Genomic DNA, 113,474 nt, shown 5'->3' with positions numbered 1-113,474 from the left:
GACAGGTGGGGGGACTTCGGATCGTGGACCCGCAGCGCGACCGAGCCGGTGCGTCGAATGACCTCGATGCGTCGGTCGCCGTCCTCGACGAGGATGCCGGGAGCGCCCTCGACGGGCTCGAGTCGCTCGACCCCGTCGACGCCCTCGACGAACACCGCGTCGGCGTCAGCGCGCCAGCGTCCAGGAAGGTCGGCGACGCTTTCGAAGTCTTCGGTGAGCCAGTACAACCCGGTGATGCTGACCCAGCCGAGCGGATCGCCAAAGTAGCGCTCGCGCTCGGCGTGCCACTGCGCCCACTCCGTCTCGGTGGTGGTCACGCGTCACCCTCTTCGAGCCGGAACCCGACCTTGAGTGTCACTTGGAAGTGCGCCACCTGACCGTCCTCCAGCTCGCCGCGAACCGACTGCACTTCGAACCAGTCCAGTCCGCGCAGCGTCTTGGATGCTCGGCTGATTCCGTTGCGGATGGCGGCGTCGGTTCCGTCGGGTGAGGTGCCGACGATTTCGACGATCCGGTACGTGTGCTCGCTCATGGCGTCTCCTTTGGTGCGTGGCGTTTCTCGAGTCAACCGCACCAGGTGGGCCTTGTACAGGTTCCGACCACCGTGATTACAACGGCCGAGGCGTCCTCGGGAGGCGCCGCTCGCCGTCAAAAGTCGTTGTGGCGCAACCACTCGTGCGTCAATGCCGGCTGGGGGCCACCGGGCAATCGCGGCATGGTTCGGTGCGACGGCGCCCCGACCGTCATTAGTCTCGCACCATGACCAAGCAGACCTGGTTGGGTCAGTGGTGGCCCTGGATCGTTCTCGCCGCCGGCATCGTCATCGTCACGGTTGGCGGCGTTCTGTTCAGCCCCGTCGGCCCGTAGCGGCTAACCGAGTGCGGTGTCGTCGCGGCTGACGACGTTCTCCACCGCGCCGCGCAACTGCTCGAGCTCCCTGCGCTGTTCCTCGGAGTAGTCGCGGGCGTTGTCGTCCAGCACGCAGACCGTGCCGACGACGTTGCCCGCCGGATCGTGGACGGCCAGGCCCAGGTAGTTGTGCAGGCCGAACTCCTTTTCGTCCTCGTTGCCCGCGAAGGTCTGATCGGTTCGTGAATCACGTACGAAGAGATCGTCATTCGTGTCGACGATGCGCTCGCAATACAGCGGCACCCGGCTGTCGTCGGCGCCTGCCTTCTTGCCTGCCGCGCCGACCGTGTAGTGCTTCGTGGCCTCTCCGGCGGTGGCCGCGACGACCATCGAGTCGGGTTCGGAGCGCATCACCAGGACGGACTTCACCCCGAGTAGTTCGGCCACCCGCTCGAGCTGTGGGGTCAGGGCGGCGAGTCCGTCGGTGGTGTCGGTGCGGTGGGGTTCGGAGGTCATCAGTCGATCATGCCCGTGTCATACCCCCCACTTACAATCGAACACATGAGCGAATCGAGTGCGTCGGCGGTGTTGCTGCAGCGGATCTGCTCCGCGGCGCGGGCCGAAGCATGCGCGGCGGGCGAGCGTCTGAGCGCGATTGGTGAGCTCTTCGCTCTGCGGCGCGTCCAGTTCGAGGAGACTGCGGATTGGGCCGTCGATGCAGAGGCCGCGGTCGTCGCCGAGATCGCGGCGGCGCTGTCGATCGGTCAGGGCCTGGCGGCAAGTCACATGCGTTATGCCCGGGCCATGCGCGAACAGCTGCCGCTCCTAGGTCGGGCGTTGATCGCCGGTGACATCGACGAGGCCACATTTCGTGCCTGTGTGTTCCGTACCGGGTTGATCGTCGACGATGACGTGCTGGCCGCCGTTGATCGCGATTTGGCCCTGGCCGCACCACGTTGGGGGTCGTTGAACCGAAGCCAGTTGTCCGCACGCATAGACCGATTCGTGGCTCGACGGGATGCGGACGCGGTCCGGCGACGCCGTGATCGGGTCGCCGGACGAGAGGTGTTCGTCGGCGACGTCGACAACGGATTGGCCGAAATCAATGCCACCGTGCACGCGCCCGACGGACACGCCGTCGACGAGCGGCTCACCGCGCTGGCAGCGACGGTTTGCGATTTCGACCCGCGCACGGTGGCGCAACGGCGTGCGGACGCGTTCGGCGCGATGGCCGCAGGCAGCGACCGGTTGAGCTGTCTGTGCGGGCAGGCGGAGTGCCCGGCCGGGGGCCGCGCAGCCAGCGCGGTGGTCATCCACGTCGTTGCCGAGGCGGCGACCGTCGCGGGAACCGGCACCACTCCAGCGGCAATGCTGGGCTACGAGGGTCTCATCTCGCCGGAGCTGATCGCCGAACTCAAGTTGGCCGCCCGGCTGCGGCCGCTGGTACATCCGCGCGACGCGCCGCCGGAGGCGGGGTACGTCCCGTCGCAGTCGTTGGCTGACTTCGTCCGATGTCGGGACATGACGTGCCGCTTCCCGGGGTGCTCCGTCCCCGCCTCCAAGTGCGACGTCGACCATGTCGTCCCGCATGCCGAGGGTGGCCCCACGCACGCGTCGAACTTGTCCTGCAAGTGCCGTACCCATCACCTCGTCAAGACGTTCTGGGGTTGGCATGACGAACAACTCACCGACGGCACGCTGATCTGGACTTCGCCGAGCGGGCAGCTATACGTCACCACCCCGGGCAGTGCGCTGCTCCTCCCGTCGCTATGCGTCCCAACCGGGCCGCTCATCCTCGACGCACGCGAGGGCCGTACGTGCGGTGACCGTGGCGCAATGATGCCGCGGCGTAGCCGCTCGCGCGATCAGGACCGCGCCCGAGCGATCGCCGCGGAACGCCGACACAACCACCTGTCCCGTTCCCGTCGAGGCGTTCCCGACGCACTCCCTGCATCCCACGATCCGCCACCCTTCTAGCGGATTACTTCCGACTGATCGCAACCATCGGGTCTGGGGCGGACCGAGCATATGTTTCAGAAGCATTGCGCGACCGAACTTCTGAGATGAGGGACCCATGACCGACCTTGCCATCAGGGAGCCGACAGCACCCCCGGTCGACAGCCCGACGCCCGTACCCGCGCGGGAGGGCAACCCAGGACTCCTGGCGCTGCCGTTGGTGATCGCCGGAGGATTCGGGCTAGGGTTCACCAACACCGGCATCGTCGACGTTGCCGCGGCGGCCGTTCCAATCCTGTTGTCGGCCACATCGATTGGACTGCTTCTGGCGACAATCTGGGCAGCCGCGCTGAGTCAGAACGTCAACGCCACCGTCTACGGAGTGTTCTTCGGCTTCTACGCCAGCTATGCCGTGCTGTCTCTCGGGCTTACCCATGACTGGTTCGGCATCACCGCCGCGGGCGCGGGACCGACGACCGCGTTGTGGCTCGGCAGCTGGCTGTTGACCATCGGACTGCTCACCGTGCTAGTGCTCCGGCTGCCGTGGACGTATCCGCTGCTACTCGGCATCGTCGACGTCGCGTTGGTACTGCTGCTGATCGGCAACCTCACCGGCAGCGCCGCGGCCACCCACGCGGGCGGTTGGTTCGTCTTCGCCTTCGTCGCGCTGGTGGGCTACTACTACGTCGCCGCGCTGTGGGAGGAGACCGGGGGACGCGCGCTGCCCCTCGGCCGGCCGCTAGTCGCCTGACTTAGCTCACATCGGGGCGTTCGCGGGCTGGAACACCCCGGTGCTGTCGGCTTCCTCCTCGGCGCGGATCACGTGCACCACGGCGTTGATGAGCGCCAGGTGGGTGAACGCCTGCGGGAAGTTGCCGAGGTGGCGTCCGGTCCGCGGCTCGATCTCCTCGGCGTAGAGATGCAGCGAGCTGGCGAACGACAGCAGCCGCTCGCACAGATGCTTCGCCCGGCTGATCTCGCCGATCTCCACCAACGCCGACACCAGCCAGAACGAACAAATCGTGAACGAGCCCTCCTCGCCGGAAAGGCCGTCGTCGGTCTCCTCGGTGCGGTAGCGCAGCACCAGGCCGTCCTCGGTGAGCTCGTCGGCGATCGCCAGAACCGTTGCCCGCACCCGCGGATCGTCCGGCGGCAGGAACCGCACCAACGGCACCAGCAGGAGTGACGCATCCAGTGCGTCGTTCCCGTACCGCTGTGTGAGCGCCCCACGGTGGTCGACGCCGTGGGCCAAGATGTCGGCCTTGATCTCCTCGGCGATCACCCGCCACTGCTGGGCGTAACTCTTCTCGCCCTGCAGATCCGCCAGCTTGGAGCCGCGGTCCAACGCCACCCAACACATCACCTTGCTCGAGGTGAAGTGCTGCGGCTCGCCGCGAACCTCCCAGATGCCGCGGTCGGGCTCACGCCAATGCTTGATGGCCTCCTCGACCTGAAGCTTGAGCACCGGCCACAGCGTCTCGGGGATCTGCTCGCGGGACTTGGCGTGCAAGTACACCGAGTCCAGCATCGAACCCCAAATGTCGTGCTGCATCTGGTCGTAGGCGCCGTTGCCGATGCGAACCGGCCGCGAGTTGTCGTAACCCGACAGGTGGTGCAGCTCCTCCTCGACGAGGCTGCGTTCCCCGCCGACGCCGTACATCACCTGCAGCGGATGGCGCTCACCGTTGTTCGCCCCCGACACGTCGGCGATGAACGAGAAGAAGTCGTCGGCCTCGCGGTCAAGCCCAAGGGTGTACAGCCCCCACAGCGCGAACGTCGAGTCCCGAATCCACGAATACCGGTAGTCCCAATTGCGTTCGCCCTGAGGCGTTTCTGGCAACGACGTGGTGCTTGCCGCTAGCAGCGCGCCGGTGGGGGAGTAGGTGAGGCCCTTCAACGTCAGCGCGCTGCGCTGCAGGTAGGACCGCCACGGGTGGTCGGGGAAGTCGCCGATGTTGATCCACTGCCGCCACGACTCGCTGGTCTTCCACATCTTGTCCGAGGCTTCTTCGAACGTCTGCGGCGCCGGGTGGCCGGACCAGCTCAACGCGACGAAGACGTTGTCGCCCTCGGTGAGTCGGGTCCGCGCCCGCGCCTCGTGGCCTTCGAGGCCGATCCGCAGGTTGGTGGTCAACCGCAGCGTCGGATGCGCTTCCGGGTTCTTGCTCGAGCGGGCGATCGCCTCGCCGTAGGCCTGCGCCGAGTACTCCCACGTCGCCGGCTCGCGGTGGTAGTCGAACGCCGGCTCGCAGCTCATCACGAGTTCCACGACGCCGCTGACGCATCGAACGGTGCGCAGCAGGATGTGTTCGGCGTCCCAGTCCATCGGGGTTCGGCGGTGCGTCCGCGAGCGGGTGTCCAGGTCGTGCCACGGGCCCATCACCAACGCATCGCGCACGATCAGCCACCCGGTGTGCGTCTGCCAGGTGGTCTCCATGATCAGGCTGCCCGGCAGGTACCGGCGGGCCGACGGAACCGTCACCCCGTACGGCGCCAGCCGGAAGTGGCCCGCCCCGCGGTCGAGGATCGCGCCGAACACGCTCGGCGAATCCGGGCGCGGCACGCACAGCCACTCGACGGAACCGGCCGACGAGATCAGGCAGGTGTTCTCGCAGTCGGACAGGAAGCTGTAGTCCGCGATCGGCGGAAACGGGTTGCGCAGCGGCCCGCTCGGGGCATACGGGACGGGCGCGGTGACCGTGTACGGCGCCTCCGGCACGTGGTCGACGTCATCCGACGAAGCGGCGCTGGACCCAGCTTGCTGCAGAACCATCCCGACATCATCGACTGACCGGGCCTCCGGCGTCTACTCGTGCGGTTCCGGCCGCCTGGCGTAGGCGGGCGCGCGCTCGGGAAGCGGCCCGATCGCCACGGCATATCCGGCGACGCTGCGTAGGAAGGGGACGCGGCTGAGAACGCGGACCGCCAGGGGTGGCGCTGCCGAGTCACCTCCGGACACCGCCACCGCGATGACGCGAGCGTGGATCAGCCGCTGCATGCCCTGGATGAGTGCCGTCGGCACCCACCGCCTGGCCTGGATGCGAGCCAGATCCCTGGTGGGCACGCGACCCGCGCGCAACGGGACGGCCAGCGCGCGCGCCGCCGCGACCGCGTCTGCCACCGCCAGGTTGATGCCGACGCCGCCGACCGGCGACATCGCATGGGCGGCGTCGCCGATCAGCAGCAGGCCGTCGGAGTACCACCTGCGCAGCCGGTTGAGCTGGACGTCGAGCAGTTTGACGTCGTCGAAGGACGTCAGCTCGCCGACGCGATCGGCCAGCGCGGGCACCAACCCGGCGACCGTGCGCTGCAGCGACTCGATGCCCTCGGCGCGCAACTGCGAGTCGGCGCCCTTCGGGATGATGTAGGCGCACTGGTAGTAGTCGCCTCGGTCGATGACGATCATCGCGTGCCCCGACGTCAGCACGCCCTCCAGCCCGGGCGGGTCACCGTCGTTGCGCGGCAGCCGGAACCACCACACGTCCATCGGGGTGCCGAAGGTCCTGGGTTGCAGGCCCATTGCCGCACGAAGCGCCGAGCCCCTGCCGTCGCACGCCACCGTCAGGTCGGCTCGCATCTCGGCGATCTGCCCGTCCGGGCCGCGGTAGCGGACTCCCACCACGCCGACACCGCCCTGGCGAAGGGGCTCGAGGACCTCGGTGTTGCGGAGCAACCGAAACGACGGTTCCTTCTGGGCTGCGGTCGCCAACAATTCGAGGAAGTCCCACTGCGGCACCAGCGCGATGTGCTTGTGCGGTCCAGGGATGCGACTCAGGTCGATGTCGACCGGCACGCCCTGCACCGACATGCCGATGGTCTCGATCACCCGATGGGTGAGTTTCTGGAAGTCGCCACCCAGCCCAAGGTCGTCCAGCAGGCGCAACGTGCTGGCATGCACGGTGTCGCCGCGGAAGTCGCGAAGGAAGTCGGCATGTTTCTCCATGACCGTGACGTCGACGCCGCCGCGGGCCAGCAACAGGGCCAGCATCATGCCCGCCGGACCGCCGCCGGCGATGACACAGGTCGTGGAATGGGGTCCATTCACCCCTTGATCGTAGGGTGGACTCGATGACGGGCATCCTGAGTTGGTGGGACGGGGTCGAACTGTGGCTTTCCGGTCTCGGTTTCGTGGCACAGACGGTGGTGGTGATGCCCGTGGTGCTGCTGTTGGCCTATTCGGTGGCCGTGCTTCTTGACGGAGCGCTTGGCAACGGCATCCGTTTGTTGCAGCGCGCCAAGCACGCCGACGAGGATCCGTCATGACCGGGATGCCTCGCTCCAGGGTCACGTTGGTGCTGGTGGCGCTGCTTGCCCTCGTCGTCGTGATGTGGCTGTTCGCCAGGTAACGACACGTTTACGAGGTCTGTTACGCTTCGCGCCATGCACGCACTGTCCAGCAGCGACGACGGCCATGTCCTGGCCCTCATCGCCGTGGGCAATTGCGCTGTCGCCGATGTGCACTGTTGTCGCTGACCCCCATTCCGTTGCGCGGTTTGGTGTCGGTCGCGGCAGTCTTCATGCCTGAGCGCTGATACGTCTCCTTTCCGTCGTGGCGGGTAACAGAACCCATGAATCGCCGCTCCGAAAGGCCCCACTCCATGCCCGTCTTCACCCCGAAGTCCATTCGGTCGCTGACCGCTGCCGGCGCCCTCGCCGTCACGGCCTCCCTACTCGCCGCGTGCGGTGGAGGCGCGAGCGACGTCGCCGGCGAGTCCGCAGGTCCCGCCGCGGACACCACGCTGACGCTGGTGGCCTACGCCGTTCCCGAGCCAGGCTGGAGCAAGGTCATCCCGGCCTTCGCCGCCACCCCCGAGGGCAAGGGCGTCGCGGTGACGACGTCCTACGGTGCGTCGGGCGACCAGTCGCGCGGCGTCGTCGACGGCAAGCCCGCCGACATCGTCAACTTCTCCGTGGAGCCGGACGTCACCCGGTTGGTCAAGGCCGACAAGGTCGCCAAGGACTGGAACACCGACGCGACCAAGGGCATCCCCTTTGGATCGGTGGTGTCCCTCGTCGTCCGCAAGGGCAACCCCAAGAACATCAAGGACTGGGACGACCTGCTGCAGCCGGGCCTCGAGGTGGTCACCCCGAGCCCGTTGAGTTCCGGCTCGGCCAAGTGGAACCTGTTGGCGCCGTACGCCGCCAAGAGCAACGGCGGCAAGGACTCCGCGGCAGGCCTCGACTTCGTCAACAAGCTCGTCACCGAGCACGTGAAGTCGCGACCCGGCTCCGGTCGCGAGGCCACCGACGTGTTCCTGCAGGGCACCGGCGACGTGCTGATCAGCTATGAGAACGAGGCGATCAACGCCGAGCGGCAGGGCAAGGACATCGAGCACGTCATCCCGCCGCAGACGTTCAAGATCGAGAACCCCGTTGCAGTGGTGACGTCGTCGCAGCACGTGCAGCAGGCCACCGCGCTGAAGAACTTCCTCTACACCCCCGAGGGCCAGAAGCTCTGGGCCGAAGCCGGTTTCCGTCCCGTCGACCCCGCAGTGGCCGCCGACTTCGCCAAAGACTTCCCGACGCCGCAGAAGCTGTGGACCATCGCCGACCTCGGTGGCTGGGGCGACGTCGACCCGGCGTTGTTCGACAAGGACAACGGCTCGATCACCAAGATCTACAAGCAGGCCACCGGATGACCGCTGGGCTCGCGCCGACTCCCGCGGCCCCGGGTCGTCTGCGTCGGGCCAGGGGCACGACGTCGTTGCGCGTTGGCGCGGCGACGTTGTGGCTCAGCGTCATCGTGTTGCTTCCACTGGCGGCGATCCTGTGGCAGTCCGCCGGTGGCGGGTGGGAGCTGTTCTGGTCCGCGGTCAGTTCCAACGCGGCGCTGGCCTCCTACAAGGTGACGTTGACGATCTCCGTCGCCGTCACCCTGCTCAACCTGGTCTTCGGGCTTCTGGTGGCGTGGGTGCTCACGCGTGACGACTTCCCGGGAAAGCGCCTGGTCGACGCCGTGATCGACCTGCCGTTCGCGTTGCCGACGATCGTCGCGAGCCTGGTGATGCTGGCGCTGTACGGCCCGAACAGCCCTGTCGGACTTCATCTTCAACACACCAAGTGGGGTGTCGGCGTCGCGCTGTTGTTCGTGACGCTGCCCTTCGTCGTGCGCTCGGTGCAGCCGGTGCTGCTCGAACTCGACCGTGAGGTGGAGGAGGCCGCGGCGTCACTCGGCGCCAACAACGTCACCATCTTCACGAAGGTCGTTCTGCCTGCGCTGCTTCCGTCGCTCCTCTCGGGCGCCGGTCTGGCCTTCTCCCGAGCGATCGGGGAGTTCGGCTCGGTGGTCCTGATCGGCGGCGCGGTACCCGGTGAGACCGAGGTGTCCTCGCAGTGGATCCGCACGCTGATCGAGAACGACGACCGCACCGGAGCCGCGGCGATCTCCATCGTGCTGCTGGTGGTCTCCTTCCTCGTCCTGTTCGTCCTCCGGGCCGTCGGTTCGAGGGCCGCGAAGCGTGAGGAGCTCGCGCGATGATTCTGTCCAAGACGGCGCGCCTGCTCCTTCGCTACACGGCGCTCGCCTACGTCCTCGTCCTCGTCGTGGTGCCCGTCGGGCTGATCCTGTGGCGCACGTTCACGCCGGGCATCGGCACCTTCTTCGCCTCGATCAGCACGCCCGCTGCGATATCGGCGCTTCAGCTCTCGTTGCTGGTGGTCGCGATCGTGGTCCCGCTCAACGTGGTCTTCGGAGTGCCGACCGCGCTGGTGCTGGCGCGCAACAGGTTTCGCGGCAAGAGTGTGTTGCAGGCCGTCATCGACCTGCCGTTCGCGGTCTCGCCGGTGGTGGTGGGCGTCGCCCTGATCCTGCTGTGGGGGTCGGCTGGCGTGTTGGGGTTCGTCGAGAACGATCTCGGCTTCAAGATCATCTTCGGGCTGCCAGGCATCGTCCTCGCCAGCATCTTCGTCACGCTGCCGTTCGTCATCCGCGAGGTCGAACCCCTCCTGCACGAACTCGGCACCGACCAGGAGGAGGCGGCGTCCACCCTGGGTTCGCAGTGGTGGCAGACGTTTTGGCGCATCACCCTGCCGTCGATCAGGTGGGGTCTGACGTACGGCATCGTGCTGACCATCGCCCGCACCCTCGGCGAATACGGCGCCGTCATCATGGTGTCGTCCAACCTCCCCGGTACCTCCCAAACCCTGACTCTGCTCGTCTCCGACCGGTACAGCCGTGGGCAGGAGTACGGCGCCTACGCCGTCTCGACGCTGCTGATGACCGTCGCGATATTCGTACTGATCATTCAAGTGATCCTCGACGCCCGGCGTGCCCGGGCCGTGAAATAGGCTTCCGGGTAGGAGATCCCATGAGTTCCGATCAGCACAACGCCATCACCGTGCGCGGCGCCAACAAGCGCTACGGCGACTTCGTCGCCCTCGACAACATCGACTTCGACGTCCCAGAGGGATCGCTGACCGCCCTGCTGGGCCCCAGCGGTTCCGGAAAGTCGACCCTGCTGCGCGCGATCGCGGGTCTGGACCAGCCGGACACCGGCACCATCACCATCAAGGGGCGCGACGTCACCGGGGTGCCGCCGCAGCGGCGTGGCATCGGGTTCGTCTTCCAGCACTACGCGGCGTTCAAGCACCTCACCGTGCGCGACAACGTGGCGTTCGGTCCGAAGATCCGCAAGATGCCGAAGGCCGAGATCAAGGACAAGGTCGACAACCTCCTCGAGATCGTCGGGCTCGCCGGGTTCCACAGTCGCTACCCCAGCCAGCTCTCCGGTGGCCAACGCCAACGCATGGCGCTGGCCCGAGCCCTTGCCGTCGACCCCGAGGTGCTGCTGCTCGACGAACCCTTCGGGGCGTTGGACGCCAAGGTGCGCGAGGACCTCCGCGCATGGTTGCGCAGGCTGCACGACGAGGTGCACGTCACCACCGTGCTGGTGACCCACGATCAGGCCGAGGCGCTCGACGTGGCGGACCGCATCGCCGTGCTCAACAAGGGCCGCATCGAGCAGATCGGCACTCCCACAGAGGTTTACGACAGCCCCGTCAACGGCTTCGTCATGTCGTTCCTCGGTGCCGTGTCATCGCTGAACGGCACGCTGGTGCGTCCCCACGACATCCGAGTGGGCCGCAACCCCGACATGGCGCTCGCGCAGACCGACGGCAACGTCTCGTCCACCGGGGTCATCCGTGCCGTGATCAATCGAATCGTGTGGCTGGGCTTCGAGGTTCGCGTCGAGCTCACCAGCGCGGCGGACAACTCGTCGTTCACCGCGCAGATCACCCGCGGTGACGCCGAGGCGCTCGGTTTGAAGGAGGGTGACACGGTCTACGTGCGGGCGACCCGGGTTCCCCCGGTGCCCGGTGGCACCGAGCTGCCCGCCGCCGACCTCAGCGCGGCGGGTCTCCCCGCCACGTAAAGCTGTTGACGTACTTCGCCATGTCCAAGGCGAGGAAGAAGTTCGCCCCAGACGGGTGGCCCGAGCCGAACTCGGGGCTGAACTCTCGGAACGGGCCCGCCGCCGCGGCGATCAACGCGTAGTCGTTCTTCACCCCGACCATGATGAGCACCCGGTTGCGGTCGTCGTCGCCAATCGCGTCGGCGGGGTAGTCGTCGGCGACCTCGCCGTACCCGAGTTGGTATCCGACGAAGGCGTTGGGGATCTCGTAGTCGAACGTCGCGTCCGGATAGTGCTCCCGCAGCATGTCGTCCGCGATCTGTCGCGGCGTCTGCCCGTTGGCGGGCTGGCCGAAGAGTCGCAGGGTGCCCCCGTCGCCGGCGAGCAGGTCCAGCACCACCCCGTTCGGTTCGAAGGTGGCGTCGTACGCCGTTTCCGGACCCGGGTAGGAGACCGAGAACTCACCGTCGTCTGAGGTGAACCGCGGATTGGTGGACACCGGCTTGCTGATCGGGGGAGTGCCGCAGTCTGGCGGGCACACGACAAGGGCCTCAGCGGGTTTCAGCCAGACCGACAGGGCGACCGACCCCGCGGTGACCAGGAGGACGACGACCGCCACGATCAGCAGCAGCCGGGTCGGCGACGTCGACCGCGCCGGCGCGGCGGTGTAGCTGGCGTCGGGGACGGAGTAGCCCGGCCAGGCCTTCGGGGGCGCCGACGTCACGGGCTCACCGGCACGGGCCGATGGGACCGCCGCCACGCGCGGGACGTTCTCGAGGTGGCCTGGCCCGCGAGCCCGCAGCGAGGGCAGAACGGCAGATCCGCGACGACGTGCTCGCACTCGGGGCACAGCACCACGTCGTCGGGTTGGGCGTCTTCGGATTGGGCGTGCAGCAAGGTGGAATGCACGACGATCCGAAGGACGTAGAGCGCCACCACCGTGAGGACTGCGTAGACGGCGGTCTCGAGGTTGCTCGGCGGAGAGATGAAGTCCAGCACGCCAAGACCCAAATAGGCGACCAGCCCGAACGCAATCGCCGGTACCGGCGAGGTCAGCGCGAACCACCGCGGCGCGTGTCCGGTGTCGCGCCGGGGCACGAACCACAGGGTGGCACCGACCGCGCCCCCGACCGCCGCAGCCGTCAGCGGCACCGCGACGGCCTGGATCAAGCCGCCGACCACCAGGTCGGCGGCGGATTGACCGTCGGGGTCGACGGGGCCGCTGGCGAGCTCCGGCAGCAACGCCGTCATGCTTCCCGCTGTCACGAAGCAGATCGCCCCGAAGGCCCCAATCGTCATGCCCACCAACGGCTCTCGGAGACCCCGGCGCCAGGCCCGCACGACGAGCAACGGGGCAAGCAGCAGGATCAGGAAGCCCACCGGAATCCCGAGGCAGGTGAGCAGGAGGTCGAGCGTACTTGCGGGCAGGCCGAGTGCGTCGTCGTCCACGCGCGCCGCCGCCAGGTCGGTCGCGATGCTCCAGCCGACGCCACCCGCGACGCCGAGCAGGGCGGTCACCACCAGCGTGCTCGTCGACGGGTCCTTGCCGGCGTCGGCCGCCCTGAGGTAGGCCACGAACAGCGCGGGCAGACCGATGCCGACGACCCCGATCAGTGCGGCCTGCCACAGCGGCAGCGCCGTGCCCACCAACAACACGACGACCCCGACGAGGCCGACGCCGAATGCCACCCTCGAATGCCTTGGCAGATAGGGGAAGAGCGTGCTGATCACCGACGGGCGCAGAACGTGCTCGCCCGGTGCCGCCGCGTAGGCCGACAGCCGGAGCCACGGCGGTCCGTCCCCGCGTCGAGGCGATGCCGTCGCCCCGCAGTTGCCGCAGAATTCGCCCGTCGGGACGATGACGGCGCAGATGCGACACGTCATCGTCGTCATCGAGGCGCCATCCCCTTCTGGATGTCGAGGAAGTCGCGGGCGAGCTGTGCGACGTTGGGACTGCCAAGCCCGGTCGCGAGGTCGTAGCCGGGAACCGCGACGTCGACCGCGCTGCCGCCGAGCGTGACGTCGCGAAAGCCCGGGGCGTTCGCGCCCGCGGCCACCCGGTACAGCAGCGGGTTGACGTCACCCAGTCGCTGCCCGCCGTTGGCCAGCAGGTACTGGTTCATCAGCGCGGTGAGACCGGCCCACACCGGGGCCGCCTGCGAGGTGCCGGCACCGACGAGGTCCTGCTGGTCGAACCGGATCCGGATGCCCGTGAACGGATCGGCGAGCGCGGACACGTCGGGTGTCAGCCGCCGCTGCTTCTTGCCGGAATCCCGCTCGACGGAGAGCCTGCGCTGCCACACGGGCCTCGGAAAGAGCTTGGACACACCACCACTGGTGCCCTGGGACAGGGGAGAGTCGATCCACGCCTGTTCGGCCAGCCACTGGCCGTCCTTGTCGGTGGACAACGTGGTGCCACCCACCGATGTCATTCCGGGCAGCGACGAAATCGCGTCCAGCCCAACGTCGTCGGGGCCTGGTGGGGACGACCAGTTCTCGCCGCCCTTGCATTCGAGCCCCCCGGTGTCGCCGCTGGCGTCGAAGGCCGAGGTGCCGTTGCGGTGGGCGCGTTCCAATGCCGACTGGACGGGCTTGAGGTCCGTTGCGGTGATCAGCGCGTCACAACCCCACCCGATGGACAAGCTCCACACGGCGCCGGGGAACTGCTTGTCGGTCGCGTCGAACATCTCCGCGATGCGTTCGTAGGTGCGGCCGCCCTCCAGCGTGGGACGGGCGTTGACGACGACCATCCGCGCGTCGGGCGCAATCGCATGTGCCACTTCGAGATCCATCACGGTCTCGGCGCGTGACTCGCTGGGCTGGCCGCCGACGAGGACCGGCTTCAGTGGCGGAAGCCCCGACATCTCCGCGAAGTCGTCGAGGTCGCCCTGGTCGTAACCGCTGAAGGCGAAGAAGACGATGGTCTGTCCCTTGCCCGTAATGCCGGCCTCGGTAAGGGGATTCGCGTTGTAGGCGGTCAGCAGCGCGGTCGGCGTCAGCCCTTGGCCGGGAACGTCGAGCGGAATGTGGTCGGGACGCGCTTCGCGGTGCGGCGTGTATCCGAGGATTCGGCCGAGGTCGCTGACCGTGTTGCGAACGGCCGCAGGCACTTCGGGCTGCTGGGGCGAGGCGTAGAAGACCTGCCCCTGCATGCCGCGGTAGTCGTGGACGGGAACGTCGAATGCCTCGGCCACGACGGGCGGAGCGCCCTCGACGATGGCCCAGTCCTCGCCCGGCTGCCAACGGACGTCGAGTCCCTTGGTCTCGGCCCACCGAAGCAGCGGGTCGGGGCGGGTCTGGTCGCGAAGGCCGACGGTGAGTTGAGCGTGGTCCAGTTGGGACGGACCGAGATCGGTGGAACTCGCCAGGAGGTTCGCATACGGCCCGGCGATGGTCACAGCCGGTGACGGCGGCGGATCGGATTGGTGAGCCGAGATCAGCACGGCCACTCCGGCTACCAACGACGTGGCCAGCGAGCACCCGACCACACGCACGGTTGTACGTCGATCGAACATCAGGGACTCCCGGTCACCGAGAACAAATCTGCAGGGACGCCACCAGGTGACGTCCCTGCAGAATGTCGAATCAACCTCGAACGACCGGAGTTAGGAACTACTGCCGCTGCGATGGGTGCCGGGCTCGCCCGTAGGAGCCGGCGGTGCCTTCACCGGCGGAGAGAAGCTGTTGGCCCCACCGGGGGTCAGGCTCTTCTCCGTCGGGGTGACTGACGGCGCGGTGGTCGTCGTCGTCGTGCTGCTGGGTGCGGGCGTCTCGCTGCTGCTGGAGCAAGCGGTCAGTGCACCCATCGTGATGATCGCACCGCCACCGATGACCAACGCCAGGCGACGAGTGAAACGATCTGTATTCATGTTCTATCCCAATCCAATCCCCGAATTGCGATCCGACGACCGTTTGCGGGTCGAAGGCGGCTGGACGCCGTCGTCAATATAATGCCACGAGTTGAGCAAATCGCGCACGAATCGCCGAGTCGGTGCAGGCCACTGCTCATCACCTGGGCAGCAGACGAGGCGCCGCTCAGGTGGGGAAGACGGCAAACCGGAGTTTGCGGCTGGCAACTTGACGCCACATCGGGCTCGTCGGAAGGACGCGTTGCCCGTTCACGCGGCGGCGCGCGCGAAGCAAACCTCGTCGTACCGGTCGAGCAGTGTGGCGGCCACCAGGTTGTGCGAACCGAGCGGCTCTGCCATCGGGACACCGAGTTCGGCAGCTGACGCCGCGACCCGGTCGGTGATGCGGCCGTGAGCCAGGAACCACGGTGCGACGACGAGGCGTCGTGCGCCGCGACTCCGAAGGCGGATCGCGGCCTCGGCGACAGTCGGGTGCGGGCCGGTGGCGAACGCCACCTCGACCCCGGCCCACCGCGTTCTCGAACAGAGGGCAGCGGCCAACGTCGACGTGCGCGCGTTGGCGGCGTCGTTCGAGGTGCCGACCGCCACCACGACGACACCCACGTCGCGGCCGTCGGCCGGGGCACCCGCGGCGGCCAGGCGCTGCCCGAGCAACGTGATGAGCGCCGGGTCTTCGCCGAGCGCCTCGGCCACCCGAACCTCGGCGCCGGACTGCTCGATCACGGCGGGCAGATCGACCCTGGCGTGATGTGCGCTGGCCAGCAGCATCGGAACCACGACTGCCGATTCGCCGCGGCGGGCGAGATCGGTGAGCACGTCGCCGACGAATGGCGCCGACGTCTCGAGAAACGCCGCCCGAACCTCGAGTCCGGGGCGCAACCGGCGAATCCTCCCGGCCAGTGCCTGTGCCACCTGCGGCGAACGCGGATCCGCGCTGCCGTGGGCTGCCAGGATCAGGGCGGGGTTAGCCGTCACGAGGCGTGCAGCCCGCACTCCGTCTTCGTCTGACCGGCCCAGCGACCACTGCGCGGATCTGCACCCTCGACGGGCTTCGCCGTGCACGGTGCGCACCCGATGGACGGGTAGCCCTCGAAGACGAGTGGGTTGACCAGGATGTCGTTGGCGTCGATGTAGGCCTGCATCTCGTCGTCGGACCACGCCGCGATCGGATTGATCTTCACCAACCCAAAGGCCTTGTCGTAGCTGATGAACGGTGCGTTGGCGCGGGTCGGAGCCTCGACCCGCCGAATGCCGGTGACCCAGGCCGAGTAACCCTTCAGTGCCTTGCCGAGCGGCTCCACCTTGCGCATCCGGCAGCACGCCGCCGGGTCACTGGCAAACAGGTCCTTGCCGAGAAGCTCGTCCTGCTCGGCGACGCTGCGCTCCGGTGTGACGTTGACCACATTGATCCCGTAGACGGCCTCGACGGCGTCCCTGGTCCCGATGGTCTCCGCGAAGTGGTAGCCGGTGTCGAGGAACAACACGTCGACGCCCGGGCGCACCTTGGCTGCCATCGCCACCAGCACGGCGTCCTGCATGTTCGAGGCGACGACGTATTCACCGCCGAAGTTCTCGTCCGTCCACGCCAGAAGTTCTTCGGCGCTGGCGCCGTCGAGTTCGGCTGCACCGCGCTCGGCGATTGCGATCAGGTTGCTTTCGGTCATCACGTCGGTCATCGACTACCTCAAATCCGCTTCGTCGGCCCGTACGGCCCACGTTGCAAAACGCTCGCCGTCCTCCCTTTGTTTCACGAAGTTGCGGACGACCCGTTCGATGTAGTCGCCCAGCTCCGTGCTGGTCACCTTGTGCTGGCGTAGCTTGCGGCCGAACGCGCTGTCCAGGCCGAGGCTGCCGCCCAGGTGAACCTGGAAACCCTCTTCTGGGCCGTTGCCGTCGTCGACCATCTGGCCCTTGAAGCCGATGTCCGCGATCTGGATGCGGGCGCACGAGTTGGGGCAGCCGTTGATGTTGATCGTCACGGGGACGTCGAGCTGTGCGTTGATGTCCTCCAGCCGCGCCTCGAGCTCGGGGGCCAACTGCTGTGAGCGGCTACGCGTCTCGGCGAACGACAGCTTGCAGAACTCGATTCCGGTGCAGGCCATCAGGTTTCGCCGCCAGTGCGACGGCTTCGACGGCAGCCCAAGCGCATCCAACCCGTCGCGGAGCGCGTCGAGCTTGTCGTCGGCAACGTCGAGGATGACCAGCTTCTGATAGGGCGTGAACCGGATGCGATCCGAACCGGCGGCCTCGGCGAGGTCGGCGACCTTGGTCAGGATGGTGCCCGACACGCGTCCCGCGATCGGGGCGACGCCGACGGCGTTGAGCCCGTTCTTGAGGCGCTGCACGCCGACGTGGTCGATCGGTCGGGGCACCGGCGTCGGCGCAGGCCCGTCAATCAGGGGGCGCTTGAGGTACTCGGTCTCGAGGACTTCCCTGAACTTCGGGATGCCCCAGTCCTTGATCAGGAACTTCAGCCGGGCCTTGGCACGCAGGCGGCGGTAGCCGTAGTCGCGGAACACGCTGACGACGCCTTCCCAGACGTCGGGAACCTCGTCGAGCGGCACCCAGGCACCGACCCGCTGGCCGAGCATCGGGTTGGTCGACAATCCGCCGCCGACCCACAGGTCGAAGCCCGGACCGTGCTCGGGGTGGACGACGCCGACGAACGCGACGTCGTTGATCTCGTGCACGACGTCCTGAAGGCCCGAGATCGCCGTCTTGAACTTGCGCGGCAGGTTGGAGTACTCGGGCTTGCCGATGTACCGCTTGGTGATCTCGTGGATCGCGGGGGTGCCGTCGATGACCTCGTCGAGTGACTCACCTGCCAGCGGCGAGCCGAGCACGACGCGCGGGCAGTCGCCGCACGCCTCGGTGGTCTGAAGGCCGACCTCGTCGAGCCGACGCCAGATCTCCGGCATGTCCTCGACCCGGATCCAGTGGTACTGGACGTTCTGTCGATCGGAGAGGTCGGCGGTGTCGCGGGCGAACTCGGTGGAGATGCCGCCGAGGGTGCGCAGTGCCGCCGCCGTGAGGGCGCCGCCGTCGGACCGGACCCGCAGCATGAAGAACTCGTCTTCGAGCATGTCGGTGTTGTCGTCACCGGTCCAGGTGCCGTCATACCCGGGCTTGCGCTGCGTGTAGAGCCCCCACCAGCGGAATCGTCCGCGCAGGTCGCCCTTGTCGATGCTCTCGAAGCCGCCCTTGGCGTAGATGCTCTCGATGCGAGCGCGGACGTTGAGCGGGTTGTCGTCCTTCTTGGCCTGCTCGTTGGCGTTGAGTGGCTCAAGGTGTCCGAGCGCCCACTGGCCGTCATTCTTGGGTGGCTTGGCGGGCTTGGCGTCGGCCTGGGTCATGTGATGGTCCCTCTCGAGGGAGCCAGCGTAGGAATCGTGCGTCGTCACCGGTGGCTGTCCGGCGGCGCAGATCCGGCGGCCAGCTGAAGTTACAGGTGGACAGGTCTACGGCGTCAAGGCAGACAGCAACAGGTGCATACGCGCTTGAAGTCGACATGCCGCCGGACCACCAGCGGAACGCCGGTGGTCGAGGTCTGGGCAGCAGTCACGCCTGACATTCTGCCACGAAGAGCGGTATTGAATACAACCGGTCAAATCTTGCGCTCACCACGAGCAAAAATCGGCTCTGGAACCATGCTCTGGAACACTGGAGCCATGAACGGACCCCATGCTCGGCCGTTCGGCGTCTACGTCCACGTTCCGTTCTGCGCGACCCGTTGCGGCTACTGCGACTTCAACACCTACACACCCGCCGAACTGGGTGGCGCGAACCCCGACGGCTGGCTCCAGGCGATGAAGGTCGAACTGGAGTTGGCGGCGGAGTCGCTGGCGGTGCGGGGCGCCGTCCCCGAGGTGGCGACGGTGTTCGTCGGCGGCGGCACCCCGACGATGCTCGGCGGCGAGCGACTCGCCGCGGTGCTGGATGCAGTTCGCGCCAACTTCACCCTCGCCGCAGGCGCCGAGGTCACGACCGAGGCCAACCCGGAATCGACGACGCCGGAACTGCTTGCGCGCCTTCGCGATGCCGGCTTCACCCGGCTGTCGCTCGGCATGCAGTCGACGGCCCCACACGTACTCGCCGTACTGGACCGGGTGCACTCGCCCGGCCGTGCGTTGACCGCCGCCGCCGATGCTCGCGCGGCGGGTTTCGAACACGTCAACTTGGATCTGATCTACGGCACCCCGGGGGAGAGCGACGACGACTTGGCCCGTTCGGTCGACGCGGCGATCGGGGCCGGCGTCGACCACGTCTCGGCGTACGCGCTGGTGGTCGAGGAGGGCACCGCGCTGGCGCGTCGGGTACGCCGCGGTGAGCTGCCCGCACCGGACGACGACGTCCTCGCCACGCGCTACGAACTTCTCGATGCGCGCCTGTCGGCGGCGGGCTTCGACTGGTACGAGGTGTCCAACTGGAGCCTGCCGGGCGGCGAGTGCCGCCACAATCTCGGCTACTGGGACGGCGGCGAGTGGTGGGGAGCGGGGCCGGGTGCGCACGGCTACACCGACGGTGCGCGGTGGTGGAACGTCAAGCACCCCAACGCCTATGCCGACAAGCTCGCCCGTCGGGAACTGCCGGTGGGTGGGCGTGAGGAATTGAGCGCCAGCGAGCGGCACACCGAGGACGTGATGCTGACGGTTCGGCTGCGCGACGGGCTTCCGGTGACGTTGCTCGACGCGGGGGAGCGGTCGCGGGCCGACGAATTGTGTCGGACGGGGCTGCTGCTCGACCGGGGCGAGGCCATGGTGCTGACCGATCGCGGCAGGCTGCTGGCCGACGCGGTGGTGCGGGAACTGCTGGCGTAGCTAGGTCTGCTGATCCAGCGGAAGGTCCATGTCGTAGACCCGCGCGTGCAGTACGGGCCTGTTCCGCAGCGCCGCCCGGACGGCTTGGTGCACGCCGTCTTCGAGATAGATGACGCCCTCCCAGCGCACGGCGTGCGGGAAGAGATCGCCGTAGAACGTGGAATCCTCCGACAGCAGCCGGTCCAGTTCCAGCACCGTCGTGGTGGTCACCAACTCGTCGAGGCGAATCTGCCGCGGCGGTATCTGAGCCCACTGCCGATAGGTCAGGCTGTGCTCCGGATACGGCTTGCCGTCACGGACGCCCTTGAAGATCATCGGCCGGTCCTGGAGAGCATGTGTCGAGGCTAACCGCCCCCTCCGCATGGCGCCGCGGCGCGTCGGCGCTGCTGGCCGACGTAAAATGACGACGACTAGGAGGTGAACCATGGGTACTGCCGATGACCGCCGCTTCGAAGTGTTGCGCGCCATCGTCGCCGACTTCGTTTCCACGAAGGAGCCGATCGGATCCAAGAGCCTCGTCGAACGCCACAATCTCGGCGTGTCGAGTGCCACCGTGCGCAACGACATGGCCGTCCTGGAGGCCGAGGGGTACATCGCCCAACCGCACACCAGCTCGGGCCGGGTGCCCACCGAGAAGGGATACCGCGAGTTCGTCGACCGCCTCGACGACGTCAAGCCGATGTCGTCGGCGGAGCGCCGCGCCATCCTCACGTTCCTGGAGTCCGGCGTCGACCTCGACGACGTCCTGCGTCGGGCCGTCAAACTGCTCGCCCAGCTGACCCGGCAGGTCGCGATCGTTCAGTACCCGACCCTGTCGACGTCGACGGTCCGCCACCTCGAAGTCGTCGCGCTGACGCCGGCCCGGCTCCTTCTGGTCGTCATCACCGACTCGGGCCGCGTCGACCAGCGGATCGTGGAACTCGGCGACGCCATCGACGACGTGCAGCTCTCCGCACTGCGGGAGCGACTGGGCCAGGCGCTGGAGGGCAAGCCGATCACCACCGCGTCGGTTGCCGTCTCGGATCTGGCGTCGCAGCTCGTCGGCCACGGCGTCCTCGGCGACGCGGTCGGTCGGGCGGCGACGGTGCTGGTCGAAACCCTCGTCGAGCACTCCGAGGAGCGTTTGCTGCTCGGCGGCACGGCCAACCTCACGCGAAACACCGCCGACTTTGGCGGATCCCTGCGCTCGGTGCTCGAGGCACTGGAGGAGCAGGTGGTGGTGCTGCGATTGCTGGCCGCCCAGGAGGAGGCCGGTAAGGTGACGGTGCGCATCGGACACGAGACCGCGGCCGAGCAGATGGCTGGAACGTCCGTGGTGAGTACCACGTACGGCAGCTCGGGCAAGGTCTTCGGTGGGATGGGTGTGGTGGGTCCCACTCGGATGGACTATCCGGGAACCATCTCCAACGTCGCCGCGGTTGCTCTGTACATAGGTGAAGTCCTGGGTGCCCGCTAAGGGCTCTGGGACAGACGGCAACTGCAGCTTCACGAAGCGAAGAAGGGTTTGGCGTGGCACGCGATTATTACGGCCTGCTCGGGGTGAGCAAGGGCGCGAACGACTCGGAGATCAAGCGTGCGTACCGCAAGCTTGCGCGCGAGTTGCATCCCGACGTCAACCCCGATGAGGCCGCGCAAGCGCAGTTCAGGGAGATCGGCGTCGCCTACGAGGTGCTGAGCGACCCCGAGAAGCGGCGCATCGTCGACCTCGGTGGCGATCCCATGGAGAGCGCGGGCGCGGGCAACGGCTTCGGCAACGGGTTCTCCGGCGCCGGCTTCGGTGGGCTCGGCGACGTCTTCGAGGCGTTCTTCGGCGGTGGCGGCGGAGGTCGCGGACCGGTCGGCCGGGTGCGCCCGGGATCCGACTCGCTGCTGAGGATGCGGCTGGACCTGTCGGAGTGCGCGACGGGCGTCACCAAGCACGTCACCGTGGACACCGCCATCCTGTGCGACGTGTGCCACGGCAAGGGCACCCACGGTGACTCCAAGCCGGAGACCTGCGACACCTGCCACGGCCAGGGCGAAGTGCAGTCCGTGCAGCGCTCCCTGCTTGGTCAGGTCATGACGTCCCGTCCGTGCCCCGTGTGCGCGGGCGTCGGCGAGGTCATCCCCGACCCCTGTCACCGCTGCGGCGGCGACGGCCGCGTGCGGGCGAGGCGCGACATCGCCGTGAAGATCCCACCCGGCGTCGGCGACGGCATGCGGGTCAGGCTGGCCGCTCAGGGTGAAGTCGGCCCAGGCGGCGGACCCGCGGGTGACCTGCACGTCGAGGTCCACGAGGCGCCGCACGACGTCTTCATTCGCGACGGTGACGACCTGCACTTCAGCGTGTCCGTACCGATGGTCGACGCGGCTTTGGGCACCACGGTCACCGTCGAGGCGATACTCGACGGCGACACCGACATCGTCGTCGCACCAGGCACTCAGCCAGGAGCCGTCACGACACTGCGCGGCCGCGGCATGCCCAACGTGCGGTCCGGGGTCCGCGGAAACCTGCACGCCCACGTCGACGTGCTGGTGCCGACGCGCCTCGACCATCAGGACACCGAGCTGCTCCAGAAGCTCAAGGAGCACCGGGTTCGCGACGTGGCCGAGGTGAAGTCGACGCAGGCGGCACCCGCAGGTGGCGGGCTCTTCAGCCGGCTGCGCGAGACATTCACCGGTCGATAGCGCAAGCGCCGTGAGTCGCGCGCTGTTCTACGTCGACGCGGTACCCGAGGTCGGTGGCGTCGTCGTGGTCGACGGCGACGAGGGCTTTCATGCCGCGTCGGTGCGGCGCATCCGGGTCGGGGAAGAACTCGACCTCGGCGACGGCGCCGGCACGGTCGCGCACGTGGTCGTCGACGGCGTCGGGAAGGGCAGCCTGACGACCCGCGTGTTGAGCAGGCGCGTCGTCGCGCCGTCGTCTCCGGGGGTCACGGTCGTGCAGGCGCTGCCGAAGTCCGACCGCTCCGAATTGGCCGTCGAATTGGCCACCGAGGCCGGTGCCGACGCCTTCGTGGCCTGGCAGTCCGACCGCTGTGTGGCCCGCTGGGACGGGTCCGCAAAGGTGGAGAAGGGGCTTCGGCGCTGGCAGGCGGTGGCCAAGTCCGCGGCCAGGCAGTCGCGCCGCCCCCACGTCCCGCCGGTGACGTCGCTGATGTCGACCAAGGAACTCGCCGCCCACGTGCGCTCGGTCGCGGACTCCACGTCGGTGCTGGTGTTGCACGAGTCCGCCACCGTCCCGTTGGCGGCGATGGGGCTCGGCGAGGCCGGCTCGCTGATGTTGCTGATCGGTCCCGAAGGCGGCATTGGCGACGACGAACTGCGGGTGTTGACCGATGCCGGAGCGACCGCCGTCCGGTTGGGCCCGAGTGTGCTGCGGACCACATCGGCGGCCGCAGTGGCGCTTGGCGCACTCGGCGTTCTGACGCCGCGCTGGCATATGTGACCTTGATCTCCGGCTTTCACCCAACATTTCGCGCAGCCGGAATTAAACGTCTGATCAGTGCGTTCGTGCAAGCAGACCGGTTGGATGGCTCCACCGCCGGTCGACGCAACCACAGAGGGCACGAAAGAAGAAATGAAGAACACAAAGAAGATCGGACTTGCCACCCTCGTTGCCAGCGCATTTGCTGCGGGCATTCTTGGGGTAGCGGCTCCGATGCAAGCGACCGCATCCGCCGAAACACTGCCGGTGCTGGAAATGCCGGGATACTCGGCGGGTGTCGACCACGACCGGAGGGTCAAGTCGGTGCTTCCGGCGGTCAACATCGCACACGCCGACAACACCGTGCAGCAGAGCCGCTGACACGGCACCACCTCGACGAAGGGGCACCCGGCAGGGGTGCCCCTTCTTCTTTGGGTCGATGTGGTGACCAGCGGTAAGCTCTTCACAGCAGACAACCACAGCCCTGAGCACGGAAAGCAGGCACAGAACACCACGTGACGCCCCGCGAGACGACCGCCGCTGTCAACAGCACAGCCTCGGACAGCACCGTGCGAAGCAACATAAGTGTTCCGCCCGACTTGGTGGTGGGGCTGCTCGGCTCCGCCGACGAAAACCTGCGCGCGCTGGAACGCCTGCTGACCGCCGACATCCACGTGCGAGGCAACGCCGTGACCCTGTCCGGTGAGTCGGCCGACGTGGCCCTTGCCGAGCGGGTCATGACCGAGTTGATCGCCGTGGTGGCCGGCGGGCAGACGCTGACCCCCGAAGCCGTGCGGACGAGCGTCGGCATGATCACCGGCGTCGGCAACGAGTCACCCGCCGACGTGTTGACCCTCGACATTTTGTCGAGGCGTGGCAAGACGATTCGGCCCAAGACGCTCAACCAGAAGCACTACGTCGACGCGATCGATTCGCACACCATCGTGTTCGGCATCGGTCCTGCCGGTACCGGCAAGACCTACCTGGCGATGGCCAAGGCGGTCAACGCCCTTCAGACCAAGCAGGTTTCGCGCATCATCCTCACCCGCCCCGCGGTGGAGGCCGGCGAACGCCTCGGCTTCCTGCCAGGCACGCTGAGCGAGAAGATCGACCCCTACCTGCGACCGCTGTACGACGCGCTTCACGACATGATGGATGCGGAACTGATCCCAAAGTTGATGAGCGCGGGCGTGATCGAGGTTGCGCCGCTGGCGTACATGCGCGGCCGGTCGCTGAACGACGCGTTCATCATCCTCGACGAGGCGCAGAACACCACGCCGGAGCAGATGAAGATGTTCCTGACCCGGCTGGGCTTCGGGTCGAAGATCGTCGTCACCGGCGACTCTACGCAGGTCGACCTGCACGGCGCCAAGTCCGGGCTCACCGCCGCGATGGAAATCCTCGATCACATCGACGACATCCACTTCTCCGAGCTCACCAGCGCCGACGTCGTCCGGCACCGGCTGGTGTCGGAGATCGTGGACGCCTACGCCACATCCGAAGCGCACACGGCCAACAGGGCCGACCGGCGGTCGGGCACCGGTAGGCAGCGCCGATGAGCATCGAGGTCTCCAACGAGTCCGGCATCGACGTCGCCGAGAACGAATTGGTCAGCGTCGCACGGTTCGTCATCGCCAAGATGGACGTCAACCCCGGAGCCGAACTGTCCATGGTGCTGCTCGACACCCCCGCGATGGCCGACCTGCACATGCGGTGGATGGACCTGCCTGGGCCGACCGACGTCATGAGTTTCCCGATGGACGAGCTGGAGCCGGGTGGTCGTCCCGACGCCCCGGAGCCCGGTCCGTCGATGCTCGGCGACATCGTGCTGTGTCCCGAGTTCGCCGCCAAACAGGCTGAGAAGGCCGGACATTCACTTGGTCAGGAACTTGCGCTGCTGACCGTGCACGGAGTGCTGCACCTGCTCGGGTACGACCACGCCGAACCCGACGAGGAGAAGGAGATGTTCGCCCTGCAGCGCGAACTCCTCGAGGAGTGGGTGGCCGACCAGGTCGCCGCCTACCACCAGGATCAGCAGAGCGAAAAGGACCGCAGGTTGTTGGACAAGTCGCAGTTCTTCGACCAACCGTGAGCGCCTTCGCCTCTCTGATCGGCGCGCTGGCGCTCATCGCGCTCGGCGGTGTGTTCGCCGCGGTGGACGCCGCCATCAGCACGGTGTCGATCGCCAGGATCGACGAAATGGTCCGCGACGAACGTCCCGGCGCTGCGCGACTGGCCCGCCTCACCGACGACCGCCCCCGCTACATCAATCTCATCGTGCTGCTGCGCATCACGTGCGAAACGGCTGCGACCGTCCTCCTCGTCGCGTTCCTCTACGAAGATCTCGGCTTGAAGTGGGGTCTGCTCGCGGCCGCGGCCATCATGGTGGTCGTCAGCTTCGTCGCGATCGGCGTGGGGCCGCGCACGCTCGGCAGACAACATGCGTACAGCATCGCGCTGGGTGCAGCCCTTCCGCTGCAAGCGATCTCGGTGCTATTGACCCCGATCAGCCGGCTTCTGGTGCTGGTCGGCAACGCGCTGACCCCCGGCGTGGGCTTCCGCAACGGCCCGTTCGCCTCGGAAATCGAGTTGCGGGAGGTCGTCGACCTCGCCCAGCAGAGCGGCGTCGTCGCCGATGACGAGCGACGAATGATCCAGTCGGTCTTCGAACTCGGCGACACCCTGGCCCGCGAGGTGATGGTGCCTCGCACCGAGATGGTGTGGATCGAATCGGACAAGACCGCAGGCCAAGCGACCTCACTTGCGGTGCGCAGCGGGCACTCTCGGCTACCCGTCGTCGGCGAGAACGTCGACGACATCGTCGGAGTCGTCTTCCTCAAGGACCTCGTCGAGCAGACGTATTACAGCAACGGTGGCATCGACACCCGGGTTGGCGAGGTGATGCGCCCACCGGTGTTCGTCCCCGACTCGAAACCCTTGGACGCGCTGCTGCGTGAGATGCAGAAGGACCGCAATCACATGGCGTTGTTGGTCGACGAATACGGGGCGATCGCCGGGCTGGTCACCATCGAGGACGTGCTCGAGGAGATCGTCGGAGAGATCGCCGACGAATACGACACCGACGAGGTCGCGCCCGTCGAAGACCTCGGCGACAAGCACTTTCGCGTCAGCGCTCGGCTGCCGCTGGAGGATCTCGCCGAACTGTACGAGCTGAACCTCGACGACGACCTCGACGTCGACACCGTCGGCGGTTTGTTGGCCCATGAACTGGGTCGCGTGCCGTTGCCTGGCGTCGAGGTGACGTGGGACGCGCTGCGCCTGCGAGCCGAAGGTGGTCGTGACCACCGCGGCCGGGTGCGCATCGGCACCGTCCTCGTCAAACCCACTGAGCAGGAAGAAGAAGACCAATGAGCGAATTCCGCTCCGGCTTCGTCTGTTTCGTCGGCCGGCCCAACACCGGCAAGTCGACGCTGACCAACGCCCTGGTCGGCGCCAAGGTCGCGATCACGTCCAACCGCCCACAGACCACGCGGCACACCATCCGCGGCATCGTGCACCGTCCCGACTTTCAAATCATCCTCGTCGACACCCCTGGGCTGCACCGGCCGCGGACCCTGCTGGGTGAGCGCCTCAACGAGCTGGTGAAGGCCACCTACTCCCAGGTCGACGTGATCGGTCTCTGCATCCCCGCCGACGAGACCATCGGGCCCGGCGACCGGTGGATCTACGAGCAGATCAGGGCCGTCGCGCCGCGGACCACGTTGACGGTCCTCGTGACGAAGATCGACAAGGTCTCCAAGGAGAAGGTTGCCGCGCAGCTCCTCGCCGTCAGCGAGCTGACCGGCGGCACCGCCGAGATCGTCCCCGTCTCGGCCATCACGGGGGAGCAGGTCGACCTCCTCACCGGGGTGCTCGCCAAGCAGTTGCCCCCCGGCCCGGCGTTCTACCCGGACGGGGAGCTGACCGACGAGCCGGAGGAAGTCCTCATGGCCGAGCTGATCCGCGAGGCCGCGCTGGAGGGCGTCCGCGACGAGCTTCCGCACTCGCTGGCGGTGGTGATCGACGAGGTCGAACTGAGGGAGGGGCGCTCGGAGGAACAGGGGGACCTCATCGACGTGCACGCCATCCTCTACGTCGAGCGGGACTCACAGAAGGGCATCGTCATCGGCAAGGGCGGGGCCCGCCTGCGCGAGGTCGGCACGGCTGCCCGCCACCAGATCGAGACGCTGCTCGGCACCAAGGTCTATCTGGACCTGCGCGTCAAGATCGCGAAGAACTGGCAGCGTGACCCCAAACAACTTGGGCGGCTTGGCTTCTGACGTTTACTCCTCGGGAGTGCCCCACCACACGTCGGGCTGGTCGGCCCGCCACGCGCCGGCCGCCTCGAGCGCGGCGGCCAACGACACCAGCAGCGGCTCGCTGCCCGCGGGTCCCATCAGCTGAACGCCGATCGGCAGCCCGTCCGAGGTGAACCCGGCGGGCACGTTGATCGACGGCCACCCCAGAAGGTTCCACGGCCACGTCACGGGGCACGCGCGGATCATCGCGCGGTCGGTGGACAGCCCGCCGCGCTCGTCGAAGTCGTGCACCCTCGGGGGAGGAAGAGCCGTCGTCGGGGCGAGGACCACGTCGGCGAGGTTGAAGATCCAGCCGATGCGACGCTGCGACTCGGTTTCACGGCGGCGGGCGTCGCGCAGGATCTTCTCCGACAACAGCCGACCCGTCCGCATGTTGGCGGTGGTGCGCTTGTCGAACGTCACCCCGGGTCCCAGCCGGTGGGCCCACTCCACCAGCCCCGACGTCGAACGGGACAGGAAGTTCCACGACGTGCGGAGGCCGTAGTCGGGATCAGCGGCACGCACGGTGTGGCCGAGGTGCTCGAGCTGTTCGGCCATTCGCTCCATCGCCGCCAGGATCTCGGGGTGAAGGGTGGCGCGAAAGCCGGTGAAGGGAAACTTCGTCGACATAGCCACGGTCAGCGGGCCTGGTGGCTGGCTGACGTACTCGGCGGCGGTGACGGGGGCCGGCTTGTGCAGGTCTCCCTCGGCGTTTCCCGATGCGGCGTCGAGCACCAGGGCCGCGTCGACGACCGTGCGGGCCAGGACGCCGTTGACGGTGATCCCGTTGAACGCCTCGGGCAGTGGCCAGGTGGAGATGCGGCCGCGTTGCGGCTTGATGCCGACCAGATGGGTCCAGGCCGCCGGGATCCGCACGCTGCCCGCGCCGTCCGATCCGATGGCTGCCGTGACCAGTCCGGCGGCCACTGCGGCAGCGCTGCCGCCCGAGGACCCGCCGGGGGTGTGCTCGGCCGACCAGGGGTTGCGGGTGTGTCCGAACGCGGGTCCGCTGGTGAACGGCCACTGGCCGAGTTCGCAGGTGTTGGTCTTTCCGACGATGACGGCGCCCGCGGCGCGCAGCCGACGGACGACCTCGGCGTCGGCGGTGGCCGGTGCCACCTCACCCGAGGTACCGAAGCGGGTCGGGACACCTGCGACGTCGACGTCGTCCTTGACGGCGATCGGGATTCCCAAGAGGGGGAGATCTTGTCCCGCAGCGCGTTTGCGGTCGGCCGCGGCGGCGTCGGCGAGGGCTTGCTCGGTCAGGACCACGCGGAAGGCGTTGAGCGTGGACTGACTGGCCTCGATGGCCTTCAACGATCGGGTCGTCAGGTCGACGGAGGTGACTTTGCCGCTGGCCAGCCGGTACTGCAGCTGGGTCAGGGTGGGCAGGTGCTTGCCGGGGGACCGTGTGCCGGCCCCGTTGAATGAGGTGTCTGACATTTGACTCGAGAATATCGGGCCGCGCCGTCGCGGCGTGGTCGGCGCGGCTCGTCGGACCAAGGTGGAAGACTGTGCTGATGCGGTTGTACCGGGATCGAGCGGTCGTGCTGCGCCAGCACAAGCTCGGCGAGGCCGACCGGATCGTGACGCTGCTGACCCTCGAGCACGGCTTGGTCCGTGCCGTGGCCAAGGGTGTGCGGCGGACCCGCAGCAAGTTCGGGGCCAGGCTCGAGCCGTTCGCGCACATCCACGTCCAGCTCTACCCGGGCCGAAACTTGGACGTGGTCACGCAGGTGCAGGCCATCGACGCGTTTGCCAGCGACATCGTCAGCGAATACGGGCGGTACACCAGTGGGTGTGCGGTGCTCGAGACGGCCGAGCGGCTGGCCGGTGAGGAACGTGCCCCGTCTCCGGCCTTGCACCGGCTCACCGTTGCGGCGTTGCGTGCGGTCGCCGACGGCACCCGCCCGCGTGAGCTCGTCCTCGACGCATATCTGTTGCGGGCCATGGGCATTGCGGGCTGGGCGCCCTCGCTCACCGAATGCGCGCGCTGCGCGGCACCGGGGCCGCACCGGGCGTTCCACGTCGCCGCGGGCGGCAGCGTGTGCATGCACTGCAGGCCGTCCGGTTCCGTGACGCCGCCACAGGGCGTGATCGACCTGATGTCCGCCCTGCACGACGGCGACTGGCCCGCTGCCGAGGCGTCGACGGCGTCGTATCGTAGCCAGGCCAGCGGACTGGTGGCCGCGCACCTGCAATGGCATCTCGAGCGTCAATTGCGCACTTTGCCGCTGGTCGAGCGTACGTACCGCGTCGACCGCACGGTCGCCGAACGACGAGTTGCCCTGTTCGGGCAGGATGAGGCACATGGCTACGACAAGGGGCAGGGGCAAGAAGGAGACTTACCCGCAGTTGCCTCCGGCGCCTGACGACTATCCGACGTTCCCGGACAAGTCCTCGTGGCCGGTGGTGTTTCCGGAGCTACCGCCGGAAACCAACGGCAAGTTCTCTCGACCGCCGCAACACACGTCCAAGGAATCGGCCCCGCTGATCCCGGCGGGCCAGGTGCCCAACCACGTCGCAGTGGTGATGGACGGCAACGGCCGCTGGGCCACCCAGCGAGGGCTCGGACGCACCGAAGGCCACAAGATGGGCGAAGCGGTGCTGATCGACATCACCTGCGGCGCGATCGAGATCGGCGTCAAGCACCTCACCGTGTACGCCTTCTCCACGGAGAACTGGAAGCGGAGCACCGAAGAGGTGCGATTCCTGATGGGCTTCAACCGTGAGGTGGTGCGTCGCCGTCGCGAAAACCTCAACGCGATGGGCGTGCGGATGCGGTGGGTCGGGTCGCGGCCGCGCATGTGGAGCAGCGTCATCAAGGAGTTCGACATCGCCGAGCAGATGACCGTCGGCAACGACGTCATCACCATCAACTACTGCGTCAACTATGGCGGTCGGACCGAGATCATCGAAGCGGCACAGGAATTGGCGCAGCTGGCGGTCGACGGCAAGGTCAAGCCCAGCAGGATCAACGAGGCCGCGTTCGCCAAACACCTTCACCGCGACGACATTCCGGACGTCGACCTGTTCATCCGCACGTCGGGTGAACAACGGGCGAGCAACTTCCTGCTGTGGCAGGCTGCCTACGCCGAGTTCGTCTTCCAGGAGAAGCTGTGGCCCGACTACGACCGGCGTGACCTGTGGGAGGCGTGCATGGAGTACGTCAACCGCAACAGAAGGTTCGGCAGAACCGAATGACGAGTCTGCTGGAACGGTTGACCTCAGCGCTGGGGGAGGTGACGACGCTCGTCGAGGAGTCCGACGGCGCCCTCACCGTCACGGTGGACGGTCTGGTCGCGTCGCTACGGGTGGTGGTGATCGCCGACGGCCTGGAGATGGTGTCGCTCACCCAGCCGTTGGCGTGGGATCTGCCGCTGTCCAACGAGATTCGCGACCGGGTGGCCGAGCAGGCCGGCATCGTGATGCTCGGGACGGTGACGCTGGTCGAAAAGCTCGCCGACGACAAGGTCGCAGACGTGATGCTGCGCTACAACTTTCCCGCCGCGGGCCTGTCGGAAGAGGCGTTGCGTACGTTGATCCTGTTGGTGCTCACCACCGGCGCCGAGGTCCGGCGCGTCCTGACCCAGTGAGTGTCATTCGCATCGTCGCGGCCGTGGTCCTCGACGAACGCAACCACGTGCTGGTCGTCCGCAAACGGGGCACGTCGGCGTTCATGCAGCCGGGCGGCAAGATCGAGCCGGGCGAAGAGCCCCTTGAAGCGCTCGTCCGCGAGGTCCGCGAGGAACTGGGCACCGGCGTCGACGAATCCTCGGCGCGCATGCTCGGTCGGTTCACCGCGGCGGCGGCCAACGAGCCGGGCTACGTCGTCGACGCGGATCTGTTCCTGGTCAGTCTCGACGGTGTGCCGAAGGCGGCCGCGGAGATCGAGGAAGTCATGTGGGTCGACCCGCATTCGGCGGACGACGTCGAGCTGGCTCCGCTGACTATGCAAACGGTCTTGGCGCTGGCGCGCGACGGCGTCAGCTGACGGTCGAGGCGCAGTCCGCACACACCCCGAAGATCTCGATGGTGTGGCTGACATCGGAAAAACCGTGCAGCGCAGCAACTTCGGTCGCCCACGACTCCGCGGCGGCGCCCTCCACCTCGACCGTCGTGCCGCACGTTCGGCACACCAGGTGGTGGTGATGGTGGTCCGAGCATTGGCGGTAGACCGATTCACCCGAATCGGTGCGCAACGTGTCGAGCAGTCCGGCGGCTGCCATCGACTGCAGCGTGCGGTAGACGGTGGTCAGGCCGATGCCCTCGCCGCGGCGACGCAGTTCGTCGTGCAACTCCTGGGCTGACCGGAATTCCTCCACGTTGTCCAGCAGCGCCGAGATGGCGGCTCGCTGACGTGTGGAGCGGACGGCAGTACTACCGCTCATGGGGCGCGCCTCCTTCGTGTTCGTGTGAATACTCGCCAGCGTGGGCGACCGCGGCCAGCACGATGTCGCTGAGGTGATGGTCGACCAGGCGGTACCGCACCTCGCGGCCGCTGCGCTCCCCGGCGACGACGCCTGCGGACTTCAGGATGCGTAGGTGTTGGCTGACCAGGGGCTGAGCCACGGCGAGCACGTCGACCAGCTCGTGGACGCACCTGGAGGATTCCCGCAGCTGCAGCACGATCGCGATGCGGACCGGTGCGGCGAGCGCCCGCAGCAGGTCGCCGGCGTGGTCGAGGACCGGTCGTGGCGGCACGTCGTGGGCGGGGGCGGCGCCGTGCACGTGATCGGCGTGCTCCCCGTCTGACAGTGCGCCGTCGCCCAATGCCGAGTCGGCCGGGGTCGGCACGGTGGATTTGGAAACCGTTTTCATTACGGCCCAGAATACATGCGTCGACGCGCATGTCAATCGACCCTTCGTGGCCCGCTACGCTGTTCACCCGTGGCCTCCATCATCGACACCGTTGCCAATCTCGCGAAGCGCCGTGGACTCGTCTACCAAGCGGGCGAGATCTACGGCGGCACCAAGTCGGCGTGGGACTACGGCCCGCTGGGCGTCGAGCTCAAGGACAACATCAAGCGGCAGTGGTGGCGGTCGGTCGTCACCAGTCGTGAGGACGTCGTCGGGCTCGACAGCTCGATCATCCTTCCGCGTGACGTATGGGTGGCCTCCGGCCACGTCGCGACGTTCAACGACCCGCTGATCGAATGCCTGAACTGTCACAAGCGGCACCGGCAGGATCACCTGCAGGAGGCGTACGCGCAGAAGAAGGGTCTCGACGACCCGGATGCCGCGCCGATGGCCGAGATCGTGTGCCCGGACTGTGGCACCAAGGGCCAGTGGACCGAGCCCCGCGACTTCAACATGATGCTGAAGACCTACCTCGGACCGATCGAGAGCGAAGACGGTATTCACTACCTGCGCCCCGAGACGGCCCAGGGCATCTTCGTCAACTTCGCCAACGTGGTGACGACGTCGCGACGCAAGCCGCCCTTCGGCATCGGCCAGATCGGCAAGAGCTTCCGCAACGAGATCACCCCCGGCAACTTCATCTTCCGCACCCGCGAGTTCGAGCAGATGGAGATGGAGTTCTTCGTCGAACCCTCGACTGCCCCTGAGTGGCACCAGTATTGGATCGACGCGCGGCTGCAGTGGTACGTCGACCTCGGCATCGACCCGGACAACCTGCGGCTCTACGAAACGCCGAAGGAGAAGCTCGCGCACTACTCGGATCGCACCGTCGACATCGAGTACAAGTTCGGCTTCCAAGGCAACCCGTGGGGTGAGCTCGAGGGCGTCGCCAACCGCACCGACCACGACTTGTCCAACCACTCAAAGGCTTCCGGCACCGACCTGTCGTTCTACGACCAGACCACCGAGGCTCGCTACACGCCGTACGTCATCGAGCCGGCCGCCGGACTGACGCGGTCGTTGATGGCGTTCCTGATCGACGCGTACCACGAAGACGAGGCGCCAAACGCCAAGGGTGGCATCGACAAACGCACGGTGTTGAAGCTCGACCCGAGGCTCGCGCCGGTCAAGGCCGCCGTGCTGCCGCTGTCGCGAAACTCCGACCTGTCGCCCAAGGCAAAGGATCTCGCCGCCGAGCTCCGCAAGTCGTGGAACATCGAGTTCGACGACGCTGGCGCGATCGGTCGCCGGTACCGACGCCAGGACGAGATCGGTACGCCGTTCTGCGTGACGCTGGACTTCGACTCCCTCGAGGACCACGCCGTGACCATCCGCGAGCGCGACGCGATGACCCAGGAGCGCGTGTCGATCGACGCGGTCTCGGACTACCTCGCCGTGCGCCTCAAGGGCTGCTAGCTCTCTTTTCTTTTCCCGCGAGCGTGCGTGTCTGCGGGCGACACGCCGTTGCAATGTCGAAGGTTGCGCACGCTCGCGCCGAGCGGACTATCCACAGACGACGGTTCATCCCCAAATGTCGCGGCGGCTCTGGTCGTCGGTCGCCAGCTGACCGACGATCGGCTGCGTGCCAAACGATCTCGCCGATCTCTTCAACGGGCAAGCAGGCGTTGCGACGACGGGTCAGCTGCTGACCGTATTGAGTCGCAGCCAACTCGACACCCGCATCCAGCGGGGTGATCTGGTCAAGGTGTGGCCGGGGGTCTACAGCCGCGTGGAACCCGATACCCACGTCCGACTGCGCGGTCTGGACCTTCGGGCGGGCGAGCCCGTCGCTCTCTGTCTCTCCAGTGCGGCGGCCGCCTTTGGCTTCGACACCGAGGGCGTCGACGACCTTCACGTGCTGAATCCACTTGGGCATCAGCTGCGCAACTCCGACGGTCTGGTGGTGCACCGACGCGACGGAGCGCCGCTGAGCGAGGTCGAGGGCAGGCCGGTGACGGAGCCTGGATGGACCGCAGTCGAGGTGGCTCGCGGACTACGTCGTCCCCGCGCCTTGGCCACCCTGGACGCGGCGCTGCGCAGCGGAACGTGCGGTCGACGCGACCTGGTTCGCGCCGTGATGAAACAGGCCGGACGACGGGGGATCGTGAACGTCCGCGACCTCGTTCCGCTGGCAGACCCGGCGGCGGAGTCACCGATGGAGAGCGAGGCCAGGTTGATGATGGTCGACGGCGGCCTTCCGAAACCGGAACTGCAGTACGAACTCGTCGACCGGAGCGGTCGGTTGTGGCGGCTCGACTTTGCTTGGCCGAGTGTGAAATTGGCCGTCGAGTACGACGGGTTCGATTGGCACAGCGACCCGGAGAGCTTTCGCCGTGACAGGCAGAAGCGCGCAGCCCTGCGCGAACTCGACTGGCACGTGATGTCGATCGTGTCCGACGACGTGCGGCGGCGGCCCTACGACACGGTGCGGCAGATCAAGACCGAGCGCGAGCGCGCGTGGGCCGCGTGAGCGTGCGCGAAGTCCGATCGAAAGGCGGCGTGTCGCCCGCAGACACGCACGCTCGCGCCAAGGGGGGAAATTAAAACCGGCCGCCGCCACCGCCCCAGTCGCCGCCCGACCCGCCGAACGATCCTGGGCTCCAGTCTCCGCCGCCGCCCCCTCCGATACCGCCGCGCAGCGCGCCGGACAACAAGTTGCCGATGAGGATGCCGCCGAGGATGGCGCCGGTGTTGCCGCCTCCGCGGCCGAATCCGCCGCCGTGGCGTCCGGTGTACTGCCGCTGGGCGTTGCTGACGTCGGCGTTCGCCATCGTCTGGGCTTGCACCGCCAGCATCGCGGCGCCGTTGGCGTGCTTAATGGCCTGCGACGGGTCGGTCGCGCCGATCGACTGGGCGGCCTGCAGTTGCCGCACTGCCTCCGCCAGCCGGGTGCGGGCCTCTGGCCCGACGCTGCCGCGGCGGGTGTCGACGAAGTCCGACACCGAACGCACCTGCGACTGTGCGCTGAACAGCGCCTGGTCTAATGCGCGCTTCAGCCGGGCCGCGGCCTCGACCTCGTCGCTGATCACCGCGAGCAGCTGATCGAGGGTGGCGTCGGCCTTGGTCAGCTGGGTGAAGGTGCCCAGCGGATCGGCGGTGCCGGCGTTCTGCGCGTGGACGACCGCCGCGACGGCCTCGTCGCGGGCGGTGCTCAACTCGGCGGCACGCGGAACGCCGCCACGGGCCAGGTGACCGGACGCGGCGGTGATGCCGTTCTGGATGTCGGCGATGGCCGCGGGCATTTCGGCCACCGCCCTGTTGATGTCGGTGGACGCACTGTCGACCGCGTCGAGCAGCATGCGGGCCTGGCCAAGCGCGGACTCCGCCGACCGGATGGCGTCGACCAGTCCGGCCTGGCTGCCCGCGGGTTTGGCGACCAGCGCCCGCGCCTGGCTGATGCTCTGATCGGCGAATGACAGCCGCTGCTTGGCGTGCTCGACGTTGTCGGCGATCGACGCCAGCGCCGTCTCGGAGAACTGCGAGTGCAGCACCTCGAGGGTCCGGTCGGCGGGTTCGATGCGCGCCGACAGGTCGACCATCTGCTGGGTGAGGATGTCGAGCCGGTCGGGTGCGTTGATGACCAGGTCACGCAGCTTTCCGAAGGCCTCGCGCTGCGCCTCGAGCTCGTCGTCGGCCCGCGCGGCCGCGACGATGACGCGCGTGAGCAGATCGCGCCGCTGCTGCGGCGTCTCGGGGATGGTGTCGTCGAGAATCTGCCGGACGTTGAACGCTTGTGTCAGTGCCGTTTTCGCGCCCTCGACGGCCTTGGTGAACGGGGCGGTGTCCCGCTCGCCGAATTCCTCGACCGCCAGGGTCAATTCGTTGTCGCTGGTGCGTACCGCGTTGTCGACCTCCACGACGATCGACCTGGACAGGTCGTCGAGCGCGTCGAGTGACAGCGACGACAGTGCGTTCGGGTCGGCCGGGTCGACCCGCTTGGCGGCGGCGAACTCGGCCTCGCGGCGCTTGCGTCGCCTGCCCCGCTGCCACATCAGCAGCGCGACCACCGCCAGGGCGATGACGACGAGGAAGATGGCAATGCCCACCCACGACACGCTCCCGGTCGACGAACCGTCGTTCTTCAGCCCGGTGGCGGCGACGGTCGCGGCGCCTGCCCAGTCGCCTTGGCGCAAGGCCGGTTCCACCTCGTTGCGCCGGAGCTTGTCCTGATCGGCGTTGCTCATGATGGCGGTGCCCGCCAGCAGTGCGTAGTCGCGGTCCTGGGTGGCGACGGCGAAGATCGCGTCCTGGTCGGGCTGGAAGTTGTTGATCTGCATGGCCCGTTGAGCCCAGGCCACCCCGGTCTGCCCGGAGAAGGTGTCGACGTAGACGACCCACAGTCGGACGCGACGGGCCGTGTAGAGGTCGTCGACTGCGGTCTTCACACCGCTCAACGCGCCGGCGTCCAAGACCCCGGCGTCGTCGGTGACGTAGTCGGTCAGCCGAAGGGGCGGCGCGGCGTTGGCCGTCGGAAGGTTGGGCGTCAGCAGTGCGCCAACGGTCAGCACCGCGAGAAGCATGCTGAGAAGGCGGGCTGCCCTTGGATTCCTGCGCATGACCGCCAATGTAGTGCGCCACGGCCGACGGGCACCCGAGACCGCGTGACCGCCCTGGCAGACTGTGCGTCGGTGGCGCAACATCAGAACGGTTCCGCGGATCGTTACTCGGACTTCGACCTACAGCGGATGGTGGTCGAGGCGCCGAAGAGTGCTGCCCTGGCGGGGACCGACACCGAGCGCCGCACCGACTTCGCGCGGGACCGTGCCAGGGTGCTGCACAGTGCGGCGTTCCGGCGGTTGGCTGACAAGACGCAGGTCGTCGGGCCGCGGGAGGGTGACACGCCGCGGACGCGGTTGACGCATTCCCTCGAGGTGGCGCAGATCGGCAGGGGGATGGCCGTCGGCCTTGGCTGCGATCCCGACCTGGTCGACCTGGCGGGGCTGGCGCATGACATCGGCCATCCGCCGTACGGGCACAACGGCGAACGCGCGCTCAACGAGATATCGAAGGCCTTCGGCGGCTTCGAGGGCAACGCGCAGAACTTCCGCATCCTGTCCAGGTTGGAGCCCAAAGTCCTTGACGACCAAGGACGATCGGTGGGACTGAACCTGACCAGGGCGTCGCTCGACGCGGTGACGAAGTACCCGTGGCCGCGCGGTGACCGCAAGAAGTTCGGGTTCTACGACGACGACGCCCACTGGGCCGCCTGGTTGCGCGACGGTGCGCCCGAGGGCAGGCCGTGCTTGGAAGCCCAGGTGATGGACTGGGCCGACGACGTCGCCTACTCGGTGCACGACGTCGAGGACGGCGTGATCTCCGGGCGCATCGACCTGCGAGTGCTTGCCGACACCGACGCGGCCACCTCGTTGGCCCGCCTCGGCGCCGAGTCGTTCGACGCCGTGCGCTCCGACGACCTGCTCGCTGCCGCGCAGCGCCTGTCGCAGATACCCGTGGTGGCGGCGGTCGGCAAGTACGACGGATCCGTCGCGGCCTCGGTCGCACTCAAGCGGTTGACCAGTGAACTGGTCGGCCGGTTCGCCAACGCGGCGATCACGGCGACCAGGGACGTGGCAGGCGCCGGTCCGCTGGTGCGCTTCGACACCGAGCTCGCGGTGCCCGCACTGGTGCGTGCCGAGGTCGCCGTGCTGAAGATGTTGGCCCTGCAATTCATCATGTCCGACCATCAGCACCTGCAGGTCCAGGCCGATCAGCGCACCCTCATCCACGAGGTCGCCTTGGCGCTGTGGGCGCAGGCGCCGAGCAGCCTCGACCCGCAGTTCGCCCCCGAGTTCGTGGCGGCCGCCGACGACGGGGCCCGGCTGCGGGTGGTCATCGACCAGATCGCGTCCTACACCGAGGGACGGCTGGAACGCGTGCACTTGGCGCGCTCGCCCCGGCCCTTAGACTGAGCCGGTGGCAGTAGGCAGGAGCGATGGGACGCGGGGCGGGCGGATTCCCGACCGCGACATCGCGGCCATTCGCGAAAGCACCCGCATCGAGGACCTCGTCGGCGACTACGTGCAGCTGCGGCGCGCCGGTGCGGACTCGATGAAGGGGCTGTGCCCGTTCCACGACGAGAAGTCACCGTCGTTCCACGTCCGTCCCAACCACGGTCACTTCCACTGCTTCGGCTGCGGTGAGGGCGGTGACGTCTACGCCTTCCTGCAGAAGATCGAACACGTCAGCTTCGTCGAGGCCGTCGAGATGCTCGCCGACCGGATCAACTACACCGTCACCTACACCGGTGGCTCGACCACCAACGTGCAGAGGGACAAGGGCAGCCGCAGCAGGCTGATCGCCGCCAACGCCGCCGCCCAGGCGTTCTACGCCGAGGCGTTGCAGTCCGACGAGGCCGCACCGGCGCGGCAGTACTTGATCGAACGCAACTTCGACGCGGAAGCGGCCGCGCACTTCGGCTGCGGATTCGCGCCCTCGGGCTGGGACACCTTGACGAAACACTTGGTGCGCAAGGGTTTCGAGTTCAAGGAGCTCGAGGCCGCGGGGTTGTCGATGGAGGGTCGCCGCGGGCCACGGGACCGGTTCAACCGACGCTTGCTGTGGCCGATTCGGGCCAGCAGCAACGAAGTCATCGGGTTCGGTGCGCGCCGGATCTTCGACGACGACACCATGACAGCCAAGTACCTGAACACCCCGGAAACGGTGCTGTACAAGAAGTCCAACGTCCTGTTCGGACTCGACCTGGCCAAGCGCGACATCGCGAAGGGGCATCAGGCCGTCGTCGTGGAGGGATACACCGACGTCATGGCCATGCACCTGGCTGGCGTGACGACGGCGGTCGCGTCGTGCGGCACCGCCTTCGGCGAGGAGCACCTGTCGATGCTTCGTCGACTCATGATGGACGACAGCTTCTTTCGCGGTGAGCTGATCTACGTCTTCGACGGTGACGCGGCGGGCCGCGCGGCGGCGGTCAAGGCCTTCGACGGCGAGCAGAACCTCTCCGGTCAGTCGTTCGTCGCCGTCGCGGACGAGGGCATGGACCCGTGCGATCTGCGGCTGAAGTCCGGTGACGCCGCCCTGCGTGATCTGGTGGCTCGGCGAACCCCGTTGTTCGAGTTCGTGATTCGCACCGCGCTGGCCGACCACGACCTCGACAGTGCCGAAGGCCGGGTATCCGCACTTCGTCGTTGCGTGCCGATGGCAGCGCGAATCAAGGACCCCACCCTGCGCGACGAGTACGCGCGTCAGCTCGCCGGCTGGGTGGGCTGGGACGACGTCGCCCAGGTCATCGGCAGGGTGCGTGAGACGGCCAAGGCAGGCGGCGCCGCGCAACGCCGCGACGTCCGTCGCAGTGCCGCTGCGGCCGCCTCGACGGACGCCGTCGTCGTGGCCCGGCCCGATCCGAAGGATCCGACGCTGTGGCCGCAACGCGATGCGCTCAAGGCCGCGCTGCAGTACCCGGCGATCGCGGGGCCCGTCTTCGACACGTTGACCGTGGAGAGCTTCACCCATCCGGCGTATGCGGCGGTGCGCGGCGCGATCACGGCCGCGGGCGGCATGTCGGCGGGCGGTTCGGGTGGACAGTGGATCGACGCGGTTCGTGAGCAGGCGGCCTCACCGCACGTGGCAAATCTGATCAACGAGCTGGGCGTCGAGGCGTTCCGGGTCGAGGACGACGATCGGTTGCCCCGCTACATCGGCGGCGTGCTGGCCAGGTTGCAGGAAGTGTGGGTCGGCAGGGAGATCGCCGAGATGAAGTCCAAGCTTCAGCGCATGTCCCCGGTGGACAACGACGAGGAGTACAACGCGCTGTTCGGCGACCTGGTCGCCATGGAGACCTACCGGCGCAGCCTGCTGGAGCGGGCCAGCGGCGACGACCTTACTGCGTGAGTCGCCGCGTCGCGCTATGGTGAGCTCGCCGTCAGTTCCAACGGAAGGGCACCTCATGACCATCAGCGCACGCCGCATCGCCACTGCGGGAGCCCTGGCGGCTGCCGCCGTCGCCGCTCCGCTCGCGATCGCGTTCACCAGCGGCGCAGGTCAAGCCGTCGCCGCACCGTGTCTGGCCACCGTCACCACCAACGGCTCCGATCCCGTGTGCGTGGGGTACTCCAACGGAAACCCGACCAACATCGGAACGCCGAACTTCGGCACCTTCGGACCCAACAACGGTCTCGGCGTCTCGACGGGCAACCTGGCCCCCGGTCAGACCTGGCGTCAGCCGATCGCCTAGCGGCTCTTTCCTGGCTGCCACACCGCCGTCTCGGCGTCGATGGGCGTCAGCGATCCGATCGACGCATCGGGTGACACCCTGTCGGCGATCTTGCGTCGACCCGCATCCAGCACGGCCTTGGTGGCCGGGCTGCCCGTGACCGCACGGAACGTACTCGAGATCTGTTCGTAGCGGCGTCTGCCTGCCTTGGCGCCCAAAACGTACCCAACAGCCATGACGGCGGCGACGCGGATCACGGGGTCCCTCTCTCGCGGTAGTGCATTGGTTCCATCCTGCCTCGTGCGCCCGAGTGGTGAGAGAACGAGCCCGTCGGCCCCAGCTCACCTGCCCGATATCGGACTTCCGGAGTCCATGCGCTAGAGTCAACGCTCGGTCAGCGTGCACGTCCCGCGGACCGAGTGCTATTCCCCTGTAGCTCAATTGGCAGAGCAGCCGACTGTTAATCGGCAGGTTCGTGGTTCGAGTCCACGCGGGGGAGCTTTACCTCTGTAGCTCTACTCGGCGTTCTGCTCCTCGTGCTCGTCGGCGTCGGGGATGTGCTCCGGGTGCAGCATCTCGGCGTAGCGCAGCTGCTCGGGAATCCCGAAGCCCTCGACCAACAACTCGGCGTGGGGGCGCAGCTTGCGGCAGCGGTCGTTGATGCCGCGGGTGACGGCCTTGGAACGCTCGACCGACAGGAATCGGTGCTCGATGAACCACGACTTGTCGTCCTCGATCACCGACAGCGCATAGAGGTCGCACACGACCCCGAGGATCTCGCGAGCCTTCTCGTCCTCACAGGTGTCGATGCCGGCGACGAACGCCTCGAGGATGATCCGGTCGACGTGTGCCTTCGCGGCGTGCAGCACGTGGTCCTGGACGGAGTTGAAGGCGTCGAACGGCGACATCTCCTTGGACTTGCCCTGCAACCGCCGCGCGACGGACGCCAGCATGTACTCCTCGCGGTCCTCGAACATCTTGACCTGCGTGCCGCGGTTGAACAGCGAGCCCTCTTCTTCGTTGTCCTGACGCGTGTCGACGATCGTCTGCATGATGGTCTGCGCTGCGGTGCGCTTGAGCACCCGCTCGCCGGCGAAGTTGGCGGCGAACCGCACCCACTGCGCCGGGCTCATGCCCTTAACGTCGTCGGCGTAGGCCGTCAGCAGTTCCTTGGCGACCAACTGGGTCAACACGTGGTTGTCACCCTCAAAGGTGGTGAACACGTCGGTGTCGGCCTTCAGGGCGATCAGCCGGTTCTCGGCCAGATAGCCTGCGCCGCCGCACGCTTCGCGGGCCTCCTGGATGGCGCGCGTCGCGTGCCAGGTGTTGGCGGCCTTCAACCCGGCGGCGCGGGACTCGAGCTCGCGCTGCTCCTCGGCGTCCGGGTCGTCCGAGGTCTGGAGCTCGTGACACTTGGCCACCAGCTCGTTCTGGGCGAACTGCAGGGCGTAGGACTTGGCGATCAGCGGGAACAGCCGGCGCTGGTGCACCAGGTAGTCCATGATCAGCACCTCCTCCTCGGCGCCGGGGGCTTCGAACTGCCTGCGCTCCAGGGCATACCGCGTCGCGATGTCGAGTGCGACCCTGGCGGCGGCGCCGGCGCTGCCGCCGACGGTGACGCGGCCGCGGATCAGCGTGCCGAGCATGGTGAAGAAGCGGCGGCCGGAGTTCTCGATCGGTGAGGTGTACGTGCCGTCCTCGGCGACGTCGGCGTACTTGTTGAGCAGGTTCTCCCGCGGGATCCGCACCTGGTCGAACTGGATGCGGCCGTTGTCGACGCCGGGAAGTCCGCCCTTGTACTGGCAGTCCGACGTCGTGACGCCGGGGAGGTCGTTGCCCTCGTCGTCACGGATGGGCACGACGAAGCAGTGCACGCCGTGGCCCTCACCCTTGGTGATCAGCTGCGCGAACACCGCGGCGACCCGGGCCGTGTTCGCGGCGCCGCCGATGTAGTCCTTGCGGGCGGACGGGGTGGGGGAGTCGATGACGAACTCTTGGGTCTCGGGATCGTAGGTTCCCGTGGTCTCGAGCGCCTGCACGTCGCTGCCGTGCCCGGTCTCGGTCATCGCGAAGCAGCCAAGCAGCTCCAGGTCGATGAGCTTGCGGACGTAGGCGTCGTGGTGGCGTTTGGTGCCGAGGTTCTCGATCGCGCCGCCGAACAGGCCCCACTGCACCCCGGCCTTGACCATCAGGGACAGGTCGGACATCGCGAGCATCTCGATCTGGGTCACCGCGGCCCCGACGTCGCCGTTGCCGCCGTGCTCCTTCTTGAAGCCGTCCTCGGCGGCGCCGTTGGCGGCCATGATGCGCATCTGCTCGGTGACCTTGGTACGGGCGATCACCGTGTTGGGCGTGTAGTGCGGCTTGAATACCTCGGAGGAAAGCTCCTCCCGCATCCGGTTCTTCATGTCGCGCCAACGACCGTCGAGGGCATTACGAAGGTGATCCGCAGTGGTGGTCATAGTGGTCACGTTAACCTCCGAAACCCGCCGTGAAACTGTGATGTGGCAAACCCAGGCCATCCTCATCGAAACCCGTTTCCGCGGTTGGCGTTGAATCATCGGCATGACCGATCCGGACGCCGTGCCGTCACTCGCCGGGATGCCCCATCAGATCGACCACCGCCACCCTGACGTCACTGGCGGCTGGCTGCGGGCTGCCACATTTGGGGCGATGGACGGCCTGGTCAGCAACACGGCGCTGATCGCGGGCGTCGCCGCCAGCGCCAGCACGCAGGCGGTGGTGCTCGCCGGCGTGGCAGGCATGCTGGCTGGTTCGTTTTCGATGGCACTCGGTGAGTACACCTCGGTGACGACGGCCAACGAGCAGGTGGAGTCCGAGGTTCTGGTCGAGCGCCGCAGCTTTCGCATGTACCCGGACGAGGAACAGGCTGAGCTCGTCGGGACGCTGACCGGTATGGGCATGAGCGTCGAGACCGCGACCAAGGCCGCCGAGGAACTTCACCGGGACGAGACCCGCGCGTTGAACTTCCACCTCGTCCAGGAGTTGGGCGTCGACCCGAACGAGAAGCCGTCACCGTGGGTGGCAGCGGGGTCGTCGTTCGCGATGTTCGCGATCGGCGCCGTCATCCCGCTCATCCCGTTCCTGCTGGGTTACTCGTCGCTGTGGCTCGGATTGGCCTGCGGTGGGCTCGGACTGCTCGTCGTCGGTGGGGTCGCGGCACGCGTCACCAAGAAGCCGCCGTGGGTGGGGTCGTTGCGGCAGTTGGCCTTTGGCGGAATAGCGATTGCGGTGACCTACTTGGTAGGGCACTTGATCGGGGCGGCGGTCAGCTAGCCGCGGTCAGCTCGGCTCGACGCCGAAGCCGCCGCGGAGGTCCTTGCGGGCGGCGGCGATCGTGCGGTCGCACAGCGCCAGCAGCGCGTCGACGTCGAGGTCCGATTCTTCGCCGAGTCGCTTGAGCCATGCCGCTTCTTCGCTCTTGAGGGCGTTCCACTCCTGTTGGTCGTCGCAGGGCGCGACGAGTTGCTGCTTGCACGTGTCCAGTTGTGTCAGCGAGTAGCCGTGGTCGCGGAACTGTCGGTCCCATTCGTCGAGTAGTAGTTCGGTGAGCTGGCGGACGGGCTCGGCGGCGTAGATCAGCACCTCTGCCACACCGTCGTCGAGGCCGAGGCGACCGCGAAGTTCGTACAGCTCTTCGATCGCCTCGGACCGCCGCTGCTCGACGGTCTGATGGGCGCCGGCAAGCGGTTCGGCGCCACGCCTGACGCGCATGGTGGCCGAGAGGAGGGTCTTGAGGGCGACCTTCTTCTCCTCGCCGGCCCGCTGCTCGAAGTCGAGCACCAGCGCGTGCTCGCGGTCGTCGCGCTTGCTTCTGACGTCGATGCGCTTGGTCCAGATGGCCACCGTCGCGGTCGACACGACCGACACCACGGGCACGAGGACGGTCGCGAGGGCGGTCAACCAGGTCATGGTGGTTCAGTGTGCCCGACCGGCGCGGTGCCGGCGCTGTCCGGGGTGCGGCCGTCACCTCGTACGTGTACAGCACAGTTCCCAATGTTGGGAATTTGCTGGAGCAATCGTCGCGGCGACGCTATCGTGGCCTTTAGTTACCTGGCCCAGCCCCCGTCGCTGGCCTCAGGAGGTTTGCGGGAGCTGTGTTTTCGATTCACGGGGGTGAAGTATGGCAAACGGCAGCAAAGTGCAGTCGACGGGCGACCTCAGTTCGATGCGGAGGATCACGGGAGCCGCCGCCGCTCTCGACGCGGCACGGCGGAGCGGGGTCGACGCCGCGGTGTGGAAGGCGGAACGGGATCTACAGGATGTCGTCCGGGCGGCCCGTGGCCCCGGGTTCTGGCAATCGGTGGGTAAGGCCGTGAGGGTCAGTCGGCGGCGTTCCGATCGTCGATTGGGTTGGCGGAGAGCCGCTTTCAGCGGTCCTGGGTGGCGTCGGCGAGTATTGCCCGCATCACCCGGACGGCCTCGGTGAGGGATTGGCGATCGTCTGGGTCGAGGCGCGCGAGGTAGGGGTCGACGACGGCGCTGCGGTCGGCGCGCACGCGCGCCAGCACGTCGCGGCCCTTCGCGGTAATGCTGATCAGCACTGCTCTGGCGTCGGCTGGGTCGGTGACGCGCGAGACGAGCGCCGCCTCCTCGAGCCGACGAACCTGCGTCGTCATGGTGGGCTGTGAGCAGTGGTCGAATGCGGCAAGGTCGGAGATGCGAGCCGCGCCCTGGTCCTCGATCGTGGAGAGCAGTCGGGCTTGGGCGAACGGGAGTTTCATCTTGACCCGCTGGGTGGCGAGCCGGTTGAGTCGGGCGACCACGGACAGCAGATCCGCGGACAGCGTGTCTGCCGGGGCGTGCGTGGCGGGGCGCGATGACATGCCAGCCATTTTACATAGGACATCTATAGGTCCGTCGGGGGTCGGGGTGGTGCTCCTCACAGCCTGCTGAGACTGCTCTTGGGCCACAGCTGGCAGAATCGAGAAATGGCCAAGACCGGCAGCGAGACCGGCGGCGGCGCACCTCGGCGAGCTGGTTCGATGAAGCCCGACGAGATTGCGCACGCCGCCATCATGGCTGCGCTGTGCGCGGCCACCGCGATCATCGCCGTCGTCGTGCCCTTCGCCGCCGGCCTCTCGGTGCTCGGCACCGTACCCATGGGACTGCTCGCGTATCGCCACCGCTTTCGGGTGTTGGTCGCCGCGACGGTCGCCGGTGGCACCATCGCCTTCCTCATCGCCGGGTTCGGTGGCTTGATGACGGTGATCAACTGCGCCTACATCGGGGGCTTGGTCGGCATCGTCAAGCGTCGTGGCCGCGGTCTGCCGACGATCGCCGTCGCAGCGGTCATCGCGGGCGCGCTCTTCGGCGTGCTGGGCGTTGGCTTCCTGCTGGTGTTCTATCGCATCCGCGAACTGGTCTTCGCGTCGATCACGGCCAACGTCACCGGCATCGCCGCGGTGCTCGAGCGCATCTCGGGACTGGAGCCCCTGGCGCAGCAGCTGCGCGACGACTTCGGGACGGTGCTCACCTACTGGCCGCTCCTGATCATCGGGTCCAGCGTGCTCAGCATCGGTTCGGTGACCCTGATCGGATGGTGGGCGCTGTCCCGGGTGCTGGTCCGACTCTCCGGGGTCCCCGACGTCCACAAGCTCGACTCCGTCGACTCGACCGAACCCGTCGGCCCGGTGCCCGCCCGGTTCCGCGACGTCCGCTTCCGATACGACGGCGCGGCGCAGGACGCCCTCGGCCCGGTGTCGCTGACGATCGGCGAGGGCGAGCACGTGGCCGTCACCGGGCCCAACGGGTCGGGCAAGACCACGTTGATGTTGGTGCTGTCGGGCCGGCAGCCGACCGCGGGCAGCGTCGACCGGCCCGGCGCCGTCGGCCTCGGCAAGGCCGGTGGCACCGCCGTGGTGATGCAGCACCCCGAAAGTCAGGTCCTCGGCAGCCGCGTCGCCGACGACGTGGTGTTCGGGCTTCCCCCTGGTGCCAAGACCGACGTCGACCGCCTGCTGGCCGAGGTCGGGCTGGACGGGCTGGCCGAACGCGACACCGGCAACCTCTCGGGTGGCGAACTGCAGCGCCTTGCCGTCGCGGCCGCGTTGGCCAGGGAACCCGCGCTGCTGATCGCCGACGAGGTCACCAGCATGGTCGACCAGCAGGGCCGCGAAGGTCTGATCGAGGTGCTGTCGGGGTTGACGAAGAAGCACCGGATGTCGTTGGTGCACATCACGCACTACAACGACGAGGCGGCGTCGGCTGACCGGGTGATCGACCTGACCGGCAACGGCGGCAGCGCCGACAACGTCGAGATGGTCGACACCGCGCCCGCACCGGCGGCCACCAGTGCGCAGACTCGCCGCGGCGGGTCACCGCTGCTGGAGCTCAAGGGCGTCGGGCACGACTACGGACTGGGCACGCCATGGGCGTCGACGGCGCTGCGGGACGTCGACCTCGTCGTCAACGAGGGTGACGGGGTGCTGATCCACGGGCTGAACGGGTCCGGCAAGTCGACGCTGGCCTGGATCATGGCCGGGTTGCTCACGCCGACCTCGGGCAGCTGCCTGTTGGACGGCGAGCCGGTCTCCGAACAGGTTGGTGCCGTGGCCATTTCGTTCCAGGCGGCCAGGCTGCAGCTGATGCGCGGCCGCGTGGACATGGAGATCGCGTCGGCCGCGGGGCTGGACTACTACGACCACTCGCAGATCGTCGCCGCGTTGGCCATGGTCGGCCTCGATCCGGCGATCGGACTGCGGCGCATCGACCAGCTCAGCGGCGGGCAGATGCGTCGGGTGGTGCTGGCGGGTCTGTTGGCCCGCAAGCCGCGGGTGCTGATCCTCGACGAGCCGCTGGCCGGCCTGGACGCCGCCAGCCAGCGCGGCCTGCTCGGTCTGCTGTCGGCACTGCGTCGGGACGCGGGGTTGACGGTCATCGTGATCTCCCACGACTTCTCGGGACTCGAGGAGCTGTGCCCGCGGACGTTGCACCTTCGCCACGGCGGCGTGATGGCGGCGCCCACCACGGCGGGAGGCGTCGGATGACCGCCCCCAAGCGCCAGCCGCGGCCCGTCGTGCTGCTGCGACCGGTGCCAGGCCGCACCGCCATTCACGAATTGTGGGCCGGCACCAAGCTTCTCGTCGTCGCGATCATCGGCGTGCTGCTCACGCTGTATCCCGGCTGGGTGCCGATCACGTTGGTGGGCGTGTTCGTCCTTCTCACTGCCAAGATCGCCCGCATCCCACGCGGCGTGCTGCCGTCGGTGCCCCGCTGGCTGTGGTTCCTGCTGTTCCTCGGCGCGGTGACGGCGTCGTTCGCCGGAGGCGCTCCGCACCTCACCGTCGCCTCGGTGGACTTCGGCCTCGGCGGGGTGTTGAAGTTCCTGCAGATCACCGTGCTCTCGATAGTGCTGCTTGGCCTCGGCGGGCTGGTGTCGTGGACCACCAACGTCGCCGAGGTCGCACCCGCGGTGGCCAAGATCGGCAGGCCGCTGCGTCTGCTCCGGTTGCCGGTCGACGACTACGCCGTGACGCTGGCGCTTGCCCTGCGCGCCTTCCCGATGCTGATCGACGAGTTCCGCGTGCTGTTCGCCGCCCGCAAGCTCAGGCCGCGCGACCCCGCCACCACCGCGAGGGAACGCCACCGCCGGTTGAACGCGGAGATCATCGATCTGCTCGCGGCGGCGGTCACCGTGGCGTTGCGTCGCGCCGACGAGATGGGCGACGCGATCACCGCCCGCGGTGGCGCCGGTCAGATCTCCGCGTTGCCGTCACGACCGAAATGGCCTGATGCCGTTGCCTTTGCGGCCGTGCTGGTGTTGTGTGCCGTGTCGGTGTACGTGGAGGTCTTCACACCGTTGGCGACGACCTAACGGTCGGCGGCGGCGTTGGCGGCTTCTTGGGCGGCCGCCAGACTGCCCGGCACGTCGCGACGGCCGAGGAACATCTCGTCGAAGAAGGGCGTCAACGCCTGATATCCCGCGGCGAAGCCCGGTCCGCCCGGCGCCGGGATGCGCGGTCCGTCGAGCACTCTGAAGAACGGGGTGACGTCGACGCCGCGGGCGGCCCAGTGCGCGAAGTACCCGGGCTGGGCTGCGGTGACGGCCGGGATCGCGGCGCCGCCGCTGCCGAGGAACGCGTTGCCGCGGGTGCTGCCCATCCATTCGAGGACTTGGCGTACGGCGTCGGGGTGGGGTGAGGCGGCGTTGCCTGCGGCGGCGATGCCGTTGGTGACGCTGACGCGGCCCTTCGGACCCGGCGGCAGCATCGTCACGCCCCACCGGAAGGGGGCCTGGTCGGCGATCGCGGCCAGGTTGTAGGTGCCGGACTGGAACAGCGCCATCCGGCCCTGCAGGAACTGGTTGCGGGAGAAGTCGCCGTTGGCGTTGGTGTCGGACGCCGGGGGAGCGACGTGGTCCCGGTTGACCAGCCCGACCAGGTACTCGAACGCCTGGACGGCGGCGGGATTGTCGAAGGCGAAGCGGTCGCCGTCCTGGAACGCCCCGCCCGCGGAGCCGACGTAGTTCAGGTAGATGCCCTGTAGGTCGTTGGCGGCGTTGTACCCCCACTGCCGAATCCGAGCCGGGTCGAATCGTGGTGTGTCGGCCCGGTTTCCGTCGGCATCGACGGTGAGCCGGGCCAGCAGCGGTCGCAGGGTGTCCTCGGCGGGATCGGGTGACCATCGTAGGTCGTTGAGTTGGGCGGGGTCGACGCCGGCCCGGTCGAGCAGGTCGGCGTTGTAGTAGACCGCGATGCCGGCGTCGGTCAGTTGGGGCACGCCCCACAGCACGCCGTTGCGGGTGAACTGCCGAACCACCGAGGCGTCCCACGCCCGTGCCGCGTCTGGGCCGAGGGTCTTCCCGACGTCGAGCAGCCTGCCGTTGTCGGCGTAGTTCGCGAAGTAGGCGTTGGACAGCCAGAAGACGTCGTCGGCGCCGCCGCCGGCCACGTCGGTGCGCAGCGTGTCGAAGTACGACGAGTACGCCACGACGTTGAGGCGCACCTCGACGTCGGGATGCTCGCGGCTGAACGCGTCGAACGACTGCCGGTAGGCCGCGGCGACCTGCTCGTCCCACAGTCGCACCGTCACCACGGTCTTGCCGGAGCGCTCGGTGGAGCCGCCGAGGAGCACCGCGGCCCCGAGTAGGGCGGTCATGACGAGGGCCAGCGCGCCGACGAACAGCGTGGAGAACTTGGGTTTGGTCATCGCGGCCCCGCGCCGAGACTGCGCTCAGCGTGCTCGTCACTCGCACTTCGTCGCAGTGAGCGCAGAGTCGGCGTCACTTGAGGCCCGTCACCACGATGGAGCCGACGATGTGACGGCCGAACGCGACGAACAGCACGATCAGCGGGACGATCGCCACCGTCGTCGCCGCCATCACCAGCGTCCACTGGGCGTCGTACCGGGATTGCAGGCCCGCGGTGGCCACGGTCAGCACCTGCCACGTGCGCCCGCTCGTGATGACCAGCGGCCACATGAAGTTGTTCCATTGCGACACCGCCGTGATCAGCGCGAGGGTCACCAGGATCGGGCGGCTCGCGGGCAGCACGACGTGGACGATGACGTCGAGGGTGCTGGCGCCGTCCATCCTGGCGGCCCTGATGAGGTCGGCGGGAATCGTCCGAAAGTACTCCCGTAGCAGGAAGATCGCGTACGGCGAGCCGAACATGAACGGCAACACCAACGCCCAGAACGTGTTTCGCAGACCGACCTCGGCGAACATCAAATAAAGGGGGACGACGGTCACGGTGGCGGGCACCATGAGCGTCGCGACGTAGACCCAAAACAACGCGTCGCGGCCGGGGAACTTCATCCGCGCGAACGCGTAGGCGGCGAACACCGAGAACGTGAGTTGGCCGAGCAGTACGACGGCGGTCACCAAGGCCGTCACCACGACCGCCCGGCCGAAACCCGCGTCGCCCAACCCGAGGTAGTTCGCCAACGTGGGTGGCGACGGCACCGACAGCGGCGACTCGGTGTTGAATTGGCGGGCCGAGGTGAACGACGTCAGCAGGCCAAGCCCGAACGGAATCAGCGTGACGACGGCGAGGACGACCAGGCCCGCGTAGACGGCCGCGTTCCTAGACCAGGTCATAGCTGATCCTGCGGCGGAAGTAGACGTGCTGCACCAGCGTCACACCGAGCAGCAGAACGAACAGCACGACCGCCATCACCGCCGCCCGGCCGACGGCTGCCGCCCCGAACGCCTCGGCATAGATGCGGTGCGCGATCACGTCGGTGCGGCCTTGGGGTCCGCCGGTGGTCAAGGCGTACACCGTGTCGAAAACCTGGGCGGCGCTGACGATCCCGGTGACGAGCACGAAGAACAGCGTCGGCCGGAGCATCGGGAGGGTGACGTAGCGGAACCGCTGCCAGGTGGTGGCGCCGTCGGTGCGCGCGGCGTTCTGGATGTCGCGGGGGATCGCCAGGATGCCCGCGAGGAAGAACAGCGTCACGTAGCCGACGTTGGTCCACACCGTGACGGCCGAGACGACGGGCAGCGCGAGCGTGGGATCGGTCAACCATTCGACCGGACGCCCGAGCACCGTGCTGACCGCGCCGTCGGTGGGGGCGAGGATCCACTTCCACAGCACCGCGATGGCCAGCGGGGAGCAGATCCACGGCAACACGTAGAGCGTCCGAAAGAAACCACTAACCGGCAGGTTAACGGCCAGCAGGCTCGCGGCGAGCAGTCCGAGCACCGTTTGCAGCGGGACCACCAGAAGGATGAACCCGATGGTGGCGAGCATCGAGGTGCCGAACGTCTCGTCGGTCAGCACCGACCGCCAATTGCTCAGGCCCACATAGCGGATCGGGCCGAGCAGGTCCCAGCTGTGCAGGCTCAACCACAGCACGACGAACATCGGCAGCACCAGGAAGGTCACCACGCCGAAGAGGCTGGGTGCGAGCAGCGAGTAGCCCGCCACGGCGTTGCTCGTACTGCGTCGTATCGGCCGGCGACCCACGGCGTCATTATGTGCCACTACGGTGGAGGCGTGACAGCGCGCAGACGTGTCGACCCCGACTTCCTCGAGCTGCCGCGGCGCCAGCTCGCCGACGCAGCTCTTTCGGCGGCCACCGCCGCGGGGGCCAGTTACGCAGACCTGCGGATTCACCGCATCACCACCGAGATCGTGCAGCTGCGCGACGGCGAGCTGGAGACGTCGGTCATCACTCGCGAGGTCGGTCTTGCGGTCCGGGTCATCGTCGACGGGACGTGGGGTTTCGCCTCGCACGCCGAGCTCGACCCGACCGTCGCGGCAGAGACGGCCCGTCGGGCGGTTCGCGTCGCCACCACGCTGTCCCCGCTCAACGCCGAACGCATCGAGCTCGCACCGGAGCCGGTGTACTCCGACGTGACGTGGGTGTCGGACTACCTGGTCGACCCGTTCGACGTGCCTGCCGCGGACAAGATCGCCGTACTGAACGAGTACTCGGGGCGGCTGCTCGCCGCCGACGGCGTCGACCATGTGTCGGCCGGGCTGCAGGCCGTCAAGGAGCAGTCGTTCTACGCCGACACGTTCGGCTCGTCGACCACCCAGCAGCGGGTGCGACTGCAGCCGACGTTCGACGCCGTCGCGGTCGACGCCGCGGCAGGCACGTTCGAGACGTTGCGCACGCTGGCGCCGCCGACGGCGCGCGGCTGGGAGTACGTCTCGGGCGACGAGGTGTGGGACTGGTCGGGTGAGCTCGCCGAACTGCCGTCCCTGCTGGCCGAGAAGACCAAGGCGCCGTCGGTGGTCGCGGGCCCGACGGATCTCGTGATCGACCCGACCAATCTGTGGCTCACCATTCACGAGTCGATCGGCCACGCCACCGAGTACGACAGGGCCATCGGCTACGAAGCCGCCTATGCGGGAACGTCGTTCGCGACGCCGGACAAGCTGGGCGTGATGAAGTACGGCTCCCCGGTGATGAACGTGACCGCCGACCGCACCGTCGACTTCGGTTTGGCTACAACCAGATTCGACGACGAAGGGGTGCGTGCCCAGAAGTGGGACCTGGTGCGCGACGGCATCTTCGTCGGCTACCAACTCGACAGGGTGTTCGCGCCACGCCTCGGCGAAGCCAGGTCCAACGGATGCTCGTATGCCGATTCGCCGCACCACGTGCCGATCCAGCGGATGGCCAACGTGTCGTTGCAACCGGCGCAGGACGACACGACCACCGAGGACCTGATCGCCAAGGTCGAGGACGGCGTCTACGTCGTCGGGGACAAGTCGTGGTCGATCGACATGCAGCGCTACAACTTTCAGTTCACCGGCCAACGGTTCTTCCGGATTCGCGACGGCCGCCTCGACGGGCAACTCCGCGACGTGGCGTACCAGGCCGTCACGACGGACTTCTGGGGCGCGATGGAGGCGGTCGGCGGACCGTCGACGTGGCGGCTCGGTGGCGCGTTCAACTGCGGCAAGGCCCAACCCGGTCAGGTCGCCGCCGTCAGCCACGGGTGCCCGTCGGCACTGTTCCGGGGCATCAACGTGCTGAACACGCGAGAAGAATCAGGACGGCAGGAATGATCAGCGCACCCGACGTCGCCGGACTCGTGCTCGTCGAAGCCGCCCGCCGTGGCGGAGCCGACGAGACCATCGTGGTGGTCACCGACCGGGCGACGGCGTCGCTGCGGTGGGCGGGCAACTCGATGACCACCAACGGTGAAACGCGCGGTCGCGACACCACGGTGATTTCGATCGTGCGCAAGGGCAACAGCTCCCACGTCGGCTCGGTGAAGTCCAGTGAGGTCGACCTGTCGGCGATCGCCGGTCTGGTCGCGGCGTCGCAAGAGGCGGCGCGTTCGGCCCCGGAGGCCCGCGACGGTGCGCCGATCCTTGGCGGCGAGGAGGTGCCCTACGATTGGGACGCGCCCGTGCCCGAGACCGCCACCGACGTATTCGCCGGAGTGGCAAAGAGTTTGGCGAAGGGGTTCCGCGGCGCCGACCAGTTGTACGGGTTCGCGCGGCACGAACTGGACACGACGTTCGTCGCGACGTCGACGGGTCTGCGGCGACGCTTCACCCAACCGACCGGTTCGGTGGAGGTCAACGCCAAGCGCGGCGGTGCCAGCGCATGGGTGGGGGTGGGGACACCCGACTTCGTCGACGTGCCAACGGATTCGATGCTCGAGGAGCTGTCGACCCGGCTGGGCTGGGCCGAGCGCACCGTCGAGCTGCCCGCCGGTCGATACGAGACGTTGATGCCGCCGTCGACGGTGGCCGACATGATGATCTACCTCGGCTGGACCATGGACGGTCGCGGCGCGCAGGAGGGTCGCACCGCGCTGTCGGCGCCGGGCGGAACCCGGGTGGGGGAGAAGCTCGGCGATCTGGGGCTGACGCTGTACTCCGATCCGACGGCGGCGGGTCTGGAGTGTGCGCCGTTCGTGGCGGCGACGAGTTCCTCGGAGCGAATGTCGGTGTTCGACAACGGATTGGACGTCGAGCGCGTCGACTGGATCCGCGACGGGACGATCAACGCGCTGGCCTATCCGCGGGCGGCGGCGGCCGAGTTCGACGTACCGGTGGCGATCCCGGCGGACAACATGCTGATGACCGGCGGGTGGGCGAGCCTGTCGGACATGATCCGCCGGACCGAGCGGGGACTCCTGCTGACCACGCTGTGGTACATCCGCGAGGTCGACCCCACCGTGCTGCTGTTGACGGGCCTGACCCGGGACGGCGTGTACTTGGTCGAGGACGGCCAGGTCACCGGTGCGGTCAACAACTTTCGCTTCAACGAAAGCCCGCTGGACCTGTTGCGCCGCGCCACCGAGGCGGGCGTCAGCGAAGTCACCCTGCCGCGCGAGTGGGGCGACTGGGCGACGCGGGCGAAGATGCCGTCGCTACGGATTCCGGACTTCCACATGTCCTCGGTCAGCCAGGCGCAATAATCAGCGGCATGGACGACGACCAGTTGTACGGGTTGCTGACCCGGTTGATGGCGCTCTCGCCCGAGGGCGACGCGGGCCGCAACGCCCTGGTGCGAACGGTATGCGCCGCCGCGATGTCGTTGCCGCCGCTGCCGGCACAGGGTGAGGCCGACGGCGACTCACGGCTGGCCGAGTTCGCCGAGCAGTTCGCCGTCGACGTGTCCGGTATCAGCGCCGAGCAGCGCGCCGCGTTCATGTCGGCGTTGGGCGACAAGGCGTTTCGGATGGTCGGGCTGATCTTCGTCGCCGACTTCGTGCCGCGGGTCAGGGCGGGTCTGACGGCGTTGGGCTTCGCGCCGGTCGTGGAACCCGTCGTGTGGGACCGCGACACCGATCCGCTCGACGTGCTGCTCAACCAGTTCGTCCCCACGGTGGGCGCACTGCGGGGCCTGGATCCCGTCACCACCGAGGTGGTGCGGCTGCGTGGGGCCATTGCGCACAACTGCCGGCTGTGCAAGTCGCTGCGCGAGGGCGCCGCACTCGACGCGGGCGGGACCGAGTCGATGTACACCGACATCGAGCAGTACGAAGGGTCCAGCCTGCTGAGCGAGCGGCACAAGGCTGCGCTGCGCTACGTGGACGCGTTGATCTGGACACCGTCCGCGATCGACGCCGACGTGGTGGCCGGGGTGCGCGAGCACTTCTCCGACGCCGAGGCCATGGAGTTGACGCTCGACGTGATGCGCAATGCGGCCAACAAGATCGCGGTGTCGCTCGGCGCGGACGCGGCGCGGGTCGAGGAAGGCACCGAGCGGTACCTCCTTGGCGTGGACGGGCAACCGGTCTACGGCTGACGGTTCGGTTTCGCATGCTTCGTGATGGGACATACTGGCCGTCATGAGCATGAACTCCTCCGGCCTGCCCAGGGCAGTCGTGCCGAGTACCTTCGACGTCGAGGCGCCGTCCTACGACCGCTTGGTCGGTGCGAACCCCGGCTATCACGAGCACTTGCGAATGTCTGCGCGCCGCATGCGAATCCCCAACGGCGGCAAGGGACTTCGTCTCCTTGACGCCGGATGCGGAACCGGTGCGTCGACGAGGGCGCTGCTCGACGCCGCTCCGGAGGCCGAGATCGTCGCGGTCGACGCGTCGGCGGGAATGCTCGCTCAAGCCGCCGCGAAGTCGTGGCCGGACACTGTCAGGTTCGTCCACACCCCCATCGAGGATCTCGCCGTGGCGGGTGTCGAGGGGCCGTTCGACGGGATCCTCGCGGCCTACCTGCTGCGCAACCTGGCCGATCCCGATGCTCAACTCCGTCGTTTTTGCGCTCTGCTGCAACCGGGGGCGACGCTGGCTCTGCACGAGTACTCCGTGGCCGACTCGAAGCTGGCGACCGCCGTCTGGAACGCCGTGTGCGCCGGCATCATCATTCCGATGGGCTGGTACCAGACCAGGGACGCCACCCTGTACCGCCACCTGCGACGCAGCGTGGCAACCTTCGACGGGGCTGCGGCACTGCGGGACCGGCTGCGAGCCGCCGGTTTCGCTTCGGCGGTCAGCGAGACGGTGCCGGGATGGCAGCGCGACATCGTCCACACCTTCCTGGCCGACGCGCCACGCTGAACCCCGCTCCCGGATCCTGGGTGCGGGGCGGGCGTGCAATCATGGGTGCCGCGCGCGAGCGCGATGGGGCGATAGCTCAGTTGGTTAGAGCCGCGGACTCATAATCCGTTGGTCCTGGGTTCAAGTCCCAGTCGCCCTACGTCAGAGGCTGTTTTTCAAGATCTAAAATCTCGAGTCGACGTTTATTCGTCGTTTATGGCCCGGTCGAGCAGGGCGGCCACCTCGATATGGCTTCGACCTCGGGCCATGTACCTGTCCTGTGTCATGGACACGTTCGTGTGCCCGAGGTGGTCGGCGCCGATCCTTGCGGACAGGCCGCCGCCGTCGATGAGGGTGGCGACGGTCTTGCGGAAGCTGTGCGTGGTGACGCCGGCGCCCCCGACCCCGTCCCGCACCTGACGCCATTGCTTGTTGAAGTTGTTGGGGTCGCGCCAGGTGCCCGCCGTCGAGGGGAAGATCATCTGTTGCTCACCGAGGAACGGCCGTCCCTGTCGCGCCGTGAGGGCATCGACGGCAAAACGAGGTAGCGGCAGCGTCCGCTTCCCGGCTGCGCTCTTCGTCTCGTCGACGCGGGTGAGCCCGTAGCCGGTCGCCCGCACCAGCTTGCCGGTCACGGTCAGCGTGCCGGCGCCAGCGTCGAAGTCGACCCACCGCAGACCGAGTAACTCGGACTCTCGCAAGCCGGTGGCGGCCAGCACGGTGATCGGGTCGACCAGGTCGATCTCTCGGCATCGTTCCGACGCCGACACGTCGGCCAGCAGTCGGCGCAAGTGCTCGGCGGTCAACGCCGTGGCCCCCTTGGGCTGAGTCTTGGACCGCAGTGGCTGCACGTCTCTCACGGGGTTAGCCGGGAGCGCGTTGGCCATCACCGCGAGTTGGAGGCCGCCGCGAAGGATGGTCTTCGCTTGCTTGGCCATCGTCGCGTTGTGAGCCTCTCTCATCGAGCGAAGGGCCGCGTCCAGCCGAGAGGTATTCGCTTCACGCACCCGCACGCCCCCGAGGAACTTTCTCAGCTTGTTGGCCGCGAATTTGTACGTGGCGAGGGTGGCGACGGATCTACCGTCCTCCGCCAGTCGTGCGAGGTGCTGATCAACAAGGGCCATCACCAACGCGTCCGGGCCGATCGCGTCCGGCCCTGCCTCCGATGGCGGGCGGCGTTCGCCTAGCGCTTCGATCAAGGCGTCCTCGGCCAGCTTGCCGCGCTTGTCGTGCGAGTCGGCGGGCCCGACGCGCTGAACGCGACGCGTCACCCCGTCGGTGTCGCGGAAGCGGCAGAAGGCCAGCCACACTCCGCCGCCGAGATACTCTCGTCGAATCTTGCCGTGCTCGCCGATTCTCAGCGAGGGTCTGCCGGCCACGGCACTATCCCTGGGGCTGCCCGGCAGGCGTGGTGCCTGTGCTGGCTGGTGGATCGATCATCTCGCCATGGTAGTCACGCTGGGTGACGTTTTTCCTCGGCGAATTGTTGTCGTTCCCAGTCCATTACATCGCTCAGCAGGTAGCGCACGTGTCGGCCGAACTTCGCGTAGCGAGGGCCGGTTCCCTTGGAGGCCCACTCGGCCGGCGTCTTCACCGGGAGTCCGTATCGGTCGGCCAGCTCCTGGCGGGTTAGCCACCTGTCATCAAAGTTCTCGTCCATGGCGGTCACTTCCTTGTCGGTCCGCCCCAGTTCGGATCACCCAACTGTAAGTCTGCGGAGCGACACTCGCCGCGCTATTTTGGTCGACCGATTTCACCGCGGCCTCGGCGACAGGTCGGCTCGCAATCCCCATGAATTCAATTCCCACGCCTTCCCGTCCCGTCTCAACCTCCTTTCGTCTCAGTCCCAAAAGTCACCGACCCATTCTCAGCGTCTCCAAAACCATTGCCTCATAAAGTCTTACAGATATTTACTCGGACCATTACCCCAGAAACTGCAGTGGCACATTTGCACAAGGTGCGATACTGGTCGTGGTTGCGTGTGGGGCGTGGCCGCAAGTGACGGCGGGGCAGTCGTTCTGACTTTGGGGTTTCATACCCGGGTTGGTGGCTGCGGTGTTGACGATCTCGAAGTTGAAGCGATGGTCGATCACCTACTACCTCGACACCGCCCAATCAGCTCAGCGCGCCACCACGGACTTTCAACGTGCCGGGGGCGGGCTGGGGGAGTACTACTCCGAACACGACACCCGCACCCCAGTGTGGTTGTGCGCCGGTGACACCCGCACAACGGCCGGGCTGGTCGGGCTTTCGGACAACCAGCGCGCCGGGGGAGAGGCCGACGCCGGAGTCGTGGCGCGCTGGCTCGACGACGGCGTCGCTCCGGGTGGAGGGTCCGGACGCGGATTCGGTGAGCGGGGTGTCCACGGTTTCGATTTGACGTTCGCCGCGCCCAAAAGTGTGTCGGTGATCCGGGCGGTGAAGGTTGATGACGTCGTCGCGAAGGGCATCGCCGACGCCCACACCACCGCTCTGGCTGAGGCGATGGAGTACTTGGCCGCGCACGCCGGCTACACAAGAGTGCACAATCCGCTCACCGAACTGAAGGACCTCGTCCGTCTTCCCGGTCTGGTCGCGGTGGCCTATCAACACGAGACGTCGCGCTGCGGGGACCCGCACCTGCACACCCACGTTATCGTCCCCAACCGCCAGGCCCGCGCCGACGGCGTCCTGGTCTCGATCGACGGGACATCGCTGTATCACGAAGCCAAAGCGGCCGGGGTGATCTATCAAGCCACCCTGCGCCGAGAACTGCACAAGTCGTTGGGGTTCGAGTGGGAACCGGTCGATCCGCACACCGGGATGGCCGAACTCGCCGGGATCGACCGCACCTCGATCACCGCATGGTCGCGGCGCTCGAGTCAGTTGCGGGACTGGGCGGCTCACCACCTCACCGTGGTCGACGGGCCGTTGAGTGCGGCGCAGCTCGCGGCTGCGCAGAAGGCCACCCGGCCAACCAAACCTGAAGAGCTTGCCTGGCCGGAATTGCTTCGGCAGTGGCGGGCTGACGAGCGGGGGGTGCGCCTGGACCACGCCTCCTTCGAGCAGGCACGCGCGACGCGCCGTGCGGCCGCGCGCATTCCGTTCGACCGCGGGCGGCTCGCCGATGCGGCTGAGAGGATCGACAAGGCCGCGTTCACCCGGGCGGACCTGGTCGAGATCATCGGCGCGCAACTCCCCGTCGACGGAGAACGGTCACCGCGGGAGGCGGTGGAAGCCGCGGTCGACGAGCTCGGCATGCGCCTCACCGCACCACGGCAGAAACATCAACGCGAAGGCCACGAGCGCTTCACCCTGAGCCGGATCCTGGCCGAAGAGGTCGCCGTGCTCGACCTCGCCGACGCCCGGGATGACCGCGCGCAGCTGTGGGTTAGGGAAGAGGACACCCGCGGCCTGTCGGCGGATCAGAAGACGGCAGTGGAGAACACCGGTCGGTCGCCGTGGTTGGTGCAACCGCTGTCGGCGCCGGCAGGCGCGGGCAAGACCACCTCGCTGCGTGCGCTGCGCGCCGCCGCCCATCGTCGCCACCACGCCCGCGTCCTGGTGCTCGCGCCCACCGGGCGTGCGGTCGACGTCGCCGTCCGCGAAGGTGCGGGCGACTTCGGGCTCACAATCGCGAAGGCAATCCAGGATCTCCGGAACGGCACTCTGACGTTGAACCGCGGGACACTGGTGGTGGTCGACGAGGCCGGGATGGTCGGCACCGACGACCTCCGCCAACTCCTCACCGCCACCACCACCGCAGGGGTCAAGACCGTCCTGGTCGGCGATCCACACCAGCTCGCCCCGGTCAAGGCCCGCGGAGGCATGTTCGCCCAGCTCTGCGCGGATCTGCCGTGGACGCAACATCTCTCGGAGGTCTGGCGGATGCGCAATCCCGAGGAACGCACCGCATCCCTCGCGCTACGCAATGGGGAGCCGGCGGCGGTCCGTGCGGCCGTCGACTGGTACCGCGACCACGACCGGCTGCGATGCGGCGATCAGATCGCCATGGCGACCGATGCCTTGGGCGGGTACCGGAAGGGTGTCGCGGTCGGCAAGGACGCGCTGCTGTTGTGCGACACCACCGAGATGGCTGACGCCCTCAACCGCCGCATTCACGACGACGTCATCGCCACCGACGCACCGACCGTCGCTGGCGCGCGTGGGCAGCGTATCGCCGCTGGCGATCTGATCCTGTCCCGCCGGAACGACCCCTCCGTCGACGTCCGGCGGGCCGACTACCGCAAGGCTGCGCCGGATCCGGTGCGCAACGGTGACCGCTGGCGCGTTGCCTCCATTGACCCGAGCACGAATCGGATTGCGGCCGAACGACTGTCCGACCGTGCCGGCGCCGTGTTCGACGCCGAGTACGTCCGCATGCACCTCACCCACGGCTACGCCACCACGGTGCACTCCGCGCAAGGGGTAACCGCGGATACCGCCCACGCCGTCCTGGGGTTGAACACGACCCGATCCATGCTGTACGTCGCCATGACCCGCGCCCGTGACGCCAACACCGCCTACCTCTGCGAACGCACCACCGAATCCGAATACAGTACGGCGGATTCCGCTGATTCGCCCGTCCTGCACCGCGGGACCAGCGAGCAAGCCGGCCTTATGGCCCGCGCGATCATCACCACCCACGACGACGTCCCTGTCACCGCCCACCGCGCCGCCGAAAACACTCCGCGGCAGCAGCTTCCCGACCAGGTGGTCCGCTTGCTTGACCGGCGCGACCGCACGATCCAGGAACGACACGCCGCCGATACCGCTCTGCGCGCCACGGCAGAAGAGATGGCGGCTGCCATCGCCGACGCTCGCACCCAGGAACACGCCCGCACCGCCGTACGTGGCCGGAACCGAAACCGTGACAACGGGATCGAACTATAGCCGCAGCCGGGGGCATGCGCCGGGAGCATCTTCCCGGCCAGCCCACACGACACCACCAGCGCCGCGGTGGCCACCCAGTCACCGGTGCGCCGCAGCTTCACAAACTGATCACCGTCGAGAGTTCGGCATTACGTCCAACCCATGATCGAGAGCACACTCCTGTGCAATACCTGCCTCCAAGGTGATCACCCCGAAAGATCTGGGTATCCGCAATTTCGCCATCGACTGACGCTAACGCCAACGAACACGCGTCCCCGCATGATCCACTGCCCGCACGCGCAACGCCGACCACGTTTCACAAAACCTTCGGTTGACCAGCTCGGCATCACGCTTGGCGGGCTGCGGTCATGAAGCGCTCGAGGTCGCGTCGAGCTACATGAGACATCACCACCAATGACCTGACCGTCGTGTTCGGGTCCGATCCCACCACGGGCCCCGCGCCGCACCCCCAATAGTCAGGGCACCCACTCGGAGGCGCGCGACCTGTGGTCGCCATTTTCTTCTCGGCAGGTGCGTACTATCCGCGGAGGTCGCAACGTTTGAGAATGGGGAGGACGGCTCGCGTGTCGACAGATGTGCCAACTGCAGTCACACCCTTGCTCAACCTCATTGATAGCGACGGTGAGTCGTCAGTCGACTACGCGGTCGGCGGTACGGAATTAACGGACGAGAATCGGGAGACCATCGCACAGCTCCTCGCCGAAGACGCGATGCGTATCCGATGTGGAAGCTCACCCCTCTTCGAGACCTGGCGATCGCGCCGTGACGGCGGACAACCGGCGACAGGGTCGCGGAAGTCTGCGCTCGAGGCATATGTCGGGATCGGTTTCAAACTGCCCGGAAATCCACCCGACGAAGACCACTTGCAAGGGCACGTGGCGGAGTTAATCTGGAACCGGTTGATGGATGAGCGGCTTGTTTGCCGCGATGGCCGCCACCTTGTGCGCGCTCACTCTGTAAAGCCTGATCCACTCGAGCCTGGCGGGGACGGCTTGGTCATCTACAGCAGAGAGTCCGGGACCTTTACGAACGAACTCGTTTTCCGGCTCTGGGAGATAAAGAAGCATGACGCTATCGGCAAAGTATCGGTGACCATCCGACGTGCGAGCAACCAGTTGAAAACCCGCGGTCATGAGTACCTCGCGAAGCTCGCCGGCCCCGAGACAATAGCTGAGGGCGGAGTGATCGGCGACTTCTACGCCAACGTAGTCGAATTGTGGTTCGACCGAAGTGATCGCTCTGGGGTCGGTGTATCGGTGGGGACATCGTCGGAGAAGGCGCCCGGTGGCCCACGGTCTTTTGGATCTCTCGAGAAGCAGTTCCCTGAGTACTCGGGAGCTGGGCAGCGCGAGGGCCTCGTAATTGCTATACCGGATTATCCGGCTTTTGCAGAAAGGGTGAAGGAAATCGTGTGGAGCGGGCTCTAGACCTGGAACTACTGACCGGCGCGCTCGGTGGCCGTACAAATCTTCCTAGTGCGGAAGAGTTGCAGCAGCTAATGGGCGAATTAGAAGTTCAGCTTCTATTGCGGAGATCGGCAGTGTCGCAGCCCCTTTTGGACTCGGCCTGGTATCTGCACGGTGTAGCGTCTGTGAACGAAGCGCGGGGCCGATATACCTTAGCAAGGCAGCGTCAGGCTTTTCTTGTGAGCGCCCATATTTTCGACCTCGCTTTAAACGACCAGAACCTAGATCTCAAAGACCGGCTGTCATACGGATTTGCCGCCGCCATTGGGTATCGGCGCGGTGGCCGCGATCCAAACGCTACGGCAATAATGAATAGACTCAGAAACGATATACGTGTAGATATTCCGGTACTTGACCATATCGACACACTCGCGATCGAGGCTGGTCTCGCGTTCTTGGGATTCGAAACTCGGACGCTATTTGGCTGGCTTCGTATTTGGCGCAGGCAACTAGCTGAAATTGCGAGCGGCTCGGAGCTGCCGGATTTGACGACTACTGTGTTCGGTACTGCTCATATGGTGATACTGGGAGTAGACGACCTGCTAACCTACTTCGCGCGAGGCCGCGCAATTAGGTTGGAAAGCGGTAATTCGCGACTGCTGACAGCGGCCAGCGGACAAGCTGGACCCGGCGACATCAATGCGCGTTGGGTGGCGGCTCATCTGCTTAACCTCTCTGGTGAGGCGGAAGCGGGATCACTATGGAACCCGCTAATCTTGCCCCCCACAGTTTCTGACCTCGTCAGACAGGCCTTTACGGTCGGCAGCCCTCCGGTATTGACCCTGTGGGAGCCGCAACGGGAACTGCTTTCAAGCGCACCATCACCTCTAGATCCTGAGGTTCGACGGATGGTTCTAGCCGTCCCCACTAGTGGCGGGAAGACGCTGCTGGCGCAAATATTGGCGGTCGCTCATCTGTCGAGTCAAGATTCTAGCGTTTGCTATGTCACGCCCACACGGAGCCTCGGCAGGGAAGTGCGTCGGGCCATGAATAGTCGAGTGCGAATTCTCCAAAAAGAAACTGGCTCGGAACAAGCTGACTATCCGACCATCTGGGATTTTTTCGAGATCGATACCGACCCGCCTGACGTAGAAGTCATGACACCTGAGCGTCTCGGACACATGCTTCGGCACAACCCAGGAGAGGTCGTAGATCGATTTGGAATGTTCATCATTGACGAGGCCCAGCTACTCAAAGAAGGTCGACGAGGCTTCCTACTGGAATCGGTTATATCGCTACTTCAAATTTTGACCTCCGACACCGAGCATAAAATTATTTTAATATCCGCCGCGATGGGTAATGTTGGCGGAATCGCGCAATGGCTATCTCCCGGTGGCACGCCGCTGAAACATGAATCAGACTGGCGTGGGCCAAGGCGTTTGCATGCCGCCTTTACCACTAGGGCCGATTGGCGGAGTACAGACACAGAACCGGTGAAGGCAAGGAAGTGGAAGTATCGTCACACAACGCAAGTTAGCGGAGAGATTCGTCTGCGATTAGCCGATGGTCAGAAAGCTTCGCTGGTAACTGGAGACGATATCCACTGGAAAATTGTCCGCAAGTCCACCGACGGCAACTCGCGGAAGAAGAACCTGCCGACCGACAGTATGTTGTCGACTAAGCAGTATGAAATAGCAAGCGACATGATTACCGCTCTCGGCCACGCCGGTTCCGTTCTGGTGGTCACGTCAACCCGGCCTCAAGCGCAATTGGTCGCACGAGGCATAGCTGACAGGGCGGTCGGCGATTTCCCAGCTCTGACGCCTCTCATAGACTTCGTGCGAGAACAAATCGGTGACGAGCATCCCCTAGTCGCTGCCTTGAGGCGTGGCGTGGGTTTCCATCACGCGCGTCTGCCCATTGAAGTTCTGGAGGCGTTAGAGGAAGCCGCCCGGAACGACGTACTTCCGTACCTGACGTGCACTTCTACGCTCACGGAGGGCGTCAATCTCCCGGTGCGCACCGTCGTCGTGTATGATCAACCGTTTCCTGGGCAACCTGAGGACACCCGGCTCCGCGGTGCACGGCTAGTTAACGCGATGGGGCGAGCAGGTCGCGCCGGTAGGGAGACCGAGGGATGGATCGTGCTTGTTCGAGGAGCCGAGCCAAAAGAGGAAGACTTTGAACTTCTGAACCCCGATGCCGAAGCGTTGGCGATTACGTCCGCACTGCTGTCAGACAGCGCGCTTGATGCCTTCGCCGATCTTGAAGCCCGGATTCGAGATAATGAGGACGCTGTCTTTACAGCGAATGAAATCGCATCAGATTTCGTCGGGTTCGTTTGGAATTACCTCGCGGTCGGCGAGTCCATAAATATCGACCCGGACGATCTGAACCTCGACCGGCTAGTCGATTCAACGCTCGCTGCCTCTCAGTCGGATATTTCGAGGGCCGCATGCTTGCGAGTGGCTGAGGCAGTGCGCGTTTCCTATGCTCGCAGCGATCCGGAGGCGCGTCGTCGTTGGCCGCGGACAGGAACCAGTGTTGGTTCCTCTCGAACGATCGACGGTTTGGCATCGCGCTTGGCGGATAACATTGCTCGCCGAGAAGCCGAAGGCACTTTGCCTGACATGAGCGACCCGTACGTAGCGGTAAGAATTCCACGTGTGTTAAGCGCGCTTCTCGATCTACCAGAGGCTCCGCGTTGGCGGTTTCTCTTGAGCGCCAAAGGCCAGGAGTTAGGGATCCCGCCCGTCGACCTCCTCACCGACTGGTTGTCGGGCATGTCGCTATCAACAATGGCCGAACGGCATTTGGCCGCCGCCAATCCTGCTGCATGGCGGGTCGAACAAATGGTAGGAGCAGTGACAGAACAGTTTGAGCATTATTTGTCTTGGACGGTCGGTGCCCTTGTGGAGTACGTCAACGCACGTTTGGAGGAAAAGGAAGTCGTTGCCCGCTTTTGCCCGGAGCTAGGTAGGTACATCCGGTACGGGGTGGACTCTGTATCGGCACTGATACTCATGAGTTCGGGAATCAGATCCCGCAGGTTGGCCCATGCTGTCTCTACACACCTACCCGCCGACATCCCGGCGACGCGGGAGAACATACGGTCTTGGCTAGCCGAGACTGGCATCCCCGGCTGGCGCGAGAGCTACGCGGTCTCAGCATCGGAGGCTTTAGATCTTCTCGAGTTTACGCGGGTCCGGAGCCGAAGTCTGCTCAAGTCGCTGCTTGAAACCGGTTCTACAACAGTGGATTTAGTAGACGTTGCCCTGGACCTGCCAGACTCTCACGAACCACTGACCCTTGAGCGTGCTCGCGACCAACCCAATCCCGCCCCGCTCTGCGTTTACGCGACCCACGACGTCGTCGCTCACATCGCGTCGCAGGACCATGCAGACGTTCAATCAATAATCGACACTGGGTTGGAACTGACACTGCAACTTCTGACTTCCACTACGCCAATAATCCTCGGAGTATCTCTCTCGGCAACGGACGCAGAACTTTAGACATTCCCCCTAATGTGTCAACTGCTCAACGCAGGTCCGATTCGATGGACGGGCATGGGTTGATTCGGGGAGGGTCGGTCGACCATTGCGGTCGAACAAGCGATTGCGGGCTTGTTACTGCGCCATCTCCTGTTCGCCACTGCCGACCCGCGACGGTGGACATTTGCGGCCCAACGTCGTGCGCGGCGCCTCGAAATGTTGTTGACGTGACTCCGTCGGTTGCGTACTGCCGGGTTCCACGTGTTGTCAGCAAAGAGAGGTCCGGCCTCAAGTACTAGGGCGCTGACGGGGTCGCGAGTTGCGCGGCCGGAGGTGGCAGCATTTTGCGCAATCGCCGCGCAGAGTGAGGAGCGCGAAGGCCCCTGGGTAGTGAGCCGTTGGTTGTCTGTCGACTCGGCATGCCTCGGGCGACATGAGTCGGTGCCGGGTCGCAGCTTAGAGCGTCGCGGTGCCGACTCCGGGTGGTACGGCGCCCTCGTTCTTTGAGGGCATTCAATTTCGGCAAGTAGGCGGAGGACAGTTCGGTGACCGTTCCGGGGTTGCCGGAGTACATTCTCGCCATGCTGACCGCCAGCGGGATCGACCCAGGGCGATCCACGACAGCGCGTACACGTGAGTGGTCGTCAGAGTGGTCCAAACCGGCATGGGTGGCGAAGCAGGTCACGGACTCGGCGGGACTGAACACTGGGATTTGGATTTTCGGGACCGCTGGTACAACGTCACCTAGGGAGACGTGACCTAGTCCGACAGCGACTTGCCGTAGACCGCGCGCCTTCTCCAATCGTGTAGCTAACTGCGATACGGCATTGTTCGACGGTAAGCTGCGGGCCCCATCGATTAGGCGAGGTCAGCACATCGCATCTTGAACTCGACGGCCGGATTATCAGCCTAGATTCTTTAGCTATGTGGAGAGCCCTTCAAGCCTCGTCTTAACCTCCGCTATCTCGCGCTCGGCGGAGTCGAGTGTCGCCATCAACTCAGAGATGTCTACCGACTCTGGGTCGGTATCCCGGCCGACGACGTCCGCTTGTGCCGGGTTCGCACGCGACTTCGCGCGTCGAAGCTTGAAGGCATCCCACGCGACTGCAGCAATTGAGGCAGCGCCAGCGCCGGCCGCCAAGTTGAGAAGTACAGGGATTAGATCCATCTCACAAGCTCTCCCTTGGATGGCTCACCGCAACGGCATAACCAGTCAGTATGAGGCTGACGGCGAAGAACACCATCGATCCTAGCGTGACATAGCGCTGCACATCTGGAGTCAAAGTCTTACCGCTTGCCTGCGTTGCTGCGATCGCCCCGTAAGCGGCAGCCATCAGTCCAGCGAACACAAACGAGAAGGGGGTGATGTGATCCTTGTGGCTCTCGCGGACGCCTGGCTCCATTCCTCCCAGTTCTTTCAACCCGCCACCGAGCAGGGCGATGCTGGTTAGGAGCAGTTGGCCGGAACCGGTGATGCGATCAAGCCACGAAATGCTGACTTGAAAAAGTGGGCTCAGCGCTAGTGCGATCAGGTAGGGGCACGACGAAATCAAGACAGTCCATCGCACCCACCGCCAAACACGAGCGACCACTGACCACGCCCCCTTTGTCCCTAAGTCGGATTTCCCTTGAGGAGAGCCCTCGCGCGGAGGTTTCAAGATAGCGCCAGGTGACCAGTCTGGGCACTCTCCGGCGGCGCGGTGCCGCCGTCGAGACAGAGCGAAGACACCGCGGCGTCAACGCGCACCCCCCTCGCTACTGATCGCGGAGGCGCTGCGTAGAGGCCCATCTAGTCCGGCGGCGAGGGCACTAGCCAATAAATGGCAACCTCGCGACGACACGCTCCAAGCAATGTCGGAGCCGCCGGATATGGTCGATGCGGCAATGATTTTGCTGCACCTTTAGAGCCGGGGGTCAATGATGGCAAAGACAGTCTTTTACAGTTTCCACTACGAGCGTGACGTCCATCGTGTGCAGCTCGTCCGCAACATCGACGCTCTTGAAGGCCAACCGCTGTTGAACTCGCAAGACTGGGAAAGTATCCGCAGTCGCGGCGACCAAGCCATTAAGAACTGGATTGACGACCAGATGCGCTACAAGCGAGCAGTGGTCGTGCTGATCGGGCAGCAGACTGCGAGTCGGCCTTGGGTCAACTATGAGATCCAGAAGGCATGGAACGATGGTAAACCGCTGCTAGGTATCCAGATTCACGGCTTGTCTTCGATGGGCAGCGTCGATCGCGCTGGGCCCGATCCCTTCGAGGCCGCTGGCCTACGCTCCGCCGGCATACCGGTGTTTGATCCAACCCGCACAGATTCGCAGGCCACCTACGCGGCGCTACGCCTAAACCTCGCCGCGTGGTCCGACCGGGGCGCGAAACGACCGTGAGCCTGTACAACGAGGAAGATTTCCGGCGCAGAGTCAGTTTGACCGCGAGTGCGGCTGAGTTCTCCCTACGAACCGGGGCGAAGGCCGCCGCGGGAACATTCGACATCTTTCTCAGCCACAGCGTCCGGGATGCGCGTGTAATCCTCGGTCTCCGTGACTGGCTGACGTCCAAGAACCTGAGCGTGTACGTCGACTGGATCGACGACCCGGAGTTGGATCGCGCGGCGGTGTCTCACGCCACAGCAGCACGTTTGAGGGAGCAGATGCGGAACTCGACCAGCATGATTTACGCAACATCCCGCAATGCCAAGACGTCGCGCTGGATGCCCTGGGAGCTCGGCTATTTTGACGGCTTCAAGGCGAGTGAAAGAGTTTCGGTCATGCGCCTGGACAGCACCAGCAGCGCGAAGTTCGCAGGCGAGGAGTACCTCGGCCTTTACAAACAAATCGAACAGCTTCGAGTGACAGACGGCAGATCGCTTCCCTACGCAGTGCTGCCCTCGCGTAAGAAGGCGGAGCCCTTGTCGTCCTTTGGCGCTGCGGCTGGCCGCTATGTGGACATGGGTACTTGATGCCTGCAGCAGACCACGGCTCGGCAGGTGAGGTCGACCGTAGCGACCATCACAAGCACATGGATTACGTCCAAGCGGTAATCACAAGGCTGGCAAACAATTCATTCCTCTTGAAGGGCTGGGCGCTGACGTTGTCCTCAGCTCTCTTGGGTTTTGCGATTACGCAGAAGCACGCAGGACTTGCGCTCGTGGCCCTTGTGCCGGTGTTAGCTTTCTGGGTGCTCGACACCTACTACCTTCGCCAGGAGCGGGCGTTCCGAGGAATGTACGCGGACATCGCAGCAAAAGAACTGCGGGACTTCACAATCAACCCAACGCCGTATGCCGAGCAGCAACCGTGGTGGGGCGTTGGATTTTCCTTGAGTCTCAGAATTTTTTACCTCGCCATCGTCGTCCTGACAGTCGTCGTGACCATCGTCCTGGCCGTCGCTGATTCATCGCCGCCACAACCGAGTACGTCGAATTTGCACGGGAACGAGGACGCCCCCGAAGAGCAAACACCCTCCAGCAGTGCCGTTCAATCAAGCCAATCGTCGACATCGATCCCCACATCACCACCGACGTCAATTGCCCCGTTGCCTACTCGAACGTCACAGGGGTCGATCGAGACGACAAAGGCACCGGAGCCGAGTTCCCAGGAACCAGCACCGTCAACTCAGCCGTGATGGTCGACGGTTGAGCGTATGTCCTCAGCGACTGAATCAAGTTGCTCGAAGTGCCATTTGGCATCTTCCGGCCAGAGGTCGGGCATCCTATCGCCGGCCTGCCGAGGGACCACATGGATATGTAGATGGAACACGGACTGGCCCGCGGCCGCGCCGTTGGACTGAATGATGTTCATGCCCTCGGCATTTACTGCTACGGCAACGGCTGCCGCGACGCGACGGGTCACGTCTGCCAATGCGTGCGCCTCGCGCTGGCTAACCGCCCAGATATTCGGCAGATGCGCCTTAGGAACCACAAGCGTGTGGCCGAGCACGGCAGGCACATCCGGCAAGAAGGCCAAGACGTCGCTAGTTCGCAACACCTCGCGAGCAGGGGCGCGACCGGCGACGATAGCGCAGAAAGGGCATTCGTGCGGCGGGCTATCCGCATCCACGACGATCACGCAAGGATCTGCCGACGTGCATCTGGCGGTGGTTCATTAGGCAACTCTACTGAACGACGCACATTGCACGCAGGGCGTAAACCCACCCACTCTGGTCACTGCGCTCTCGAGAATGCCCCCAGTTCAGTTGTCTGGTTGAGGTGGGCGGTTCAAGCGGCGTGAGCGACTTTATTGATGTCTCAAATTCGACCGCAGTGAGCCGTCGGAGTCGGCGTTGCCGTCGCTTGCGGTGGTAGGTCTCCCTCGATCCAGGTGACGATCTCCAATCGTAGTTGTGCCCGGGTCGACCGGCCCGTGCCGATCCAGGGCGTTGCGTTTAACGAGGGCGAAGAAGGACTCAATTGCAGTGTTGTCACCGCACGCACCGACTCGGCCCATGTAGCCCGTAATTGTCGTGACCAAACGAATGGACGAACGTGCGGACCGGAACTGACTGCCCTGTCGGAGTGCATGAGTAGACCCGCCGCTCGACCTGCGGTCGAACGTCGTCACGTAAGGCGGCTGGACGAGCCGTCTCCGATAGACCACACGGCTTATAAGCACCGGGAGGACCTTCTCGATGCTGCAATCTGCGCATTGACGGCAGCCCTTTGGCATCGACACGGATTCGGCTTGTGACCGTCAACGCAGCTCATAACCCAGAGGTCTCCGGCGGTCGGAGTTATGAAGATCTCCACGTGTAGCCGTCGTCGACGTTCGATGACTTGGTGAGCTGATGGCGGTCCACACTGTATGACAGACCAACTAATCACCAGCATCCAATGCGTTGCAGTACCCGTCGCCGACCAGGACCGCACGAAAGCCCTGTTTGAGGAGATTGGCTTCACCACGACGATGGACACCGAACTGCAGCCTGGTTTCCGGTGGATCGAGCTGGCCGCACCCGCCGGTCACGCGTCGATTGTAGAAGTGCTGACCGGACAGGAATTGCCGACGGGGGTCGACACGGGCATCCGACTATTGACCCGCGACCCGCGACCCGCGACCCGCGACGCGCGAGCCGCTCTTGCTGCGAAGGGACTCGACGTGGGTGAGCATCTTGGCTGGGAGTCGGTTCCGCTGATGTTCAGTTTTCGTGACTTCGACGGCAACCGCTTGTACGTCAGCCAGCACGGCTGACGCTTTTAGGCAGTCGACGCTTATTCGGCGGATATGTCCACGATTCGGCGAGAATCGCTCGGAATCGCTCGTACTCTGAGTGAAGTCAAATCTGTTGTGAGGCAATAGCTAACGAGGGTTGTCCGGACTGTCCAAGAGCCGCAGATCGCAAATCCGTTGGTCCTGGGTTCAAGTCCCAGTCGCCCTACGTCAGAGGCTGTTCAAGATCAGCCTGGCCGAGTCATCGCTCATTCATCGGTTGGACGCGACGGCCGCGCGCCAGGCGTCCCGCACGGCCACGACGGCCTGCTCCGCGGAGATCGTGATTCGGGTCTGCCCGGCCAGCTGAGACTGCCATTCGGCGTCGGTCGGTGCCGACGTGAACAGTCGCGATGTCGGCGGATGATTGGTGGGCCCGTAGCGTCGGTAAAGGTCCGAGGCCAGTCGGTCGATTGCGCCCAGTACGCTCAGCGCCCACAGGTCCCAGAGGTCGCGTGCGCCCTTTCGGTCGGCCCACGTCGACGTTTTCGAAGCGGCGAATGCGGGCAGCGTTGGTACCACTAATTCCGCCGCAGGTGCGTCGGCATAGCGCTGGACGAGCACCCTCCGTTCGGACGGCCAGACGATCCTGTCTTGCGAGGAAAGCAAATGAATTCGCACCGATAGCCCGCTGGCCGTTCGAAGGGTCGCGGGCAGGGTGCTCGCGATGCTGCCAAGTAATGGCTCGAGGGTGAGCCGTCCGTGCGACCGCGACAGTGCGCGGGGGAGCGCGGCGTCGAGTGTGGCAGCTACGGACTTTCGATCGTCGATGGCAATCAAGTCGATGTCCTCGCTGAGCCGTCCGTCCGGCAGGTGCGCACGTGCGAGTGCGGTGCCCCCGATGAAGTGAACACGGTCTCCAACAGCCGAGCTGAGAAATGCGAGTAGGTGTGAAATGAGGTGGTCGCGTTCGACTTGCTCGGTGGCTACGCCGAATTGTGCTGCCACGAAGTCGCGTTCGTCGATGTTCACGTTCGTGCCCAGTCCTCGGCGCGACGCAGTGAGGCGACTCGCAGCTGGTCGACCGCGAGCGCGGAGATTCTCTGCCGGTCGCTGCGCGCCAAGAGGGCGACGACCGCCGATCGGACGTCGACGTCGACACTGCCTAGGTCTGGCCGGTGAGCAAGGTCGAGGACGGTCTGTTCGGGTGTTGTCACCAACGCGGGGCCCAAGGTTGTTTCGATGCGTTCGGCGTCCAGGCGGTCGGTGTCGCGCTTGACGAATCGCACGACTGCCGGTCGGTCCGACAGTTCGATCTCGCGGTGCTGCCGGGGCACCGCGATCGTCGCCGTCGCCAAGGCGCGGGGAATCGCGCCATGCAGCCGGGCTGCGCTTGGTCCCATCGCCACGACCGCGTCCGCCCCGTAGATCGCCGAAGCGATACCCGCGGCGGCCGCTTCCAAGCCGGGCATCCAACGTCGACCGACCATGTCTTGCGGGACGACGATGTAGTAGCCGTTGGCGACGCGGTGAAGGAGTCCGCGTTCAGTGAGCCGGGCGAACTCGGCCCGCGGATGTGCGTAGACGTCGCCGGCGTCGCGTGGCCGGACGGTCTTCATCGGCGCCCGTGCGAGCTCGGATGGGATCGGAGTGCTGTGGCTGCGCATCGTCGTTGCTCCTTGAGTATGCATATCGTAAGTCAATAACCTACGAAATGCATACTCAAACGCAAGGATGCTGATTTGGGCTATTCCCGTCAATCGTCAGGATCGCTGACCAACTTGTCGAGGAGGCCGGCCACCTGGGTGTGGACCCGACCTCGGCTCATGTACTTGTCCGGAGTCATCGAGATGTTCGTAAGACCAAGGTGGCCGGCTCCGATTCGCGCGGAAAGCCCTCGTCGTAGATCAAGGTTGCGAGTGATTTCCTGAAACTGTGCGTGGTGACGTCCGGCACGCCGAGGTCGTGGCGCACCGCCAACATTGCCTATCTGAGTTGTTCGGGGCTCGGAACGTATGTGCCGTCGAGGAGGAAATCATCGTGTGTTGGCCGAGGAACAGCATCTGGCGCCGCACCTTCAGGACGTTGACGGCGAAGCGGGGCAGCGGTGGAGTGTGCAGACCTGCTTCGCTCTTGGCGGTGTCCTGACGCTGCGGCGTATCCAGTTTTGGGATTTTGGTCGTCGATCAAAATGGCTAGACGACCGGTGACAGGCGGCATAGCCTTCCGCCTCATGCCTGACACGCGCGGCTTCGACCGAATCGTCGAACTTCCAGACGATGGGCTTCGCCAGAAAGAGGTGTACGCCCGATTTGGGCTGGTGGCGTACCAGGCTCAAGTATTTGATCATGCGCTCGTCAACCTCCTGACCGTCGCTGGAACGATCGGTCAAAAACTGACGACCGCGGCCGTAGATCGGTTCATGGCAGATCTATTCCAGAAGACGGCCGGCGCCTTAGTCAATGAAGTCAGCCGGGATATACATCTCGATGTAGCGGACCTCGAAACGTGCCGGAAAGCTGTTGTTGAGCGAAATCGCCTAATCCACCGTTTCTTTCGTGAGCATGCCGAGAATTTCATGACAAGCAGTGGCCAGCAGCGAATGCTCGACGACTTGGGAGACATTGCCGATGTGATCGCACGGGCCGACAAAGCATGCCACCACATGACGATGACAATCGGCGAGCCGCACGGGTTCACGGCAGAGGTGGTCAGCGAACACCTGGAGGCGATGATGGAACGGATCGAGAGCTCCGATAAGTAAGGACACTATGGGGCAACACCTGTCGCGAGCGAGATGGGTTCAAGTCCCCGTCGCCCTACATCTGAACGTGGAGTCGTCCTCCATCAATCGGCAGAGCTCCGGTGCCGACGGTCGGTGCTGCGGCACCTTGTTGAGCCGGACGCCGACGCCGACGAACCCAATACCCAGCTATCGGCGACGCGGTAACTGGGATACCCCATACTTGTCAGGATGCGCTGGGACCTGCCTGCCGCACGGTGCGGGGGAGTGTCGCGGTGAGTGTTGTTCGTTACGTCGGTCGGGTCGGTGCGTTGGCAGTCGCGTTGGGGGCAGGCGCGATGATCGCCTCCCCGTGGGCGATGGCCGATTCCCGTGACCAGGGGTCAGTGGCGCTCAGCACGGCCGGGCCTGCGGCGCCGAGCCCCTGCTCAGATCCGTTGTGCCTGTTGAAGATCGGATCAGCCGGCGTCGTGACGCCCGCTTTGGTGAACGCGTTCGGTGCTCCGCAGGCGCGCGTGGCGCCACTGACGGCAGCGTCGGCTCCGGTGGACCCGGTCGGGTCCTTCATTCGGTTGTTCATCGGCAACGGTGCCGACGCCGCCGCAGACTGCGAAGGCTCGGCGTGCAACGGCGGCAACGGTGGCCTTCTCCTGGGATCGGGTGGCCGTGGCGCCAATGGCGGAGCGGGTGGCTATGCCGGGCTGATCGGGTTCGGTGGTGCCGGCGGGAACGCCGCGCTCGGATCGGGGATGACCGGTGGCGCAGGCGGGCGGGGTGGACTGCTGATCGGCAACGGTGGAATCGGTGGCAACGGTGGCTCCGCGATGGCGGGTGGGAACGGTGCGGCGGGCCAGTCGGGTGTCGCAGGCGGTAACGGTGGCGCAGGTGGCCGGGGCGGCGCGGGCGGTCTGCTCATCGGCAATGGCGGCGCCGGTGGAGCGGGCGGCACCGGCGGAAACGGCGGAAATGGCGGGTTGGGCGCAAACGGTCTGTCCGGCACGGCGGCCGGTGAAAGTGGCAAGAACGGCATCGCAGGTTCAACCGGAGGCGCCGGCGGTGCGGGTGGCAACGCGGGTGCCGGTGGTAGCTCATCCCTTTTCGGTGCGGCCGGCACGGTGGGCGTCAACGGCAATGGGGGTAACGGTGGCAGCGGCGGCAGTGGTGGCAACGGCGGCGACGGCGTGCGCGGCGCGGACGGTGTCGCCGGTGCGAAGGGCGACGACGGTAAGTCGGCCGACAGAGACCGGGTGGACGGCTTGCCTGGCGAGAACGGTCAGGACGGCGGGGCCGGTCAGGACGGCGGCAACGGCGGCGACGGCGGCGCGGTCGGGTCCTCAGGTGCGGCTGGTGCCGCGGGGACCGGTGGGACCGGTGGCGTGGGTGGTGCCGACGGCATGCAGGCCGGCGTCATGGGCAACGGCGGCAACGGGGCGGACGGCGGTACCGGCAGCAACGGTGGTGACGGCGGCAACGGCGGTGATGCCATGGCCTCCGCCACCGCTGGTGGTGGCGGTGACGGAGGTGACGTCGGCGCCGGCGGCAAGGCGGGTATCGGCGGCACCGGCGCCTCGGTCGGAGCGTCGGGCACGCGCGGTGCCGACGGTGCCGTTGCCGGCAACGGCGGAAACGGCGGTGCCGGCATCAGCGTCGGCGGCACGAACAACAGCGCCGGGTCCGGCGGTAGGGGTGGCAACGGGGTCAGTGGCCCCGGCGGCAACGGCGGGAACGGCGGACTGCTGTCATCCACGGATGACTCCGGGTCCTTCCACTTCGGCGGCAACGGTGGTGATGGTGGCGACAGCCAGTCCGGCACGGGCGGCGATGGCGGGACAGGCGGTGACTCCTTCCGCACCGGCGGCTCGGGTACCAACTACGCGGGCAAAGGCGGTAAGGGAGGCAACAGCCAGATCGGCGTGGGCGGCGACGGCGGCGACGGCGGATCCACTTCCGGTGCGCCGAACCGCAACAACTCCGGCGCGGGTGGCGCTGGAGGCACCGGCGGCGCGGGCAACGGCGAACGCGGCGCCGACGGCACGTAGCAATTCACCCGCCTGACGAAATCCGTTCTCAATCGAGGTGGGACCACGGGGTGCAACCGTCAAGGCGGTTACCGGTGTGGTCGGCGAAAGGTCCTGACGGCAGCGGGGCGGAGCAGTCCCTCACCGGCGCAAACTGACCGTGAACCTGCAAAAACCATTCGGAGACAATGGATTCCAAGTTCTTCTCGAATCCCCGCGACCGACGCGGGTGATGTCGAGAGGAGCCGGGTCGCGTGGAGGCACCGAGCAACCAGATAGAACTGACCGTCGCGGACTCGAGCCGCATCCCGTGGTCGATGTTCGTGGTCTGTGATTCGCACGGCCATGACCGAGGCGATGCCGGCCCGCGTCTGGGAGCAGAAGCTCGCCGAGGTCCCCATGGGGCGTGCCGGTGAGCCCGACGAAATTGCCTTGGTCGCATTGTTCTTCGCCTCAAACCTGTCCTCGGACATGATCGCCACGGTTGCCGAAGTGACCGGCGGCCGCGACATGTGAAGCTAGCTTCGCGCCGTCGCCAGGAACGATTGGACCTCGGCCTCGACGTCGTAGTCCAGGGACCACAGAAGGTCCGCGACGGTGCCGCGCAACTTCTCGTCGCGCTCCGGGCTGTCGGCGCTGTCGTAGACGAGCCCACCGTTGCGTGAATTGCGTTGAACCTGCGCGGCCCGGTCGCGGCGGAGCGACCCGTAACGAAGCACGGCGTCGGGTACGTCGGCCCGGTCGACACCGTCGAGCACCGCGGCCAAGGCGACGGCATCCTCGATCGACTGGTTCGCACCCTGGCCCATGTGCGGCAGCATCGGATGGGCGGCGTCTCCCAACAGGATCAGACGACCATTGCTCCACTGCGACAGCGGCTCTCGGTCGTAGAGTCCCCACCGGAAGGTGGTGTCGACCTCACTGATGACACGCTGCACCATCGGGTCCCAGCCCGCGAACTCGCGAGCCAATGTCGCGGGATCACCCGGTGCCGACCATGATTCGCGCATCTCGTCGTCGCTGGGAACGAAGCCGACGAAATTGATCAGCTGCCCGCCTCGCAGCGTGAAGATCAGGAAGTGCTTGCCCTCGCCCATCGACATCGTGGAAACCGTGGCGGGATAGTCCGGAACCCGATCAGCGGGGATGACGCCGCGGTAGGCGATGCTTCCGGAGAACACGGGGTCGCTGGGCTCCACGACGTGGCTCTGCAGGACGGAATGGATGCCGTCGGCCGCCACTACGAGATCGGCCTCGATGTGCTCGCCGTCGGCGAACTCGACGATCGCGCGATCGGCGTCCTGACGGAAACCCACGCACCTGCGACCGGTGGACACGGTGCCCTCCGGGAGGCTCTCGGTCAGCATGGCGATGAGGTCGGGCCGATACATTCCGAGGACCCTGCCGTCCATCGCCTGCTCGGTGAGCACGCGCCCGCCGGCATCGCTGAACCTCCACTGCGTCCAGCGCGGCCCGTAGTCCTGCAGCGGCCCCTGCAGGCCGAGGCGGTCGAGCAGGCGAATGCTGTTGGCGCCAAGCGCGACTCCCGCACCGACCTCGCCGAGTTGCCGCGCCTGCTCGTAGACGTGCACGTCGAACCCCTTGTGGCTCAATGCGCTTGCGGTGGCCAAGCCACCGATTCCCGCTCCTACGACTGCCACCTTCGTCGGACCCATGATGACCCACAGCCTCTCTACAGTATTCATGTACCGATCGGCACATGATTGACGGTACGCGTACCGATCGGTACGGTCAAGGCATGGCTCGTGCACCCGATCCCGCGAAACGTGCGGAGCTCCTCCAGGACGTCGTGGCGTACCTCGAGACACACGGCGTCAACGACATGTCGTTGGCGCCGATGGCCGAGGCGCTCGGGACGAGCAAGCGAATGCTGCTGTATTACTTCGGCGATCGTGGAGAACTCCTCACCCAAGCGCTCGACGCCAGCCGGCCCAAGGTGGGGGAGATATTCCGTGACGTCGCGACGAAGGACGACTTCCGCGGTGCCGCGCGAACGCTGTGGCGCGGGTTGACGCGCGGGGATCAGCGGCGCAGCGTACGAATGCTGTTGCAGGTGCTCAGCCTCGCCACTACGGACCCGGAGACCTACGGTCCCTACGCCCGAACGGCGGTCGCGGTGATGCTCGACCCGATCAGCGACGCTCTGGTGTCAGTCGGGTATGGGCGCCGCGACGCGAGGATTCGCGCAACACTCGTCGTCTCCGGTTTGAGGGGCCTGTGTCAGGACGTACTCGTCACCCGTGACGATTCCCGCGTTGACGCAGCCGCCGAACTCGTCATCGCCGCGGCGATGGGCGACGCGTGATGCTGGCAGCGTCCTGCGACCGGCAAGGTGCCGCGGCCCACGTGCTTCACGTCGGAGAGGCGCGCAGGCGGTGCGGCTGCCCGCCAAGGTGTCCCACGAGCTGGGTGCGTGCCTTGGCATCCCGGGTATCACCGCGCACCGCTGCGTGTTTGGTGACGGTCCCGCCGCGCGTCAGCCGGTGAGGGAGGCCTGCTCGACGGGGAAGTCGAAGTACGTGTCGGGGTAAGTCTCCGGCTGGAAGGTGAAGTGCCACCATTCGTTCTCGTAGTTGACCAGCCCCTGCTTCTCCAAGCCGTCCTTGAGTAGCAGCCGGTTCTTCAGCTGGTCGCCTTGGATCCGCGGATCCAACGTGTGGGCCAGCGTATCGAAGCAGTCGTAACCGGTACCCATGTCGACGGACTGGTCGGGGAACCGAATCGCCTGCGGCGCCGTGCAGTCGACCAATGGCTCACCAGGCACGTACGGGCGCGTCTGCGCTTGCGCCAGCGGCACCAGAGTCAGGTCCATCGTGCTGCCGCGGCTGTGTCCGGACTGTTCGGCGATGTAGCCGTCGCGGAACAGATCTGACTTGTCGACGCGAGGATAGAATTCGGCCTTCATCCGTTGGTCCGGCAAATCCTGGGCCCACCCGACGAAGTCGTCGACGGCTCGCTGAGGCCGATAACAGTCGTACACCTTCAGCGTGAGGCCTTGTTCGAGGAACTCTCGTTGAGCTCGTTGGAGCGCCTCGGCGGTCGTCCGCGTCAGGATGCACATCGGCGCAAGGTAGCCGTCGACGGGATCACCGGTGAAGTTGTGCGGAGTGGCGTACCGGATGTCGTAGAGGATCGTGGGATCGACGTCGCTCAGCGACACGAAGTCAGCCGGCGCCGTCGGGTCGGGTGCGGCGAGCGCGGAGGGCGCCGTGGCTCCGGCAGCGAGTAGAGCGGCGGCCATGACGCCGACGAGTCGGCGCAAAAGCCCGCGGCGCTTGCGACGGCTGCGAGATTGCGCGGTGGCTCGAGAGATCATCGACTCAGCCTAGTGAGTCACCCACCATTACGGCCGATGAAGCGTCGATTCGTTTCCGGCAACTGGCAATTCGACGATCGAAGGTCGTCGACCGCGCTCGGCACATTGCACGTTCCTCGGCGCATTCGACAACCGACGCCAACCGATCATGTGATCGATCAGGCGGCCGTGCGTATTTGACGCGCAAGGTGCCACGTCTTCGCCAGCCGTCTGGTTGACTCTGGCCATGGGATTGACGCGATGTGTGACTGGACTGTCGGCGCTTCTCGTGCTGGCGTTCTCGGTTCTTCCGATGGCCCCCGCCCATGCCGACGTGCCGGACTGGTCGGGGCTCGACGCTCGCGCGTTCGCCGCTCCGATACCTCCGCAGGGAACCACCATCGAGTCCGTGCCGTTGGATCCCGCCCTGTCGCTGAGCGGCGCTGGCCCCGCCTACCGCGTGCTCTACTCCACGGTCGACCAGCACGACAGGCCCGCGGTCAGCACCGGCGCGGTGTTCCTGCCGCCCGGTCCGGCGCCCGAGGGCGGGTTCCCAGTCATCGCGTGGGCGCACGGCACCGTCGGCCTCGGCGACGACTGCACGCCTTCCGCGTTCCCACGTACCCCGCGCGACGACGAGTACCTCTCGCACTGGCTGGGCGAGGGCTATGCCGTCGTCGCCAGCGACTACGCCGGCTTGGGAACACCGGGCTTGATGAGCTACCTCAACAGCGTGACCACCGCCAACGGCGTCGTGGACTCTGTGATCGCCGCCCACGACATGGGTCTGCCACTGTCACCGCGATGGGCCATCGTCGGCCAGTCCCAAGGCGGCGGCGCTGCCATCAGCAGCGCCCGCTGGGCCACCGAATTCAGCCAGGGCACCGAACTCGACTACCGGGGCGTGGTGGCGACCGGCACTCCGGCCAACATCGACAAGCTCGTCTATGAGACCGGCCCGGACTTCAAGCTGCCCGAGCTCGGGCCGATCGCCAACGCCTACACCGCCTACATCCTTGCCGCGCTGCGCGAGGCACGGCCCGACCTCGACGTCGACGGCGTGCTCAGTCCTGCCGGACGCAACGCCGCAGACCGGGCCGAAACAGTCTGCACGCTAGCGCTTTCCGAGGAACTCTCCAATATGACGCCCGCAGCCTTCTTCACCGCACCCTTGAATTCGATACCCGGCATGGCCGACGCGCTGTACGCATTCATGGGTACGCCGTCCACCGGTTTCGACCGACCCATCTTCCTCGGTGTCGGTCTCCTCGACCGCGACGTGCCGCCAGAGTCGACCCTGTCGTTCTATCACCAGCTGGTCGCCAACAATCAGAACGTCACCCTGCACGTCTACCCCGACGAAGACCACAGCGGCACCGTCCTCGCATCGATGGCCGACTCCACGCCGTTCTTGCGCGAAGCCTTGGCCACCCACGCAAACTGACCGTAATCCTGCGAAAACCATTCGGAAACAAAGGATTCCTAAAGTTCTGCTCGAACTCCCGCGACGGACGCGGGTGATGTCGAGAGGAACCGGGTCACGTGAAGGTGCCGAGCAACCAGATAGAACTCACCGTCGCGGACTCGAGCCGCATGCCGTGGTCGATGTTCGTCGTCCCGCAGATCGGTGCCGAAATCCCCTCCAAGGAACTGTTTTCCGATCCCGACACCGGCATGCAGGTCTTCATGCTCCGGTACGCGGCGGGCTTCACCAACGTGTGGCACACCCACCCGCACGCTCACGGCATGTACGTCCTCGACGGAATCCTGAACACGCACAAGGGCGAATACGGACCGGGCTGTTTCGTCTGGTTCCCCGAGGGCGGCTGGATGGAGCACGGCGCCACCGCCGACAACGACGTCACGTTCCTGTTCATCACGAACAAGCCCTTCGCGATCTGCTACGAGTCCGACACCGCGCATCCGTACCCGATCGAGGCCGACTGAGGCTCTAGGCGATCATCGGGTCGATCGCCGACCGTGGCACCAGGACCTGCAGCGGCCCAGCCGAGTCGGGCAGCAACACGCCCTGGTCGAAGAAGAAGATCACCCCGTCGTTGACCACCGCGAAGTTCTGATAGTTGGCCGGGTTGTAGAGCGCCGTCGACGAGATCGGCAACGGTGCGGGCGGCGGTGGCGGCGCGGTGGTCGGCGTGGGCGTCACCGGCTGTCCCGCCTCCGCGGGCGGCGTCGGGGGCGCCACCGGCGGCGGTGCCAACTGCTTCTGCAGCTCGGCCGCGACGATCGGGGCGACGGTCGGCAGCGGATCGTCGACCCGCCACAGCGGCGTGTTCAGTTTGTCGTCCGGTGCGGCGGTGTAGGTGATCGTCTTGCGATAGGTCTGGTCCCAGTTGAACGCCTTGAAGGTCGTCTTCGAGGTCCCGTCGCCGAGGCTCTGGGTCACCCTGAACACCACGGCCTGCGAGCCACGCGGCGGAACCGCCGAGGTGTATTCCGTTGGCGTGGCGGTCAACTGGTACGGTGCCGTGCGCGTCGCTCCGGACTTGGCCACGTTGAGGAACGCGTCGCGCGTCTGGGACACGTAGTCGGAGACCGACTTCTGGTCGGGGTAGTCCTGCGGAATGCTGATGCTCACGCCGTACGCGGGGTCGGCGAGCTGGATGACGCACGAGGTGCCGGTGTTGGCGCCCTTGAGGTCGGCGCAGTAGTCCTTTGGCGCCGCCGCCGCTATGCCCGACGAACCGAAGATGGTGGCAACCGTGGCGAGTGTGGCCACGCTGAGAGTGCGCATGGGTAATCCTCCTGGCAAACGCGGCACCGCGCCGCAAAGCCAGGCTAACGGGCGCTGCGCCGGTGGCGCGGACCGGGCGAAGTTACCGCTGCATACCCGCAGTCCGAGGCTCCAGGTCAGGGTGTGGGCAGAATGGCTCTCATGCGAGTGACGGTTCTGGGTATGGGCGCCATGGGCGCGGGGATGGCGCAGTCGTTGTTGCGCGAGGACATCGAGGTGACGGTCTGGAACCGCACGGTCGAGCGGGCGGAACCGCTGGCCGACGACGGTGCCACCGTCGCCCTCGATCCCACCGCGGCGGTCGCCGACGCCGACGTCGTGGTGGCGATGCTGTTCGACGCCGCGGCGACGCTCGAATTGATGGCCACGGTGCTGCCGGCCATGAAGCAGGACGCGGTCTTCGTGCAGTGCGCGACCGTCGGCGTCGACGGTGCCGCCCAGACCGCGGCGCTCGCCGCTGAGCATGGCGTCGCGTTCTTGGACTGTCCGGTGCTCGGCACCAAGGCGCCCGCCGAGCAGGGCAAGCTGGTCATGTTGGCCTCCGGTGACCCCGCGCTGCGCGAGAAGGTGCAGCCGGCGTTCGACGCGATGGCGGCCAAGACGATCTGGGTGGGTGACGAGCTCGGTCTCGGATCCAAGCTCAAGCTGGTCTGCAACGCGTGGATCGGTGCACTGGCCGCGGCCGTCGGCCAGTCGCTCGCCCTCGCCAAGGGCCTCGGCGTGGATCAGCAGCTGATGCTCGACGCGTTCGACGGGGCCGCGGCGGGTTCGCCGTACCTGCAGATGAAGGGCAAGGCGATTTTGGAGTCGTCGTTTGCCCCGCAGTTCAGCGTCGACGGCGTCCGCAAGGACACCGGGCTGATCCGCGACGCGATCGAGGCAGCCGGACTGTCCACGGTGTTGATCGACGGTGTCCGTGCTGCCTTCGACGCCGCCAGCGAGGCCGGTCACGGCGGAGACGACATGGCGGCGGTCTACTTCGGGTACTGACGACTGTTGGCGCATACGGGGCCGTCGAACGGATCGGATGGCATGACTCTGACGTGCGATAAGTCGTAGAACGCAGTCTTTTGCAAAAGACGTCGAACGGCTACAATCCGAAATGTTGCCGAACGACGACATGGAGTCTGCGATGGAAATCAGGACGATGGGCGATCTTGGTGCTCTCGTTCGCAAGGCACGCACAGCCCGTGGAATGACACAGGCCGACCTGGCTGCGCGACTACACATGAGTCGAGACTGGGTGGTTCGACTGGAAAAAGGTCATCCACGGCTCGAAGCGCAACGGGTGCTTGACGCCCTCCGGCTCGTCGGCGTGAACCTCGACGCAACCATCCTCGACATCCCGCTTGCCGCGCGTCGGAAAGATCCTCAGGGCAAGCCGGAAGCCGAGGCGAAAGTTGACCCATTCGACGCGCTCTTCGGGACGAACGAGCCCTGATGGCAATCAGGACGCTGCGGGTCTACCTGGACGGAACACCGGCGGGGACGCTGACGCAGTCCACCCAGGGCTCGCTCGGCTTCTTGTACGACGAGCGGTACGTCGACCAGGCCGACCCGACGCCCTTGTCGCTGTCGTTGCCCGTCCTGTCAGGACGGCACCGTGACAAGGCTGTCCGTGCTTACCTCGAAGGCCTGCTGCCCGACAGTGAAGGGGCGCGGCAGCGGTGGGGCCGTGAGTACAACGTGTCGCCCAACAACCCCTTCGCCTTGCTCACTCACGTCGGCCGGGACGCGGCCGGCGCAGTCCAGATTCTTCTGCCCGACGACGACTCGGCCGACGCGGGTACTCGAACCGGTGACGTCGAATGGCTCAGCCAAGGCGACTTGGAGGACCTCGTTGGGCGTCTCGCTTCTCACCAATCCGACTGGGATCCAGGTAAGTTCGGCGGCCGATGGAGCCTGGCCGGCGCTCAACCGAAGATTGCCCTGTTCCGGGATCCGGCATCTGGACGATTCGGCGTCCCGCGCGACTCCACACCCACAACCGTCATCGTCAAGCCTGCAATTGCCGAATACGCACGGCACCATGTCAACGAGACGCTGTGCCTGCGCGCTGCGCGTCAACTCGGATTGCTTGCCGCCACCTCCGAAATCGTGCAGATCGGAGACGTCCAGGTACTGATGTCTACTCGATACGACCGCCGCCGCGACGGGGCGAGGTGGCGCCGCGTCCATCAGGAAGACATGTGCCAAGCGCTGTCGGTGCACCCCAGCCTGAAGTACCAATCCGATGGTGGGCCCGGGGTAGGTGAGATCGCCGACCTCCTCGGCAGGCTTCCCATCGAGGACCGCGACGTGAACGCCGAGCGATTCTTCAAATCGCTGGCCTACAACGTCCTCATCGGTGGGACGGACGCTCACGCAAAGAACTACTCGGTCGTCCTCATCGGCTCCCGCGCGCAGATTGCGCCGCTCTACGACGTCGCCTCCGCTGCGCCCTATACCCACCGTGACCGCCTCAGGTCGTCGATGAAGATCGGCGAGCACTGGAAGATGTTGGACGTCAACCGTTCTGATTGGAGCAAGGTCGGCCGCCGGCTCGGGATATCCGGGGATCGGGCGGTGGCTTGGGTCGACGACCTCCGAGCCAAGATTCCTGGCGCATTCGAGCGGGCGGCTGCGTCCTTGCCGTCGAGTGTGCAAGCGGAGGCGGGTCGTATGGCAGAGCCGATCGTGGACCATGTCGTCGGTACCTGGAGACCCAATGTGCCCCCACGCTGACCGGCTAACTTGAGAACGGCTCGTTGCCGGGGCGGCTACGACGTCCGGCAGTCTACTTATGGTCCGCGTGTGCGCCGCGCAGCAAACCCCCGCTCGTTAAACTCGCGGAATGGGGACGCGGGTGTGCACGGCCTTGACCCTGACGGCACTGGTGCATTCCTGGCCCTTCACCGTCGACCGCGGCGTCCTGACGTGCCACCCGCCGGACTGGGTGACGTTCACGGCCGACGGTACGGAGTACGCGCTCACCGACGACGCCAGATGGCTCGGTCACTATCAGGACGTCAAGGCGGTCTTGAGTCCCGGTTACGTCCCAATCGACGACCAGCGGCAGCCGGTGCCCGTCCCGATCAGCCCCAGGATGGTCGACCGGGGCCGCGACCTCTGCCCGCCGACGAGCTAGCAGTCACCGCGGGGATTGGCCGGGGTAGGGCAGCAGCGCCATCTCGCGAGCGTTCTTGATGGCGATGGCGATCTGCCGCTGCTGCTGGACGGTCAACCCCGTCACGGCGCGCGACCGGATCTTGCCCCGGTCGGAGATGAACGTCCGCAGCCTCGCGGTGTCCTTGTAGTCCACGGAGTCGACGCCGAGGGCCTTCAGCGCATTGCGCTTGGCGGGCTTGTTCTCCCCGCCGCGGCTCGACCGGACGCGTGCTGGCTTCGTGCGCGCCATCTACCAACTCGCCTTTCGTATCCCGGGCAGCTGGCCGTCGTGGGCGAGCTCCCGCACCCGCACTCGGGACAGGCCGAACTTGCGTAGGTGCCCCCGTGGTCGGCCGTCGACGGAGTCGCGGTTGCGCACTCGGACGGGGCTGGCGTCCCTTGGTTGACGGGCCAGCTCGGTCTGTGCCTGAATGCGCAGTGCGACAGTGGTTTCGGGCGATCGGATGATGCGCTTGAGCTCCGCGCGTCGCTCGGCATGACGCGCCACGATCACTCGGCGTTGGTCGTTCTTGACGATCTTGGACTTCTTGGCCATCAGCGCTCCTCGCGGAAGTCGACGTGTCTGCGGATCACGGGGTCGTACTTCCGCATGACCAAGCGATCCGGATCGTTGCGGCGGTTCTTGCGGGTGACGTAGGTGTAGCCCGTCCCGGCCGTCGAACGAAGTTTGACGACGGGTCGGATGTCTGTGCTGGCCAACGGATTTCCTCCTTCATGCCTCAGGGACGGTGTGTTGTTGCCGTCACTTAATGGAAATGATTGTCAATAAGACCGACTGTAGCGCGACGGGCTGAAAATGCAAACAGCGCCGCGACGCCGGCTCGTGAGTCGCTGTGAATGTCCATGCCGACTGGCGCGAGGCTATTGGAAACGATTATCGTTCTCGCCATGACTCGTTCGCTGTACCGCTCGGCGCCACTCGCCGCCGCCCTCGCGCTGACCCTCACCGGCGCGCTCGCCGCCTGCGGCTCGGATCAATCCACGCCTTCCCCGTCGTCGTCGACCGCCGCCGCGGCCGGAGCCGGCACGACGAGCAGCGAGCCGTGCCCGTCCGCGCCGCTGGACGTAGTGGTGAGCGTCGACCAGTGGGGTGACATCGTCTCCGAGCTCGGCGGCGCCTGCGCCAAGGTCAAGACGATCCTGGCCGGCTCGTCGGTCGACCCGCATGACTACGAACCCTCACCCGCCGACGCCGCCTCCTTCGCAGGCGCGAAGATGGTCGTCGTGAACGGTGCGGACTACGACGCCTGGGCCTCGAAGCTGGCCGCGTCCTCGGCGGCCGCTGCCCCCGTGGTCAGCGCGTCCGACGTCACCAAGACCGCCGACGGCGCCAACCCGCACCTTTGGTACAGCCCCACCGCGGTGACCGCCGTCGCCGACGCGGTGACCGCGGAGCTGAGCAAGCTCGACCCACAGGCCGCGAGCTACTTCGGCGAGCGTCGTCAAGCTCTCACCACGACGTTGAAGCCGTACGACGACCTGATCGCCAAGATCAAGGCGGGCGCGTCGGGCAAGTCCTACGCGGCCACCGAAGGCATCTTCGACTACCAGGCCGAAGCAATGGGGCTGGTCAACAAGACCCCCGAGGGCTACCAGCGGGCCTCTGCCAACGAGTCCGACCCGTCACCGGCCGACATCGCCGCGTTCACCACTGCGCTCGCGGACAAGCAGGTCGACGTCCTGATGTACAACACCCAGACCGAGGGCTCGATCCCCGAACAGATCCGCACCGCGGCCGAGCAGGCCGGCGTCCCCGTCGTCGACGTCACGGAGACCGTCCCGCCCGGACAGACCTCGTTCGAGGCGTGGCAGGACGGTCAGCTCACCGCCCTGGCGAAGGCGCTGGGTGTCTCGACCTAAGTCCGAGCAGGATTCCGTTGCGCTGGCGTTCACCGACGTCAGCGCAGTTCGCGGACGGCGGTTGATCTGGTCCGACGCGACGTTCGAGGTGCCCGCAGGCGGCATCGTCGCCCTGATCGGCGCCAACGGAGCCGGCAAGACCACCCTCCTGCACATGATCCTGGGCCTCGTTCCGCCCGCGTCGGGTGAGGTGCGCGTCTTCGGCCGCAAGCCCGGCGAGGACAACGACGGCATCGGCTACGTCCCGCAGGATTACGCCGCCACCGCGGGCGAGGCGATCCGCGCCCGCGACGTGGTGATGCTCGGGCTGACCGGCCGGCGCTGGGCGTTCGGCCGGGCGACTGCCACACAACGCCAGACCGTCGAGGAGACCCTGGCCGCGGTCGACGCAACAGAGTTCGCCGACCGTCGGTTGGCACTGCTGTCGGGCGGGCAGCGCCAGCGCATCGCCATCGCCGAAGCGTTGGTATCCAAGCCGCGGATGCTGATCCTGGACGAACCGCTGGCGTCCCTCGATCTGCGCAGTCAGGGCGAGATCGTCGCGCTGTTGGCGCGGCTGCATCGCGAGTTGGGGGTGACCATTCTGGTCGTCGCGCACGATCTCAACCCGCTGCTGAGCTTGCTCGACAGCGCCATCTATCTGCTCGACGGGCATCCGCACTACGCCACGATGACCGACGTCGTCGACGACGCGCTGCTCAGCCACCTGTACGGCACCCCCATTCGGGTGGTACACACCCCGCAGGGCGAGATGTACATGAGGAGCGTGCCGTGACGACTCAGTTGGTGGCCATCGCCTATCAGCAGGATTGGTGGTCGATCCTCGGGTCGCCCTTCATGCGCAACGCCCTGATCGGTGGGACCGTCGTGGCGCTGGCCTCTGGGTTGATGGGCTACTTCATCGTGGTGCGCCGCAACGCCTTTGCCGCGCACGCCCTTGCCCACATGGGGTTGCCCGGCGCGACGGGTGCGGTGCTGCTCGGCATTCCGCCCGTCCTCGGTCTGGCCGTGTTCTGTGCAGGCGGGGCGCTGGTCATCGGCGCGTTGGGCAAACGTGCCTCCGACCGCGACGTCGTGACGGGGACGACGTTGGCGTTCGCGACGGGGCTCGGCCTGTTCTTCAACTCTCTGGCGACCAAGAGTTCCAGCACGATGACGAACGTCTTGTTCGGCAACCTGCTGGCGATCTCGCACGAGCAGCTGATCGGCTTCTCGGTTCTCTTCCTGGTGCTGATGTTGTGCGTCGGGTTGATCTACCGGCCCCTGCTGTACAGCTCGATCAACGCTCCCGTCGCCGAGGCGAAGGGCGTTCCGGTGCGGGCGCTTTCGGTCGTGTTCATGCTGCTGCTCGCGCTGGCCGTGACGATGGCGGTGCAGGCCGTCGGCACGCTGCTGCTGTTCGCGTTGTTGGTCACGCCCGCAGCCACGGGCATCATGCTGACCCCGCGTCCGTCCCTTGCCATGGCGATCTCCGCCGCGATCAGCGTGTGTTCGGTCTGGCTCGGGCTCGGGGCGTCGGCGATGTTCAACGTGCCGCCCAGCTTCCTCATCGTCACCGTCGCCTGCGGCATCTGGTTGGCGGTGTGGCTGCTTGACCACCGCGGCCGTCGCGTCGCGGACGTGCTCGACCACCCGACCCGCCCGGGCGGCGTCGCGCCTGCCGAACCCGCCGGCGCTCTGCTGCAACCGAAGTCGGTCGACACGGGTGGTTCGCGCACGCCGGCGTGACAGGCTTAATGAAAACCATTATCATTAACGGATGCCTTCGGTCGAGTCTCGACGCCTGCCCGTAACCGTCCTGTCCGGCTTCCTCGGGGCCGGCAAGACCACCCTGCTGAACCACCTTCTGGCCAACCGCGACGGACGCAAGGTCGCCGTGATCGTCAACGACATGAGCGAGGTCAACATCGACGCCGCCCTGATCGCCGGTCAAGGCCACCTGGATCGCACCCAGGAAAAGCTCGTCGAACTGACCAACGGATGCATCTGCTGCACCCTGCGCGAGGACTTGGTCGACGCGGTCAGGGACTTGGCCGCGCAGAACAGGTTCGACCACCTGGTGATCGAGTCGACCGGGATCTCCGAGCCGATGCCGGTGGCGGCGACGTTCGGTTGGGAGTTCGACGACGGATTCGCGCTGTCTCGGGTGGCCCGGCTCGACACCATGGTCACCGTGGTCGACGCCTCGACGTTCCTGCTCGAACTCGCCCGCGGGGACGCGCTCACCGAGCGGGGCTTGGCGGCCGCCGACGAGGACGGTCGCAGCATCTCCGATCTGCTGGTCGACCAGGTGGAGTTCGCCGACGTGATACTGCTCAACAAGACCGACTTGGTGAGTGAAAGTGCCTGCGGGACGGTCGAAACGATACTGCGTCGGCTGAATCCGACGGCTCGGATCACCCGCACCAATCACGGTGTGGTGCCGCTGGAGGCCGTCCTCGACACCGGCCTGTTCGATCCCGTGCTCGCGGAATCCGCGCCCGGATGGGACGAGGAGATCGCCGAAGGGCACACGCCCGAAACGGAGGAGTACGGCATCAGCAGCATGACGTTCCGCGCCAATCGTCCGTTTCATCCGGACCGGTTGGCGCGGGTGTTGGAGAACGTCACGGGACTGTTGCGTAGCAAGGGATTTTGCTGGATCGCCAGCCGCCCTCTGATTGCCGCGATCTGGTCCCAGGCCGGGCCCAACCTGGTGATCGAGCCGGCGCAGCCGTGGGCCACGGCGGAGTTCGCGCCAGGGCAGGAGATCGTCATCATCGGGGTCCGGCTGGACCGTGCCCTGGTGCACGACCAGTTCGAGTCCGCCCTGCTGACCGACGCCGAAGTCGCGGCGGGCCAGCGGGAGTGGCTGACCTACCACGACCCGCTGCCCGCGTGGGGCGTCACCCACACCCATTGAGAGGGCCCGCGACTCGACGCCGGTCGGGACTACCGTTCGCGGGTTCCGTAGCGACGGCGGAACTTCTCGATCTGGCCCGCGGTGTCGTTGTGGCGTTGAGAACCCGTCCAAAACGGATGCGAGTCTGACGAAACATCCACGACGACAAGGGGATAGGTCTTGATGCCGTCGGGGGTCGGCCAGTCGACCGTGCGGGAACTGGTGACCGTCGACCTCGTCAGAAAGCGCGTACCGGTGTTGCCGTCCTGGAACACCACCGGGTGGTAGTCGGGGTGGATGCCTGGTTTCACTCGTCGTCTCCTTCGTAAGTGCCGCGTGCGGCCACCTCGTCGTGCAACTCGGGTGTCGAGTCACACGGGTCCTCGTGCCAGTCGCCGAACGGGTCGGCGTACTGGTCCCACTCCCATGGCCGACGGAACTCGTCGTCGGTGAGGAGGGCGTCGTGCAGGGCGGCGCTGATCTCGGCCGGCCGGGCTCCGCAGGAGAGGATCGTCATCGACGTCTGGCGGTCACCATGTTCCGGGTCCCACCGCATGGCGGCGACGGCCTTCCGTTCCGGATCGACGTCTGCCAACTCGTCGGCGTCCATCGCGGCCAGCCACGGGCCGGTGTTCGCCACGCGCAGACCGCCGCCCGCCGACTCGACCCACACGACGTTGTCGGGCTGCGGAGCCAACCAGATGCGCCCGCGCGCTCGGACGACCCCGTCGAGGAGCACGTCGAGCGCGGCGTGCAGCCGCCATGGGTGAAACGGCCGCTGCGCCGAGAACTCCGTCAGCGCCACGTCGCCGTCCGGGGCCAGCGGAGGTTCGCCCGCCAGGAGCGGTTCGTGCGGGTCGCCGTCGGCACCCCGCCGCGCCAGCGGGTGCAGATGGCGAAGTGCGATCTCCAGGTGCCGGTGGCCCACGGTGATGCGGGCACGCGGCGCCAGCCGCTTGAGAATGGCGATGGTCGTGTGTTCGGGCTCGGTGAGGACGAGGACGTCGGCGAATTCGGCCTGATCGACGACGACTTGGGCGACGGGGCGGCCGTCGGGCAGCTCGTCGTCGCCGAGCGCCTGTCCCCGCCACGACTCGGTGTCCAGGCAGGCGACCACGGCGCTGATCTCGACGTCGCGGGCCGCGGGACCGTCGAGGTAGCCCACGCCGACTCGCACCGGCACGTGATTGATTGCGTGGCAGATGGATTCGGGCTCCGTCCACGGCGCGAGGAGTACGACGATGCGGTGCACGTCGTCGCGGCGATGGACCCGGCGCAGCAGCACCAGCAGGTCGTCGCGCGTCGTGCACGACACGCAGCCCGTGGTGAGTTCCAAGGCCACCTCGCTGCGGGACACCTTGCCTTGACGCATGATTGCGACCCATCGGCGCACCACCTGGCCGTCGAACTCGTGCTCGACGACGGCCGTGCCCGGATGCGCGAGCAAGGCGTCGGTGACGGTGTTCGCACCGGCCTGGCCGCAGACCAGGACCACCGGAGTGCGCATTAACGGCTCCTTGTTGAAAATCATTGTCAATAGAGTTCCGGCTCACGGTACCGTCCATGTGACCTCTTGTCGACAATCATTGTCATCAAGCGGCTTCCTCGGGCAAGTGTCGAAAACCGCATACCGGACCCGGGTCCTGAGTACCGTCGGCAGCACCGGTGGGGAGGGGCCCAGAATGCGCATCGTCGTCGACCTGAACCGTTGCCTGGGGTATGCGCAATGCGTCCCGCTGGCGCCGGAGGTGCTCCAGCTCAACGGCGAGGAGGTGCTCGCCTACGATCCGAATCCCGATGACTCCCAACGGCAAAGGGTGGCGCGGGCCGTGGCGTCCTGCCCGGTGCAGGCCATCGTCGCCGAGATGGATCCACCGGCGGACAGGTCGACGACGTGACCGCCTCGTTGATCGCCGACATCGTCGCCAGCTTCAAGGCGACCGGCAGGATCGTCATCGTCGGCGCGTCACTGACGGGTCTGCGCGCCGCCGAAGCGCTACGCGACGAGGGATTCACCGGTTCGCTGACCATCATCGGCGACGAAGTCCACGAACCGTACGACCGGCCGCCACTGTCCAAGCAGGTGCTGAAGGGCTGGGTGCCTGCGGGCAACACCAAGCTGCCCCGGTTGCGCGAGGTCGACGCGGACTGGCGCCTCGGGGTCGCGGCCACCGCGCTGGACCGCGCCAACCGAGAAGTGGTGCTGGCCAACGGCGATCGGGTGCCCTACGACAGGGTGCTGATCGCCACCGGCGTGCGGTCACGGGCGTGGTTCAACGCCGAGGAGGCCACGCTCAAGGGTCTGTACACGCTGCGCACGTGTGACGACGCCGCGGAGTTGCAGGCCGCCCTCAAGGCAAGGCCGAAGCGGGTGCTCATCGTCGGCGCCGGGTTCATCGGCTCGGAGATGGCCTCGGTGTGCCGCGATCTCGGCCTTGACGTGACCGTGGCGGAAAGATCCAGCGCACCGCTGGTGGGCCCGCTGGGCGGGGTCATCGGCGACATCGCCGCCAAGATGCAGCGCGACGCCGGAGTCGACCTTCGCATCGGCGTGGCCGTCGAGGCGCTCACCGGCGACGCCGACGGTCACGTCCGGCAGGCACGGTTGTCCGACGGCACCGTGCTGGACGTCGACGTCGTGGTCGCGTCCCTGGGCTCGGTGCGCAACATCGAATGGTTGGACGGCGCCGACCTCGCCGCCGGATTCTGGGGCGTGGCCTGCGACGCGGGGTGCCGCGCGTTCGACGTCAACGGCGTGGTGACCGACAACGTCTTCGTCGCAGGCGACGTCGCCCGCGCACCGCACGTGCTCTACGAGTACCAGTTCATGGCCATCGAACACGTCGACGCCGCCGTCCTCGGCGCTCAAACCGCGGCGCACAACATGGTTCACCTGGAGATGGGTCGCCGCCCACACCTGCCGCTGCCGCAGTTCTGGTCGGGCCAATTCGGCGTCAACATCAAGGGCGTCGGCGTGTGCTCATTTGGCGACGAAATCGTCTTCACCCAGGGGTCGGTGGAGGATCTGCGCTTCGCCGCGGCGTTCGGCAAGAACGGCCGCATCGTCGGCGCGCTCACGTTCAACCACGGCAAGTGGCTGCCCTACTACGCCGACCTCATCGAACGCTCGGCCCCGTTTCCGCCACCGCCGCCGGGCTACGACGTACCGACCAATTCCGTCCCGATGTCGGCCCGCTTCGGTGATCCGCGCGCACCGACCGGAATCCCGGATGTCGTTCTCACCGGGCATGATCCGACCTCCCGGGGTGCCGAGTACCTCCCCAAGGTCCGCCAACCCGCAGGCAAGGGGACGTCATGACGACTGCGGAAACCGCATGGGCTGAGGCGATGAAGTTCGAGAATCGCCACGACCCGTACGAGTTCTTCGACCAACTACGACAGACCCCCGTCGTCCAAGTGGCCGACCGCACCTACGTCGTCACCGGGTACCGCGAACTGATGGCGCTCGCGCACGATCCGCGGGTCAGTTCCGACATCAGCCGCAGCCCGCTCAGAGCGGCGTCGGCGACGGGACAGCCGGGCGCAGAGGACATCGATGCCTACGGCCGCGCCAAGACCATCATCATGTCCGATCCACCCGATCACGACCGGGCCAGGCGCCAAGTGATGCGGCACTTCGCACCGCCGCACTCACCCGACGTCATCCCCAACATGGAGCCCGACATCCAGCGGCTCTGCGACGAGTTGCTGGACGGGATCAAGGCTCGGAGCATCGAAGCGCTGGGCGCCAACGTCTTCGACGTCGTCGACGACTACGCATACCCCGTGCCGGTGGCCGTGATCTGCCAGTTGCTGGGCATCCCGCTCGACGACGAGCCCACGTTCCACGCCTGGATCTTCGACTTCATGGCCGGCCTCGACCTCGGGCCGGAAGCAACCACCGAGGAAGGCCAGGCCCGCGCCGCCAAGGGCAAGCAAAGCACCGCCGAACTCTCGCAGTATCTGGCCGACCTGATACAGGGCTACCTGACGACACCAGGCGAGGGGCTTCTCTCCAAGCTGGTCAACGACGACGGTCCGGACGGACCAATGGCGCCCGCCGAGGCGGCGTCCAACGCGGTGTTGCTCCTCATTGCCGGACACGACTCGACGGTCAACACCATTGCCCATTGCGTTCTGACGCTGCTGCGCCACCCCGAATCGGTCGACCTGCTGCGCAACCGGCCCGAGCTGATTCCCCGCGCCATCGAGGAGGTCCAACGGCTGCAGTCGGCCGTGCAGTTCTTCCCGAGCCGCAGCGCCACCGCCGACATCGAGGTCGGCGGGACCGTCATCCCGGCCGGGTCGGTGGTGCACCTGATGTACGGCGCCGCCAACCGTGACCCGGAGATGTTCCCGGATCCGGCCACGTTCGACCCGCTGCGCCGCAACAACCAGCACTTCGGTTGGGGCAGTGGCATTCACACCTGCATGGGTGGTCCGCTGGCGCGCCTGGAGGTCAACCTCGCGGTGGAGAACTTCCTGCGCCGGGTCGAGAACCCGCGTCTCGTCGTCGACCCGCCGCCGTATCGGCAGAGCCAGGTGTTCCGCGGACCGCGTCACCTCGAGGTCGCCTTCGACCGCATCGTCGACTGAGGTGAAGGCCTTTCGCTTCGTCGAATGGCAACGGCCCGGCGAAGTCCGGGACGTGCCGGTACCCGAACCGGGGCCGGGGGAGGTGCTGGTCAAGGTCGGCGGTGCGGGGGCCTGCCACTCCGACCTGCACCTGCTCGAACTTCCCGCGGGGTCCAGGTCGTTCGCGCCCCCCTTCACCCTGGGTCACGAGAACGCGGGGTGGGTCGAGAGGTTGGGGCCGGGCACCACCGGGTTCGCGTCCGGTGACGCCGTCATCGTGTACGGGCCATGGGGCTGTGGCCTCTGCATGAATTGTCGCCAAGGCATGGAGAACTATTGCCAGACAACGGGTTTACCGAGCCCAGGTGGTCTCGGTGGTACCGACGGCGGGATGGCCGAGTACCTCCTCCTCCCGTCGACCCGCTACCTCATTCCCCTCGGCGATCTGGATCCCCGGGAAGCTGCACCGCTCAGCGACGCCGGGCTCACCAGTTACCACGCCGTCAAGCGATCGGTGCATCTGCTCGGACCCGGCTCGACGGCCGTGGTCATCGGCGCCGGCGGTCTCGGGCAGATGGCGATCCAGGTCCTCAAGGCGCTGTCTGGTGCGACGACCGTTGTCGCGGTGGACACTTCGGAGGACAAGCTGAAGATCGCCAAAAGCATGGGTGCCGATGAGGCGCTCGTCTCCGGTGACGCCGCCATCACACGCATCAAGGACATGACCAAGGGTCAGGGAGCCGAACTGGTTCTCGACCTGGTTGGGGTCACCGCGACCCTGACCATGGCCGCTCAGGTGGCACGCGTGCTCGGACACCTCACCATCGTCGGCGTCGGCAACGCGGCACTGCCCGTCAACTTCTCCAGCCCACCTCACGAATGCGCCGTCGCGTCACCGTTCTGGGGATCCATCCCGGAGCTGATCGAGGTCATCGAGCTCGCCGAGACCGGCAAGATCCGGATGCTCGTCGAACACTTCACTCTCGACGAGGCGGCCAATGTCTACCAACTGCTGCACGACGGAAAGGTCCAGGGACGCGCCGTCATCACGCCACACGGTTGACTGGGGCGCCGCCGTTTACCGCGGGATCTTGGCTACCGCCGGCTGCCAGGACAGCACGTCCGCGAGCGGGCGCCGGGGCGTAGGTGGCGGCACGTCGTCGAGTGCCGGGACCAATCCGACCCGAATCAGCACCTGGGGCAGTGGTTGTCCGGTGAGGACGGTGACCATCTCTCGGGTGGCGGGCACCTCGGTCAGATGAGTCAGGGGGCACGTCGACAGGCCGGCCATCGTGGCCTCCAGCAGTGTCGCCGAAAGCGCCTCTCCACACCTGAGAACGTCGCGGCGCGTGTCACCGAGCGCGGAGAGGACCAGGATCGTCGAATGATCCTCCGCCACTTGGCTACGTCGATCTCGGTGATGGGTCACCGGAAAGGTACGACCGACGTCGACGCGGTCGCTCTCGGCTGCGGACACCAGTGAGCTCTGCGGTATCCCGTCGTGTGTGGCGAACGGGCCTGTCCACCAGGCGAGCTCGGCGTGGTAGGGCGAATCGTAAAGGCGGAGGGCCTCGGTCAGGCCAGATGCCTCGGCGAGCCGGCCGCGAGCATCCTCCGGCAGCACGTCCACGTGCGCCAGATCGCCGTCGACGGCGAGCAGCAGAAGTGGGGCGAAGTCGTCCCAGCGTCCGGGCTCGACGAAGGGCAGCCGGTCGGTTCGTCTCGCCAGCATCGCGTCGGCGCGGCGGCGGTGCCCGTCGGTGACGAACTGCATCGGGTCGAAGTGCACCGTGGCCAGGTGGGTGGTGTCGCCGGGATTGGGGTAGTAGTCGACGTCGGCGCTCCAACCGGCGGCCGCCATTGCGACCCTGAGATGGTCGAGCACCGCCCCGCAGCTGATGAGGGCCTGCCGGCCCGATGAATCGGTCTCCACGAGGCGGTCCCGGTCGAGGAAGAGGTGGAGGAGACTTCCTCCCTCCCCGACGAACCGCCAGGGCTGACTGTTGTGAAACGACGGTGCGCGGCACGCAAGGTGCACGGCAGCGGACATCACCCCGCTGGGCACTACGGCTTTGGGCACGAGGATCCTTCCCGTCGCGGCAGACTCGCGACGAGCGGGGTGTCGACTCCGACCCGGCCGAGCTTGGCGGCGCCGTCGGGTGACCCCAACGGCGCGTCACGGCCGGGAAGGGTGTGGCTGAAGAACGCTTCGTTGTCGGCGAGGTGTCGTCGTTCGTCGTCGGGAAGATCCGTCTCGTAGAAGATCGCGTCGACCCGGCAGATCACGCTGCAGGCACCGCAATCCACGCACTCGTCAGGGTTGATGTAGAGCGAACGGTCACCCTCGTAGATGCAGTCCACGGGGCATTCCGGCACACAGGACTTGTCCATGACGTCGACACAACCGGTCCCGATCACATAGGTCATGGTCCAAACCTAGGGATCGGCCGGGCACGCCGGCGAGAGCACAACGACCGGTGCACGAGGGACTAAAGTCCCAGCCGCGCGTTCAGGCGATGGCGGCACCGACGAGGTGTCCGATGACGTAGGTGATGGCCAGGGCAAGTCCGCCGCCGATGACGTTGCGGGCGACCGCACGTCGTTTGGGGGCATTGCCGAGGGCGGCCGACGCAGCCCCGGTGATGACGAGAGCCACCAGCACGGCCGCAACGGTCACGGGTACGCGAAATGCATGCGGCGGCAGAAGGATTGCGATGAGGGGCAGAAGTGCGCCGACGGTGAACGACAGCGCCGAGGACAGCGCGGCCTGCCAGGGGTTGGTCAGATCGGTCGGATCGATCCCCAGCTCTACGTCGACGTGGGCGGCGAACGCATCGTGATCGGTGAGCTCCTCGGCCACGGTACGTGCGGTGGCCGTCGACAACCCCTTGGCCTCGTAGAGGGCTGCGAGCTCGTCCAATTCGGCCACCGGGTCGTCGCGCAACTCGGCGCGCTCCTTGACGAGCAGCGCACGCTCGGTGTCACGCTGCGAACTCACGGAAACATACTCTCCCAATGCCATCGAGACCGCCCCGGCCACGAGTCCTGCGACGCCGGCGGTCAAGATCGGACCCGACGACGTCGCCGACGCGGCCACTCCGACCACGATGCCCGCGGTGGAGACGATCCCGTCGTTGGCACCCAAGACCCCTGCGCGCAGCCAGTTCAGCTTCGAGGACAACGAGCCCAGGTGTGGCTCGGCGGGATGCGGATTCGTCGACACCGGCCCAACGCTAGCGATCGAGTGATTCACTCGCCAGCTAACCTAGGCTAGCCAAAGTGAGATTCGCACAGTCTCTTTCGCAAGATCCGCGGACACAAGGGCGGGACGGTCATGGTTCGTGCGAGCTTCAGAGCGTGCCGTGCTGATCGCATACCAGCACTGAGCAGTCCGTGTTGTGAAGAGCCGCGTGACTTGGCAATCCAATCATCTCGGCGACGCCCCGGGCCCGTCGGCGGCCGACGAGAACCAGCTGTATCGAGCTGGCGTGGTGGGAGAGGTAGTTCAGCAGGGTCCCGTGCGCGGTAACGGGCTGCACGTCGAGCTCCGGGTGCCGCCGTCGGGTGCAGGCCAGGCGGCGGTTCACCTGAGCCCGAATTCTCCGGTTCTGTTCCGCGACGGCGTGTGTGTCGTGCAAGTCGGTGATGCTTGGACGCCAGACGGAGATGACGACCAGTGGTGCGTGGCGCAGCAGGGCTTCGTCGACGCCGAGCTGCAACAGTCCGTCGCCGTCGGGAGAGCTGTCGAGCTCCACGACGATTGACTTTGCCTGAGCCCGAAATGGACTCGATCCGCGAATGATCGCCACCGGGCAATGTGCGCGAGCGGCGAGTTCGACCGCCGTCGAGCCGAGGCGCCCAGACGTGGCGCCCGCGGTTCCGACGGCGCCGATGCAGAGCATGGCTGCCTCCCGGCTTGTCTGGAGCAACTGGTCGGCAGGTCGTCCAAGCAGGATCTCCACGTCGGCCTTGACACGCTCATCCTCTGACTCGGCGACGGAGACGGCATGTCGCAGTACCGCTTCGACGCCGGACGCCGAGTCCTGGTCGACCACCGCCACCAGTCGCAGCGGAACGCCCCTTGAGACGGCCTCCTCGGTGGCCCAGGACACTGCGATCAAGGCCGAACGTGATCCGTCGACGCCAACCACCACCGAAGGAGCCGGTCGACTGAACTCTGGCATGGTGTCTGCTCCCGTATGAGTGGCCTCGTCGAACGCTACGTCCGTTCGATCACCCGGCGGCAGGGCAGAAGGTCACCTCGCGCCCCGCCCTTGGTCACCGTGTTTCGAGGCGAAGACCGCCGCTTGAGTGCGCCGCTGCATGCCGAGCTTGGCCAGCAGCCGCGATACGTAGTTCTTGACCGTCTTCTCGGCAAGGAACATTCGCGCGGCGATCTGTCGGTTGGTCAGACCCTCGCCAAGAAGGTCCAGCAAGATGCGCTCCTGGGCGGTGAGCGCTCCCAGCGGGTCCGCTGCTGCGGGGGCTCCGCGCAACTTCGCCATCAAGGCCGCCGCCGCCCGATTGTCGAGCAGCGATCGTCCCGCACCAACGTCCTTGATGGCCTTGGCGAGCTCCATCCCCTTGATGTCCTTGACGACGAAGCCACTCGCTCCCGCCAGGATGGCGTCGAGCATCGCCTCGTCGGAGGTGAAGGACGTCAGCATCAAACAGCGCAGCTCGGGTAGCCGCGACAGGAGATCGCGGCACAACTCGATGCCGTTGCCATCGGGTAGGCGTACGTCCAGCACGGCAACGTCGGGCCGCAGCGCAGGAATTCGCGCCATCGCCTCCGCGACGGTGCCTGCTTCACCGATGACGTCGAGATCGGGATCGGCTCCGAGCAAGTCGATCAGACCGCGCCGAACGACTTCGTGATCGTCGACGAGGAACACCGTGACCATGGCTACGCCCTTTCCAGTGGTGTCCAGCCGTCGGTTTTCTCCGATCATATTTCGGTCGAGGCGCGGCCGGACAGGGCCGAAGGTCCTTCCCAACGTCGTCGGTTCGTCTCGGGGGGCGAGCCGGCCGACGGGCTAGGGCCTGTCGAGGGGCACGAACCAGTGCACGCGTGTGCCCCCGTGGGTCGCATCCTCGACATGGCAACCGCCGCCGAGCAATTCGGCTCGACGCTGCATGTTCGCCAATCCGCTCCGTCTGGTGTTGTGAGGACTCATTCCGCAGCCGTCGTCGGTGACGTCGACGGTGAGCTCGTCGGCGACGTCGACCTGCACGGTCAGGTGCTTGGCGCCGGAATGCCGAACGGCGTTGCTGACGGCCTCGTTGACGACAGATGTCGCGTGCTCGGCGACTTCGGCACCGACCACGCTCAGCGGGCCGGACGTCCGCACCGTCGTCTCGATGTCGCAGTTGTCGGTGAGGGCGGCGACGGCGTCCTGCACGCTCTGCCGAAGGCCGATCTCGGTCGCGGGGGATTGAAGGGCGAAGATCCTGCTGCGGATCTCGTCGATGGTGCCCTGCAGTTCGTCGACCGTGCGACTCAACCGTTGCGTGACCTCGGGGGATCGTGAGCGGGCAATCGTGCCCTGGAGGTCCAATCCTGCGGCGAACAGCCGCTGGATGACGTGGTCATGAAGGTCATGGGCAATGCGCTCGCGATCGGAGATCACCGACAGTTCCCGCGCTTGCTCCCGGCTCTCGGCCAGTACCAGAGCGACGGCGGCGTGATCGGCGAAGTCGCTCACCAAATCGAGAAGGCCGGCGTCGAAGGGCGTGTCGCTCTGGTTGCGGGCCACGACGAGGACGCCGAGCGTTTGGTTTCGACGAGCCCGCAGCGGCATCACGATTGCGGGCCGGTCGCCGACGTTGGTGAACGCCTCGATGGGATGACGAAGCGACTCGGTGATGAGCGGTGTCCCCGATCGGAAGACCCCGCCGGTCGTCGAGCCCTCCACCGGCACCCGCTGCCCCATCACCTCCTCGACCATCAACCCGACGGCAGCGGACACCACCAGTGTCTCGACCTCGTCGGCGGGTAGATCGGCATCGCTTGGCACCAGCACGATCGCCTGCTCCGAGCCGGTCAGCGCGCACACCCGCTCGGCTATCATCGTCAAAGGCCTTGCCACGGGACCGATCTCGGAGACCAGCGCCGTGGTGATCGATCTGCTGGCCTCCATCCACTCGCCGGTCACGCGTACCCGGTCGAATAGTCGGGCGTTGTCGATGGCAACCGCGGCGGCGGACGCCAAGGCCCGTGCGGCGACTTCGTCGGAGTCGGTGAACACCGGGCCAGCAGTGGGTTCGGTCAGGTACAGACTGCCAAACGTCATCTGGCGGATGGTGATTGGCACACCGAGGAACGCGCCCATCGGTGGGTGATCGTCGGGGAAGCCCACCGCCGCGGGGTGGGCCCCCAGATCGTCGAGGCGCAGGGGCTCTGGGTCATCGAGCAGGACTCCGAGGACTCCCTCGCCCACCGGCAGGTGCCCGATCCGATCCGCGGTGTCTTGCGGGATGCCCGAGTGCAGGAAGGACAACAACCTGCCGTCGGCGGCGCGAACGCCCAACGCGCCGTAACGAGCCCCCGTCAGCTCCATCGCGGCGGTCACGATGCGGTGCAGGGTGGCGTCGAGGTCGAGATCGGAGGCCAGACCGACGATTACCCGGAGCAGGTGTTCCATCCGGTCACGTGAGGCGACGATCTCGTCGAGCTGAGCGTGCATGCTGCCAACCAGCCCGCTCTGGCCCAACTCGGCGAACACCGAGTCGCCGTCATCTGCGCCCACGTGCCCGCCCTCCGTCCTCCAGAACTGGGGAGACCCGACAAGCCTAACGTGGCGTGGGCGAACGGCTCTACGACCAGGGGAATTCGGCCCTACCGCGACCGTCGGTGCATTTGGTCGAATTGACGGGTAGGTGGACGACGGCCGCCCGAAGCGCATTGGAGCACGATGGACGACACCGGCAGCACACACGTTCCCGGGAACTCAATCGTCGTGGGGGTCGACGGCTCCCTCGGTGCGGTGGGTGCCGCCCGTTGGGCAGGTGCGCTCGCCGGTCGCCTCGAGGTGGCGTTGCACATCGTCACGGCCACACCGTATTTGGGACACAACCCATCGGAGCTTGCCATGGCGGCACGTGCGGCAGCCATGGCCGACCACCACGAGTGGGCCGATCGGTACCTCGCGGCCGCGCTGGAGGCAGTCCACGCCGATCACCCCGAGCTCCCGGTGACGACCGAGTCGCTCGCCGCGTCGGCGGACGACGCGCTCGCCGCGGCGAGTCAGTCGGCGACGCTTCTGGTGTTGGGCTGCGACGACGTCAGCGCGGTGGGCGCGCTACTCCTCGGGTCGACCACGTTGGCCACCCTGGCTGGGGCCAGATGCCCGGTGGTGGCGTGGCGGGGAGAGGCGGTCATGCCGTCCCGTCGGCCGATCCTGGTTGGCGTCGACGGGTCGGGACGCGACGGCGGCGCGCTTGGGCTGGCATTCGAACTCGCCGATCGGCTCGACGCCCCGTTGTGGGTCGTCCATTCCTGGTCTCTGAAGGGCTTCGCCGACAAGCACCGCCCGATGACGGTTGACTGGGACGCGAACACCAAGGAGCAGTGGCGGCGGCTCAACGAGCTCATCGAGCCGTGGCACCAACGCCACGCGCGGGTGGACGTCACGCGCATTGGCGAGTCCGCCAAGGCAAGTCACGCCCTGCACATCCACGCGAAATTCGCTCAACTCGTGGTGGTGGGGCGACGCCACGGGGGTTCCCACGGTCAGCGGATCCTCGGCTCGACGAGCCTCAACCTGCTGCACCACTGCAGCGTCCCGGTGGTCGTGTGTCCCTTCGATTCAGAGGTCGAGTGACGGTGAAATGAACACGCACTTCCCGGATCGCGTGACCCTTGATGCGGCCCTGTCGTTGGCGATACGTGCGCCGTCGGTGCACAACGTCCAGCCGTGGCGCTGGAAGGTCGGCGCGACGAGTCTGCACCTGTACTCCGACCCCACCAGGCAGCTCGTCCATGCCGATCCCGATGGTCGGGACTCGATGGTGAGCTGCGGTGCAACGCTCAACCACTGCGTCGTCGCCCTTGCCGCGCTGGGCTGGGCTGGCAAGGTCCACCGGTTTCCCGATCCGGCCGACCCCGCGCACGTGGCGTCGATCGAGCTGCAGCCCGTTTCCGTCGGCGAGGTGGACGTCGCGCTCGCGGCTGCGATTCCGCGGCGCCGCACCGACCGTCGGTACTTCAGTAGCTGGCCAGTTGCACACGCCGACGTGGCGACGATGGGGATGAGAGCCGCCAGGATGGGCATCGTCATGCGACGCGTCGACCCGTCGACGGAACTGCGGGCCGCGATTGCGCAGGCGGTCTGGCGCCATGCCACCGATCCCGACTACCTCGGCGAGCTGACGGTATGGAGCGGCCGCCACCGATCCACCGCAGGAGTGCCTGCGCGCAACACACCGCAATCCAATTCGCGGTCACCGGTGCCCAGCCGCCTGTTCGCCGGCCCGACGCTGTCCCAACCCACCGGCGCGGAACCCGCCGACGATCACGGCGTGTTGCTGGCCCTCGGCACCGTGGACGACGACGACCTGAGCCGACTCCGGGCGGGTGAGGCCACCAGCGTGGTGCTCCTGACGGCGACGTCGCTGGGCATGGCGAGCTGCTCCGTCACCGAGGTGTTGGAATTCAGCGAGACGCGCAACGCCATTCGGGCGGATGCCTTCGACGACGGCGAACATCCCCAAATGTTGGTGCGCGTCGGGTGGCCGCCCGTCAACGCCGACCCGTTGCCGGCGACGCCACGGCGCCCCTTGGGCGACGTCGTGACGCGGCTCGACGGCACGCCGTGGGGGTGACGCCGACCGCGCTGAATCCCAAACCCATCCGAAGGGCGCCCGTGGTCGAATAGCAGACATGCCCGCAGGTACTGCGATCCACTTCTTCCTGGAGCTGGCCGTGATCCTCGCGACGTGCCGCGTGGTGGGGATCATCGCCAAGCGCGTCGGACAGCCGCAGGTCGTCGGCGAGATGATCGCCGGCGTCGTCCTCGGACCCTCGCTCCTCGGCGAGATCGCCCCCGGCGTACAGCAGGCGCTGTTTCCGCCGGGACCCTCCAACGTGGTGCTCTACACGGTCGCCCAAATTGGGCTGGTTCTCTACATGTTTCTCATCGGGCTCAACTTCGACGTCGAACTGATCAAGCACCGAGCCGGGACGGCGGTGGCGGTGTCGGCGGCCGGCATCCTGGCGCCGCTGGCACTGGGCGCGCTGGTCGCCGTGCCGCTGCTGAGCGCCGGGGACTACTTCGAAGACGGCGTCACCCCGGTGATGGCGATGCTGTTCCTCGGCGCGGCGATCGCGATCACCGCCTTCCCGATGCTGGCCCGCATCATCTTCGAAAAGGGGCTGTCGGGAACGTCGTTGGGCACGCTGGCCCTGGCCTGCGGCGCCACCGACGACGCCGTCTCCTGGTGCATCCTGGCCGTCGTGCTCGCCATGAACAGGGACGACCCGATGATGGCCGTCATCGCCATCGGTGGCGGCGTGCTCTACACCGTGGTGGTCATGACGATCGGCCGGCGGGCGCTACGTGTGCTCGGTCCGATGGCAGAACGCCACGGCACCGTCACCCCACCCATGCTCAGCGTCGTGCTGATCCTGCTGATGGCCTGCGCGTGGTTCACCGACGTCATCGGCATCTACGCCATCTTCGGCGCATTCATCCTTGGCGTCGCGATGCCGTCCGGCTTCTTCGAACGGCACCTGACGTCTCGGCTGGAACCGCTCGTCACCACGTTCCTGCTGCCCATGTTCTTCGTCTACTCCGGGCTGAACACCCAGATCGGATTGGTGAACACGCCGACGCTGTGGGCGGTGACGCTGGGCCTGGTGCTCGTCGCGATCGCAGGCAAGGGCATCGCGTGCACGGTCGCGGCGCGCGTCAAGAAGGTGCCGATGCGCGAGGCCGTCGCGCTGGGCGCGTTGATGAACGCGCGCGGCCTGATCGGACTGATCCTGCTCAACATCGGGCTGGAGGCCGGCATCATCAGCCCCACGCTGTTCACCATCCTGGTGCTGGTCGCCATCGTCACCACCCTGATGGCCTCGCCCATCTTCGAATACGTCTACGGCAGGCACCGCGTCGTGGCGGAGCCGGCGACGGTGGCCCCGTGACGGCGCCTCGTTGTGACGAAACGCTGACGGTCGCCGCTGTCAGGCAAGCCCCCAGGCAGGGGCGCGTAGCCCGCGGCGCCACCGCCACGCAGCAAGATCAACGCCCGGCCCACCCATCGCGGGAGAGGCTCCGCAAACGTATCGGGCGTCCGTTCGCACCAGCCGAGGCCTCCCGGTCCGATAACGTCGGCCCAACTGGGAATCCTCGTCGACCGAGGAAGGGGAATGCATGGACGTGTCACAGCTGAACGCCGAGACCCGGGCCGCATTGGCGCGACGAATCAGGACACAGTTGGCGGAGTCGGACACCGCCCTCAAGCGCGGCGCCCCAGCCGAGAGGGCCGCCGACCATGACGTCGCCGTCATCGGAGGTGGCATCGCCGCGCTGACCCTGGCGCTGGAGATTCGTCGCGCCCGCCCCGCGACGCGAATCGTGATCATCGAACCGACGTCGCGTCCGGTCCCCGAGATCACCCACACCGTCGGCGAGTCGACCGTCGAGGTCTCCGCGCTGTATCTCGGGGAACGCCTCGGTCTGGCCGACCACCTGTCGAGCTCGCAGATCCGCAAGATGGGTCTGCGCATGTTCTTCTCCCACGACGGAAACACCGACATCACCCAGCGGATGGAAGTCGGCAGTTCGAGGTTCGTGCCGCAACCCACCTATCAAATCGACCGGGGTCGGCTCGAGAACGAGCTCACCGACCGGTGCACCGCCGCGGGTGTCGAGTTCTCCAAGAGTCGGGTCCGCTCGGTGGAGTTCGGCACCGACGGCCGTCCGCACACGATCACCACGCAGAACGGTGACGCAGTGGCCGACACCACGGCGCGCTGGGTCGTCGACGCGTCCGGGCGCACGCGCAAACTGCCCCGCCAGCTCGACCTGAGGCTCCCCAACGAACATCACTGCAACGCCGTGTGGTTCCGGGTCGCGGCCGAGATCGACCTCGGCAACTGGAGCGACGACCCACTGTGGCAGTCGCGCCTGGTGGAGGGCGACCGGTCGATGTCCACCAATCACCTCATGGGCGAGGGGTATTGGGTCTGGTTGATCAGGCTCGCCTCGGGTGCAACCAGCGTCGGGATCGTCGCCGACCCCGCCTTTCACGCCTTCGACGGCTTCAACAGCCTGGACAAGGCCCGTGCGTGGCTGCGAGAGCACGAGCCGCAATGCGCGGCGGAGATCGCCAAGCACGACGACGTGATCATGGACTTCCGCGTCATGAAGAAGTACAGCCATGGCGTGACGAAGATCTTCGACGGCCGCGACCGATGGGCCATCACCGGTGACGCCGGGATCTTCCTCGACCCGTTGTACTCCTCGGGCCTGGACCTGGTCGCCATCGGCAACGGGCTCATCACCGACATGGTCACCCGCGAGCTCGACGGCGAGGACGTGGTGGCCCGATCGGCCATCGACGACTCGCTGTTCCGGTCGCTCACCGAGATGTGGCTCGCCATCTACCGGGATCAGTACACCCTGATGGGGACGCCGAACGTGATGGCCGCCAAGGTGGTCTGGGACATCGCGTTCTACTGGGGCTTCGTGGGCTTCCTCTACGCCAACGGTCGATTCGTCACCGTGGCCGACGACCCCGAGGTCGTGCCGTACCTCGAGGGCTTGATCGAACTCAGCAATCGGGTTCAGCGGTTCTTCCGCGAGTGGGCGTCGGTGGAGGGCAACGTCGCCTCGGCCCAGTTCTTCGACCTGTACGTACCGCTGAACTTCATGGAGACCCTGCACAGGGCGATGATGGGAGTCTCCCCGAGGTTCTCCGAACGGTTCGACGCCAACGACCGGTTGCTGCGCCAACTGGCGGGGCAGTTGGTCGACATCGTCCTGGCGGAGAAGGCGAAGGTCTTCGCCGACGACGACGTCATGCGGCAGGTCCAGGCCTGGCAGCGCGATCCGCTCCTTCGTGAGCTCCGGTCGGTCTACCGCACCGAGCAGAACACCAACCCGATCAGCTCCGAATGGGTTCTGACCAACTCGCTCGAACTGACCTGACGTCGGCCCAATCCGACGCGGCCGTCAATACGAAGATATGAAGAGCCCTGTCCCGCGCGAGCGGCAGGGCAACCTTTCGTGATTCAACACAGATGGTGGGGGCAAAGGACACGACATGCTGACTGAACGACGCGGTCACGAACCCTTGGCGATCGTCGGAATCGGATGCCGCCTGCCCGGTGACGTCGACTCCCCGGAGAGTTACTGGGACCTGCTGTGCAGCGGCACCGACGCCACGCGCGTCGTGCCCGAATCGCGCTGGAACGCCGCCCGCTTCCACGACCCCCATCCGGGCAAGGTCGGCAAAATGGTCACCCGCCGGGGCGGTTTCCTCGACCAGGTCGACCAGTTCGACCCGCAGTTCTTCGGCATCTCGCCGCGAGAAGCCCACCTGCTCGACCCGCAGCAGCGCCTCCTGTTGCAGGCCACCTGGGAGGCGCTGGAGGACGGCGGCATCCCCGCCGACTCGCTGGCGGGCGCCCAGGTCGGCGTCTTCATCGGCGGCTTCACGCTGGACTACCAACTCCTGCAGAACCAGGGTCGCACCAGTCGCTACCGGTTCAAGACCCACTCGTCCACCGGAATGATGATGACGATGTTGGCGAACCGAATCTCGTTCGCCTTCGACTTCCGCGGGCCGAGCATGACGATCGACACCGCCTGTTCGAGTTCACTCGTCGCGGTTCACCTGGCGGCGCAAGCCATCTGGAACGGCGAATGCGACCTTGCCCTCGCCGGTGGCGTGAACGTCATGCTGGGACCCAACACCGCGATCGCCGAATCCAAGAGCGGGTTCCTCAGCCCCGACGGGCGCAGCAAGGCGTTCGACGAATCCGCCGACGGCTACGCACGGGGTGAGGGCGGCGCGGTCGTCGTCATCAAACCCCTCGCGCAGGCGCTGCACGACGGCGACGAGGTCTACGCCCAGATTCTCGGCACCGCGGTGTCGCAGGACGGACACACCGACGGAATCACCGTGCCCCGCAAGGAGGCCCAGGAAGCCGCCATCGTCGACGCCCTGCACAAGGCGGGCGTCGAACCCGCCGAGATCGGCTACGTCGAGGCGCACGGAACCGGAACGCCAGTCGGCGATCCCATCGAGATGCGCGCCCTGGCCAGCGCGCTCGCCTCGGGGCGACCCGCGGCCGAACCCCTGCTCATCGGGTCGGTCAAGACCAACATCGGACACCTCGAAGCGGGTGCGGGGGTGGCCGGCCTGATCAAGACGGCGTTGGTGCTCAAGCACGGCTTCGTCCCCGCCAACCTGCACTTCCACACTCCCAGTGGAGGTCTCGACCTCGCCGAGCTGGGCATCGACATTCCGACGACGGGCCGTCCCTTCCCCGAGAGCAAGCGGCGCCTCGCCGGGGTCAACTCGTTCGGATTCGGCGGCACCAACGCCCACGTCGTGCTCGCCGAACCGCCGGTCCTCGCCGTGGCCGCTGACGAACAGCCCTCTGCGACACCATCGTTGACGGTGATTCCGATCTCCGCGCGCAGCGAGGAGGCGCTGGTGGCGACGGCCCGCCAGTTGGCCGACCACGTTCGCGACCATTCCGAGATCACGCTGGCCGACCTCGCCTACACCCTCGGACAACGACGGGCGCACCTCAACCATCGCCAGACCCTGATCGCCGACGGAATCTCCGACGCGCTCGACCAGCTGCAAGCGCTCGCAGACGGCGGCCAGATCTCCGCCGGACGCACGAACCCCACCGCGCCGAAGCTCGCCTTCGTCTGTACCGGCATGGGTCCCCAGTGGTGGGGGATGTGCCGCGGGCTGATCGGCGTGTTCGACGTCTTCACCGAAAGCATGGAGCGCACCGACCGCGAGTTGTCCCGGTACGCGGACTGGTCACTGCTGGAGGAACTTCGGCGCGACGAGGCCAGCACGCGGATGGGGGAGACGGAGTTCGCGCAACCCGCCAACTTCGCCATCCAGGTCGCACTGGCTGCGCAGCTCGAGCACTTCGGAATTCGCCCCGACGCGGTGGTCGGACACAGTGCCGGCGAGGTGGCCGCCCATCATCTGGCCGGGCTACTGAGTTTCGAGGACGCCGTACGGGTGATCTACCACCGCAGCCAGCTTCAGCAGCGTACCAGCGGGATGGGCCGCATGCTCGCCGTCGGCCTCGACGCCGAAACGCTCATGACCACCGTCGACGAGAAGACCCTCGACGAGTTCACCCGACGGGTGTCGATCGCCGCGATCAACAGTCCGTCGGCGGTGACCATCGCCGGCGACGCCGACGTGCTCGACGACGTCGCCCGCCAGCTGGACGACGCCCAGGTGTTCAATCGTCATCTCGCCGTGAAGGTTCCGTACCACACCCACTACATGGATCTGGTGAAGGACGAGCTCCTCGACGCCTTCGACGGGCTGTCCTCCAGCCAGGCGACGATTCCGCTGTACTCGACGGTCACCGGTGAGCGGCTCGACGGGTACGCCGCCGGTGCCGCGTACTGGTGGCAGAACACCCGCGCCACGGTGCTCTTCGAGCCCGCCCTACGCCGAATGCTCGACGACGGCTACACCCACTTCGTGGAGCTGGGGCCGCATCCCGTGCTGGCGGCGTCGATCTTCGAGACCGCGGGAACCGAGAAGGCGCTGGTGCTAGCCACCCAACGCCGCAACGACGACGACGGCCGGACGCTGTTGAATTGCCTTGGCGCACTGCACTGCAACGGCCACGACGTGACGTGGAACGCGGTCCAGCCCAAGGGGTCTGCGCACCGGGTGAAGCTGCCGTCCTACCCGTGGCAGAACAAGCGCTACTGGAACGAGACACCGGAGGCGTCGGAAGACCTGCACTTCGACCCGGTACATCCGCTGCTTGGCCAACCGGTCAGCGGCGTGCGTCCCTCCTGGGAAGCCGAACTGAGCGCGTCCCACTTCCCGTTCCTCGCCGACCACCGAGTGCAGGGAAGCGTCGTCGTGCCGGGGGCGGTGTACGTCGAGATGGCGTTGGCCGCAGCGAAGGAGCACTACGGGACCGACCTCGCCGTCGACGATCTCGAGCTCCTTCGCGCGGTGATCCTCGACGAGACATGCGATCCCATCATGCGGACCACGCTCAACGAGGACACCGGCACCGTGGAGTTCGCGGCGTTCACCGCGACGCCCGACGGGGAGGTGAAGTGGACGATCACCGCCACCGCCGCACTGCGCGCGCTGCCCACGGCACCCGGCCGCCACGACGTCCGCGGCGACGAGGTGATCGCCACCTCCGGAGACGAGTTCTACGCCAGGACCGAGGGCCTCGGCTTCGGATACGGCGAGGCATTCCGCCCCGTCACCGAGATCGTCGGCGGCGCCGACTGGTCGGTGGCCCGGCTCGCCGTGCCGGAACCGATCGCCGACCAACTCGACGCGTACCGCTTCCATCCCGCGCTCGTCGACGGTGCGTTCCAAACACTGTTCGGCACGATGCTTCTTGGCCAAGACGCGCCGTCCGACCCGTTTCTGCCGTCCCGGATCCGGCACAGTGCCGTGTACGCGCCGCCCGAAGCGAAGATGTCGGTGGACGTCCAGGTCGTCTCGGCGACCACGGAGCGCATCGAAGCCGACATCACCGTCAGGAACCAGCTCGGCGAGGCACTCGCGGTCTTCGACGGTTTCACGGTGGAATCGCTGACCTCCTCGTCGCGCATGTCGCCCGAGCGCATCGACAAGGGTCTCTACGAGATTCACTGGGTCGCGAAGGACGACACCCCCGTCGGGTCCGCGGTGGAGGATCAATCCTGGCTCGTCCTCGTCGACGAACGCGGCGTCGGCAACGCGGTCGCCGAGACCCTGCGCGGTCGTGGTCACCGCGTGCGAACGGTGGCCCACGGTCGCGTTGCCGAGCTGACCGAGGTCGACGGTGGATACGTGGTGAATCCGCAACGCGCCGAACAGGTGTCGCAACTCGTCGCCGCGCATCTCGACCGTGAGGCCGAGCTCGCCGGCGTCGTCGACTGCTGGCCGGTCGACGTCGTGGCAGACCCCGGCGACCCGTCGACCGCGGACGCGAATCTGCACGTGGGCGTCTTCACCGTCATGCGGCTGGTCAAGGCACTCGCCGTGCACGACACCGTCGCACCGCGGCTGTACCTGGTGACGGCCAACGCGCAGGCGGCACCGGGGACCGCCTCGTGCGTCGCCGACCGGGCCGCGGTCTGGGGACTCGGACGAGTCATCGGCCATCACGAGTTCGCCGAGCGGTGGGGCGGTCTGGTCGACGTCGACGATGCCGACGACGTGGCCGAAACCGCCTCGCGCGTCGTCGACTACGTCCTCGCGCAGGATCCGGAGGACCAGATCGCCGTCCGTGGTGGCGACGTCTTGGTGCCACGAATCCGCGTCAGCCAGAGCCTGACGAAGGCGTTCCCGACGACGCTGACGCCGGACGCGACCTACGTCGTCACCGGTGGCGTCGGTGCGCTTGGCCGCACCGTGGCGACCTACCTTGCCGAGCGCGGGGCCCGGCACATCGTGCTGCTGAGCCGGAGTGCGGTTCCCCCGCGGAACACGTGGTCGACGCTGGCCGAGGATGACCCCCACTTCTCGACAGTCGACGCGATCCGGGCCGTCGAGCGACTGGGGGCGCGGGTGAGCACCGCGAGCGTCGACGTCACCGACGTCGGGCAGCTGCAGGAGTGGTTGGCCGACCACGTCCGCGAGGGCGGCAGGCCCGTCCGCGGGATCATCCATGCCGCGGGCACGGTCCACGACCAACTGCTGATGAACATGAGCGAGGACGACTTCGCGAAGGTGTTGGCGCCCAAGATGATCGGAACTCGGGCATTGCACGACACCTTCAAGGACCACGATCTGGAGTTCTTCGTGATGTTCGGTTCTGCCGGGTCGGCGATCGCGTCGCCGGGGCAGGGCAACTACGCCGCCGCCAACGCGTTCCTCGACGCGTTCGCCCATTCCCGTCAGGCGCAGGGGCTGCCGGCGCTCACCATCGGGTGGGGCCCGTGGTCGGTGGGCATGGTCGAGGAGCTGCACCTGGAGAAGGTCTACGCGCACCGAGGCATCGAGCTCATCACCCCGTCGGCGGGCGCCCGCATCCTCGACCGCCTGATCAACCAGAAGACACCACAGGTCATCGCGATCACCGCCGACTGGGGTCGAGCCCGCCAGGTCGGGTTCAGCGCCGGGTTGCCCAAGATGTTCGCCGAACTCGAGGCAACCGAAGTGCCACTGGGCGAAGGTGACTCGAACTCGTCGATGCTCGATCTGCTCGCCGGCCTGCCCGAGCCCGAGCGGCTCGGCGTGGTCACCGACCAGCTGCGACGCACCGTCGCCGGCGTGTTCGACTGCGCCGTCGACGACATCGAGCCCGACGACATCCTCGACGACGTCGGCCTGGACTCGATGATGGCCATGGACTTCCGGATCCGGATCAACACGACCTTCGCCATCGACCTTCCGGTGCTCGAAATCCTCCGCGGCGTGAGCGTGGACTCGCTGGCCGTTCGCGTGCTCGCCGAGGTCGACTCGCTGCACGGCGGGGACACCGCGATCGCCGAGGAGCCGACCGAGCAGCCCGACGACGAGGTCGACGGGCTGCTCGACGCGCTGTCCGAGGACGACCTTCGACGACTGCTCCTCGAGCTCGAGGACGAGTCCGCCGAGCAGGAACCGGGCCGCTGATGACGCAGGCGGACAAGTCATCTGCGGTGCGGGTGCGGGGTCTGGCCAAGTCCTATCGGCGGATATCGGCGGTTCGCGATCTGGACCTCGACGTCGACTACGGCGAGATCTTCGCGATCCTCGGCCCCAACGGCGCGGGCAAGTCGACCACGATCGAGATCCTGGAGGGCAACCGCAAGCGCGACGCCGGCGAGGTGCTGGTACTGGGGGAGGACCCCGGGACGGCGGGCCGCAGCTGGCGGGCCAAGGTGGGCATCGTCCTGCAGGAGGCCAGCGACGCCGGCATGCTCACCGTCGCAGAGACCGTCCGGATGTTCACCAACTGCTATGGCACCGTGCGCCGTCCGGGTGAGGTGCTCGAACTCGTCGGGCTCGACGCCGTCGCAGGCAAGAGGGTGCGGGCGCTGTCGGGAGGCCAGCGGCGTCGGCTCGACGTCGCGCTCGGCATCGTCGGGATGCCCCACCTGTTGTTCCTCGACGAGCCGACGACGGGGTTCGACCCCGAGGCCAGGCGCCAGTTCTGGGATCTCATTCGGCTGTTGGCCGCCGACGGCACCACCATCGTGCTGACCACCCATTACTTGGAGGAAGCCGCCGCGCTGGCCGACCGGGTCGCGGTGATCGTCGGCGGCAGGGTGGTTGCGGTGGACTCGCCGACCAAGCTGACGGGTCACGTGAACTCGGCGGCTACGGTGCGCTGGGTCGACGCCGACGGGGTGCACGTCGAGAAGACCGACCGGCCAACCGATCTGGTCAAGTCCCGCAGCCAGGATGGCGCGGAGCTGTCCGAGTTGACGATCACCCGGCCCACGCTGGAAGACGCCTACCTGCACCTGATTGGCCAAGCCTGATGGCGGTCGACCGAGACCAGGTCGCGGCGCGGCACCGTGCCCCCGCGGCGGAGGCGCCGTTGCCGTCGGCGCTGCGGATCGGGCTGTCGCGGGTGGTCCCCGAGTTGAAGATGTTCTACCGCAGGCCCGAACAGGTGGCGTTGACGTTCTCGATGCCCGCGGTGATCTGCATCCTGCTGGGGTCGATCTTCACGACGACGTTGCCGGGCAGCAGTACCAGCACCGGATCGGTGATCGCCGCCAGCATGCTGGCCTACGGGATTCTGTCGACGTCGTTCATCAACTTGGGCATCAGCATTGCCGCCGACCGCGACACGGGCGGGTTGAGGCGACTCCGCGGGACGCCGACCACCGCGACCTCGTACTTCGTCGGCAAGATCGCCTTGGTTGCGGTGGTCAGCTTCGCCGAGGCCGTGATCCTGCTTGCGGTCGGGGTGTTCGTCTTCAACCTGCACCTGCCCAGTGATCCCGGCGGATGGTTCACGTTGGCGTGGGTCTTCGTGCTGGGCACCGTAAGTTGTTCCCTGCTGGGCATTTTCATCAGCAATTATGCCAGCAACGCCGTGTCGGCCGCGGTCATCACCAACGGTCCGTCGG

Annotated in this window: 109 protein-coding genes, 2 tRNA genes and 3 pseudogenes (2 of these 114 cut by a window edge); 68 read left to right on the top strand and 46 right to left on the bottom strand. The window is 66.7% G+C overall.

Features of this window, described 5'->3' with window-relative positions; genetic code table 11:
• The 3 genes from ASD37_RS18860 to ASD37_RS18850 form a co-directional block, all read right to left on the bottom strand.
• Positions 1-317: the beginning of a DUF1684 domain-containing protein gene (locus ASD37_RS18860; RefSeq protein WP_056554576.1), read on the bottom strand. Its footprint begins 436 nt before the window's first position; only the first 317 of its 753 coding nucleotides appear in the window; its start codon is at positions 315-317; its stop codon lies beyond the left edge, outside the window.
• Positions 314-532 carry a dodecin gene (locus ASD37_RS18855; protein ID WP_056554573.1) on the bottom strand — a complete coding sequence of 73 codons (219 nt, stop codon included), beginning with the start codon at positions 530-532 and terminating at the stop codon, positions 314-316. The genes ASD37_RS18860 and ASD37_RS18855 overlap by 4 nt, the downstream gene beginning before the upstream one ends.
• Before the next feature lie 338 nt (positions 533-870).
• On the bottom strand, positions 871-1,365 hold the full coding sequence (locus ASD37_RS18850; protein WP_235568465.1) for a GAF domain-containing protein: 495 nt from the start codon (positions 1,363-1,365) through the stop codon (positions 871-873).
• 45 nt (positions 1,366-1,410) lie between these two features.
• Here ASD37_RS18850 and ASD37_RS18845 point away from each other — a divergent pair, with 45 nt between their 5' ends.
• Positions 1,411-2,826: an HNH endonuclease signature motif containing protein gene (locus ASD37_RS18845; RefSeq protein WP_056554566.1), complete on the top strand. Its 1,416-nt coding sequence runs from the start codon at positions 1,411-1,413 to the stop codon at positions 2,824-2,826.
• Between the two features lie 97 nt (positions 2,827-2,923).
• Entirely contained in the window at positions 2,924-3,556 is a 633-nt protein-coding gene (locus tag ASD37_RS18840) for a GPR1/FUN34/YaaH family transporter (protein WP_082570248.1), read from the top strand.
• A 6-nt stretch (positions 3,557-3,562) separates the two neighbouring features.
• On the opposite strand, the gene ASD37_RS18835 is transcribed toward ASD37_RS18840, so the two are convergent.
• Positions 3,563-5,578: a glycoside hydrolase family 15 protein gene (locus ASD37_RS18835; RefSeq protein ID WP_056554563.1), complete on the bottom strand. Its 2,016-nt coding sequence runs from the start codon at positions 5,576-5,578 to the stop codon at positions 3,563-3,565.
• A 33-nt stretch (positions 5,579-5,611) separates the two neighbouring features.
• Positions 5,612-6,796: an FAD-dependent oxidoreductase gene (locus ASD37_RS18830; protein ID WP_082570247.1), complete on the bottom strand. Its 1,185-nt coding sequence runs from the start codon at positions 6,794-6,796 to the stop codon at positions 5,612-5,614.
• Positions 6,797-6,873: 77 nt separating this feature from the next.
• Between ASD37_RS18830 and ASD37_RS18825 the strand changes: the two genes are divergently transcribed.
• From ASD37_RS18825 to ASD37_RS18805, 6 genes and pseudogenes are all read left to right on the top strand, one after another.
• Positions 6,874-7,068, top strand: coding sequence for a hypothetical protein (locus ASD37_RS18825; RefSeq protein WP_056555467.1), 195 nt, complete (start codon positions 6,874-6,876; stop codon positions 7,066-7,068).
• A 117-nt stretch (positions 7,069-7,185) separates the two neighbouring features.
• Positions 7,186-7,278, top strand: a complete 93-nt coding sequence (locus tag ASD37_RS32730) for an Ms4533A family Cys-rich leader peptide (RefSeq protein WP_369832325.1) — start codon at positions 7,186-7,188, stop codon at positions 7,276-7,278.
• Between the two features lie 125 nt (positions 7,279-7,403).
• On the top strand, positions 7,404-8,444 hold the full coding sequence (locus tag ASD37_RS18820; RefSeq protein WP_056554557.1) for a sulfate ABC transporter substrate-binding protein: 1,041 nt from the start codon (positions 7,404-7,406) through the stop codon (positions 8,442-8,444).
• Positions 8,445-8,447: 3 nt separating this feature from the next.
• A pseudogene (cysT, locus tag ASD37_RS18815) lies at positions 8,448-9,283 on the top strand (sulfate ABC transporter permease subunit CysT).
• Positions 9,280-10,092 (top strand): sulfate ABC transporter permease subunit CysW, encoded by an 813-nt coding sequence (gene cysW, locus ASD37_RS18810; protein ID WP_056554549.1) that lies wholly within the window; start codon positions 9,280-9,282, stop codon positions 10,090-10,092. Before cysT ends, cysW begins: the two are co-directional and overlap by 4 nt.
• Positions 10,093-10,112: 20 nt before the next feature.
• Positions 10,113-11,177, top strand: coding sequence for a sulfate/molybdate ABC transporter ATP-binding protein (locus ASD37_RS18805; protein WP_056554546.1), 1,065 nt, complete (start codon positions 10,113-10,115; stop codon positions 11,175-11,177).
• On the opposite strand, the gene ASD37_RS18800 is transcribed toward ASD37_RS18805, so the two are convergent.
• From ASD37_RS18800 to ASD37_RS18790, 3 genes are read right to left on the bottom strand one after another with little or no spacing between them, the layout of a single operon-like run.
• Positions 11,149-11,916 (bottom strand): hypothetical protein, encoded by a 768-nt coding sequence (locus tag ASD37_RS18800; RefSeq protein WP_235568464.1) that lies wholly within the window; start codon positions 11,914-11,916, stop codon positions 11,149-11,151. The two genes, ASD37_RS18805 and ASD37_RS18800, sit on opposite strands and share 29 nt — an antisense overlap.
• On the bottom strand, positions 11,877-13,049 hold the full coding sequence (locus ASD37_RS18795) for a hypothetical protein (RefSeq protein WP_056554540.1): 1,173 nt from the start codon (positions 13,047-13,049) through the stop codon (positions 11,877-11,879). Before ASD37_RS18795 ends, ASD37_RS18800 begins: the two co-directional genes overlap by 40 nt.
• Positions 13,046-14,671 carry a S53 family peptidase gene (locus ASD37_RS18790; protein ID WP_056554537.1) on the bottom strand — a complete coding sequence of 542 codons (1,626 nt, stop codon included), beginning with the start codon at positions 14,669-14,671 and terminating at the stop codon, positions 13,046-13,048. The genes ASD37_RS18795 and ASD37_RS18790 overlap by 4 nt, the downstream gene beginning before the upstream one ends.
• 115 nt (positions 14,672-14,786) lie before the next feature.
• Here ASD37_RS18790 and ASD37_RS32725 point away from each other — a divergent pair, with 115 nt between their 5' ends.
• A complete protein-coding gene (locus ASD37_RS32725) occupies positions 14,787-15,107 on the top strand; it encodes a hypothetical protein (protein WP_056554534.1) in 321 nt (106 codons plus the stop codon).
• Between the two features lie 167 nt (positions 15,108-15,274).
• Here the strand turns inward: ASD37_RS32725 and ASD37_RS18780 are convergent, their stop codons facing one another.
• From ASD37_RS18780 to ASD37_RS32720, 4 genes are all read right to left on the bottom strand, one after another.
• Positions 15,275-16,000, bottom strand: coding sequence for a sirohydrochlorin chelatase (locus tag ASD37_RS18780; protein ID WP_235568463.1), 726 nt, complete (start codon positions 15,998-16,000; stop codon positions 15,275-15,277).
• A complete protein-coding gene (locus ASD37_RS18775) occupies positions 15,997-16,701 on the bottom strand; it encodes a phosphoadenylyl-sulfate reductase (protein WP_056554528.1) in 705 nt (234 codons plus the stop codon). The genes ASD37_RS18780 and ASD37_RS18775 overlap by 4 nt, the downstream gene beginning before the upstream one ends.
• Positions 16,702-16,704: 3 nt before the next feature.
• Positions 16,705-18,378, bottom strand: coding sequence for a nitrite/sulfite reductase (locus tag ASD37_RS18770; protein ID WP_056554526.1), 1,674 nt, complete (start codon positions 18,376-18,378; stop codon positions 16,705-16,707).
• Positions 18,379-18,491: 113 nt separating this feature from the next.
• Entirely contained in the window at positions 18,492-18,596 is a 105-nt protein-coding gene (locus ASD37_RS32720; protein ID WP_369334291.1) for an Ms4527A family Cys-rich leader peptide, read from the bottom strand.
• Positions 18,597-18,693: 97 nt separating this feature from the next.
• Between ASD37_RS32720 and hemW the strand changes: the two genes are divergently transcribed.
• On the top strand, positions 18,694-19,842 hold the full coding sequence (gene hemW / locus ASD37_RS18765; protein ID WP_082570246.1) for a radical SAM family heme chaperone HemW: 1,149 nt from the start codon (positions 18,694-18,696) through the stop codon (positions 19,840-19,842).
• Here the strand turns inward: hemW and ASD37_RS18760 are convergent, their stop codons facing one another.
• On the bottom strand, positions 19,843-20,157 hold the full coding sequence (locus ASD37_RS18760; protein ID WP_056554520.1) for a type II toxin-antitoxin system VapB family antitoxin: 315 nt from the start codon (positions 20,155-20,157) through the stop codon (positions 19,843-19,845).
• Positions 20,158-20,266: 109 nt separating this feature from the next.
• On the opposite strand from ASD37_RS18760, the gene hrcA reads away from it, so the two are divergent.
• From hrcA to era, 8 genes are all read left to right on the top strand, one after another.
• Positions 20,267-21,298, top strand: coding sequence for a heat-inducible transcriptional repressor HrcA (gene hrcA, locus ASD37_RS18755; protein WP_056554518.1), 1,032 nt, complete (start codon positions 20,267-20,269; stop codon positions 21,296-21,298).
• 53 nt (positions 21,299-21,351) lie between these two features.
• The gene (gene dnaJ, locus ASD37_RS18750) at positions 21,352-22,509 is read left to right on the top strand and encodes a molecular chaperone DnaJ (protein WP_056554515.1); all 1,158 of its coding nucleotides are present in this window, start codon (positions 21,352-21,354) and stop codon (positions 22,507-22,509) included.
• A gap of 10 nt (positions 22,510-22,519) precedes the next feature.
• A complete protein-coding gene (locus ASD37_RS18745; protein WP_056554513.1) occupies positions 22,520-23,269 on the top strand; it encodes a 16S rRNA (uracil(1498)-N(3))-methyltransferase in 750 nt (249 codons plus the stop codon).
• A gap of 84 nt (positions 23,270-23,353) precedes the next feature.
• On the top strand, positions 23,354-23,629 hold the full coding sequence (locus ASD37_RS18740) for a hypothetical protein (protein ID WP_235568462.1): 276 nt from the start codon (positions 23,354-23,356) through the stop codon (positions 23,627-23,629).
• Positions 23,630-23,763: 134 nt separating this feature from the next.
• A complete protein-coding gene (locus ASD37_RS18735; RefSeq protein ID WP_056554508.1) occupies positions 23,764-24,807 on the top strand; it encodes a PhoH family protein in 1,044 nt (347 codons plus the stop codon).
• Positions 24,804-25,340 carry an rRNA maturation RNase YbeY gene (gene ybeY, locus ASD37_RS18730; RefSeq protein WP_056554505.1) on the top strand — a complete coding sequence of 179 codons (537 nt, stop codon included), beginning with the start codon at positions 24,804-24,806 and terminating at the stop codon, positions 25,338-25,340. The genes ASD37_RS18735 and ybeY overlap by 4 nt, the downstream gene beginning before the upstream one ends.
• On the top strand, positions 25,337-26,620 hold the full coding sequence (locus ASD37_RS18725) for a hemolysin family protein (protein ID WP_056554502.1): 1,284 nt from the start codon (positions 25,337-25,339) through the stop codon (positions 26,618-26,620). The genes ybeY and ASD37_RS18725 overlap by 4 nt, the downstream gene beginning before the upstream one ends.
• A complete protein-coding gene (gene era / locus ASD37_RS18720) occupies positions 26,617-27,528 on the top strand; it encodes a GTPase Era (RefSeq protein WP_056554500.1) in 912 nt (303 codons plus the stop codon). Before ASD37_RS18725 ends, era begins: the two co-directional genes overlap by 4 nt.
• A gap of 3 nt (positions 27,529-27,531) precedes the next feature.
• Here the strand turns inward: era and ASD37_RS18715 are convergent, their stop codons facing one another.
• Positions 27,532-28,989, bottom strand: coding sequence for an amidase (locus ASD37_RS18715; RefSeq protein WP_056554498.1), 1,458 nt, complete (start codon positions 28,987-28,989; stop codon positions 27,532-27,534).
• A 77-nt stretch (positions 28,990-29,066) separates the two neighbouring features.
• Between ASD37_RS18715 and recO the strand changes: the two genes are divergently transcribed.
• Genes recO through ASD37_RS18695 form a run of 4 tightly spaced genes read left to right on the top strand, consistent with a single transcriptional unit; the run spans position 29,067 to position 31,540 of the window.
• Positions 29,067-29,918 (top strand): DNA repair protein RecO, encoded by an 852-nt coding sequence (gene recO / locus ASD37_RS18710; protein ID WP_056555464.1) that lies wholly within the window; start codon positions 29,067-29,069, stop codon positions 29,916-29,918.
• On the top strand, positions 29,857-30,750 hold the full coding sequence (locus tag ASD37_RS18705; RefSeq protein WP_056554496.1) for a decaprenyl diphosphate synthase: 894 nt from the start codon (positions 29,857-29,859) through the stop codon (positions 30,748-30,750). Before recO ends, ASD37_RS18705 begins: the two co-directional genes overlap by 62 nt.
• Entirely contained in the window at positions 30,747-31,142 is a 396-nt protein-coding gene (locus tag ASD37_RS18700) for a hypothetical protein (RefSeq protein WP_056554493.1), read from the top strand. The genes ASD37_RS18705 and ASD37_RS18700 overlap by 4 nt, the downstream gene beginning before the upstream one ends.
• On the top strand, positions 31,139-31,540 hold the full coding sequence (locus tag ASD37_RS18695) for an NUDIX domain-containing protein (RefSeq protein ID WP_056554489.1): 402 nt from the start codon (positions 31,139-31,141) through the stop codon (positions 31,538-31,540). The genes ASD37_RS18700 and ASD37_RS18695 overlap by 4 nt, the downstream gene beginning before the upstream one ends.
• Here the strand turns inward: ASD37_RS18695 and ASD37_RS18690 are convergent.
• Positions 31,533-31,937, bottom strand: a complete 405-nt coding sequence (locus ASD37_RS18690) for a Fur family transcriptional regulator (RefSeq protein ID WP_056554486.1) — start codon at positions 31,935-31,937, stop codon at positions 31,533-31,535. The genes ASD37_RS18695 and ASD37_RS18690 overlap by 8 nt on opposite strands.
• Complete coding sequence (locus ASD37_RS18685; RefSeq protein ID WP_056554480.1) at positions 31,927-32,367, bottom strand: metalloregulator ArsR/SmtB family transcription factor; 441 nt, start codon at positions 32,365-32,367, stop codon at positions 31,927-31,929. Before ASD37_RS18685 ends, ASD37_RS18690 begins: the two co-directional genes overlap by 11 nt.
• 15 nt (positions 32,368-32,382) lie before the next feature.
• On the opposite strand from ASD37_RS18685, the gene ASD37_RS18680 reads away from it, so the two are divergent.
• Both ASD37_RS18680 and ASD37_RS18675 read left to right on the top strand, forming a co-directional pair.
• On the top strand, positions 32,383-33,822 hold the full coding sequence (locus ASD37_RS18680; protein WP_162253281.1) for a glycine--tRNA ligase: 1,440 nt from the start codon (positions 32,383-32,385) through the stop codon (positions 33,820-33,822).
• Between the two features lie 166 nt (positions 33,823-33,988).
• Entirely contained in the window at positions 33,989-34,876 is an 888-nt protein-coding gene (locus ASD37_RS18675) for an endonuclease domain-containing protein (protein WP_056554475.1), read from the top strand.
• A gap of 70 nt (positions 34,877-34,946) precedes the next feature.
• Here the strand turns inward: ASD37_RS18675 and ASD37_RS18670 are convergent, their stop codons facing one another.
• On the bottom strand, positions 34,947-36,962 hold the full coding sequence (locus tag ASD37_RS18670) for a TPM domain-containing protein (protein ID WP_056554472.1): 2,016 nt from the start codon (positions 36,960-36,962) through the stop codon (positions 34,947-34,949).
• A 72-nt stretch (positions 36,963-37,034) separates the two neighbouring features.
• Here ASD37_RS18670 and ASD37_RS18665 point away from each other — a divergent pair, with 72 nt between their 5' ends.
• The 3 genes from ASD37_RS18665 to ASD37_RS18655 are packed head-to-tail and all read left to right on the top strand — an operon-like array spanning position 37,035 to position 40,597.
• Positions 37,035-38,315: a deoxyguanosinetriphosphate triphosphohydrolase gene (locus ASD37_RS18665; protein WP_255354925.1), complete on the top strand. Its 1,281-nt coding sequence runs from the start codon at positions 37,035-37,037 to the stop codon at positions 38,313-38,315.
• A gap of 4 nt (positions 38,316-38,319) precedes the next feature.
• Entirely contained in the window at positions 38,320-40,254 is a 1,935-nt protein-coding gene (gene dnaG / locus ASD37_RS18660; RefSeq protein WP_056554468.1) for a DNA primase, read from the top strand.
• 55 nt (positions 40,255-40,309) lie between these two features.
• Positions 40,310-40,597, top strand: a complete 288-nt coding sequence (locus ASD37_RS18655) for a hypothetical protein (RefSeq protein WP_056554465.1) — start codon at positions 40,310-40,312, stop codon at positions 40,595-40,597.
• Here the strand turns inward: ASD37_RS18655 and ASD37_RS18650 are convergent.
• The gene (locus ASD37_RS18650) at positions 40,594-40,833 is read right to left on the bottom strand and encodes a hypothetical protein (RefSeq protein ID WP_056554462.1); all 240 of its coding nucleotides are present in this window, start codon (positions 40,831-40,833) and stop codon (positions 40,594-40,596) included. The genes ASD37_RS18655 and ASD37_RS18650 overlap by 4 nt on opposite strands.
• A 169-nt stretch (positions 40,834-41,002) precedes the next feature.
• Here ASD37_RS18650 and ASD37_RS18645 point away from each other — a divergent pair.
• Positions 41,003-41,075 (top strand) — tRNA-Asn (locus ASD37_RS18645).
• Between the two features lie 16 nt (positions 41,076-41,091).
• Here ASD37_RS18645 and ASD37_RS18640 read toward each other — a convergent pair.
• The gene (locus ASD37_RS18640; RefSeq protein WP_056554459.1) at positions 41,092-43,038 is read right to left on the bottom strand and encodes an acyl-CoA dehydrogenase; all 1,947 of its coding nucleotides are present in this window, start codon (positions 43,036-43,038) and stop codon (positions 41,092-41,094) included.
• A 103-nt stretch (positions 43,039-43,141) separates the two neighbouring features.
• Between ASD37_RS18640 and ASD37_RS18635 the strand changes: the two genes are divergently transcribed.
• The gene (locus ASD37_RS18635) at positions 43,142-43,873 is read left to right on the top strand and encodes a VIT1/CCC1 transporter family protein (protein ID WP_056554456.1); all 732 of its coding nucleotides are present in this window, start codon (positions 43,142-43,144) and stop codon (positions 43,871-43,873) included.
• Between the two features lie 6 nt (positions 43,874-43,879).
• On the opposite strand, the gene ASD37_RS18630 is transcribed toward ASD37_RS18635, so the two are convergent.
• Both ASD37_RS18630 and ASD37_RS18625 read right to left on the bottom strand, forming a co-directional pair.
• On the bottom strand, positions 43,880-44,509 hold the full coding sequence (locus ASD37_RS18630; RefSeq protein ID WP_082570244.1) for a hypothetical protein: 630 nt from the start codon (positions 44,507-44,509) through the stop codon (positions 43,880-43,882).
• Between the two features lie 458 nt (positions 44,510-44,967).
• Entirely contained in the window at positions 44,968-45,432 is a 465-nt protein-coding gene (locus ASD37_RS18625; protein WP_082570243.1) for a MarR family winged helix-turn-helix transcriptional regulator, read from the bottom strand.
• Between the two features lie 96 nt (positions 45,433-45,528).
• Here ASD37_RS18625 and ASD37_RS18620 point away from each other — a divergent pair, with 96 nt between their 5' ends.
• Together ASD37_RS18620 and ASD37_RS18615 are read left to right on the top strand one after the other, a co-directional pair.
• Positions 45,529-47,586, top strand: a complete 2,058-nt coding sequence (locus ASD37_RS18620) for an ABC transporter ATP-binding protein (protein ID WP_056554450.1) — start codon at positions 45,529-45,531, stop codon at positions 47,584-47,586.
• Positions 47,583-48,413, top strand: a complete 831-nt coding sequence (locus ASD37_RS18615; protein WP_056554447.1) for an energy-coupling factor transporter transmembrane protein EcfT — start codon at positions 47,583-47,585, stop codon at positions 48,411-48,413. The genes ASD37_RS18620 and ASD37_RS18615 overlap by 4 nt, the downstream gene beginning before the upstream one ends.
• Here ASD37_RS18615 and ASD37_RS18610 read toward each other — a convergent pair.
• The 3 genes from ASD37_RS18610 to ASD37_RS18600 all read right to left on the bottom strand — a co-directional run bounded on the left by ASD37_RS18610 (position 48,410) and on the right by ASD37_RS18600 (position 51,492).
• Positions 48,410-49,747, bottom strand: a complete 1,338-nt coding sequence (locus ASD37_RS18610; protein WP_056554444.1) for a sugar ABC transporter substrate-binding protein — start codon at positions 49,745-49,747, stop codon at positions 48,410-48,412. The genes ASD37_RS18615 and ASD37_RS18610 overlap by 4 nt on opposite strands.
• 73 nt (positions 49,748-49,820) lie before the next feature.
• The gene (locus ASD37_RS18605) at positions 49,821-50,636 is read right to left on the bottom strand and encodes a carbohydrate ABC transporter permease (protein ID WP_056554441.1); all 816 of its coding nucleotides are present in this window, start codon (positions 50,634-50,636) and stop codon (positions 49,821-49,823) included.
• Positions 50,623-51,492: a carbohydrate ABC transporter permease gene (locus ASD37_RS18600; protein WP_056555456.1), complete on the bottom strand. Its 870-nt coding sequence runs from the start codon at positions 51,490-51,492 to the stop codon at positions 50,623-50,625. The genes ASD37_RS18605 and ASD37_RS18600 overlap by 14 nt, the downstream gene beginning before the upstream one ends.
• A 24-nt stretch (positions 51,493-51,516) precedes the next feature.
• Between ASD37_RS18600 and ASD37_RS18595 the strand changes: the two genes are divergently transcribed.
• The 5 genes from ASD37_RS18595 (at position 51,517) to ASD37_RS18575 (ending at position 56,169) form a co-directional block, all read left to right on the top strand.
• Positions 51,517-53,061, top strand: a complete 1,545-nt coding sequence (locus ASD37_RS18595) for a TldD/PmbA family protein (protein ID WP_370073067.1) — start codon at positions 51,517-51,519, stop codon at positions 53,059-53,061.
• A complete protein-coding gene (locus tag ASD37_RS18590) occupies positions 53,058-54,428 on the top strand; it encodes a TldD/PmbA family protein (RefSeq protein ID WP_056554438.1) in 1,371 nt (456 codons plus the stop codon). The genes ASD37_RS18595 and ASD37_RS18590 overlap by 4 nt, the downstream gene beginning before the upstream one ends.
• A gap of 8 nt (positions 54,429-54,436) precedes the next feature.
• A complete protein-coding gene (locus tag ASD37_RS18585; RefSeq protein ID WP_200959926.1) occupies positions 54,437-55,261 on the top strand; it encodes a carboxymuconolactone decarboxylase family protein in 825 nt (274 codons plus the stop codon).
• Between the two features lie 43 nt (positions 55,262-55,304).
• Positions 55,305-56,030, top strand: a complete 726-nt coding sequence (locus ASD37_RS18580; RefSeq protein WP_056554435.1) for a class I SAM-dependent methyltransferase — start codon at positions 55,305-55,307, stop codon at positions 56,028-56,030.
• 65 nt (positions 56,031-56,095) lie between these two features.
• Positions 56,096-56,169, top strand: a tRNA-Ile gene (locus ASD37_RS18575).
• Between the two features lie 43 nt (positions 56,170-56,212).
• On the opposite strand, the gene xerC is transcribed toward ASD37_RS18575, so the two are convergent.
• Together xerC and ASD37_RS18565 are read right to left on the bottom strand one after the other, a co-directional pair.
• A complete protein-coding gene (gene xerC / locus ASD37_RS18570) occupies positions 56,213-57,388 on the bottom strand; it encodes a tyrosine recombinase XerC (RefSeq protein WP_056554432.1) in 1,176 nt (391 codons plus the stop codon).
• Between the two features lie 74 nt (positions 57,389-57,462).
• Positions 57,463-57,669, bottom strand: a complete 207-nt coding sequence (locus tag ASD37_RS18565) for an AlpA family transcriptional regulator (protein WP_056555447.1) — start codon at positions 57,667-57,669, stop codon at positions 57,463-57,465.
• A 395-nt stretch (positions 57,670-58,064) separates the two neighbouring features.
• Between ASD37_RS18565 and mobF the strand changes: the two genes are divergently transcribed.
• The 3 genes from mobF to ASD37_RS31045 all read left to right on the top strand — a co-directional run bounded on the left by mobF (position 58,065) and on the right by ASD37_RS31045 (position 65,799).
• Positions 58,065-60,881: a MobF family relaxase gene (gene mobF, locus ASD37_RS18560; protein WP_056555444.1), complete on the top strand. Its 2,817-nt coding sequence runs from the start codon at positions 58,065-58,067 to the stop codon at positions 60,879-60,881.
• Between the two features lie 563 nt (positions 60,882-61,444).
• On the top strand, positions 61,445-62,308 hold the full coding sequence (locus tag ASD37_RS18555; RefSeq protein WP_235568461.1) for a hypothetical protein: 864 nt from the start codon (positions 61,445-61,447) through the stop codon (positions 62,306-62,308).
• Positions 62,293-65,799, top strand: coding sequence for a DEAD/DEAH box helicase (locus ASD37_RS31045; RefSeq protein ID WP_082570241.1), 3,507 nt, complete (start codon positions 62,293-62,295; stop codon positions 65,797-65,799). Before ASD37_RS18555 ends, ASD37_RS31045 begins: the two co-directional genes overlap by 16 nt.
• 901 nt (positions 65,800-66,700) lie before the next feature.
• On the opposite strand, the gene ASD37_RS18550 is transcribed toward ASD37_RS31045, so the two are convergent.
• Together ASD37_RS18550 and ASD37_RS18545 are read right to left on the bottom strand one after the other, a co-directional pair.
• Complete coding sequence (locus ASD37_RS18550; RefSeq protein WP_056554427.1) at positions 66,701-66,946, bottom strand: hypothetical protein; 246 nt, start codon at positions 66,944-66,946, stop codon at positions 66,701-66,703.
• Position 66,947: 1 nt separating this feature from the next.
• A complete protein-coding gene (locus ASD37_RS18545) occupies positions 66,948-67,331 on the bottom strand; it encodes a hypothetical protein (protein WP_056554424.1) in 384 nt (127 codons plus the stop codon).
• Between the two features lie 367 nt (positions 67,332-67,698).
• Between ASD37_RS18545 and ASD37_RS18540 the strand changes: the two genes are divergently transcribed.
• Genes ASD37_RS18540 through ASD37_RS31545 form a run of 3 tightly spaced genes read left to right on the top strand, consistent with a single transcriptional unit; the run spans position 67,699 to position 69,403 of the window.
• Positions 67,699-68,166 (top strand): TIR domain-containing protein, encoded by a 468-nt coding sequence (locus tag ASD37_RS18540; protein ID WP_235568460.1) that lies wholly within the window; start codon positions 67,699-67,701, stop codon positions 68,164-68,166.
• Positions 68,163-68,738 carry a TIR domain-containing protein gene (locus ASD37_RS18535; RefSeq protein WP_056554419.1) on the top strand — a complete coding sequence of 192 codons (576 nt, stop codon included), beginning with the start codon at positions 68,163-68,165 and terminating at the stop codon, positions 68,736-68,738. Before ASD37_RS18540 ends, ASD37_RS18535 begins: the two co-directional genes overlap by 4 nt.
• Entirely contained in the window at positions 68,738-69,403 is a 666-nt protein-coding gene (locus tag ASD37_RS31545) for a hypothetical protein (protein WP_156720964.1), read from the top strand. Before ASD37_RS18535 ends, ASD37_RS31545 begins: the two co-directional genes overlap by 1 nt.
• On the opposite strand, the gene ASD37_RS18530 is transcribed toward ASD37_RS31545, so the two are convergent.
• Positions 69,394-69,846 (bottom strand): HIT family protein, encoded by a 453-nt coding sequence (locus ASD37_RS18530; protein WP_156720963.1) that lies wholly within the window; start codon positions 69,844-69,846, stop codon positions 69,394-69,396. The two genes, ASD37_RS31545 and ASD37_RS18530, sit on opposite strands and share 10 nt — an antisense overlap.
• A gap of 178 nt (positions 69,847-70,024) precedes the next feature.
• Positions 70,025-70,287 (bottom strand): annotated as a pseudogene (locus tag ASD37_RS32325) (integrase core domain-containing protein); the annotation flags it as partial.
• A 291-nt stretch (positions 70,288-70,578) separates the two neighbouring features.
• Between ASD37_RS32325 and ASD37_RS18525 the strand changes: the two are divergent.
• Positions 70,579-70,965, top strand: a complete 387-nt coding sequence (locus ASD37_RS18525; protein ID WP_056554416.1) for a hypothetical protein — start codon at positions 70,579-70,581, stop codon at positions 70,963-70,965.
• Positions 70,966-71,196: 231 nt separating this feature from the next.
• Here ASD37_RS18525 and ASD37_RS18520 read toward each other — a convergent pair whose 3' ends face one another.
• Both ASD37_RS18520 and ASD37_RS18515 read right to left on the bottom strand, forming a co-directional pair.
• Positions 71,197-71,955, bottom strand: a complete 759-nt coding sequence (locus ASD37_RS18520; protein WP_056554414.1) for a nucleotidyl transferase AbiEii/AbiGii toxin family protein — start codon at positions 71,953-71,955, stop codon at positions 71,197-71,199.
• Positions 71,952-72,590 carry a type IV toxin-antitoxin system AbiEi family antitoxin gene (locus tag ASD37_RS18515; protein ID WP_056554411.1) on the bottom strand — a complete coding sequence of 213 codons (639 nt, stop codon included), beginning with the start codon at positions 72,588-72,590 and terminating at the stop codon, positions 71,952-71,954. The genes ASD37_RS18520 and ASD37_RS18515 overlap by 4 nt, the downstream gene beginning before the upstream one ends.
• Positions 72,591-73,156: 566 nt before the next feature.
• Here ASD37_RS18515 and ASD37_RS18510 point away from each other — a divergent pair.
• The 3 genes and pseudogenes from ASD37_RS18510 to ASD37_RS18495 form a co-directional block, all read left to right on the top strand.
• Positions 73,157-73,687, top strand: a complete 531-nt coding sequence (locus ASD37_RS18510) for a hypothetical protein (RefSeq protein ID WP_156720962.1) — start codon at positions 73,157-73,159, stop codon at positions 73,685-73,687.
• A gap of 254 nt (positions 73,688-73,941) precedes the next feature.
• Entirely contained in the window at positions 73,942-75,705 is a 1,764-nt protein-coding gene (locus ASD37_RS32610) for a hypothetical protein (RefSeq protein ID WP_156720961.1), read from the top strand.
• A 309-nt stretch (positions 75,706-76,014) separates the two neighbouring features.
• Positions 76,015-76,200 (top strand): annotated as a pseudogene (locus ASD37_RS18495) (SDR family oxidoreductase); the annotation flags it as partial.
• Positions 76,201-76,202: 2 nt separating this feature from the next.
• Here the strand turns inward: ASD37_RS18495 and ASD37_RS18490 are convergent.
• Complete coding sequence (locus ASD37_RS18490; RefSeq protein WP_156720960.1) at positions 76,203-77,390, bottom strand: FAD-dependent monooxygenase; 1,188 nt, start codon at positions 77,388-77,390, stop codon at positions 76,203-76,205.
• A gap of 53 nt (positions 77,391-77,443) precedes the next feature.
• Between ASD37_RS18490 and ASD37_RS18485 the strand changes: the two genes are divergently transcribed.
• The gene (locus ASD37_RS18485; protein WP_056554394.1) at positions 77,444-78,010 is read left to right on the top strand and encodes a TetR/AcrR family transcriptional regulator; all 567 of its coding nucleotides are present in this window, start codon (positions 77,444-77,446) and stop codon (positions 78,008-78,010) included.
• 171 nt (positions 78,011-78,181) lie between these two features.
• Here the strand turns inward: ASD37_RS18485 and ASD37_RS18480 are convergent, their stop codons facing one another.
• On the bottom strand, positions 78,182-79,021 hold the full coding sequence (locus ASD37_RS18480) for a M15 family metallopeptidase (protein WP_082570236.1): 840 nt from the start codon (positions 79,019-79,021) through the stop codon (positions 78,182-78,184).
• 226 nt (positions 79,022-79,247) lie between these two features.
• On the opposite strand from ASD37_RS18480, the gene ASD37_RS18475 reads away from it, so the two are divergent.
• Both ASD37_RS18475 and ASD37_RS18470 read left to right on the top strand, forming a co-directional pair.
• Positions 79,248-80,444, top strand: a complete 1,197-nt coding sequence (locus ASD37_RS18475) for a S9 family peptidase (protein WP_056554388.1) — start codon at positions 79,248-79,250, stop codon at positions 80,442-80,444.
• A gap of 98 nt (positions 80,445-80,542) precedes the next feature.
• Positions 80,543-80,947 (top strand): cupin domain-containing protein, encoded by a 405-nt coding sequence (locus tag ASD37_RS18470; protein ID WP_200959925.1) that lies wholly within the window; start codon positions 80,543-80,545, stop codon positions 80,945-80,947.
• Between the two features lie 4 nt (positions 80,948-80,951).
• Here ASD37_RS18470 and ASD37_RS18465 read toward each other — a convergent pair whose 3' ends face one another.
• The gene (locus ASD37_RS18465) at positions 80,952-81,752 is read right to left on the bottom strand and encodes an RsiV family protein (RefSeq protein ID WP_056554385.1); all 801 of its coding nucleotides are present in this window, start codon (positions 81,750-81,752) and stop codon (positions 80,952-80,954) included.
• Positions 81,753-81,893: 141 nt separating this feature from the next.
• Between ASD37_RS18465 and ASD37_RS18460 the strand changes: the two genes are divergently transcribed.
• The 4 genes from ASD37_RS18460 (at position 81,894) to ASD37_RS18445 (ending at position 84,879) form a co-directional block, all read left to right on the top strand.
• On the top strand, positions 81,894-82,742 hold the full coding sequence (locus tag ASD37_RS18460) for an NAD(P)-dependent oxidoreductase (RefSeq protein WP_056554382.1): 849 nt from the start codon (positions 81,894-81,896) through the stop codon (positions 82,740-82,742).
• Positions 82,743-82,854: 112 nt separating this feature from the next.
• Positions 82,855-83,193 carry a helix-turn-helix domain-containing protein gene (locus ASD37_RS31020; protein ID WP_200959924.1) on the top strand — a complete coding sequence of 113 codons (339 nt, stop codon included), beginning with the start codon at positions 82,855-82,857 and terminating at the stop codon, positions 83,191-83,193.
• Complete coding sequence (locus tag ASD37_RS18450) at positions 83,193-84,476, top strand: type II toxin-antitoxin system HipA family toxin (RefSeq protein WP_056554380.1); 1,284 nt, start codon at positions 83,193-83,195, stop codon at positions 84,474-84,476. Before ASD37_RS31020 ends, ASD37_RS18450 begins: the two co-directional genes overlap by 1 nt.
• 109 nt (positions 84,477-84,585) lie before the next feature.
• Positions 84,586-84,879, top strand: coding sequence for a hypothetical protein (locus tag ASD37_RS18445; RefSeq protein ID WP_056554377.1), 294 nt, complete (start codon positions 84,586-84,588; stop codon positions 84,877-84,879).
• Between the two features lie 3 nt (positions 84,880-84,882).
• On the opposite strand, the gene rpsR is transcribed toward ASD37_RS18445, so the two are convergent.
• Genes rpsR through rpmG form a run of 3 tightly spaced genes read right to left on the bottom strand, consistent with a single transcriptional unit; the run spans position 84,883 to position 85,619 of the window.
• Positions 84,883-85,149: a 30S ribosomal protein S18 gene (gene rpsR / locus ASD37_RS18440; protein ID WP_056554375.1), complete on the bottom strand. Its 267-nt coding sequence runs from the start codon at positions 85,147-85,149 to the stop codon at positions 84,883-84,885.
• Complete coding sequence (gene rpsN, locus ASD37_RS18435; protein ID WP_056554372.1) at positions 85,150-85,455, bottom strand: 30S ribosomal protein S14; 306 nt, start codon at positions 85,453-85,455, stop codon at positions 85,150-85,152.
• Entirely contained in the window at positions 85,455-85,619 is a 165-nt protein-coding gene (gene rpmG / locus ASD37_RS18430) for a 50S ribosomal protein L33 (RefSeq protein ID WP_056554370.1), read from the bottom strand. The genes rpsN and rpmG overlap by 1 nt, the downstream gene beginning before the upstream one ends.
• A 369-nt stretch (positions 85,620-85,988) precedes the next feature.
• Between rpmG and ASD37_RS18425 the strand changes: the two genes are divergently transcribed.
• The 4 genes from ASD37_RS18425 to ASD37_RS18410 all read left to right on the top strand — a co-directional run bounded on the left by ASD37_RS18425 (position 85,989) and on the right by ASD37_RS18410 (position 89,682).
• The gene (locus ASD37_RS18425; RefSeq protein ID WP_200959942.1) at positions 85,989-86,780 is read left to right on the top strand and encodes a metal ABC transporter solute-binding protein, Zn/Mn family; all 792 of its coding nucleotides are present in this window, start codon (positions 85,989-85,991) and stop codon (positions 86,778-86,780) included.
• Complete coding sequence (locus ASD37_RS18420) at positions 86,767-87,555, top strand: metal ABC transporter ATP-binding protein (RefSeq protein WP_056554364.1); 789 nt, start codon at positions 86,767-86,769, stop codon at positions 87,553-87,555. The genes ASD37_RS18425 and ASD37_RS18420 overlap by 14 nt, the downstream gene beginning before the upstream one ends.
• Positions 87,556-87,617: 62 nt before the next feature.
• Entirely contained in the window at positions 87,618-88,508 is an 891-nt protein-coding gene (locus ASD37_RS18415) for a metal ABC transporter permease (protein ID WP_200959941.1), read from the top strand.
• Between the two features lie 31 nt (positions 88,509-88,539).
• Positions 88,540-89,682, top strand: coding sequence for a GTP-binding protein (locus ASD37_RS18410; protein ID WP_056554357.1), 1,143 nt, complete (start codon positions 88,540-88,542; stop codon positions 89,680-89,682).
• A gap of 29 nt (positions 89,683-89,711) precedes the next feature.
• Here the strand turns inward: ASD37_RS18410 and ASD37_RS18405 are convergent, their stop codons facing one another.
• Positions 89,712-89,972, bottom strand: coding sequence for a type B 50S ribosomal protein L31 (locus ASD37_RS18405; RefSeq protein ID WP_056554354.1), 261 nt, complete (start codon positions 89,970-89,972; stop codon positions 89,712-89,714).
• Entirely contained in the window at positions 89,969-91,168 is a 1,200-nt protein-coding gene (gene mrf / locus ASD37_RS18400) for a ribosome hibernation factor-recruiting GTPase MRF (protein WP_056554351.1), read from the bottom strand. Before mrf ends, ASD37_RS18405 begins: the two co-directional genes overlap by 4 nt.
• Before the next feature lie 175 nt (positions 91,169-91,343).
• Between mrf and ASD37_RS18395 the strand changes: the two genes are divergently transcribed.
• Genes ASD37_RS18395 through ASD37_RS18380 form a run of 4 tightly spaced genes read left to right on the top strand, consistent with a single transcriptional unit; the run spans position 91,344 to position 95,299 of the window.
• Entirely contained in the window at positions 91,344-91,559 is a 216-nt protein-coding gene (locus ASD37_RS18395; RefSeq protein WP_056554348.1) for a ferredoxin, read from the top strand.
• A complete protein-coding gene (locus ASD37_RS18390) occupies positions 91,556-92,980 on the top strand; it encodes an NAD(P)/FAD-dependent oxidoreductase (protein WP_056554345.1) in 1,425 nt (474 codons plus the stop codon). The genes ASD37_RS18395 and ASD37_RS18390 overlap by 4 nt, the downstream gene beginning before the upstream one ends.
• On the top strand, positions 92,977-94,257 hold the full coding sequence (locus ASD37_RS18385; RefSeq protein ID WP_056554341.1) for a cytochrome P450: 1,281 nt from the start codon (positions 92,977-92,979) through the stop codon (positions 94,255-94,257). Before ASD37_RS18390 ends, ASD37_RS18385 begins: the two co-directional genes overlap by 4 nt.
• A gap of 1 nt (position 94,258) precedes the next feature.
• Positions 94,259-95,299: an NAD(P)-dependent alcohol dehydrogenase gene (locus tag ASD37_RS18380; protein WP_056554338.1), complete on the top strand. Its 1,041-nt coding sequence runs from the start codon at positions 94,259-94,261 to the stop codon at positions 95,297-95,299.
• 15 nt (positions 95,300-95,314) lie between these two features.
• On the opposite strand, the gene ASD37_RS18375 is transcribed toward ASD37_RS18380, so the two are convergent.
• From ASD37_RS18375 to ASD37_RS18350, 6 genes are all read right to left on the bottom strand, one after another.
• The gene (locus ASD37_RS18375) at positions 95,315-96,316 is read right to left on the bottom strand and encodes an NAD(P)H nitroreductase (protein WP_156720959.1); all 1,002 of its coding nucleotides are present in this window, start codon (positions 96,314-96,316) and stop codon (positions 95,315-95,317) included.
• Complete coding sequence (gene fdxA / locus ASD37_RS18370) at positions 96,301-96,663, bottom strand: ferredoxin (protein WP_056554335.1); 363 nt, start codon at positions 96,661-96,663, stop codon at positions 96,301-96,303. Before fdxA ends, ASD37_RS18375 begins: the two co-directional genes overlap by 16 nt.
• Positions 96,664-96,745: 82 nt before the next feature.
• On the bottom strand, positions 96,746-97,459 hold the full coding sequence (locus ASD37_RS18365; RefSeq protein ID WP_056554332.1) for a VIT family protein: 714 nt from the start codon (positions 97,457-97,459) through the stop codon (positions 96,746-96,748).
• A gap of 127 nt (positions 97,460-97,586) precedes the next feature.
• On the bottom strand, positions 97,587-98,420 hold the full coding sequence (locus ASD37_RS18360) for a universal stress protein (RefSeq protein ID WP_082570233.1): 834 nt from the start codon (positions 98,418-98,420) through the stop codon (positions 97,587-97,589).
• A gap of 72 nt (positions 98,421-98,492) precedes the next feature.
• Positions 98,493-99,140 carry a response regulator transcription factor gene (locus ASD37_RS18355; RefSeq protein ID WP_056555432.1) on the bottom strand — a complete coding sequence of 216 codons (648 nt, stop codon included), beginning with the start codon at positions 99,138-99,140 and terminating at the stop codon, positions 98,493-98,495.
• A gap of 132 nt (positions 99,141-99,272) precedes the next feature.
• Positions 99,273-100,922, bottom strand: a complete 1,650-nt coding sequence (locus ASD37_RS18350) for a GAF domain-containing protein (protein ID WP_156720984.1) — start codon at positions 100,920-100,922, stop codon at positions 99,273-99,275.
• A 228-nt stretch (positions 100,923-101,150) separates the two neighbouring features.
• Between ASD37_RS18350 and ASD37_RS18345 the strand changes: the two genes are divergently transcribed.
• From ASD37_RS18345 to ASD37_RS18315, 7 genes are all read left to right on the top strand, one after another.
• Positions 101,151-102,059 (top strand): universal stress protein, encoded by a 909-nt coding sequence (locus ASD37_RS18345; RefSeq protein ID WP_056554326.1) that lies wholly within the window; start codon positions 101,151-101,153, stop codon positions 102,057-102,059.
• Between the two features lie 7 nt (positions 102,060-102,066).
• On the top strand, positions 102,067-103,059 hold the full coding sequence (locus tag ASD37_RS18340) for an NAD(P)H nitroreductase (RefSeq protein WP_056554323.1): 993 nt from the start codon (positions 102,067-102,069) through the stop codon (positions 103,057-103,059).
• Between the two features lie 58 nt (positions 103,060-103,117).
• A complete protein-coding gene (locus ASD37_RS18335) occupies positions 103,118-104,377 on the top strand; it encodes a cation:proton antiporter (protein WP_056554320.1) in 1,260 nt (419 codons plus the stop codon).
• A gap of 229 nt (positions 104,378-104,606) precedes the next feature.
• On the top strand, positions 104,607-106,385 hold the full coding sequence (locus tag ASD37_RS18330) for an NAD(P)/FAD-dependent oxidoreductase (protein WP_056554317.1): 1,779 nt from the start codon (positions 104,607-104,609) through the stop codon (positions 106,383-106,385).
• Positions 106,386-106,500: 115 nt separating this feature from the next.
• Complete coding sequence (locus ASD37_RS18325) at positions 106,501-112,026, top strand: type I polyketide synthase (protein WP_056554314.1); 5,526 nt, start codon at positions 106,501-106,503, stop codon at positions 112,024-112,026.
• Complete coding sequence (locus ASD37_RS18320; protein WP_056554311.1) at positions 112,026-112,877, top strand: ABC transporter ATP-binding protein; 852 nt, start codon at positions 112,026-112,028, stop codon at positions 112,875-112,877. Before ASD37_RS18325 ends, ASD37_RS18320 begins: the two co-directional genes overlap by 1 nt.
• Positions 112,877-113,474, top strand: partial view of an ABC transporter permease gene (locus ASD37_RS18315; RefSeq protein WP_056554308.1) — the 5' portion only. The gene runs 254 nt beyond the window's last position; 598 of the gene's 852 nt are visible here — the first part of the coding sequence; the start codon lies at positions 112,877-112,879; the stop codon falls past the right edge of the window. Before ASD37_RS18320 ends, ASD37_RS18315 begins: the two co-directional genes overlap by 1 nt.

It is taken from the genome of Mycobacterium sp. Root135 (assembly GCF_001426545.1).
Taxonomy (GTDB): Bacteria; Actinomycetota; Actinomycetes; order Mycobacteriales; family Mycobacteriaceae; genus Mycobacterium.
This window is presented reverse-complemented; position numbering and strand designations above follow the sequence as displayed.

Excerpts from the sequence above, each read along its gene's own strand:
- ASD37_RS18855 (WP_056554573.1), bottom strand. The coding sequence starts at position 532 with ATGAGCGAGCACACGTACCGGATCGTCGAAATCGTCGGCACCTCACCC.
- ASD37_RS18850 (WP_235568465.1), bottom strand. The coding sequence starts at position 1,365 with ATGACCTCCGAACCCCACCGCACCGACACCACCGACGGACTCGCCGCC.
- ASD37_RS18845 (WP_056554566.1), top strand. The coding sequence starts at position 1,411 with ATGAGCGAATCGAGTGCGTCGGCGGTGTTGCTGCAGCGGATCTGCTCC.
- ASD37_RS18840 (WP_082570248.1), top strand. The coding sequence starts at position 2,924 with ATGACCGACCTTGCCATCAGGGAGCCGACAGCACCCCCGGTCGACAGC.
- ASD37_RS18835 (WP_056554563.1), bottom strand. The coding sequence starts at position 5,578 with ATGGTTCTGCAGCAAGCTGGGTCCAGCGCCGCTTCGTCGGATGACGTC.
- ASD37_RS18830 (WP_082570247.1), bottom strand. The coding sequence starts at position 6,796 with ATGATGCTGGCCCTGTTGCTGGCCCGCGGCGGCGTCGACGTCACGGTC.
- ASD37_RS18825 (WP_056555467.1), top strand. The coding sequence starts at position 6,874 with ATGACGGGCATCCTGAGTTGGTGGGACGGGGTCGAACTGTGGCTTTCC.
- ASD37_RS32730 (WP_369832325.1), top strand. The coding sequence starts at position 7,186 with ATGCACGCACTGTCCAGCAGCGACGACGGCCATGTCCTGGCCCTCATC.
- ASD37_RS18820 (WP_056554557.1), top strand. The coding sequence starts at position 7,404 with ATGCCCGTCTTCACCCCGAAGTCCATTCGGTCGCTGACCGCTGCCGGC.
- cysW (WP_056554549.1), top strand. The coding sequence starts at position 9,280 with ATGATTCTGTCCAAGACGGCGCGCCTGCTCCTTCGCTACACGGCGCTC.
- ASD37_RS18805 (WP_056554546.1), top strand. The coding sequence starts at position 10,113 with ATGAGTTCCGATCAGCACAACGCCATCACCGTGCGCGGCGCCAACAAG.
- ASD37_RS18795 (WP_056554540.1), bottom strand. The coding sequence starts at position 13,049 with ATGACGACGATGACGTGTCGCATCTGCGCCGTCATCGTCCCGACGGGC.
- ASD37_RS18790 (WP_056554537.1), bottom strand. The coding sequence starts at position 14,671 with ATGTTCGATCGACGTACAACCGTGCGTGTGGTCGGGTGCTCGCTGGCC.
- ASD37_RS18775 (WP_056554528.1), bottom strand. The coding sequence starts at position 16,701 with ATGACCGACGTGATGACCGAAAGCAACCTGATCGCAATCGCCGAGCGC.
- ASD37_RS18770 (WP_056554526.1), bottom strand. The coding sequence starts at position 18,378 with ATGACCCAGGCCGACGCCAAGCCCGCCAAGCCACCCAAGAATGACGGC.
- ASD37_RS32720 (WP_369334291.1), bottom strand. The coding sequence starts at position 18,596 with ATGTCAGGCGTGACTGCTGCCCAGACCTCGACCACCGGCGTTCCGCTG.
- hemW (WP_082570246.1), top strand. The coding sequence starts at position 18,694 with ATGAACGGACCCCATGCTCGGCCGTTCGGCGTCTACGTCCACGTTCCG.
- ASD37_RS18760 (WP_056554520.1), bottom strand. The coding sequence starts at position 20,157 with ATGATCTTCAAGGGCGTCCGTGACGGCAAGCCGTATCCGGAGCACAGC.
- hrcA (WP_056554518.1), top strand. The coding sequence starts at position 20,267 with ATGGGTACTGCCGATGACCGCCGCTTCGAAGTGTTGCGCGCCATCGTC.
- ASD37_RS18740 (WP_235568462.1), top strand. The coding sequence starts at position 23,354 with ATGGCTCCACCGCCGGTCGACGCAACCACAGAGGGCACGAAAGAAGAA.
- ybeY (WP_056554505.1), top strand. The coding sequence starts at position 24,804 with ATGAGCATCGAGGTCTCCAACGAGTCCGGCATCGACGTCGCCGAGAAC.
- era (WP_056554500.1), top strand. The coding sequence starts at position 26,617 with ATGAGCGAATTCCGCTCCGGCTTCGTCTGTTTCGTCGGCCGGCCCAAC.
- ASD37_RS18715 (WP_056554498.1), bottom strand. The coding sequence starts at position 28,989 with ATGTCAGACACCTCATTCAACGGGGCCGGCACACGGTCCCCCGGCAAG.
- recO (WP_056555464.1), top strand. The coding sequence starts at position 29,067 with ATGCGGTTGTACCGGGATCGAGCGGTCGTGCTGCGCCAGCACAAGCTC.
- ASD37_RS18705 (WP_056554496.1), top strand. The coding sequence starts at position 29,857 with ATGGCTACGACAAGGGGCAGGGGCAAGAAGGAGACTTACCCGCAGTTG.
- ASD37_RS18700 (WP_056554493.1), top strand. The coding sequence starts at position 30,747 with ATGACGAGTCTGCTGGAACGGTTGACCTCAGCGCTGGGGGAGGTGACG.
- ASD37_RS18690 (WP_056554486.1), bottom strand. The coding sequence starts at position 31,937 with ATGAGCGGTAGTACTGCCGTCCGCTCCACACGTCAGCGAGCCGCCATC.
- ASD37_RS18685 (WP_056554480.1), bottom strand. The coding sequence starts at position 32,367 with ATGAAAACGGTTTCCAAATCCACCGTGCCGACCCCGGCCGACTCGGCA.
- ASD37_RS18680 (WP_162253281.1), top strand. The coding sequence starts at position 32,383 with ATGCGTCGACGCGCATGTCAATCGACCCTTCGTGGCCCGCTACGCTGT.
- ASD37_RS18670 (WP_056554472.1), bottom strand. The coding sequence starts at position 36,962 with ATGCGCAGGAATCCAAGGGCAGCCCGCCTTCTCAGCATGCTTCTCGCG.
- ASD37_RS18655 (WP_056554465.1), top strand. The coding sequence starts at position 40,310 with ATGACCATCAGCGCACGCCGCATCGCCACTGCGGGAGCCCTGGCGGCT.
- ASD37_RS18640 (WP_056554459.1), bottom strand. The coding sequence starts at position 43,038 with ATGACCACCACTGCGGATCACCTTCGTAATGCCCTCGACGGTCGTTGG.
- ASD37_RS18635 (WP_056554456.1), top strand. The coding sequence starts at position 43,142 with ATGACCGATCCGGACGCCGTGCCGTCACTCGCCGGGATGCCCCATCAG.
- ASD37_RS18630 (WP_082570244.1), bottom strand. The coding sequence starts at position 44,509 with ATGACCTGGTTGACCGCCCTCGCGACCGTCCTCGTGCCCGTGGTGTCG.
- ASD37_RS18625 (WP_082570243.1), bottom strand. The coding sequence starts at position 45,432 with ATGGCTGGCATGTCATCGCGCCCCGCCACGCACGCCCCGGCAGACACG.
- ASD37_RS18620 (WP_056554450.1), top strand. The coding sequence starts at position 45,529 with ATGGCCAAGACCGGCAGCGAGACCGGCGGCGGCGCACCTCGGCGAGCT.
- ASD37_RS18615 (WP_056554447.1), top strand. The coding sequence starts at position 47,583 with ATGACCGCCCCCAAGCGCCAGCCGCGGCCCGTCGTGCTGCTGCGACCG.
- ASD37_RS18610 (WP_056554444.1), bottom strand. The coding sequence starts at position 49,747 with ATGACCAAACCCAAGTTCTCCACGCTGTTCGTCGGCGCGCTGGCCCTC.
- ASD37_RS18605 (WP_056554441.1), bottom strand. The coding sequence starts at position 50,636 with ATGACCTGGTCTAGGAACGCGGCCGTCTACGCGGGCCTGGTCGTCCTC.
- ASD37_RS18595 (WP_370073067.1), top strand. The coding sequence starts at position 51,517 with ATGTGCCACTACGGTGGAGGCGTGACAGCGCGCAGACGTGTCGACCCC.
- ASD37_RS18590 (WP_056554438.1), top strand. The coding sequence starts at position 53,058 with ATGATCAGCGCACCCGACGTCGCCGGACTCGTGCTCGTCGAAGCCGCC.
- ASD37_RS18585 (WP_200959926.1), top strand. The coding sequence starts at position 54,437 with ATGGACGACGACCAGTTGTACGGGTTGCTGACCCGGTTGATGGCGCTC.
- ASD37_RS18580 (WP_056554435.1), top strand. The coding sequence starts at position 55,305 with ATGAGCATGAACTCCTCCGGCCTGCCCAGGGCAGTCGTGCCGAGTACC.
- ASD37_RS18565 (WP_056555447.1), bottom strand. The coding sequence starts at position 57,669 with ATGGACGAGAACTTTGATGACAGGTGGCTAACCCGCCAGGAGCTGGCC.
- ASD37_RS18550 (WP_056554427.1), bottom strand. The coding sequence starts at position 66,946 with ATGGATCTAATCCCTGTACTTCTCAACTTGGCGGCCGGCGCTGGCGCT.
- ASD37_RS18540 (WP_235568460.1), top strand. The coding sequence starts at position 67,699 with ATGGCAAAGACAGTCTTTTACAGTTTCCACTACGAGCGTGACGTCCAT.
- ASD37_RS31545 (WP_156720964.1), top strand. The coding sequence starts at position 68,738 with ATGCCTGCAGCAGACCACGGCTCGGCAGGTGAGGTCGACCGTAGCGAC.
- ASD37_RS18525 (WP_056554416.1), top strand. The coding sequence starts at position 70,579 with ATGACAGACCAACTAATCACCAGCATCCAATGCGTTGCAGTACCCGTC.
- ASD37_RS18515 (WP_056554411.1), bottom strand. The coding sequence starts at position 72,590 with ATGCGCAGCCACAGCACTCCGATCCCATCCGAGCTCGCACGGGCGCCG.
- ASD37_RS18510 (WP_156720962.1), top strand. The coding sequence starts at position 73,157 with ATGCCTGACACGCGCGGCTTCGACCGAATCGTCGAACTTCCAGACGAT.
- ASD37_RS18490 (WP_156720960.1), bottom strand. The coding sequence starts at position 77,390 with ATGAATACTGTAGAGAGGCTGTGGGTCATCATGGGTCCGACGAAGGTG.
- ASD37_RS18485 (WP_056554394.1), top strand. The coding sequence starts at position 77,444 with ATGGCTCGTGCACCCGATCCCGCGAAACGTGCGGAGCTCCTCCAGGAC.
- ASD37_RS18480 (WP_082570236.1), bottom strand. The coding sequence starts at position 79,021 with ATGATCTCTCGAGCCACCGCGCAATCTCGCAGCCGTCGCAAGCGCCGC.
- ASD37_RS18475 (WP_056554388.1), top strand. The coding sequence starts at position 79,248 with ATGGGATTGACGCGATGTGTGACTGGACTGTCGGCGCTTCTCGTGCTG.
- ASD37_RS18465 (WP_056554385.1), bottom strand. The coding sequence starts at position 81,752 with ATGCGCACTCTCAGCGTGGCCACACTCGCCACGGTTGCCACCATCTTC.
- ASD37_RS18460 (WP_056554382.1), top strand. The coding sequence starts at position 81,894 with ATGCGAGTGACGGTTCTGGGTATGGGCGCCATGGGCGCGGGGATGGCG.
- ASD37_RS31020 (WP_200959924.1), top strand. The coding sequence starts at position 82,855 with ATGTTGCCGAACGACGACATGGAGTCTGCGATGGAAATCAGGACGATG.
- ASD37_RS18450 (WP_056554380.1), top strand. The coding sequence starts at position 83,193 with ATGGCAATCAGGACGCTGCGGGTCTACCTGGACGGAACACCGGCGGGG.
- ASD37_RS18445 (WP_056554377.1), top strand. The coding sequence starts at position 84,586 with ATGGGGACGCGGGTGTGCACGGCCTTGACCCTGACGGCACTGGTGCAT.
- rpsR (WP_056554375.1), bottom strand. The coding sequence starts at position 85,149 with ATGGCGCGCACGAAGCCAGCACGCGTCCGGTCGAGCCGCGGCGGGGAG.
- rpsN (WP_056554372.1), bottom strand. The coding sequence starts at position 85,455 with ATGGCCAAGAAGTCCAAGATCGTCAAGAACGACCAACGCCGAGTGATC.
- ASD37_RS18415 (WP_200959941.1), top strand. The coding sequence starts at position 87,618 with ATGCGCAACGCCCTGATCGGTGGGACCGTCGTGGCGCTGGCCTCTGGG.
- ASD37_RS18410 (WP_056554357.1), top strand. The coding sequence starts at position 88,540 with ATGCCTTCGGTCGAGTCTCGACGCCTGCCCGTAACCGTCCTGTCCGGC.
- mrf (WP_056554351.1), bottom strand. The coding sequence starts at position 91,168 with ATGCGCACTCCGGTGGTCCTGGTCTGCGGCCAGGCCGGTGCGAACACC.
- ASD37_RS18395 (WP_056554348.1), top strand. The coding sequence starts at position 91,344 with ATGCGCATCGTCGTCGACCTGAACCGTTGCCTGGGGTATGCGCAATGC.
- ASD37_RS18385 (WP_056554341.1), top strand. The coding sequence starts at position 92,977 with ATGACGACTGCGGAAACCGCATGGGCTGAGGCGATGAAGTTCGAGAAT.
- fdxA (WP_056554335.1), bottom strand. The coding sequence starts at position 96,663 with ATGACCTATGTGATCGGGACCGGTTGTGTCGACGTCATGGACAAGTCC.
- ASD37_RS18360 (WP_082570233.1), bottom strand. The coding sequence starts at position 98,420 with ATGCCAGAGTTCAGTCGACCGGCTCCTTCGGTGGTGGTTGGCGTCGAC.
- ASD37_RS18355 (WP_056555432.1), bottom strand. The coding sequence starts at position 99,140 with ATGGTCACGGTGTTCCTCGTCGACGATCACGAAGTCGTTCGGCGCGGT.
- ASD37_RS18350 (WP_156720984.1), bottom strand. The coding sequence starts at position 100,922 with ATGCACGCTCAGCTCGACGAGATCGTCGCCTCACGTGACCGGATGGAA.
- ASD37_RS18345 (WP_056554326.1), top strand. The coding sequence starts at position 101,151 with ATGGACGACACCGGCAGCACACACGTTCCCGGGAACTCAATCGTCGTG.
- ASD37_RS18340 (WP_056554323.1), top strand. The coding sequence starts at position 102,067 with ATGAACACGCACTTCCCGGATCGCGTGACCCTTGATGCGGCCCTGTCG.
- ASD37_RS18335 (WP_056554320.1), top strand. The coding sequence starts at position 103,118 with ATGCCCGCAGGTACTGCGATCCACTTCTTCCTGGAGCTGGCCGTGATC.
- ASD37_RS18330 (WP_056554317.1), top strand. The coding sequence starts at position 104,607 with ATGGACGTGTCACAGCTGAACGCCGAGACCCGGGCCGCATTGGCGCGA.
- ASD37_RS18325 (WP_056554314.1), top strand. The coding sequence starts at position 106,501 with ATGCTGACTGAACGACGCGGTCACGAACCCTTGGCGATCGTCGGAATC.
- ASD37_RS18320 (WP_056554311.1), top strand. The coding sequence starts at position 112,026 with ATGACGCAGGCGGACAAGTCATCTGCGGTGCGGGTGCGGGGTCTGGCC.